This is a genomic window from Runella sp. R5_40 (assembly GCF_057652295.1).
Map to the genome: position 1 here is coordinate 408047 of NZ_JBYFCH010000003.1, position 113317 is coordinate 521363.

At 44.6% G+C, this 113317-nt stretch carries 85 protein-coding genes, 1 other RNA gene and 3 pseudogenes (1 of these 89 only partly in view); 35 read left to right on the forward strand and 54 right to left on the reverse strand.

The annotated features are described in order from the left end of the window. Together AC23N5_RS08965 and AC23N5_RS08970 are read left to right on the forward strand one after the other, a co-directional pair. On the forward strand, window positions 1-330 hold the 3' portion of the coding sequence (locus AC23N5_RS08965; RefSeq protein WP_487755292.1) for an MFS transporter. It extends 852 nt beyond the left edge of the window; only the last 330 of its 1182 coding nucleotides appear in the window; its start codon lies off the left edge, out of view; the stop codon is at window positions 328-330. Between the two features lie 219 nt (window positions 331-549). Continuing rightward, window positions 550-1299: a DeoR/GlpR family DNA-binding transcription regulator gene (locus tag AC23N5_RS08970; RefSeq protein WP_487755293.1), complete on the forward strand. Its 750-nt coding sequence runs from the start codon at window positions 550-552 to the stop codon at window positions 1297-1299. A gap of 12 nt (window positions 1300-1311) precedes the next feature. Here AC23N5_RS08970 and AC23N5_RS08975 read toward each other — a convergent pair whose 3' ends face one another. The 20 genes and pseudogenes from AC23N5_RS08975 to AC23N5_RS09070 form a co-directional block, all read right to left on the reverse strand. After that, complete coding sequence (locus tag AC23N5_RS08975) at window positions 1312-1632, reverse strand: ArsR/SmtB family transcription factor (protein ID WP_487755294.1); 321 nt, start codon at window positions 1630-1632, stop codon at window positions 1312-1314. A 182-nt stretch (window positions 1633-1814) separates the two neighbouring features. Then, window positions 1815-3380 carry a hypothetical protein gene (locus AC23N5_RS08980; RefSeq protein ID WP_487755295.1) on the reverse strand — a complete coding sequence of 522 codons (1566 nt, stop codon included), beginning with the start codon at window positions 3378-3380 and terminating at the stop codon, window positions 1815-1817. After that, entirely contained in the window at window positions 3364-3804 is a 441-nt protein-coding gene (arr, locus tag AC23N5_RS08985; RefSeq protein ID WP_374757997.1) for an NAD(+)--rifampin ADP-ribosyltransferase, read from the reverse strand. Before arr ends, AC23N5_RS08980 begins: the two co-directional genes overlap by 17 nt. Before the next feature lie 306 nt (window positions 3805-4110). Beyond that, window positions 4111-4461 (reverse strand): cupin domain-containing protein, encoded by a 351-nt coding sequence (locus AC23N5_RS08990; protein WP_183973554.1) that lies wholly within the window; start codon window positions 4459-4461, stop codon window positions 4111-4113. A 47-nt stretch (window positions 4462-4508) separates the two neighbouring features. Beyond that, a pseudogene (locus AC23N5_RS08995) lies at window positions 4509-4667 on the reverse strand (subclass B1 metallo-beta-lactamase); the annotation flags it as partial. A 129-nt stretch (window positions 4668-4796) separates the two neighbouring features. After that, window positions 4797-5534 (reverse strand): SDR family oxidoreductase, encoded by a 738-nt coding sequence (locus AC23N5_RS09000; protein ID WP_487755296.1) that lies wholly within the window; start codon window positions 5532-5534, stop codon window positions 4797-4799. 88 nt (window positions 5535-5622) lie between these two features. After that, window positions 5623-6198: a Crp/Fnr family transcriptional regulator gene (locus tag AC23N5_RS09005; RefSeq protein ID WP_487755297.1), complete on the reverse strand. Its 576-nt coding sequence runs from the start codon at window positions 6196-6198 to the stop codon at window positions 5623-5625. Window positions 6199-6454: 256 nt separating this feature from the next. After that, window positions 6455-7057, reverse strand: coding sequence for a hypothetical protein (locus AC23N5_RS09010; protein WP_487755298.1), 603 nt, complete (start codon window positions 7055-7057; stop codon window positions 6455-6457). Continuing rightward, window positions 7054-7518: a DUF1003 domain-containing protein gene (locus tag AC23N5_RS09015; RefSeq protein ID WP_487755299.1), complete on the reverse strand. Its 465-nt coding sequence runs from the start codon at window positions 7516-7518 to the stop codon at window positions 7054-7056. The genes AC23N5_RS09010 and AC23N5_RS09015 overlap by 4 nt, the downstream gene beginning before the upstream one ends. A 24-nt stretch (window positions 7519-7542) precedes the next feature. After that, window positions 7543-7902: an iron chaperone gene (locus tag AC23N5_RS09020; protein WP_487755300.1), complete on the reverse strand. Its 360-nt coding sequence runs from the start codon at window positions 7900-7902 to the stop codon at window positions 7543-7545. 97 nt (window positions 7903-7999) lie between these two features. Continuing rightward, entirely contained in the window at window positions 8000-9079 is a 1080-nt protein-coding gene (locus AC23N5_RS09025; protein WP_487755301.1) for a serine hydrolase domain-containing protein, read from the reverse strand. 333 nt (window positions 9080-9412) lie between these two features. Further along, window positions 9413-10327 (reverse strand): NAD(P)-dependent alcohol dehydrogenase, encoded by a 915-nt coding sequence (locus tag AC23N5_RS09030; RefSeq protein WP_487755302.1) that lies wholly within the window; start codon window positions 10325-10327, stop codon window positions 9413-9415. 14 nt (window positions 10328-10341) lie between these two features. Then, window positions 10342-10962 carry a hypothetical protein gene (locus tag AC23N5_RS09035; RefSeq protein ID WP_183974125.1) on the reverse strand — a complete coding sequence of 207 codons (621 nt, stop codon included), beginning with the start codon at window positions 10960-10962 and terminating at the stop codon, window positions 10342-10344. 155 nt (window positions 10963-11117) lie between these two features. Then, window positions 11118-11525 (reverse strand): cupin domain-containing protein, encoded by a 408-nt coding sequence (locus tag AC23N5_RS09040; protein WP_487755303.1) that lies wholly within the window; start codon window positions 11523-11525, stop codon window positions 11118-11120. A gap of 249 nt (window positions 11526-11774) precedes the next feature. Beyond that, complete coding sequence (locus AC23N5_RS09045; protein WP_487755304.1) at window positions 11775-12497, reverse strand: hypothetical protein; 723 nt, start codon at window positions 12495-12497, stop codon at window positions 11775-11777. A 222-nt stretch (window positions 12498-12719) separates the two neighbouring features. Next, a complete protein-coding gene (locus AC23N5_RS09050; protein WP_183973578.1) occupies window positions 12720-13628 on the reverse strand; it encodes a helix-turn-helix domain-containing protein in 909 nt (302 codons plus the stop codon). Beyond that, entirely contained in the window at window positions 13625-14020 is a 396-nt protein-coding gene (locus AC23N5_RS09055) for a luciferase domain-containing protein (protein ID WP_183973580.1), read from the reverse strand. The genes AC23N5_RS09050 and AC23N5_RS09055 overlap by 4 nt, the downstream gene beginning before the upstream one ends. A gap of 16 nt (window positions 14021-14036) precedes the next feature. Continuing rightward, window positions 14037-14681 (reverse strand): SDR family NAD(P)-dependent oxidoreductase, encoded by a 645-nt coding sequence (locus tag AC23N5_RS09060; protein ID WP_487755305.1) that lies wholly within the window; start codon window positions 14679-14681, stop codon window positions 14037-14039. A gap of 222 nt (window positions 14682-14903) precedes the next feature. Further along, the gene (locus tag AC23N5_RS09065) at window positions 14904-15473 is read right to left on the reverse strand and encodes a Crp/Fnr family transcriptional regulator (RefSeq protein ID WP_487755306.1); all 570 of its coding nucleotides are present in this window, start codon (window positions 15471-15473) and stop codon (window positions 14904-14906) included. Window positions 15474-15477: 4 nt separating this feature from the next. Beyond that, entirely contained in the window at window positions 15478-16290 is an 813-nt protein-coding gene (locus tag AC23N5_RS09070) for an oxidoreductase (RefSeq protein ID WP_487755307.1), read from the reverse strand. Between the two features lie 48 nt (window positions 16291-16338). Between AC23N5_RS09070 and AC23N5_RS09075 the strand changes: the two genes are divergently transcribed. After that, a complete protein-coding gene (locus AC23N5_RS09075; RefSeq protein ID WP_487755308.1) occupies window positions 16339-16491 on the forward strand; it encodes a hypothetical protein in 153 nt (50 codons plus the stop codon). Window positions 16492-16657: 166 nt separating this feature from the next. Here the strand turns inward: AC23N5_RS09075 and AC23N5_RS09080 are convergent, their stop codons facing one another. The 4 genes from AC23N5_RS09080 to AC23N5_RS09095 all read right to left on the reverse strand — a co-directional run bounded on the left by AC23N5_RS09080 (window position 16658) and on the right by AC23N5_RS09095 (window position 20663). Next, entirely contained in the window at window positions 16658-17599 is a 942-nt protein-coding gene (locus AC23N5_RS09080) for an alpha/beta hydrolase (RefSeq protein ID WP_487755309.1), read from the reverse strand. A gap of 686 nt (window positions 17600-18285) precedes the next feature. Further along, a complete protein-coding gene (locus AC23N5_RS09085) occupies window positions 18286-19356 on the reverse strand; it encodes a bile acid:sodium symporter family protein (RefSeq protein WP_183973590.1) in 1071 nt (356 codons plus the stop codon). A gap of 75 nt (window positions 19357-19431) precedes the next feature. Then, on the reverse strand, window positions 19432-20226 hold the full coding sequence (locus AC23N5_RS09090) for a class II aldolase/adducin family protein (RefSeq protein WP_487755310.1): 795 nt from the start codon (window positions 20224-20226) through the stop codon (window positions 19432-19434). Between the two features lie 5 nt (window positions 20227-20231). Continuing rightward, the gene (locus AC23N5_RS09095) at window positions 20232-20663 is read right to left on the reverse strand and encodes a MarR family winged helix-turn-helix transcriptional regulator (protein ID WP_183973592.1); all 432 of its coding nucleotides are present in this window, start codon (window positions 20661-20663) and stop codon (window positions 20232-20234) included. A gap of 225 nt (window positions 20664-20888) precedes the next feature. Between AC23N5_RS09095 and AC23N5_RS09100 the strand changes: the two are divergent. Continuing rightward, a pseudogene (locus AC23N5_RS09100) lies at window positions 20889-21375 on the forward strand (IS91 family transposase); the annotation flags it as partial. Window positions 21376-21687: 312 nt separating this feature from the next. On the opposite strand, the gene AC23N5_RS09105 reads toward AC23N5_RS09100, so the two are convergent. The 4 genes from AC23N5_RS09105 to AC23N5_RS09120 form a co-directional block, all read right to left on the reverse strand. After that, the gene (locus tag AC23N5_RS09105) at window positions 21688-22848 is read right to left on the reverse strand and encodes a DGQHR domain-containing protein (protein WP_487755311.1); all 1161 of its coding nucleotides are present in this window, start codon (window positions 22846-22848) and stop codon (window positions 21688-21690) included. After that, a complete protein-coding gene (locus AC23N5_RS09110; RefSeq protein WP_487755312.1) occupies window positions 22838-24439 on the reverse strand; it encodes a hypothetical protein in 1602 nt (533 codons plus the stop codon). Before AC23N5_RS09110 ends, AC23N5_RS09105 begins: the two co-directional genes overlap by 11 nt. Window positions 24440-24602: 163 nt before the next feature. Then, window positions 24603-24758, reverse strand: a complete 156-nt coding sequence (locus tag AC23N5_RS09115) for a single-stranded DNA-binding protein (protein ID WP_487755313.1) — start codon at window positions 24756-24758, stop codon at window positions 24603-24605. 125 nt (window positions 24759-24883) lie between these two features. Beyond that, the gene (locus tag AC23N5_RS09120) at window positions 24884-25207 is read right to left on the reverse strand and encodes a tyrosine-type recombinase/integrase (protein WP_487755314.1); all 324 of its coding nucleotides are present in this window, start codon (window positions 25205-25207) and stop codon (window positions 24884-24886) included. 603 nt (window positions 25208-25810) lie between these two features. Here AC23N5_RS09120 and AC23N5_RS09125 point away from each other — a divergent pair. Beyond that, entirely contained in the window at window positions 25811-29293 is a 3483-nt protein-coding gene (locus tag AC23N5_RS09125) for a methylmalonyl-CoA mutase family protein (RefSeq protein ID WP_487755315.1), read from the forward strand. Between the two features lie 12 nt (window positions 29294-29305). Here AC23N5_RS09125 and AC23N5_RS09130 read toward each other — a convergent pair whose 3' ends face one another. Next, the gene (locus AC23N5_RS09130; protein ID WP_487755316.1) at window positions 29306-32833 is read right to left on the reverse strand and encodes a CotH kinase family protein; all 3528 of its coding nucleotides are present in this window, start codon (window positions 32831-32833) and stop codon (window positions 29306-29308) included. A 120-nt stretch (window positions 32834-32953) separates the two neighbouring features. Between AC23N5_RS09130 and rbfA the strand changes: the two genes are divergently transcribed. From rbfA to AC23N5_RS09190, 12 genes are all read left to right on the forward strand, one after another. Then, the gene (gene rbfA / locus AC23N5_RS09135) at window positions 32954-33337 is read left to right on the forward strand and encodes a 30S ribosome-binding factor RbfA (protein WP_183973609.1); all 384 of its coding nucleotides are present in this window, start codon (window positions 32954-32956) and stop codon (window positions 33335-33337) included. Between the two features lie 69 nt (window positions 33338-33406). Continuing rightward, the gene (pheA, locus tag AC23N5_RS09140; protein ID WP_487755317.1) at window positions 33407-34480 is read left to right on the forward strand and encodes a prephenate dehydratase; all 1074 of its coding nucleotides are present in this window, start codon (window positions 33407-33409) and stop codon (window positions 34478-34480) included. 12 nt (window positions 34481-34492) lie between these two features. Then, window positions 34493-34828, forward strand: a complete 336-nt coding sequence (locus AC23N5_RS09145; protein ID WP_487755318.1) for a tRNA-binding protein — start codon at window positions 34493-34495, stop codon at window positions 34826-34828. A 16-nt stretch (window positions 34829-34844) separates the two neighbouring features. Then, window positions 34845-35327, forward strand: a complete 483-nt coding sequence (locus AC23N5_RS09150; protein WP_487755319.1) for a glycoside hydrolase family 20 zincin-like fold domain-containing protein — start codon at window positions 34845-34847, stop codon at window positions 35325-35327. A 188-nt stretch (window positions 35328-35515) separates the two neighbouring features. Then, on the forward strand, window positions 35516-36799 hold the full coding sequence (locus AC23N5_RS09155) for a DUF4403 family protein (protein WP_229601319.1): 1284 nt from the start codon (window positions 35516-35518) through the stop codon (window positions 36797-36799). Window positions 36800-36894: 95 nt separating this feature from the next. Continuing rightward, window positions 36895-37301, forward strand: an RNA gene (rnpB, locus tag AC23N5_RS09160) — RNase P RNA component class A. Window positions 37302-37353: 52 nt separating this feature from the next. Continuing rightward, window positions 37354-38922, forward strand: coding sequence for an OmpA family protein (locus AC23N5_RS09165; RefSeq protein WP_487755320.1), 1569 nt, complete (start codon window positions 37354-37356; stop codon window positions 38920-38922). Window positions 38923-39066: 144 nt separating this feature from the next. Continuing rightward, on the forward strand, window positions 39067-39585 hold the full coding sequence (locus AC23N5_RS09170; RefSeq protein ID WP_183973619.1) for a 30S ribosomal protein S16: 519 nt from the start codon (window positions 39067-39069) through the stop codon (window positions 39583-39585). 69 nt (window positions 39586-39654) lie between these two features. Beyond that, window positions 39655-40227, forward strand: a complete 573-nt coding sequence (gene rimM / locus AC23N5_RS09175) for a ribosome maturation factor RimM (protein ID WP_183973621.1) — start codon at window positions 39655-39657, stop codon at window positions 40225-40227. A 31-nt stretch (window positions 40228-40258) separates the two neighbouring features. Further along, the gene (gene trmD / locus AC23N5_RS09180; RefSeq protein ID WP_122931745.1) at window positions 40259-40933 is read left to right on the forward strand and encodes a tRNA (guanosine(37)-N1)-methyltransferase TrmD; all 675 of its coding nucleotides are present in this window, start codon (window positions 40259-40261) and stop codon (window positions 40931-40933) included. Between the two features lie 274 nt (window positions 40934-41207). Next, window positions 41208-45845, forward strand: coding sequence for a collagen-binding domain-containing protein (locus tag AC23N5_RS09185; RefSeq protein WP_487755321.1), 4638 nt, complete (start codon window positions 41208-41210; stop codon window positions 45843-45845). 112 nt (window positions 45846-45957) lie between these two features. Then, window positions 45958-51993, forward strand: coding sequence for a beta strand repeat-containing protein (locus AC23N5_RS09190; protein WP_487755322.1), 6036 nt, complete (start codon window positions 45958-45960; stop codon window positions 51991-51993). 40 nt (window positions 51994-52033) lie between these two features. Here AC23N5_RS09190 and AC23N5_RS09195 read toward each other — a convergent pair whose 3' ends face one another. From AC23N5_RS09195 to AC23N5_RS09205, 3 genes are all read right to left on the reverse strand, one after another. Beyond that, window positions 52034-53524, reverse strand: coding sequence for an NAD(P)H-hydrate dehydratase (locus AC23N5_RS09195; protein WP_487755323.1), 1491 nt, complete (start codon window positions 53522-53524; stop codon window positions 52034-52036). An 8-nt stretch (window positions 53525-53532) separates the two neighbouring features. Beyond that, a complete protein-coding gene (locus AC23N5_RS09200) occupies window positions 53533-55470 on the reverse strand; it encodes a nucleoside-diphosphate sugar epimerase/dehydratase (RefSeq protein ID WP_183973628.1) in 1938 nt (645 codons plus the stop codon). 69 nt (window positions 55471-55539) lie between these two features. Beyond that, complete coding sequence (locus AC23N5_RS09205; protein ID WP_487755324.1) at window positions 55540-56454, reverse strand: TIGR01777 family oxidoreductase; 915 nt, start codon at window positions 56452-56454, stop codon at window positions 55540-55542. 269 nt (window positions 56455-56723) lie between these two features. Here AC23N5_RS09205 and uvrB point away from each other — a divergent pair, with 269 nt between their 5' ends. After that, complete coding sequence (uvrB, locus tag AC23N5_RS09210; protein ID WP_487755325.1) at window positions 56724-58745, forward strand: excinuclease ABC subunit UvrB; 2022 nt, start codon at window positions 56724-56726, stop codon at window positions 58743-58745. A gap of 283 nt (window positions 58746-59028) precedes the next feature. Here uvrB and AC23N5_RS09215 read toward each other — a convergent pair whose 3' ends face one another. After that, window positions 59029-59499, reverse strand: coding sequence for a Uma2 family endonuclease (locus tag AC23N5_RS09215; RefSeq protein ID WP_487755326.1), 471 nt, complete (start codon window positions 59497-59499; stop codon window positions 59029-59031). A gap of 59 nt (window positions 59500-59558) precedes the next feature. After that, window positions 59559-60152: an HD domain-containing protein gene (locus AC23N5_RS09220; RefSeq protein ID WP_487755327.1), complete on the reverse strand. Its 594-nt coding sequence runs from the start codon at window positions 60150-60152 to the stop codon at window positions 59559-59561. Between the two features lie 122 nt (window positions 60153-60274). On the opposite strand from AC23N5_RS09220, the gene arfB reads away from it, so the two are divergent. Genes arfB through nadC form a run of 3 tightly spaced genes read left to right on the forward strand, consistent with a single transcriptional unit; the run spans window position 60275 to window position 62110 of the window. Continuing rightward, window positions 60275-60679 carry an alternative ribosome rescue aminoacyl-tRNA hydrolase ArfB gene (arfB, locus tag AC23N5_RS09225; protein WP_122931736.1) on the forward strand — a complete coding sequence of 135 codons (405 nt, stop codon included), beginning with the start codon at window positions 60275-60277 and terminating at the stop codon, window positions 60677-60679. Next, window positions 60680-61225, forward strand: coding sequence for a GNAT family N-acetyltransferase (locus AC23N5_RS09230; RefSeq protein ID WP_487755328.1), 546 nt, complete (start codon window positions 60680-60682; stop codon window positions 61223-61225). It begins immediately after the preceding gene. A gap of 51 nt (window positions 61226-61276) precedes the next feature. After that, a complete protein-coding gene (gene nadC / locus AC23N5_RS09235) occupies window positions 61277-62110 on the forward strand; it encodes a carboxylating nicotinate-nucleotide diphosphorylase (protein ID WP_487755329.1) in 834 nt (277 codons plus the stop codon). A 107-nt stretch (window positions 62111-62217) separates the two neighbouring features. Here nadC and AC23N5_RS09240 read toward each other — a convergent pair whose 3' ends face one another. Further along, the gene (locus AC23N5_RS09240) at window positions 62218-62973 is read right to left on the reverse strand and encodes a hypothetical protein (protein WP_487755330.1); all 756 of its coding nucleotides are present in this window, start codon (window positions 62971-62973) and stop codon (window positions 62218-62220) included. Between the two features lie 360 nt (window positions 62974-63333). On the opposite strand from AC23N5_RS09240, the gene AC23N5_RS09245 reads away from it, so the two are divergent. From AC23N5_RS09245 to AC23N5_RS09255, 3 genes are all read left to right on the forward strand, one after another. After that, the gene (locus AC23N5_RS09245; protein ID WP_487755331.1) at window positions 63334-63717 is read left to right on the forward strand and encodes a hypothetical protein; all 384 of its coding nucleotides are present in this window, start codon (window positions 63334-63336) and stop codon (window positions 63715-63717) included. 782 nt (window positions 63718-64499) lie between these two features. Next, window positions 64500-65330, forward strand: coding sequence for a sensor histidine kinase (locus tag AC23N5_RS09250; RefSeq protein WP_183973645.1), 831 nt, complete (start codon window positions 64500-64502; stop codon window positions 65328-65330). 22 nt (window positions 65331-65352) lie between these two features. After that, entirely contained in the window at window positions 65353-66003 is a 651-nt protein-coding gene (locus AC23N5_RS09255; protein ID WP_122931729.1) for a response regulator transcription factor, read from the forward strand. Window positions 66004-66052: 49 nt separating this feature from the next. Here AC23N5_RS09255 and AC23N5_RS09260 read toward each other — a convergent pair whose 3' ends face one another. Beyond that, the gene (locus AC23N5_RS09260; protein WP_487755332.1) at window positions 66053-67168 is read right to left on the reverse strand and encodes a fatty acid desaturase family protein; all 1116 of its coding nucleotides are present in this window, start codon (window positions 67166-67168) and stop codon (window positions 66053-66055) included. 175 nt (window positions 67169-67343) lie between these two features. Here AC23N5_RS09260 and AC23N5_RS09265 point away from each other — a divergent pair, with 175 nt between their 5' ends. Continuing rightward, entirely contained in the window at window positions 67344-67988 is a 645-nt protein-coding gene (locus AC23N5_RS09265) for a hypothetical protein (RefSeq protein WP_183973649.1), read from the forward strand. A gap of 166 nt (window positions 67989-68154) precedes the next feature. On the opposite strand, the gene AC23N5_RS09270 is transcribed toward AC23N5_RS09265, so the two are convergent. Further along, window positions 68155-69003 (reverse strand): AraC family transcriptional regulator, encoded by an 849-nt coding sequence (locus AC23N5_RS09270; protein ID WP_487755333.1) that lies wholly within the window; start codon window positions 69001-69003, stop codon window positions 68155-68157. A 308-nt stretch (window positions 69004-69311) separates the two neighbouring features. Between AC23N5_RS09270 and AC23N5_RS09275 the strand changes: the two genes are divergently transcribed. Continuing rightward, a complete protein-coding gene (locus AC23N5_RS09275) occupies window positions 69312-72281 on the forward strand; it encodes a DEAD/DEAH box helicase (protein ID WP_487755334.1) in 2970 nt (989 codons plus the stop codon). Here the strand turns inward: AC23N5_RS09275 and AC23N5_RS09280 are convergent. Next, entirely contained in the window at window positions 72278-74446 is a 2169-nt protein-coding gene (locus tag AC23N5_RS09280) for a T9SS type B sorting domain-containing protein (protein ID WP_487755335.1), read from the reverse strand. The genes AC23N5_RS09275 and AC23N5_RS09280 overlap by 4 nt on opposite strands. Before the next feature lie 82 nt (window positions 74447-74528). On the opposite strand from AC23N5_RS09280, the gene AC23N5_RS09285 reads away from it, so the two are divergent. Then, window positions 74529-75164 (forward strand): DNA-3-methyladenine glycosylase, encoded by a 636-nt coding sequence (locus AC23N5_RS09285; protein WP_487755336.1) that lies wholly within the window; start codon window positions 74529-74531, stop codon window positions 75162-75164. A 10-nt stretch (window positions 75165-75174) separates the two neighbouring features. Here the strand turns inward: AC23N5_RS09285 and AC23N5_RS09290 are convergent, their stop codons facing one another. The 6 genes from AC23N5_RS09290 to AC23N5_RS09315 all read right to left on the reverse strand — a co-directional run bounded on the left by AC23N5_RS09290 (window position 75175) and on the right by AC23N5_RS09315 (window position 79881). Continuing rightward, entirely contained in the window at window positions 75175-76203 is a 1029-nt protein-coding gene (locus tag AC23N5_RS09290) for a cobalamin-independent methionine synthase II family protein (RefSeq protein ID WP_122931720.1), read from the reverse strand. Between the two features lie 46 nt (window positions 76204-76249). Then, complete coding sequence (locus tag AC23N5_RS09295; protein ID WP_487755337.1) at window positions 76250-76738, reverse strand: N-acetyltransferase family protein; 489 nt, start codon at window positions 76736-76738, stop codon at window positions 76250-76252. Window positions 76739-76742: 4 nt separating this feature from the next. Beyond that, entirely contained in the window at window positions 76743-77546 is an 804-nt protein-coding gene (locus tag AC23N5_RS09300; protein ID WP_487755338.1) for a sugar isomerase domain-containing protein, read from the reverse strand. A gap of 53 nt (window positions 77547-77599) precedes the next feature. After that, window positions 77600-77986 (reverse strand): GxxExxY protein, encoded by a 387-nt coding sequence (locus AC23N5_RS09305; RefSeq protein ID WP_487755339.1) that lies wholly within the window; start codon window positions 77984-77986, stop codon window positions 77600-77602. 50 nt (window positions 77987-78036) lie between these two features. Continuing rightward, complete coding sequence (locus AC23N5_RS09310; RefSeq protein WP_487755340.1) at window positions 78037-78921, reverse strand: ROK family protein; 885 nt, start codon at window positions 78919-78921, stop codon at window positions 78037-78039. A 165-nt stretch (window positions 78922-79086) separates the two neighbouring features. Next, window positions 79087-79881, reverse strand: a complete 795-nt coding sequence (locus tag AC23N5_RS09315; protein WP_487755341.1) for an SDR family NAD(P)-dependent oxidoreductase — start codon at window positions 79879-79881, stop codon at window positions 79087-79089. A 91-nt stretch (window positions 79882-79972) separates the two neighbouring features. Here AC23N5_RS09315 and AC23N5_RS09320 point away from each other — a divergent pair, with 91 nt between their 5' ends. Together AC23N5_RS09320 and AC23N5_RS09325 are read left to right on the forward strand one after the other, a co-directional pair. Beyond that, entirely contained in the window at window positions 79973-80860 is an 888-nt protein-coding gene (locus AC23N5_RS09320) for a hypothetical protein (RefSeq protein ID WP_487755342.1), read from the forward strand. Window positions 80861-80991: 131 nt separating this feature from the next. Continuing rightward, on the forward strand, window positions 80992-82944 hold the full coding sequence (locus AC23N5_RS09325) for a sialate O-acetylesterase (protein WP_487755343.1): 1953 nt from the start codon (window positions 80992-80994) through the stop codon (window positions 82942-82944). A gap of 43 nt (window positions 82945-82987) precedes the next feature. Here the strand turns inward: AC23N5_RS09325 and AC23N5_RS09330 are convergent, their stop codons facing one another. From AC23N5_RS09330 to AC23N5_RS09340, 3 genes are all read right to left on the reverse strand, one after another. After that, the gene (locus tag AC23N5_RS09330) at window positions 82988-83431 is read right to left on the reverse strand and encodes a DUF1572 family protein (protein WP_487755344.1); all 444 of its coding nucleotides are present in this window, start codon (window positions 83429-83431) and stop codon (window positions 82988-82990) included. A 51-nt stretch (window positions 83432-83482) separates the two neighbouring features. Continuing rightward, window positions 83483-83680 (reverse strand): hypothetical protein, encoded by a 198-nt coding sequence (locus AC23N5_RS09335; RefSeq protein WP_487755345.1) that lies wholly within the window; start codon window positions 83678-83680, stop codon window positions 83483-83485. Between the two features lie 185 nt (window positions 83681-83865). Then, window positions 83866-85176: an APC family permease gene (locus AC23N5_RS09340; protein WP_487755346.1), complete on the reverse strand. Its 1311-nt coding sequence runs from the start codon at window positions 85174-85176 to the stop codon at window positions 83866-83868. Window positions 85177-85334: 158 nt separating this feature from the next. Here AC23N5_RS09340 and AC23N5_RS09345 point away from each other — a divergent pair, with 158 nt between their 5' ends. The 4 genes from AC23N5_RS09345 to AC23N5_RS09360 are packed head-to-tail and all read left to right on the forward strand — an operon-like array spanning window position 85335 to window position 91551. Continuing rightward, window positions 85335-86585 (forward strand): TolC family protein, encoded by a 1251-nt coding sequence (locus tag AC23N5_RS09345; RefSeq protein ID WP_487755347.1) that lies wholly within the window; start codon window positions 85335-85337, stop codon window positions 86583-86585. A gap of 5 nt (window positions 86586-86590) precedes the next feature. Then, window positions 86591-87679 carry an efflux RND transporter periplasmic adaptor subunit gene (locus AC23N5_RS09350; protein ID WP_487755348.1) on the forward strand — a complete coding sequence of 363 codons (1089 nt, stop codon included), beginning with the start codon at window positions 86591-86593 and terminating at the stop codon, window positions 87677-87679. A gap of 3 nt (window positions 87680-87682) precedes the next feature. Then, window positions 87683-90793, forward strand: a complete 3111-nt coding sequence (locus AC23N5_RS09355; protein ID WP_487755349.1) for an efflux RND transporter permease subunit — start codon at window positions 87683-87685, stop codon at window positions 90791-90793. Beyond that, a complete protein-coding gene (locus AC23N5_RS09360; RefSeq protein ID WP_183973690.1) occupies window positions 90793-91551 on the forward strand; it encodes a DUF2490 domain-containing protein in 759 nt (252 codons plus the stop codon). The genes AC23N5_RS09355 and AC23N5_RS09360 overlap by 1 nt, the downstream gene beginning before the upstream one ends. Window positions 91552-91562: 11 nt before the next feature. Here the strand turns inward: AC23N5_RS09360 and AC23N5_RS09365 are convergent, their stop codons facing one another. The 7 genes from AC23N5_RS09365 to AC23N5_RS09395 form a co-directional block, all read right to left on the reverse strand. Then, on the reverse strand, window positions 91563-95651 hold the full coding sequence (locus AC23N5_RS09365) for a hybrid sensor histidine kinase/response regulator transcription factor (RefSeq protein WP_487755350.1): 4089 nt from the start codon (window positions 95649-95651) through the stop codon (window positions 91563-91565). A 75-nt stretch (window positions 95652-95726) separates the two neighbouring features. Beyond that, window positions 95727-97409 carry an endo-1,4-beta-xylanase gene (locus tag AC23N5_RS09370; protein WP_487755351.1) on the reverse strand — a complete coding sequence of 561 codons (1683 nt, stop codon included), beginning with the start codon at window positions 97407-97409 and terminating at the stop codon, window positions 95727-95729. Between the two features lie 28 nt (window positions 97410-97437). Beyond that, a complete protein-coding gene (locus tag AC23N5_RS09375; protein WP_487755352.1) occupies window positions 97438-98394 on the reverse strand; it encodes a DUF5627 domain-containing protein in 957 nt (318 codons plus the stop codon). 41 nt (window positions 98395-98435) lie between these two features. Next, a complete protein-coding gene (locus tag AC23N5_RS09380; protein ID WP_487755353.1) occupies window positions 98436-100235 on the reverse strand; it encodes a RagB/SusD family nutrient uptake outer membrane protein in 1800 nt (599 codons plus the stop codon). A 32-nt stretch (window positions 100236-100267) separates the two neighbouring features. Beyond that, the gene (locus AC23N5_RS09385) at window positions 100268-103294 is read right to left on the reverse strand and encodes a SusC/RagA family TonB-linked outer membrane protein (protein WP_487755354.1); all 3027 of its coding nucleotides are present in this window, start codon (window positions 103292-103294) and stop codon (window positions 100268-100270) included. A gap of 51 nt (window positions 103295-103345) precedes the next feature. After that, complete coding sequence (locus AC23N5_RS09390) at window positions 103346-105235, reverse strand: RagB/SusD family nutrient uptake outer membrane protein (RefSeq protein ID WP_487755355.1); 1890 nt, start codon at window positions 105233-105235, stop codon at window positions 103346-103348. Between the two features lie 10 nt (window positions 105236-105245). Further along, complete coding sequence (locus tag AC23N5_RS09395) at window positions 105246-108389, reverse strand: SusC/RagA family TonB-linked outer membrane protein (protein ID WP_183973711.1); 3144 nt, start codon at window positions 108387-108389, stop codon at window positions 105246-105248. Between the two features lie 321 nt (window positions 108390-108710). On the opposite strand from AC23N5_RS09395, the gene AC23N5_RS09400 reads away from it, so the two are divergent. After that, window positions 108711-110627, forward strand: coding sequence for a helix-turn-helix domain-containing protein (locus tag AC23N5_RS09400; protein WP_487755356.1), 1917 nt, complete (start codon window positions 108711-108713; stop codon window positions 110625-110627). Window positions 110628-110989: 362 nt separating this feature from the next. Continuing rightward, window positions 110990-113317: pseudogene (locus tag AC23N5_RS09405) on the forward strand (hypothetical protein); the annotation flags it as partial.

Below are 113317 nucleotides of genomic sequence, written 5' to 3' on the forward strand. Positions count from 1 at the left end.
AAAACGGTAGTGTCGGGAGGCGCGTTTGTGGGGGTCGCAGGTTTTGCCCTCATTGTCGGAACTCCTTGGCTTATTGGCGCTTTTGTAGGGTTTGTTTTGGTAGGAATCGGTGCGGCCAATATTGTTCCTGTGTTTTTCAGCGAAGGCGGACGACTCAAAAACGTACCAAGTTCGGTCGCTCTTGCGGCCATTACGAGCATGGGCTACGCTGGTCAATTGGCAGGCCCAGCGATTCTAGGGTTTATTGCCCAACAAACGTCCTTGTCGATAGCCTTTGGCTTTACAGGCTTTTTGCTGCTGTTAGTAGCCGTAGCGTATGGCAGGAAGTAGCCGTGAAGCGGGTTGCTCACAACCCGATTTTGCCCGTGTTGAGGGTTGCTCACAACCCGATTTTTGCCTGTGCTGAGGGTTGCTCACAACCCGATTTTGCCCGTGTTGAGGGTTGCTCACAACCTGATTTAACGCACGCCAATATTGGAAAAGGGGCGGGTTGTGAGCAACCCGCTTCACGTTTGGCTTCACGTTTGAAAATATATAAAACCTCAAAAAATGTTAAAAGAGGAGCGTTTTGACCATATTTTGAAAGTCATAAAAGCGACCAATAAAGCTTCGTTTGAAGAGTTGGCGTTGAGTTTGAACGTCTCAGAAGATACTGTCCGTCGAGACATTGAAGTACTTGCAAAGAGTGGATTGCTAGTGAAAGTAAGAGGTGGAGCCATTAGCCCTTCGGCGAGCCCGCTTTCGTTTCAAGACCGCGCGGATATGTTCCCTGACGCTAAAAAAGTAATTGCGCTCAAAGCCCAACAACAGCTCTTGGGAGCTAAAACCGTGTTTATAGACGGAGGTACGACCATGCTGGCGTTTGTTTCAAGTATTCCGATTGATGCCAGTTTTCGACTGATAACCAATAACATAGCCTTACTTTCGCTGTTGTCGGCGCACCACGGAATCGAAGTGATTGTATTGGGGGGAAATTATAACCGAAGTACGCAAACCAACGTAGGAGTTCAAACGTGCCTCGAAGCCCAAAAGTACCAAGCCGATGTGTATTTTATGGGAGCATGTTCGATAGACAGTCGAATCGGAATCACCGCCTCTATCCAAGACGAGGGGGAAGTGAAGAAAATCCTGATGGCATCGGCCCGAAAAACAATCGTATTGAGCAACAAAGAAAAGCTCGAAACCGTCGATTTTTTTAAGGTATGCGAACTTTCGGCTATCGACGCTCTCATCACCGACTTGCCGAGCAACGACCCCGCGCTCGACAATTACCGAAAGTTTGATATTGAGATTTTATAAGCAGAAGGCTGCTTACGTTTGTTGGTTTTGTATGGTTTGTAATAACGTATCAAGCTGGCTGAAACGCGTTTCCCAAATCTTCCTAAACTGCTCAAGCCATTTGTCGATTTCTTTCATTCGTTCTAGCTCAAGCGTATAGTAAATTTCGCGGCCTTTGTGCTCCTGTTTTACCAATTCACACTCGGTCAGGATGCGTAAGTGCTTCGAAACGGCCTGACGGGTGGTGTCAAAATGCTCTGCAATCGAATTGGGTGTCATCGACTGCAACGCAATCAACGCAATAATCGCCCGTCTGGTAGGGTCCGCAATGGCCTGAAACACGTCTCTTCTCATTGTTGTTTTTTATTTATGAAGCCAATTGGTTGCAAATGTAGGCGCAGCTTTTTGGTTTCGCAAGTTCTTTTTGTAAATTTTTTGGTTTTGGGGTTATTGTCCGAAGGTTTAATCCGTGTGAATCCGTTAAATCAGTGTCATCAGTGTGCTAAAATCGTCGATAATAGCATACTGATGACACCTTATTCATCCTCGTAGCCATGATACAAATACAACGCTCCGTACGTCCAGTTGGGGCCTTCGAGTCCAGGAAAATTGAAGCGATCCATCATCAGCGCCACATACCGAAAAGGGTATCCTTCGGGCAGTTCAACGACGTTGGGCCATACCCTAGTACCCGAAGTAGCGTCCCACGGAGGTAAATCCATTTTGAGGGTACCAATTTCTTGAAGCGTAGGGTAGGAGTAAATAAATAGTTGCCGTTCCTGACTTCCCGAAAAGCAATACCGTTCGTTCCCAATTTTCTGAATAGACGTTCCCGTAGAATTGTGCTGAACGGGGCCTGCAATGCGCCGATACCCTTTGTTCCACTCCTCCGATTCGAGCATGATGGCCTTGTAACCGTTTTGGTTTTCGCAGGTAAGCATCCGCCACTTACGGGCTGTGGAATCAAAAACAACGTGCGGGTCTTCGATGTCGCCCACGAGGCCAAACGGCGTGGCTTTCATCACCGAAAACCCAAACCGAGGGTCGCGCTGGCTTTCGATGGCCAAGAGTTGTTTTTTCTCTTCGGGCTTTGCATACGCACTAAATCCCGTCGTAAGCCCCCGCCAAGTTTTTACTTTTCGGTCGTAAAACAGGTGAGAAGCCACCTCATTGCGGAGCAAACCGTCGTTTCGGTCAAATACAATCACGCCTTCCAATCGGAGGTCGAAGGTAGTTGGGTCGAGGCTAAATACGCCCTGAACGTGGTGGGGCAAGGCTCGGCCTCGTATCGTCATGGTGTACCAAAGCCGCCCCTTGTCCAAGAGCGGACTGCCATCTTCGTAGGTAATGGCGCGGATGTCGGCCAGACCCATGCCGCTACTAAGTACCGATTCTACTTTCTTAATAAGCACTTCTCCTCTCTGAAGCCCCACGTACAAGCGAGCTTGGAACGAATGAAGGTATTTTTTGTGGCGTAAATCTAGGATTTGACCAAAATCAAACTGCCCGATTGGGCGTGGTAAATCACCGTTTTCCAGGAAAAGCGTTAGGCCACTTCCTAGCATTTGGAGGATGATTTTACCTTTGATTTGGGCGTTTTTGCTGTTTTTTGTGGCAATGGAAGACTCCGTAACTACCTGTGCGTTTTTTACTATTTTTTGGCGTACGTCTAGCAATTGTTCGTCCTTAAAAACCAATTTAACCACAAACTGCTCGCTTTGGGACGCATCCGTAAACTCAAAACCCATCTCACCTTGGCCTTGGCAGCGGGCGAGGTCAAGGATATAGGTAGCAAACGGATTGAAGCCGCCAAACCAAATAGAGGTTTGAGTTTCGGACGTTGATTGAATGGATAATTGTTGGGAAAGCACGTTCACTTCCGCAGGCGTTGGTGAAGCATGGCGGACGGGATACATGGCCGATAAGCCGATGATTTCGCGGGGGTGCAGGGCGGCCAACGGTAGTTGCTGCGTTTCATCAAAAATAAACCGACGAACACCTTGCCGAACAAAGTTGATTTTTTCGGGAGATTGGGCGGTTGCTTTTACGAACGAAACAAGCACCAGTACAAAAAAGAAAGGCCGATTAATTAATGATTTCACCTTTGTTGTTGTCCAATTTATCACGAAATGTTTGAATCGCCTGTGGCGTTTGTTTGCCCCATTCGGTTACTTCTCCCACAATTTTTAAAGGTGCTTGTGAGCGATAAGAACGAGTTAGATTGCCTGGGAATTTTTTATCAGTGAGGTTCGGGTCATGCTCAAAACTACCCGTAGGCTCAATGATATACACGCGTTCGGGGCCATCGCCTTTGGCCAATGCTGCCGCAAGTCCTGCACCGCTGACCAGCGCCGTGAAATAAATATGATTCATTACCAGTTCAGATTGGTAGTTGGAAAGACCACCTGCTATCAACAAATCACCCAGTTGTAAATCAGCTTTTGTACCATGGTAAAAAGGGCCTTTGTCGGAAGGAGCTGCTCCATATAAAGTGCTTAGTTCGTGATTCTTTTTGGCGTTTTCCACATCATCCAAGTCGTCATAGCACGCCGAAATTTGAGAGTATAAAGTGGGGAGTGCGCTTTTAGTAGCTTCATTGTCGGCCTTTAAAGCATATTCTAACGCAATGGTTAGCCAGTGTAAGCGGTCAGCGACGGTAGGTTGATGTCGAGCTACGTAATAGGCAGCAAGAAACTTTTCAAACTCATTGGTAGCTTCCTCCCAGCCTTGTCGAAATAGGTGATTGGCTTCTTCGGGATTGCCCTTGGCCTCCATTTCCATTCCTTGAAGGCAGCGTTTCACAATAGTGTTGAAAGGTGAAAATTCCATTTGCTAGTTTTGGGGGTTTAAATCAATTCTATCGCCGTGGGCTTTGGGTTCGGAGATGACTAAGAAGTGAAGGTCAGTAGCGCCTTCGTTTTTGATTTTGTGCTTTTTGTTGGCTTCTACATGACAACCTTCGTTGGTGTTTACTACAAAAACTTCGTTTTCGATTTCAAATGTGGCTTGTCCTTCCAAAATAAAGAAAAATTGCTGCGCTTTTTGATGGTAATGCAAGGCTTCGGACGTATGGGGTGGCATTCGTTCTTGAATGATACTCAGTGAGTTGGTTTTTAACAAATGCCAACCGTCGCAGTTTTGTCCCCAAGTATAATGTTCGGAGGAGTCTTTACTTCTTTTCATGGATGACTGAAAAATAAACTTTAGAGAATGATCTGTGTATGTTAGTTTTTCTTAAAAAGTTGCTCGCCAAACATCTCGGTTTTGAAGAGGCCAATGGTGTCTCTGGTATGGCCTTCTCCGAACGATTGGGCGACAATGGTTTCGTTGCCCACTTTTAAAACTAGCGAATCGCGGAAGCTATTTTGGGGAACAACATACTTGTTTTCTTGGGTAAAAGATTTATAAACTACTTTGGCTTTGAAGCGAGGTTTTTTTTGGGCGCTGGCGTAGAAAAATGAGCAGGCAAAGAGTAAGGATAACAATGGCTTTAATAGGCTTTTCATTGGTGCTGTGGTTTATAGTCCGTTTTTCATGATGTTATCGGCAAGCTTTGGCAAAAATCGGTGGATGCGCCGTAGCCATTTGGTCTTGCCGATGTAACTCTCGAATTTATCGGCCTTGAAATTACGCAAAAATTCATCGGTTAATTCCTCGGCCGTGATTTTTGATTTTCCGCGCCCTGCGGTCATGGGCGTGTCTATCAAAGCAGGAATGATTTCGAAAACCTTGATGCTCGTTTCTTCCAACTGATACCGTAGAGTTTTGCTAAAACTGTGAAGGGCGGCTTTCGTAGCACAATATACCGAGGCCGATTTTTTGGGAGAAATGAATAATCCACTACTTACATTGATAACGGCGCTGTTTGGGTTTTTGAGTAGCAATGGAAGCAATAAACCAGTCAATTGGAGGGGGGCAGTGAGGTTGGCCGATACTTCGTAGTCGATTTTGTACGTAAGATTAGGTTCATCTATAAAATGGTAATTGTACTGAACGGCGGCATTGTTGACCAAAACGTTCAGGTCGGGGTGCTGCTGCTCGATAAACAATACCAAATCGTCCAAGGAACGCTTGTCGGTGAGGTCGCCCACAAAAATGTCGATGTCGGGGTACGTGGCTTGTATTTCTTCCAATTTTTCTTGGTTGCGGCCAGTGATAATGACTTTGTTGTTGAGGGTCAGAAAACGGGTGGCTAAAGCAAGCCCAATTCCCGAAGAACCGCCCGTGATTAAGATGGTGTTTCCAGAGGTATTCATTGTGTATTTTATGTAAAGTGATTAGTAAGATGACACCACAAAACTGCGGAATACCTCATCCTTTTTCATTTACATAGGTTGATAAATGCTACTTGCCCGCCATTTTTCGCCGTATTCGACTGAGCTGCGTGGGGGTAATTCCCAAGTAAGAAGCGATGTGGTATTGGGTAATTTGCTGCTCCAACTGCGGAAACTCCTTCTTGAATAGTTGGTAACGCTTGTCGGCGTCCAGCAGTACGATTTCGATTTCCCGTTGTTCTTTTTGCACAAAAAATTGCTCGGCCAATACCCTTGCTCCGCGTTCGATGTCGGGGCACGTAGGGTAGAGGTGCTGAATGTCTCTAAACGACGCCACCTGAAGGGTACAGTCGGTAAGGGCTTGTTGGATAATTTGGTTGGGGCGGCCCGTGATGAGCGATGCGTAGCCACCCACGAAGCAAGGATTTACAAAAAAGTGTTTGTTATACTCGACAGCTTCGGCATTTCGGTAAAACGCCCGAAGGATACCTTTTTCCAAAAAACCGATTTCTTTGGCCACCTGCCCATCATCAATGAAATACGCTCCTTTTTGCAATGTTTTGGGGGTAAACAACGCCGCAAATCGCTCCCAACTCTCAGGCGATACAGGAGTGAGTCGCTGGAAGAATGTTTTTAACTCGGTCATGGAAGTGGATTTCCAAAATGCTTTTTGTGTAAACAATTATCAATAGATTTCACGGCTAAATACCTTGTTTGAAAAGTAATATGATATTTTTTATCCCGCAGATAAACGCAGATTAAAATTCAACGCGGATTGGCGCAGATAAGCTCATTAGCCGAATTAATCACCCAAAATCTGCGGTTATCTGCGGTTTTAGAATCAGCGTAAATCTGCGGGTAAATTATAAAGAAACTTAATAAACAACGTACTAAATAATCGCCTAATTTGTTCTAAAGTCCTCTTTATTAGTAAAATACTCAAATCCGAGCACGAGTAGCATGGAGTAGATTAAGGTTACTTTCTGCATAATCGCCAATAAACCCCAATCGCCAAAGCCGTATAGAAACAAGGAGTAATAAAAGATGCCCATACAAAGAATGCAGCCAAATTTAAAGAAATGTAGCTTCGTTTTTAGGGTAAAAACTGTTATGTAAAACAGCCCAAGCAAAGAAGATGTGCTGGAGAGGGTTACCATAACGTCGTGCAACGGAGTCGCAATGAGGAAGTTGAAGAGAATATCGCTGAAGCCAACAATCGTTAAGACTAATGAGGCGTGTTTGTTAGACATCTTTTTGGCCATATTGATAAAAAATAGACCAAAGCCCAAGGAATTAAAAGCCATGCCAATGGTCGCCCAGACTCTCGACGGGTTTTCGGTGCCATTGAGGGCGTTGGGTTGAAATAAATTGCTAATGAAATTTTGAGTCCAGTCGAATCCCACGGAGTTTTTGTCGTGTAGGGATCCGCCAGGATAAAGATGGGCACCCGTACAAATGAAGCCTACCGAAAGAAGAAGGCACATTAAAACCAAGTGTTTCTTCATTTTTTTGTTTCAAAAGCCTCCAGCCTGTTTAATATCTGAAGAATAAGGTCATTCTGATTTTCCAAATGTTTCAGAATCGCCTCAATTTCACTTTCTGCTTTCTTATTGATGGAAAAATCTTGCTCAGCCCTAAGTTCAGAATGCTTCGACTGCAAGTTTTGCCCAACCATAATAAGGGGCATAAGAAAAATCTGAACCATGTTGGAGATAAACAACCACAAAACAAAAGCTGGGTACGGGTCAAACCGTAAGGTGGTGGGAGCGAGGGTGTTCCAGCCAAGCCACAGGGCTGTCCAGCAGAAGATTATGAGAAAAAATCCCATACTCCCGACATGGTCAGTAATCCACAAAGCAGCCTTGTCGAGGGTAGAAAGCTTTTCTTTATGCTTCTGATTGACGTTATAAATAGGGTGGTAGTTGTTCTTGATTTCCTTAACGGATTGAATATCTTGATGTTTCATGGGCAAATCATGGTAAGTGTCGGACTACATTTTTGAAGTGCTTCGGGCGTTGTTTTCGCTTACTCTGAATTTTACAATCCTTTCCATGAGTTGGTAGGGCATAGGTTGGTCAAGCGGAAATTGCACCGAACCTTTTCCTTGCTTATACGTTGAAAGCTCGGCTTGAAATTCGTCATGTCCCGATGGCGTTGCATAAAATCCGATGTGGTTTTTAAATGCTGCAAAATAAACCAATGGTTTTTTGTGTGTCTTGTAAGCAGGCATTCCGTACGCAAACGATTCCTCTGCTTCGGGGGCATTGTCCTTTATCAACGTTCTAATGTTTCTCAAGATTTCCTGCACATTGTCGGGAAACTGCTGCATGTATATTTCGATTTCGTTCATTTTATTTATGATTGTTTGCTGGATTTTAGTTGGTTATTTTCTGATAGCGCGAGCGAGATATTTTTGTTATCGAAGAGCTGTTATTGGCTGGTTTTTCTTATTTTTCCTTCAACGCTTGAAATATTTTACCAAGAATAAAATATGCCCTTGTATGAGGATACCAGTTTCCGTATGCACCAGAGGTCAGAGCAATCACCATATTTTCTTCGGGAACAACCACCAAATGATTACCACCGTTTCCTGATGCCCATAGATAGCTTATTTCTCTGTTGCCAAACTTCCTTTTAGTTTTGTACCAAAGCATACCATACCCGTCAGCCAATGGATTGTAGTTGCCTATTGCAGGGGAGTTTTCGTTCAATAACCTATTCATATAATTATAATCGGCTAACTGTTTATTCCCCCATTTCCCTTTATTCGCAACCAATAAACCCAATTTTGCAAAGTCCAGCGTGGATATATAGAGGTTTCCAGCAGCCCCCGTTTGATTCGCCGCATTGGTGTACCAGTAAAACTCTTTAATTTCCAAAGGGTCAAAAACTTTTTGCTTCGCATAGTCTTTTAAGCTCATGCCCGACTTTTCTTCTATGATAGCTCCAATCAAAACGGCGTTGATGTCTGCATAGACCCATTTTCTTCCAGGCTCGCCCGATAGTGGAACGCTTAACAAGTAGCTTAACCATTCGTCCTTTGCTATCCATTTCCCTTCGCTCCCCATTGTTTTAGAATTGTCAGAATCGGCATCTAAACCAGAAGCCATATTCAGGAGATGAATGAGTTTAACCTTTTTATAATCTTCGTGAATAGAGGGGTGCTTTTCCTTAGAAAAAAAAGAATAAACGTCTTGTTCTAAATTTTTTACCAATCCGTCTTTGATAGCTACTCCTAAAAGTAATGCGGTAATGCTCTTCCCAGCAGACCGAATATCATGTATATGGTTACGCCAAAATGTATTGTAGTAGTTTTCCAAGACAATTTTATTGTCTTTAATCACAACCAGACCTCGAAAATCTCGTTGCTTAAATTTAGAAATTGTATCGGTAAGAGCATTGATGGAATCTTTATTAAAGCCCGCATCCGCTGGACTGACTGCGGGAATATTGGGGATAGGTTTCATTTGTGCATAGGTGGAGTAGGTTAGACACAAAAGAAAGCCTATTAAGAGTTTATGATTCATACTTCGAAATGAGTTTAATATCATCATTTTTAAATTTTAGACTTTCCAAGTTTACAATGCCAATGATTATTAAGTGTTTATGCCTAAAACTTGGAAAGTCTATTTTGCATAATTACTTAAAAATGAAAAGCTTCGTCAAGAGGTACCACAAGCCCTAATAAACCAAAAATACTAATTCCGCTTGCTATTCCAAGGCTTTAAGCCTAGTTTGGTAAAAAAGGCTAGAATAATGGTTGCAATTTGGATGTTCGCCCCATCGAAGTGAGAAAGCTATATCAAAACAACTACAAAAGCAAAAAAGCAGGTCAAAACCTGCTTTTAGAGTAGCGCTATTCAGTCACTTATTTTGAGTACGACATTCCCCTTTTTTCGTCCTTCGTCAACATACCTATGTGCTTCTATTATTTCAGCCATTTGAAAAGTCTTGTCAATTGTCGCCTTAAAAGCTCCTTTTTCAAATAGCTCTTTTAACAGCTCTAATTGTTGTATTGTGTCGGAAGCATATTCATTTACACTCTTATAAATTCCGTTTTCGTTTAAGAGTGCCGCACATTTTTTTCGATTGAATACCCCAACGGCATCAAAAATTACATCAAACTTTTCGTCTCGATTGGTAAAATCTTCTTTGTCGTATAAAATGATGTTTGTAACGCCTAGTTCGCCAACAAGTTTTTGCCCTCTGGAACTGCAAACAGCAGTTATATCAGCCTGATAATGTTTGGCTATCTGGATGGCTGCCGTTCCTACTGAACCTGTTGCGCCGATAATCAGGATTTTTTTGGTTGGCTTTTCGGTAATTTTTGCTTTTTCTAGAAAATAAATGGCTGTATGTCCACCAAAAACGATGGCTGCGGCTTCTTCGTAGGTAGCATTTTTAGGCATTTTAAGCACATGGCTGTGCTGGTCAACGGCTATATATTCGGCATGAGTTCCCAATTTAAACCCCCTCATCCCGAATACGTTATCACCAACTTTAAATTTGGAAACCTTGTCTCCAACCGCTTCAACAATACCCGAAAAAGTAGTACCTAAAATCGGTTGTCTAGGTTTTGAAATACCTAAAACCAGCCGCATGATGACCTTCATAAATCCCTTTACACGAAGGCTTCTTACCCTAGCATCGCCAGAGTTGACGGTAGTAGCAACTATTTTGACAAGAATTTGGCTGCCTTTAGGTATTGGTTTGGCAACCTCCTGAAGTTGTAAAACCTCAGGAGGGCCATATTGGGGGCAGATTACAGCTTTCATTTGTTCTTTTAACATTAAAAATTGAAACCAAAATCAAACCCAGGTTGAATAAAGTAGTTATTCCATTTTTGTTCTACTGCCTTAAAAGATGCAGGAACATTGGTTCTTATAGGCCAATAGCTAATTCCGATAGCTGGTTCAAAAAAGAAACGGTTTTTAAAAAACTTAAACTGGTACCCCAAATAAGAATCCACATACAACGTGTAGCCATTTCCAATTTTTTTCCCATTCTTATCCATGTATTTTTCAAAAGCATTCAATGCTTGAACAGACACATAAGCTCCCTTCCACCAAAACCGCTGATAGCCTATGGTAGGTGCCAATATGCGAGCATGGCCAGGGTAGTTTTCTCCTGGAGCATCAAATGACGATGAACTAAAAGGGATACCTATTGGCCAGGAATAAATGGAGCGTTTGAATCGAAAGGAAATAATATCTTTGGGGGTTATTCGATAGCCAACATTCAATTGGAAATACTCAGGGTTATTTGTTTTATCAAAATTACCCAATAACCACAAAGTGCTGCCAACCCACCATTTTTTATACGTGCTGTCTTTTTTTGCATCTTGTGCACTCATCGGCAAACTGCTTGCCAACATTAAGGTAAGTCCAATCCATAAAATCTTCTTTTGCATCTCTGTTTTCATTCATGTTAAACGATGCTGCAAAGGTAGATTGGGGAAATGTCTGACCTCGTTCACTTAAGTTAAGAAATGCACCAGTAATGAATCGCTATCGAAAGCACTTACCACCAGGATAACCGCCTGAGTTTCGTGCCATTCCAAACGCCTTATTTATTGTCTTCAAACCATTTTACAATAGATGGCATATTTCTTTCAAAACCACCAGGAATAAAAAAGTTAAGAAGCCCGCATTTCTCATTCGTTTTGTTAGCAAAGTCGTGAACAGTTTTGGCGGGTATTCTTAAAAAAGTTCCTTTCTCTACGTCAATCCACTTGTCGCCTACGAGTATTGATGCAACACCTTCAATACCATAAAATACTTCATCATTGGCCTCGTGTTGGTGCGCACCAGGTCCGTCCGAGTTTGGTTCAAGCCACCACTCTGAAATGCTGTATTTGTTTGCGGTTTCGTTTTCGTCTGCTTTGAAAACTGCTGTCATCGTCCCGCAGTTGTAAATTCTTCCTTCTCCTGTTTTAAGGAAGAGACTGTCCGTTTCTTTATGTTTATGCTCCATGATTCAATATTACTACTTTCGTTTTTGTTCAGTGTTGAACAATACCTTCGGTAGCTATGTTTGGACAAAAGGGTTAAATTTAAGTCCAATTTAAACTTAAATTTATTGTGGCAAAAACACCTCGTCATAAAACCTGAGGTTCGTTCAATTCCGAAGGCTTTCGGGAGTTTGGATATGTAGCTAATAGTAGCACTAATATACTTTTATTATTTCATTTGGCCCCTTGTCAGTTCATTGTTGTGTTTTTATTTAAATCTTAAAAAACCATAGACTGAATTCCTGCCAAAAAGAAAATTTATAAAAGTTCATGACCGAATAATGATAACCAAGATGAATCAACAATGCCAGGGGAAAAACACCAAACCGTTTGTGAGAATACCAATCCCATACAGATAGGGCTAAAAGCAAAACATCTCCCAACAGCAATCCAAATGGTTGCACTACTGTTTCGTTACCAATTGTTGGAAACAAATGCAGTCCGCTCTCGAAATAATTATAGATAATCCTGTCGAAAACCGCAGTAAATAGAGGGAATATCGTACAGAGTATAAAGCGAGCATGTACCGCCGCATTTTTTCTGAAATAAATAGCCAATCCATAAAAAAGTAAAAATACTGCAAGAGCAATGAGTACCGAGGCCGTAAAAAAAACATCTATCTCGCTTAATGTTGACAGTTGGTTTATCCTGTATTTAAAAAGGTCAATAGTGGAGAATGCAATCAACGGAACAAGGAAATAAGATAATTTCCCCAGCAGTTGATGAGTCTTCTTTTTTTTAGTTTTAATAAGATAAGGCTGTATTATCAATAAACCGCACCAGAGAATCATCAAACCGCCATGAATATGCATACGAAAGTTCTCCTGCTTAAGCAGAGCACTAAAATAACTTAGCCAAAAAGCGAGTACTACCAGTGCACAGAATACCAAAAACAAAAGATGGCTTTTTCTGAATAAAAACTGGTTTAATTTCATTGCAGTTGTATGACTCGTTTATTTATGTTTTGTAACGTTAGCGTCTAAAATGACGCACAACGTTTCGCAACTTTGTGAAGGTGGGATTTTTAGCATAAACTTTCTTGATAATCCCATACTTCAAATATAGTACAAATCTTTCTAAAAAGCACGTTAACCCGCCTGATGCAAAACCCGTGCTAGCCGTAGTGCATTGCCCGTCAAGTTTGTTTTTATATACTATCAATTAAATGATTTTCTAAACTCCAAAGGCGAAAGGTTTGTCTTTGTCTTAAATAGTTTATTGAACGATTGCGAGTGCTCAAAGCCTAATTCATACGCAATTTCGCTGATGGAAAGGTCGGTTGTCGATAATTTCTCTTTCGCCTTTTCAATCAACTTTTCGTGAATGTGTTGCTGCGTGCTTTGTCCAGTGAGCGTTCTTAATAAACTTCCTAAATAACTTGACGAGACATTTAATTGCTCCGCAACGTAGCGTACTGTCGGCAGACCCTTCGAAATCAAATCTTCGCTGTGAAAATAATCCGAAAGCAATTTCTCCAAACGCTCTAAAACCTGATGGTTGGATTTCTCTCGTGTAATAAACTGGCGATTGTAGAATCGTTCGCTGTATCTCAACAAATTTTCAATGTGCGTAATGATGATTTGTTTGCTAAACTTGTCGATGTTGCTTTGGTATTCCTGCTGGATATTTTCAATAATTCCGTTGATTGTTTTTTCTTCTTTTTCAGATAACCACAATGCTTCGTTTGCCGAGTAATCAAAAAAGTCGTATTGCTTGATTGACTTGGCAAGCTGGGTGTTCCAAAAAAAATCGGGATGAATGAGCAACAACCAGCCCGATTGAGTAGGTGCTTCTTTGTCACTTGTTGATAGACTAAAAACCTGACCAGGCGACATAAAAAACATAACACCTCTGTCAAAATCATACTCCTGTTGTCCGTATTTGAGGCTGATATTGGTGCTACGTTTAATGCAAATTGAATAAAAGTCAATGACTACACTCGTTACGTTATTTTCGGCTGGTACGCTTGCCAAATCCACCACACTTATCAATGGGTGTAAGGGCTCTCCAAAAACCCGAAGGCGGTGATATTCGCTTATTGATTTTACTTTTTTGCTTTCTTTCATCCCTGTTTCAACGTAATTGATGATAAACTTTTGGGAAGTTTAGCCCATTCAGTTTCAAATAAGCTATGAGGAATTGCACCATTTTTACTTGCTTTGAGTAGATATGAAAAACGCAACAGAGATAAGGCAAATGGAATTTTGTCTTCGCTCGATACAATGTATGTAACTGCAACTTTATGTATATACAAGTGTTTTTGCACGATGTTCCTTTGCAGCAATTGAGAAGTTATAGTTTCCCCAAAGACAATATCCAAAGTTCCGTCATCATGTATATGCCCAAACTCTTTATTTTGAACAAAAAACGCTCTCGATACAAAATCGCCGTTTTCTGCACTTGTTTTATTCCATTGCAAAATTACGTTTTCTATTTCGGTTGGTATTTTAGATTTCATTTTTAAAATATTTCTATCAATACTGAATTTCAACATCGGTTCGGTTTACATACATTTCCCAAAATTTAGCTGCCAATATTTTTGGTGAATGTGTTGGACTGTCGGGCCGAATGGAATTATTTACTGTCAATGTACCCACATAAATATTGTCTTTTTTGAGCACTTCGTTCAATTGAAAAGCAAGATTTCGCAACGCGGCTTTTGTTATAGATAATGAACCTACCTGAACGTTGGGATGAAGAGAAAGTCCGCCACCAGTAAACAAAATGGCGCCATTGGCTGCTTTTAATTGTGGATGTAAGGTTTTCACACAATGAAAAGCATTCGCAACCGACATGTTAAAATCATCGGTTAGGTCGGTGGCATTTTCGTCAATGATGTTTTTGAATTTCATTGCAGCTACATTGTACAACAGTACCTCTACACCTCCGATTTTTGCGGTCAATTGAATAAGCGCATTTTCTAGCTGCAATGTGTCATAAGCATCTGCAACGGCATATTCGGCAATGACGCCTTTTGCTTTAAAATCTTCAACTTGAGCTTTTAGTTTTTCTTCGTTTCTGCTTATCAATCCGATAGAGAAATTATTTTCTGCAAATTTTTCAGCAATAGCCAAACTTAAATTAGGCCCTGCGCCTACGATGATGATGTTCTTGTTCATTGTTTTTCTGTTTTTTTGTTGATGCAAAATTGCAACGACTTCAAAAAACAGATGTAGTCAAAACGACTGATGTTGTAGCCTAAATGAAATAATGGATGGGTTTGGGTCTTTCAGTTCGGGTATTACCGAAGGCGGCGATTTTTTGCACCACACGTAAACAGTAATCCCAATGCTCAAACCTACCCGCTGTCTGCTGAAAAATAAAAAGAGGTGAAGGAAAAATTAACGGATATTTTTCCTAATTCTGCTCAACGAAGATTGGGTAACCCCCAAGTAGGATGCTAAGTAGGAAAGCGGAATACGATTTACAAGTTGTGGGTATTTCTCCATAAACTCCAAGTAGCGAGTAGAGGCATCCTCCGAAACCAAGGGACTTCTTCTCTCTATCTTTTGTATTAATGATTTTTTGACGATTTTGTTTACAATACTTTCCCAACCAACAATGGTATTAGCGATTTCTTCCCAATTTTGTTTGGTAAACACAATTAGTTTGCAGTCCGTAACCGCTTGCACATATCCTGAAGAGGGAATTTTGTTGTCAAAACTGTCTAAGTCCACAACAAAATTGTTTTCGTCTATAAAATACTTGGTAATTTCTTCGCCTTTGTTGTTATAATAGCAAACCCGAAGAATGCCGTCTAAAACGAACCCAACTTGTTTTGCAATTTTGCCTGCTTCTGAAAAATAATCTTCTTTGCGAAGTACTAACTCCGTTGACTTACTTGAGATGAAGTCAATTTGCTGTTTGTTTAAATTTCCGAATTGCAATAAATAATTGATCAATGCTTCCATCGTTTTATTTCATTTGGCTCATTATCAGTTTGTCAAATAGTTTATCGGAGAGAATTTTTCTGAAAAATAACATCATTTTTGCTCCCGAAGCACCAACATACCTTGTTTTCGGTTGATTTGATTCAATGCCTTGTTTGATCAATTTAGCAATGACAATTGGGTCGGCAGCATCTTTTTCTACTGCTGCATACATATTGATCACGCCTTTTGCCAAAGAACTGTAGGCCGTATTGCCCGAAACTCTTGACATGTATTCAGTTCCAAGCCCTGTCATTTCTGATTTTGTGCCGCCCGGTTCAATGACTATTACGTCAATTCCGAACGACTTTACTTCTTTGCGAAGTGCATCACTCAATCCTTCAATAGCAAATTTGCTTGCGTGATACCATACGCCCATTGGCAAGGTTACTTTACCGCCAACCGACGAAATGTTTACGATTTTTCCGTAATTGTTTTTTCGCATAGTGGGCAATACCAATTGGATTAAACGTGCGACACCAAAAACGTTTACTTCCAACTGATATTTTGCGTCGGACATTGGCATATCTTCCAACGCACCGTAATATCCCGAACCTGCATTGTTGATTAAAACGTCAATACTTCCTGCTTCTTTCAAAATTTGTTCAACACAAGCAACAAGGCTTTCTTCTTTAGTAACGTCCAAAGAAATTGGTTTTATGCCGTGTGTTTTTAAGTCTTGCATTTTCTCTGTTCTGCGTGCTGCACCGTAAACGTTGTAACCGTTTTGTGCCAAATAAATTGCTGTTGCTTTTCCAATTCCTGCCGAAGCACCTGTTATTAAAACCGTCTTTGCCATTATTTTATTTTTTACATTATTGATGGTGCAAAATTGGCTCAATAGAAAATGGAATTATTTGTCATTTGGCAAAAAGTGAGTTTTGTGGGGGTGTCTTGTCTTACCGCCAACGTTCGAGGCATGTCACAGGGCTGGATTGTTGCTGTGTCCGCCCAGCAACTGAAGCCGATTAGAATTACTGAAGTTGAAGCTAACAACTAAATGCCAAATAGAATTCGGTCAAGCCCGATAGTAGCCGAAAGTAGTAAAGCTGCCGATTGTTATTCCGTCTGCCCGCCATAGCGACAAACCCCTGTTGAACAAAACCTTCGGTAGCTGCATTTGGACAAAAGGGTTAATTTTAAGAGCAATGTAAGCTTAAACTATATCATGGCAAAAACGCTTGTATGTCTTGCGTCCATTCGCTTTTATATTTTGTCAAGTAGTTTTCGTGTCCTGCTTCTTGATAAATTTTTAATGTTTTATGTCCGCCTAAATTATTGAATAGTTGGTCAATTTCTTCTCTGCTTACTTTTTCGTCTTTTGCTCCATAAAGTAAAAGAGTGGGGCAATTTATTTTCTTGGCGTATTCTGTCGGGTTGTGTCCAAATGCCCAAAAACCGTTTTGTAGTCCACCCCAAAAAACCAAAAGGCCTGCCATTGGAAATGTCGGCGCATTCATCGTTTCAAACCTTGCACAAACTGTCTTATACATAGAACCGAATGGACATTCAATGATGATTCCTTTTGGTTTAATGCCAAAGCTGCTAACAGCTTTCATTGTCGCAACAGAACCCATTGAGGTTCCAAATAAGTAAATGTTTTGTTCTCCTTTTTCGGTCAAGTAGTCAAAACACGTTTTAACTTGTTCTGCTTCCAAAAATCCGATGGTCGTTTGGTTGCCTTCTGAACCACCTGAACCCATAAAGTCAACAATAAAAGTGTTAAAACCAAGCCCAAGGAAAATGTCTGACTTGTCAATCATTGAAGATTTATTTTCACCAAAACCGTGAAAAAGTATCACTGTCCCCTTCGCATTTTTTGCCTTGATACTCCAACATTCGATTTCTCTGTTGCTTTTGAGCCTGATTGTTTCAAAGTCGCCAGTTGGAGTGATTAAGTTTTCGGGTCTTGGATTACTAACACCCAAAATTAAAGTGTTAATTTTCTGTCCTGTTGATAGCTTTTTCGGGTCTTTGGTTTTTTCAATTTTACTGTCAGCAAAGTGAGTGAACTTGTATGAATGAAAAATCGCAACAATGTTCATCAAAACAAAAATTGCTGTCAAAGCCCAAAGGCTACGTGTTACCCATTTTCTATTTTTTGTCAAGTCGTAATTTGTTTTAGTGTCTGTCTTTTAGGGTTGCCGTTAATGGTTACAGCTTGCAACAGTGGTGGAAGTTAGCACTAAACTTCTACAGAAGCAATTCCATTTAAATAAAAACCAAATTGCCCAAAATGCACAACACCCGCCTGTGCTGCAAACCGTTTTTATTGCCATTGGTCTTACGGTTAGTTTTTAAATTTCCACTCCCATACTTCTCCGTCTTCTGGGTCAATAACAACACCAACAAATTCATAATTATTTTTCTTCAAAACTTTTGTCGATGCATTTTCTTCCATAAGAGTTCTCGCCGTTACCCGTCCACGGTAAATTGTCTTTACTTGATGTTTGAAGTTTTATCATTTTCAAGCTTGCCGTTTTAACTATGGCCTTGTCTTTGAAAATCGCAGGCTCTTTTTGTGTGTCTTTATGCAATGACTGCTAACGGACGAGTATTGAAGAAGTGGGGGAACTTGAAAAACGTTTGCTCGAATTAAGCACAGCAGTAAAATAGAACGGCGTTGTTGCATGAATTGAGTAATATATTGAATATCAATTAGTTGTAAAATGATAAAATTTTTATAAATACCTGATATTCAATTGTTTAAAAATATTCACGCAACAAAGCCGTTGGAAAATAAAAAAGCAAAATAGGACTCTCTCATTTTACAAAGAGAAAGTCCCTGATTAGGCTATTCTTTATTTCGCCACCAATTTGCTAAGGATGTTCCTTCAATTGTAATCCAAGGAATCGAAATTACCGCCGCTAAGCCAACAGTAGCAACTTTACCCATTTGCAAAGCAAGAACTGAGGCAAGTGTCGAGTTTTGAGTACCTACTTCCAATGAAATTGTTCGACATGTGGCCTCATCAAGACCTGTCAATCGTCCGCTCCAATAACCAAATAAGTAGCCGGTAGTATGGTGAATCATACAAGCCAAAAAGAGTAAAGGGCCTGTATTAAGTAAATTATCTCGACCAGATGATACAATTAAGAGAACTATCAACAGCATACCTAACATTGATAAAGTTGGCATGATTGATTGCAACCAAGAAACCCCGTTCCGAATTAATTTATTGACAACCAGCCCTAATATCACAGGAACTATAATAATTTCGAGAACGTGAAGCACCATTTTCATTAAATCAATTTCTATTAGTTGCCCAGCCAATATTTTCATTAAAAGAGGAGTCATCAGGGGAGCAATCAAAGTAGAAACTGTGGCAATTGTAATTGATAATGGTAAGTTTGCCTTAGCTATAAAAGCCATTACATTGGACGTAACCCCCGAAGGTACACAGCCAACTAGGATAAAACCTGCTGCTATTTCGGGTGGAAAACCAAAACTTTTTGCAATAATTACACCTACCATTGGCATAATTGTAAAATGACTTACCAAACCAATTATTACTGCTTTTGGTGTTTTTACTACCCCTTCAAAATCCTTCAAACTCATTTCAGTTCCCATGGAAAACATTATAATTTGAAGTAAAGGCACTACCAAAGTGTTCAGTTTAAAATCTCCAACTTTTTGAAAATATTGTGGATAAAACATACCTAAAGCTACCACTGCAAATGTCCACGAAATAAACGTGGTTTGTTTAAGCTTAGAGTTATTCATTCCTCCAATGGCAAAACAAACCAAAGAGGCAATGATATAAGGACCAATATCTCCTCTATTATTACCCAAAATCAATATACTTAGGGCAATAAGTCCCAAAATGAAGGAGCAAACGAGCAATAGCCTGAATAAATTTTTCATTTGAAAACAATGATATACTTTCAAGGTAATTGTGTTACCCCTAGCATTTTGAGTCAATAAGGATTAAATGAATAATTATTCGTACAGATTTGGAATAAGTCGTTCGATTTTTTGCAGAAGTGTATGAAAACTGAACATTCCAGCAAGCGGATAACCAGTATCTCGACGCACTTGAAGAGCTGTTTCGCTATCAATTTTTATGGTTGGTGTATTCGTTGATTCAGCTAATATTTGAGCTTGACAACTGCGTTCCATTGTTACAAACCACCAGACAGCTTCTTCTACGCTTTGCCCAACTGTAATAAGTCCATGGTTTTGGAGAATGGCTGCTTTATTTTTACCTAATGCCTTTGCAATCCTTGCACCTTCATCTAATTCACCTGCAACACCTCCAAACTCAGTATAAATGGCATGGTCTTCAAAAAATGCACAGGCGTCTTGAGTAATGGGATCTAAGGTCTTACCCAAACAAGAAAAAGCTTTACCATAAACAGAGTGGGCATGTGCGGCCGCAATAACATCTGGACGAGCTTTATGTACATTAGAGTGTATGGCAAATGCTGCTTTATTAACCGAATATTTACCTTCTATTACTTGCCCCGAATGATTAACCAATATTAAATCCGACAATTTAACACTCCCGAACTCTATACCAAAAGGATTTACCCAAAAATGGTCGGTATGCTCGGGATCACGAGCCGTTATGTGTCCTGCAACTCCTTCATTAAAGCCAAATTTGTCAAAAATCCGGAACGATGCTATAAGCATTTTCTTGCGGTGTTCACGTGCATCTTCCATAGAATCAAATTCCAAACGAAGTGGAATGCCTTGGGGCATAGGTATTTGAGGAGGTAGGCTTGACTTTTCCATCATTTTTAGTTTTTACAGTTGTTAATTATTTTATCAAGTTGAGTCTTTAAATTATTTATTTCTTCTAAATTAAAATCTGTTAATGCCTTTGCTCTATTTTCAATCACAATCGGGTAAATTTTTTCAATAATTTTATTTCCCTCTTCCGTAATATCCAAGACAAACTTTCTTCTGTCGTTGTTGTTAATTGTGCGTTGTATATACTTTTTTTGGGATAATAATTCAATTATTCTGGTAATAGATGCAAAGTCCTTGAATACCAGCTCTGCAATCTGATTTTGTGAAAGATTTTTATTCTCCTGCAAGGTTTTTAACACTAACCATTGATCAATCGTAATATCATAGCCATTTTTTAAGATTTGGTTTTGAGCATATTTTCGATAGACCTTAATTGACTTTTCTAAGGTGTAAAAAATTATTTCGTCTATTTTTTCCATGTCGAATTATTTATTTGATGCAAATATAATTGATATATCAATTAAAATACAAAAAAACATTAAAATATAATTTCGGGTAAAAATGGGATTAGATAGCATTAACAATAACTCAGCTTTTGAAAATTTCAAACGCATAGTCCACAGCGACATTTTCAATGCGTGGTGAACGTCACACGGTATTTGCTCAAATTTCACTCTGTAAAATACTTCCGTTTGTTTTTTAACGGGGTCACCTTATCACTGCATCCACATTTACACTGTATCGTTCCAGGCGGTGGCGTATGTGTGAAGGGCAATTGGCACAACTTGCGGGCAGATGGTAAGTTTTTGTTTGCAGTAAAAGCCATGAGCAAGGTGTTTAGAGCCAAGTATGTAGCTGAGCTGCGCAAAAAACTGGAGATAGACAAAGCCCTTAGAGAGGAGCTGTTTGCCAGAAATTGGATTGTGTATGCCAAGCGACCATTTGGTTCTGCGAAGTCAGTGGTGGAATATTTGGTCGGACCGCCGATGCGGCAGATACACACATAAAGTAGCCATTAGCAACCATCGCATCCAGCAGGTGGATGAGGAATGTGTTACTTTTTCCTGCAAAGATTACCGCCAAAATGGTCTTAAAAAGTCCATGTGTTTGAGCCATGCGGAGTTTATCAGGCGTTTTGCTCAGCATATATTGCCCAAACGCTTCGTTAGAATACGACACGCCTCATACATGGGCGTTGGCCAACCCCAAAGCATCCGTCCTGTTAGTTAACGGGATGGGTAGGGGGATTTATGCTCTAACACTAACAAAAACCCATAAAAATGGTGCCGAAACAGCCGTAAAAGCAAAAAGCAGGTCAAAAACCTGCTTTGAAAGTAGTGGCACCTTCGATGATAACTCCATAATAAAAGGAAAAGGGTTTGGTGAGCTCTCACCGCCAGGCTGGCCGCCCGCCCGAGTTTCGTTCAAGACTGGGCGTCCCCCATCGACTTCATGGCTTGGCCTTCGGCCACCACGAAAGCTTAGTTATTGGCCGCTGCCTTGTCAATAATTTGGTTTCTCAATTTCGTTTTTAATCATTTTTCTTATTCTGGAAAAACCAGATTCAGAACTGAGCCCAGAAAATGGTCCACCTTTTCTCCAGTCTCGTGACATTACCTTACTGTTTTGAATTAAGTCTTTAAAAGTTCTTTTTGATTGTTCGGTTATTCCCGACTGTCTTAAAATTTCACTATAAAGTACATTAATCACTTTAACTCCGAGTGTTTTTTGAATGTAGTACTCATTAGAATAAAATATTGTCTTGAGTTCACCGACTTCATTTTTCGCTATAGATTCTGAAAAGCATTCACTCCATTTTTTTCTGACAGTATTGTTCCATATGTCATCAATATCGGCTGCAATTTGTTGAGCCACTTCATCATAATAATTAATCAACTCAGCCTCATTCTTATTTCTTCTATCAGTAAATTTTGTTTCTAGGTAAACATTAACAATAGGCTCAATTGACTCTCTAAAAAGTGTAACACCAACAATTCCTAAAGAAATTTCTGAATGAATGTCGAACTTTATTGCGAAGCTCCACACCGACAAAGGAAAATTCTCTTTCAAATAGAATGCTGTCTTTGTAGCAATATGTTTAATAGGATTCGGTTCACTAATTCGATTTTCCTTAATTTCATAATCAAACCTTGCTAGTGTAGCCAAATCAGTACTAATTCTTTTGGCTGTAGAATTAATGTCAATAAATGCCTCTAATTCGACTGACTTATGGCCAGAAGGACTTAATAATATAACTGCATTAAGTAACAAATCATTTAGTGAAGGTTTTTCTTTTGCAGCCTCTCTAATTCCTTCGATACGATGTTGTCCATCAACAATGCGAAAGATCTTTTCATTAAAATTCAAATCAATTTCGATGTAGTCTCCACATGTATCGCTTTTAATCAGCTTTTCGATTTTTTCCTTATCAGTACCTAATATTATTGATGTTGGGAATTTGAAAGTTTCCAGATTTTTTAGAATGTAATTTTTTATTTTCAAATAATGTGTTCTATTGGGTTGCCTTTGATAACCATCTTCGTTTTGTTTATAAACAAGTACTTCACTCAAAGCCGAAACTGTCTTAAAAAGAAATACTCCAGAAATATATTCCTGGCCATTTTGCTTGTATCGTTGTATACGTATTGTAATATTATTGGACATTAAGTTTGGATTTTAAATTGTTAACTACACTTTCAGAAATCCCAATTGTAGGAATAGACTCTTTTACCGTTTCACCTTTTTTTTGATCTGCTCTTGTATTTCTCTCATTCTTTCGTTGATATTCTTTAAAATCGTACGCAATTGTATCCAAAGTGGAATTGATATTTCCTTCCAGTTGATTATATTTCTCTAATAAATCGTCTACTGCTTGTCCATCTTTATAACCTAGAGACTTAACGGCGTATACAACCTTAAAAGCTAATTTGAATCCTGAATAATCAACCCCATCATTAAAGTAAAAATCTTGTTTTTCTTGGAAAAACTCTTCAATCGTTCCTTCAGTCCTTGAGATATGAATCAATGTTTTTTCAGAAAGGAATAAATCATGAATTTCTAAATATTTACTGTATTCCGTTATCTTTTGAGAAAGATTTGTTGCATCACCTAATTCAGCTGCCTGTGCCGAGTTCTCTTTTTCAATTACATTGAAAATGTGAGCAGCTAATATATCTAGATATGTGTTCAGGTTTTCATCATAATTGGCCTGTGTTAATTCAAACTTTCCATTTTGGATAGACCAATTAAAATAGGCAGCTTCAATAATCATCAATTCAAATGATTTTCCACGAATTTTTACATATTGCTGAAGTCTCTCACTAGTGACTTGAAATTCTAGAAATGTACAATCAAGGTTTGTAATAGTTTTTGGATTATTAATCCCGTCCAAAGCCTTTTCTTTCACACTGTATAAAAAACTTGCAACTTTTCCAATCTCAAAGCTTATTCCGAGCTTCTGTTCTAAAACTGGATATAACTCATCATTTAATAGTTTTAAATTATTTAATTGCTCTAAATTCTCTTGGTACTGACTAGCTGAATTTCTTAACCCAAGTAATAGATCATCTATATCTTCAAGAAGTTTTCCAACATTGTTCATTGTTACTTGGGTAACATTTTTTATTGGAGTAACAGAATAGTCTTTATAAAAGATTGCATGATCCATATCTCCCCATGCTTCTTCGATTTTGCTTTTAATTTGTAACTCAAAACCGAAGTCACTTCGAAAGATTCCCTTTATTTTGAAAATAAAAAGCCCATTTTTCATTTTTTGGGGTTGAGCTTCTAAATCAATCTTATCAAGCACGACTTCGATTGCAGCTAGATCATCTACAAACGCTCTTAATAAAGCTAGGACTTTATTACAATCATTTCGCAACTCAGTCACAACCCTCACTCCAATAATGTCTGGCATTCTCTTGAGTTGTGAAAGAATAATTGGTTTTTTAGCTTGAACTTCTTTTGGGTCAATGATTTCTCCAATTTCTGTGATCCTAAATCCTTCATTCTTTCTAACTAGTTTCTCTTTAAGACTTAAAGATCCTTTAACCCTATATTTTAAGGAGTAATATTTAATTGGGTTGACATCGTTCTGAGTTTCTAAGTTGTAGTTAGAAGAATGTTGGTCTATTACCCTTTTAAGCCGTTTGACTAATTCTTTGGCTTCGTGGTCAAGAATGTCTATAACCTCATCTTCATATATTTTTACTACCCTTTCAAAAACATCAATATTTTTTTCAATAAAGTCAGGCACTTTGATAGTTTTAATTAGTGTGATTTATAATTGAAGTGTTTGCACTTGTTGTGGTCTTCTAAGGTTGCGGCCAACGATTGTATTTACGCCACTCCACCGTTTTCAAACGATTATAATCGTTTGTTGTCGGCTGTTATGGCGCCTATTTCCGATTTGTGCGTGGTCATTGTGGTTTGTCTAACATGATGATACTGTCGGCAATAATCTCAGTTACGTATCGCTTTTCGCCTGTTTTGTCCTCGTAAGACCGTGTTTTGAGCTTTCCTTCTACGTATATCAAACTTCCTTTCTGCAAATAAGTAGCTGCTAACTCGGTCAAACTTTGCCACCATTGTACCGCCTTCTAAAGCCTGTATCTCAGGGGTTTTAGTGTTACTTTTCGGGCCGCCGACGCGGTTAAGTCCACGCATATCACAATTGTTTCTCAAATAAAAAAACTTTTAATTAAATATCCAATTTATCCAAGTAAATTTTTATTTGGTCAAAACCTTTGGTTGTTATATGGGTGTAAATTTCGGTCGTTTTAGAGCTTTCGTGGCCCAGAAGACTCTGTATGTATCGCAAATCGGTGCCATTTTCGAGTAGGTGGTTCGCAAAGCTATGCCGTAAGGTGTGTACGCTTACGTCTTTTTTTATACCAGCTTTTTCTACTGCCGCCCTAAAGATATTTTGGATGCTACGCACAGAATATTTCTCGCCCGCAATTTGCCCTTCAAAGAGCCACTCTTGAGGGCGGTACTCCTTAAAATAACGTCGTAGTATATCCAAGGTTTTGGGCGAAAGTAAGGTGTATCGGTCAATAAAATACAACTTACGTTGGCCGCCCAATACCCGTTCGTAGTAAAATTTGATCGCATTGATGGCTAAAGAGTTTCATTTTGTACTCTTCGGGGTAGGTACGGTAGTTGGGGATGTCATAAGGGGGGACTTTTTTAGGCGTTTGGTATTGGTTTTTAGAACCAACACCTCGTTTTTGTCGAGTTTTGGGCTTAACGTAGTTAGGTTGGGGTTTATGTCGAGTTGTTCGTGGATGATTATTTCGGCAATTCGATTTCCAAAATAGCTTTGAATCATTTCTAAATTACCAGGATAATGTGGGACGTTCCAAAAGTAGCCTTCTTAGTATCTGCCTCATTTGTAGGCATTTTGATTAAAATCTTACGACCTACCACTTCCACATAAATTTTGGTTTTATCATACCATTTTTATGCGATTTTGGTTGCGGTTAATGATTTTTGATGGACGAATTTTCATACTTTGTAGCGTTTATATGTCATATTTGTTGGATAGGCGCCATAAGAGTAGATAGAAAATTATTTTTTTTCCAATTTCCGCTACCTTCGCTTTGTTATTATCGGTAAACGTCAGAACATGGAAAAAGTCACTCAATCCCCAATCTCACTCACGTATCCCATCAGAATCGTCACGGCGGCGAGCCTCTTTGATGGCCACGATGCCGCCATCAACATCATGCGCCGCCTCATGCAAGCCTCTGGGGCAGAAGTGATTCACTTGGGACATAATCGTTCGGTACAGGAGATTGTGGAGTGTGCCATCCAAGAAGACGCGCACGGCATCGCCATCACCAGCTACCAAGGGGGGCACGTGGAGTTTTTTAAGTACATGTACGACCTCCTGCAAGAACGAGGGGCAGGACATATCAAGATTTTTGGAGGTGGAGGGGGCACTATTTTGCCTTCCGAAATCGCCGAACTGCACGCCTACGGCATCACCCGCCTCTATTCGCCCGACGATGGCCGTGCTATGGGGTTACAGGGAATGATTGATGATTTGTTAAAGAACTGCGATTTTCCCTTGGTTGATAGTCCACAGTCCATAGCCCATGGAATAAAAATAACTGAAAACCAACAGATTGCCAGAGCTATTACTGAAGCCGAATATTCCCTCAATTCTTCCTTTTTTCTCACTCCAGACTCCTCGCTTCTGACTCCTGTTTTGGGTATCACTGGTACGGGAGGGGCAGGAAAATCGTCGTTGGTGGACGAACTCATCCGACGATTTTTGCTCGATTTTGAAGATAAAACCTTGGCCGTTATCTCCGTGGATCCCTCCAAACGCAAAACGGGCGGGGCTTTGCTCGGCGACCGCATTCGGATGAACTCCCTGCACCCCGACATCGCCAAAGGACGGGTCTATATGCGTTCGCTGGCTACGCGGCAGTCCAATTTGTCGCTGAGTCGGCACGTACAAGATGCCATTGATATTTGCAAAGCGGCTCATTTTGACCTAATTATCGTTGAAACGTCGGGCATTGGCCAATCCGATACCGAAATTACCGAACATTCCGACGTCTCGCTGTACGTGATGACGGCGGAGTACGGCGCGGCTACGCAGTTGGAAAAAATCGACATGCTCGATTTCGCCGACCTCATTGCCATCAATAAATTCGACAAACGTGGCTCGCTCGACGCCCTGCGCGACGTGCGCAAACAATACCGCCGCAATCATAACCTCTGGGATGTCCCCGACGACCAACTTCCCATCTTTGGTACCATGGCCAGTCAGTTCAACGACGAAGGCATGAACACGCTCTACGCCAAGGTGTTGGAGTTGCTGGAGAGCAAGGGGCAAGGAGCAAGGGGCGAAGGGCAAGGGGCAGAGGGTAGAGTGGAAAGTGCAAATGGGCAAGAGGCGAGTGGTAAAGGGCAATGGGTAAAGGGGGATAGAAAAAGCAAAAATTCGTCATTCGTCCCTCGTCCCTCGTCATTCGGCATCATTCCCTCTGACCGCGTGCGGTATTTGGCCGAAATTGTGGAAAATGCCCGCGCGTATGAGCAGTTTGTCAACGACCAATGCGCCATTGCGCGGCAGTTGTACCAGTTGGACGGTACGCTCAAAACGTTGTCAGCCTTGCCGAATTTTGGCAAAGTGGACGACCTCAAGGTCATCTATGGCGATTTGGAAGCTCGTTTGCATTATGACTGCAAACGCTTACTCGAACAGTGGCCCGAGACGGTGAAACAATACCGCGCTGAAAAGTACCAGTTCAAAGTCCGTGACCGTATCATCGAACAAGACCTTTGGTACGAAACCCTGTCGCACATCAAAATCCCCAAAATAGCGTTACCCAAGTACCACGATTGGGGCGATATTTTACGATGGTTGCTCACCGAAAACGTTCCTGGCGCTTACCCATATACGTCTGGTGTATTTCCGCTCAAACGCGAGGGCGAAGACCCAACGCGGATGTTTGCGGGGGAAGGTGGCCCCGAACGCACCAACCGCCGTTTTCACTACGTCTCCAAAGGAATGCCCGCCAAACGCCTTTCCACGGCTTTTGATTCGGTGACGCTCTACGGCGAAGACCCCGACTTACGCCCTGACATATACGGGAAGGTCGGAAACTCGGGCGTGAGTGTCTGTACCCTCGACGATGCCAAAAAACTATATAGCGGCTTTGACCTGTGTGACCCCAACACCTCGGTGTCCATGACCATCAACGGCCCCGCGCCCATTGTACTGGCGTTTTTCCTAAATGCGGCCATTGATCAGCAGTGTGAGAAGTACCTGCAAAACCCCACCCTCGGTCCCTCCCCTGTAGGGACCGAGGTAATAGGGGAACAAAAATCCCCCTCGCCTGAAAGGAGAGGGGCTAGGGGTGAGGTTGCCTACCAAGGTGAGGTTCCCGAAGGCAACAACGGCCTCGGGTTGGCGCTCCTCGGCACGACGGGCGACCAAGTGCTACCTGCCGATGTCTATCAAAGAATTAAAGCCGATACCCTGCGTCAAGTACGCGGAACGGTACAAGCTGACATTTTGAAAGAAGACCAAGCGCAGAACACTTGCATCTTTAGCACCGAGTTTGCGCTCAAACTGATGGGCGACATTCAGCAGTATTTTATTGAAAATCAAGTTCGAAATTTTTATTCGGTTTCGATTTCGGGTTACCACATTGCGGAGGCGGGCGCCAACCCTATTTCGCAGCTGGCGTTTACACTGTCCAACGGTTTTACCTTTGTGGAATACTACCTCAGTCGTGGTATGCACATCGACGATTTTGCGCCTAACTTGTCGTTTTTCTTCTCCAACGGAATGGACCCTGAATACACCGTTTTGGGGCGCGTAGCGCGGCGGATTTGGGCCAAAGCCATGAAAAACAAGTACAAAGGCAACGACCGTAGTCAAAAACTCAAGTACCACATTCAGACGTCGGGGCGGAGTTTGCACGCGCAAGAAATAGCTTTCAACGACATTCGAACGACCTTGCAGGCGTTGTTGGCGATTTATGACAACTGCAACTCGTTGCACACCAACGCCTACGACGAGGCCATCACGACCCCTACGGAAGAAAGCGTGCGTCGGGCGATGGCGATACAGTTGATTATCAACCGCGAGTTTGGGTTGACCAAAAACGAAAATCCATTGCAAGGAGCGTTTATTGTAGAAGAATTGACTGATTTGGTCGAGGAAGCCGTTTACCAAGAGTTTTTGAGCATCAACGAACGTGGGGGAGTGTTGGGGGCGATGGAACGCATGTACCAACGCAGCAAAATACAAGAGGAGTCGATGTACTACGAAATGCAGAAGCATACGGGGGCGTTGCCGATTATCGGGGTTAATACATTTTTGGACGAAAAAGGCTCTCCCACGACGCTCCCCGCTGAAGTCATCCGCTCGACCGACGACGAAAAACAATACGCCGTTGCGTCGAGAAAAGCGTTTCAGCAGCGCAACGAAGCCCAAGCCAAGGCCGCATTGGCGACGCTACAACAAGTGGCGCTGCAAGGCGGTAATTTGTTTGAATGCTTAATGGAGACGGTGAAAGTATGCACACTCGGCCAAATTTCGGCGGCCTTGTACCAAGTAGGAGGCCAGTACCGCCGAAATATGTGATGTTGGAACATATTAAAACTTCACCCCCGAAAACTTGCCGTTGTTTCGTCGCCAAATGGAGTTGTCGTTGGCGTTGATTTCACCGTCTAAGTTGAAGTCGCTGAGTTTGTAGAGCCCAAATTTGCCGTTTTCGTTCAGCCAAATTGAAGCATCGTTGGCATTCACTTCGGCAAAAGACGTTTTATAGGAATCGGCAGCAAAAAGACAGAAAACACTGCCAACTTGCAACTGCCCCGACGCGGGAAGCCCCGCAGGCACGTACGATTGGCGTTTGGTGAAGTCATAGCTAATTGTATTGTTTACGACGGCTACAGCATCGTGCGATACCGCTCCGATGTGGTTGCGGTGTTCGATGGCCACAAACAATGTTTGGGTAGGATTAACGACGGGGCAAGCCCCCGTGGTTTGTACAGTACCGTCTTTAAAAAGCAGCCCCGAGGTTTTAAAGATAGTCGAATTTGCTTCTTCGGGCGACGTCCGTAGCGAAACCAATACCCAGTCAACGACATCAGGAGAATAAATTTCAGAGCCTTCGCTGCCAGGATAATTCCAAGGCGCATTTTTGTAGGGCTGACCCGCAGCGGTTTTGGTTGCTAACGCATCCTTAGGCGTTTGCCCTGGCAATAATCCAAGTTGGTTGAGCTTGGTGTGCATGGTGGTTCCATTCATAGCACCTTCCAACAATACTTTGGTTTCGATACAAGCCGTCACTTGAGACGGTGGGCTTACCAGTACCGTAATCAACGAGCGGTCGCTTTCGCAGCCGTTTACGGTTTGGGATACATAATAAGATGTACTTCCTATGGAAGTCGTAGAAGGGGTGGGAGCCGTCAAATTGCCCGTTCCACCAGTGGATGAACTGTACCATTTTAAGGAGCTACCAGTGGCACTCAGGGCAGCGGGTGCTTGTCCTTGGGTATAACTGACTGAACCAGAAACCGTAGGCGGAACAGGTTTGGCTTTGATGGTGACGGGTATCATGGCACGGCTACTTTCGCACGAATTAACGGTCTGACTGACGTAATACGCAACCGTGCGCGCGGTGGCCGACGAAGGGCTAGGGGCAGTACTACTGGCCGTTCCGCCTACTGCAATGTCGTACCATTTTAGGTTTGAGCCAGTGGCGCTAAGTGGGTTGGTTGCATCTCCCTGACAATAGCTTGGTGGATTAACCACCTCTGGAAGGCTAGGTTTGCTGCGAATGGTCACCATCACTTGCGTACGGTTGCTTTCGCATCCGCTGATGGTTTGTGAAACAAAATAGCTCAAAATGTTGGGACTAGCAGTGGAGGGTGTGGGGGCCGTGGTGCTGCTTTCACCTCCCGTTGAAGAAGTGTACCACAACAAATCATTTCCAACCGCCGTGAGAGGCGATGCCGTTTGGCCTTGACAATACTCAACGTTAGACGCGCTAGGAGCAGTGGTTTTGGTGCCTACATTGACCTTGATTTCGGCGCGATTGCTCTCGCAACCATTGAGGGTTTGGCTGACAAAATAGGAGGTAGTGCCAACGGTACTTGTCGATGGAATCGGAGCCCCTGAGGAGCCAGTACCTCCAATAAGATTGTTGTACCACAACAATGCCGTTCCGCTCGCCGAAAGTTGCAGTGCCGTCTGGCCTTGGCAGTAATTGAGACTGGCTACCGTGTGCGGAATATCTGGTCGGTTTTTGACATTTACGTTGATTTGAGTACGACTGCTTTCGCAGCCATTCACGGTTTGTGAAACAAAATAGCTGGTCAACGTAGCGGCGGAAGTTGAAGGGGTAGGGGCATTGGTTACGCCTGTTCCTCCAAAAGGTGCCGTGTACCATTTTAGGTTTGAGCCATTAGCCGTAAGGGCTGATGCCGTTTGGCCTTGGCAGTATTCGATGGACGTGGTAGCCGTAGGTGCTGTGGCTTGGCTCGCCACTATTACGTCGATTTGCGCCCGTGTACTTTCACAATTATTGATGGTTTGGGTAACGTAGTACGACGTTGTGCCCGCGCTGCTCGTCGCTGGGGTAGGAGCGGAGGTGTTGCCAGTGCCGCCCGTTGCTTGGGTGTACCATTTTAGGCTTACGCCACCTGCGGAAAGGGCAGAAGCGGTTTGCCCAATACAATAATTGACAGGTGAAGTCACGGTTGGTTTTGTCACCGAGGCACAATCGGCGGGTTCGTTGGCCAAGGCACCCACGCGTGGGATGTTGGCATCGAGCCAGCTGAGGCGTTGTTCTGTCCAGTTTTTAAACCAATCAATTTCTTCTTGGTAGGTATTTCCCCAGTAGTAATTGGGCCAAATCCATTCGCCCAACAGTGGCCAACGCTGAAAATTACGCACTTGAGACTCGCCAAGGAGCGCCACGTTTTGGTTCACAAAGCTGCTAATGTTGCTGTTGGTCCATTGATTTTGTCGAAGTTGCTGCCAGCGTTCACGGACTTTGAGGCAAAACTCACGGTCTTGAAGCAAACGTGCCCACCAAGTAGGAGTTTGCTTGTCGTCTTGGGGACAAAACTCTCGCACAAAATCATACGCCCAGTGATTGGTTTCCCAGCCTTTGCAATAATTAGCGTTGCCGTATGAGTGGTCATAATCCCAAGCTGGCCCCATCTTAATTTTAGAATCGCGGCTATCGCGGTCTTTGTAGAAAAAAACACTTAGGCGGTAAGCATCAATGTTGTAGGTGAGTTCGGTAAGCAAAAAATAATCTACAAAGGTGTTGACGTCAATGTACTTGGCATATCCATTGGTCGGGTCTTTAAAATTGGGGCCGTTGAGGGTATGCTCAAAATTGGTAAAGTGGTTTTTGATGTATTCAAATTGCGCGGTGGTAATATCATCTTTCTTGGGGTATTCAAGCATGATGTTGATTTCCATCAGGTTGTTGGCAGGATAAGGCGATTTCCAGTAAGCGTCGGCACTGCCCGTATTTTTATCTACTTTCAGGATGTAGCCTCCCGTAAGGGCATCGCCCGAATTATCAGCGGGTTTGAGTGAGGCAATGTTGACCCGATTCGCATCCCTTTTTATTTTTTCCATCAATATATAAACGCCTTTATAATCGCCATCAACCACCAACTCAACAAACTTGGTACGCGTAGCATACATCCCCATTTGGTTCGACAAGTGGTACGTCAGTACGTCGCGCATGAGGGTTTTGTCGGTGTAGCTGGCATTCAGAATCCAGTCGCTTTCTTTGGGCATTCCCAACAAAGAAACCTTGAGGTCGTCGCCTGTTTCGGTACGGGTTTCAAAACCGTAGGGTTTTTTGGGAAAAAATTGGGAAGATGAGCCACGGTGCTCAATCCCTACCGTTCCGTTGAAATTATTGAAAGGGTCGGGTTGGTTATTATTGGCAGGGTTTCGGTAATAATTTCGATTCCCTGGCCCATTGTCAATAATGCCCATTTTGACGTTTACCTTGGGGTTATCGGCAATCGTTTGCCCTTCGGTCGAAACAACAATAATGGGGAGATTGGAAGATGTAAATGTTTGACCAAAGATATTGGAAAATGAGCCAATTATCAGAAAAAGTATTCCAAATGTGTAGAATTTAGGCATGGTCGCTGAGTGATCTGATTTGCTATTTTAGCTCTTGAACAAAAACCGTACCACTTTCGCGTTTTAGAATTTTGTACCTTTGCAAAAAAGATGGAAAGTACGTTCCATCGACCTATATGTATGGAATCGAAAAGACAACAAAAAGTGGCGCGTCAAATCCAAAAAGATTTGAGCGATATATTTCAAAAAGAAGGCCGTTCGTGGTTTGACAATGCCTTTATTACAGTGACCGTCGTGCGTATGTCGCCTGATTTGAGCGTTGCAAGGGTGTATTTGAGTTTTTTGGCTGCCAAAAACAAAGGATTATTGCTCGAACAAATCCAAGAACGCCACAAATCCATTCGTCAGTTGTTAGGAACGAAAATTCGTCACCAACTCCGCATTGTACCTGAGTTACACTATTACCTGGATGACACTGCCGAGTATGCCGCCAAGATGGACTCACTCTTTGCGGGACTGACCATTCCACCGCCTGTTGATGGCGAAACTCCCGACAACGAATAATATACTATTTGTGTTGGCCGCTCTTCACTGACCACTAACCGCTGTTTTGTTTTTTAACCCAACCAAAAAATGACTTTAGAAGACATCCGTCGAGAAATTGATGCCATTGATGATCAATTACTTATTCTCCTCAATCAACGAATGCAGTGGGTGCATAAGGTAGGAGAATTAAAACGAGCTACTAAGACGGTGATTTATCGCCCCGAACGCGAAAAATCAATTTTGGATAGGCTTAACAAACAAAACAAAGGGATGCTGACGCCCGAGGCAATCGAGGCGATTTATCTGGAGATTTTTGCTACGGCTAGAAATATTGAATTGCCCGAACGTATTGCTTATTTGGGACCCGAAGGAAGCTTTACCCACCAAGCGGCCGAAAGTCGTTTTGGCGGAATGAGTGAGTACATGACCCTTCCAACGATTAAATCGGTGTTTGAGGCTGTGGATACAGGGCGGGCAAAGTTTGGGGTAATTCCCATCGAAAATAACCAAGAAGGGATTGTTTATGAGACGGTTGACTTATTAAACGAAACCAATATTAGTATTGCTGCCGAGCTCAAAATTCCTGTGCATTTTGCCCTTGCCACAGAATGTGAAAACCCTTCTAAAATCAAGCGTATTTACTCAAAAGACATTGCTTTTCGTCAGTGTCGTGGGTTTTTAAACAAGTATTTTGAACAAACCCAGCCCGAAGAAATTCAGGTAGAATCGACATCGAAAGCGGCTAAATTGGCTTCCGAAGACCCCGAAAGCGCGGCCATTTGCTCCGTGATTGCGGCACGTTTGTTTAGCTTACCTGTGCTTTTTGATAACATCGAAGATAACAGCAACAACCGCACTCGCTTTTTTATTTTGGCCAAAGATTTTATCAATCAGCCGAGCGAAAATGATAAAACGACGCTGATTGCGCGTTTGCCTGACACCGAGAAGCCAGGGATTTTAGCAGGCTTTCTTCAAGATTTTAAACGAGCTAATATCAACTTGACCAAAATTGAAAGTCGCCCTTATAAAGGAAGCGAGGATTTTAATTTTTGGTTTTTTATTGAATTAGAGGGGTACTTCAAGGACGAGAATGTGCAGAAAGTGTTTAAAAAACACCGCAGCTATATCAAATTGCTTGGTAGCTACGTTAAGAACACGTAAAAAACAGCGACAATGGATATTTCGTGGCAAGACTTTGAAAAAGTAGAACTTCGCGCAGGAACAATTGTGCAGGTGGAAGACTTTCAAAAAGCGCGGAAACCAGCCTATAAAATTTGGGTTGATTTAGGAGCCGAAATTGGGATAAAACGCAGTTCGGCGCAGGTAACGAAGCTTTATACAAAAGAAGAACTGCTAGGTCGCCAAGTGATTTGTGTGACCAACTTTCCCCCAAAACAAGTGGCCGATTTTATGTCGGAAGTACTCGTGACGGGATTTGTGCTGCCCGATGGCGAAGTGGTGCTGTCTCAGCCCGAGCGCCCCGTCCCCAATGGAGCCCGTTTGGCCTAATTCAAGAACGAAAAAGGTGAAAAAAGTTTGCTTGTATCTGTGGTTAAGCGTAGCAAGTTGGGGGGCAGCCTTGGCGCAGTCAACCTACCCGATTGTTCCCAAACCAGCGCATTTAGTGCCTAAAAATGGCCATTTTATTTTCCCCAAAACTTTGCTGATTGCCGTCACTAGCACCGACCCGTACTTGCGCCACTTCGCAGAAGAGTTTGCGCAAACCATTGGGCTGGTGTCGGGGCATGATACGCGCGTATTTGCGGGCAATTTTCGCGTCAAAGAAGGCATCAATCTTGTGCCAGGCAAAGACCTGAAATTAGGTCATAAAGGCTACTTTTTGGATATTTCACCCCAGCGTATCGTCATCACAGCCGAGCAGCCGCAAGGATTTGCTGCGGGTATCCACGCCCTGAAACAACTGATGCCACAGGCCATTATGGGAGTTCAGCGCGTACAAGGAGTTGACTGGAAAATACCCTGTTGTTACATCGAAGACCAACCTTAATTTAACCCAAATAACGCGTGCTTTTGCACCTAACTGCCATGCTACAAAAACAGCCATTTGTTATTTGTTTTCACTTTTCAAAGTCGTTGCTTCTTTTACCTTTAGTTTGTTTTTTAGTACTGACGGGTTGCCAGCCATCCACCACCACGCAGCCCAAAGCACCTACTGAATCGTATAAACACACGAACATGGATATTCAGAGTGAAAAACATAGATCGACGGTTCACGTTCCCATCGAATTGTCGATTGCCGAACTGACGCGCCACCTCAATACACAAGTGCAAGGTTTGATTTATGAAGATAACGACCGCCAAGAAGGGTTTAAAATAAAAGTGTGGAAACGGGCGCTCATCGTAGCGGAAGCCCGCGATTCGCTATTGTACTATACTGTTCCGCTGAAAATTTGGGGAGAAAAATCGTACCAAGTTTTAGGAATTACGGGTGCACAAGCGACCGAATTTCAAATCAATCTCAAATTTATGACGCGTTTTGGCGTTGACCCCGACTGGAAAGTACGTTCTCAGACGGTATCTGCGGGGTTTGATTGGGTGACCAAGCCAAGCATCAAAGTAGCCAACATCGAAATCCCAATTACGGGCATCATCAGCCGTAAAATTTCCGAAAACCTTGAGACATTTTCCAAGGCCATTGATAAAAACATCCAAGAGAGCATCGAAGTAAAACCATACGTAGTGCAGGCATGGAACCTCATCAGAGAGCCGCGCCAATTGTCGGAAGAATACCGTACTTGGCTGGTTGTTACTCCGACGGACATTTTAATGACACCGTTTCAAGTTGATAAAGGAAAAATTAGCACAAGTATCGGCATCAGAGGCTTTACCCAAACCCTCACGGGAGAAAAGCCAACCATCAAACCTGCAACCGAAATTCCTAATTTGATGATTGTGAAAGATATTCCCAAAGGCTTTCAGATTGGCTTAATTGGGGTGGTACCTTACGAAGAAGCGTCGAAGCTGGCAGCCACGCAATTTGTAGGAAAACGGTTTGATTTTAAAGAAGGAAAATACAAAATTGAGGTGACGAGTGTTGACATTTATGGTCAGAACGATAAGCTGATTATCAAATCGGGGGTGAAAGGAAGTATCAATGGCGTCATTTATTTAAAAGGGATTCCGCATTATGATGCAGCGTCACGAACGTTATCGTTAAAAAATGTTGATTATGATTTAGACACCAAGAATGTGTTATTGAAAACGGCCAACTGGCTCTTACAAGGAAAATTTGCCAAACAGATAGAACAGCAGTTTGTGTTTTCGGTAGGTGATCAGGTGGATGAAGCGCAAAAAGCTATTCGCCAACAGCTTACCAATCGGAAAGTGGCCAAAGGAGTTGCATTTGGAGGGCGATTAGACCGTCTCGACCCTGATCAAGTCTATCTAACACCGACCTCTTTGGTAGCATTAATTGTGGCAAAAGGACAGATTGACGTCAAAATAGACGGCTTATTGTAGGGTAAAAAGCGCCCCTATTCATGGTATTTACGATTTTTTTCTTTTTATTTGATTTTTAAAGAGGCGAACTCTTTATAGCTTTGTACCCGATAGCGTTATCGAGGCCGTCTTATCGTTCTGCTCTCGCTTAGGTTGAAAGCAGGAAGGAAAGTCCGGACAGCGCAGAGTACCGTACTTCCTAACGGGAAGGCAAATAGTTGGCGACGGCTATTTGACAGCAAGTGCAACAGAAAATAAACTACCGTTTCTGAATAAGAAATGGAAAAGGTGAAAAGGTGGAGTAAAAGCCCACCGCTCGGCTGGCGACAGACGGGGCACGGTAAACCTTACGGGCTGAAAGACCAAATAAGTGTCGATTTTAGAGCTACTCGTTCTAATTCTCTTCGGAGGTGTCGGCATGGGTAGGTTGATAGATTTCAACGGCAACGTTGAAGCCAGATAAATGATAAGATTGTCAAGTTAAATTGATAAACAGAATCCGGCTTATAGGCCCGATTACGCTATTAAAAAAAAGTTTTGTAATACTATTTTGCAGTAAACAACACTCATTGCCCATGAAAAAAATTAATTTACTGTCCACTCTATTTTTGTTATCGTTGGCTGTAGCAAAGACCAATGCGCAGTCGCCTAGCCCTAAAAGCGCGGGCTACGAAGGTCCAAACAAGTTAAATACATGGGCACTTACAATTACCCCGGCTCTTACCCAATTTTATGGGGATCTTCGTCAGTATGATTTTAAACTCGGCCCCGAAGAACATTTGACGGGTGGCCTTGGGCTTGCACTCCACAAGCAAGTAACGCCTATTTTTGGCGCTAGTCTCAATTTTTGGACTGGCAACCTGAATGGTTCAAAAGAGCGTATTTACAATGCCCATTTTGAAAGCAAAGGGTTTTTACAAACCACAATCAACGCCCACGCAAACCTCAAGCCGATTTTGTTTGGATACAATAAGCTGAAACGCTGGAAGTGGGATGTGTATGCTGGGTATGGCTACATGTGGTTCAACTCGCGGGTGTATCGCTTAGGTACTGGCAAATCCGTTGAATTGATTCGTACCAATACCAACCGAAGCTCTAAAACAGCAGGTGAGTGGGAACGCGACGGTTCGACTTATACCCGTGAAATTGTTTTCCCAATCGGTTCGGCCATTCATTTTGAAGCATCTCCTCGAATCGACATTGGGTTGGACTTTACCCTCAATCACGTAAATACGGAGAAATTAGACGTAACTTACGGTGGCGGTGGTTCAGAGCAATATCCTCGTCAAGATATTTGGTTGTTTAGAAAAGGCGACTCAAAATTAGACAAGTGGGGAAGCGTTGGCCTCTCTCTAACGTATAAAATAGGCAAGAATGCTGTGATGGCGAAAAAAGATGCCAAAGGAAACTGGGTGCATGACCCTGCCAAAGGCCGCTACCACTTGCGTTATACGAATCCAATGGATTTGATTGCGCCGCCGTATAATCCTACCATGAACGATGCGGACTCGATTGCTAAAGCGAATATGCCTAAGCCAGTTGATCCACGCTTGTTTACCGATACAGATGGTGATGGTGTCGCTGACTTGTTTGATAAAGAACCGAATACGCCAGCCAACAGCATCGTGTCTGGAGGTGGGGTTGCGATGGATTTGGAAAAATACGTGAAAGACATCATTGCGAAAAATTTGCCTAAAGAAGAGTGCGAGGCGATGTTTGGTAATATTGAGTTTGATACTGATAAAGCCATCATCAAAGACCCTTCTCAGCAAATCTTGAAGCAAGTGATTGACCTCTTGAACGTGCGTCCAAACTGCCGCGCGGTGATTGTAGGCCATACCGATGCCCGTGCGTCTGATAATTATAACATTCAGTTGTCGAAGCGCCGGGTGGAAGCTGCTAAACGTTATTTGATTCGTAACGGTATGCAAGACCCAAGCCGCGTATTGGTAGAATACTACGGAGAGTTACGCCCAGTGTCAGATAATAAGTCAGTGGAAGGAATGAGCCGTAACCGTCGGGTAGAGATTCGTATTTTGCCAATGAACTCCATTCGTTCTTCTTATCCTGCAGGTTTCCGTACGGGTAAAAAGAAAGATCAAGAGCCTGGTAAAGTAGCCAAAGAGCCTAGAAAGAAGAAATAATCGGTAACGATTCTTATAAAAATAACGGATGGGCATTGTTTCAAAAGCAATGCCCATTTTGTTTTTTAAGGAAAATCGCATACTTTTGCGCCCACGTTACACACGAAGGACGTGTTCCTTCATATAGTAAACTGAACAAAAACAATGGTAAGAATTCGTTTAGCGCGTCGCGGACGCAAAAAAGGAGCAATGTACGACATCGTCGTAGCAGATGCTAAAGCACCACGTGATGGTCGTTTCATTGAAAAATTGGGTACGTACAACCCAATTGCTAACCCTGCAAAAGTTGTTTTGAACGTTGATAAGGCGGTAAAATGGCTTTTAAACGGTGCACAACCTACAGATACAACTCGCGCGCTTTTGAGCCACGAAGGTGTAATGTTGCGTAAGCACTTGCAAGTAGGGGTAAGAAAAGGGGCAATCACTCAAGAAGTTGCTGATGCTCGTTTTGAAGCTTGGAAACAAGAAAAAGCTTCACGTAATGATGCCAAATCTGACGGCTTGACTCAAAAACAAGCAGACGAGAAATTGGCAAAACTAGATGCAGAACGCAAAGTGAATGAAGCACGTGCGGCCGCTATTGCAAAGAAAAATGCAGTGGCAGTAGCAGAAGTTGAGGCAGCAGCCGAAGAGGCAGCCCCAGCCGAAGGAGCAGCTGAATAATTTTCTCTTTTTACAAATGGTATGGGTCTATTCGTTTAGCCCCATACCATTTTTTGTTTTTTAGACATCATGCAGCACAACGATTGTTTTCAACTAGGGCACGTCACTCGTACCCATGGGACGAAGGGAGAGGTGGTTATCTTCTTAGACGTTGACTTTCCTGACGACTACGAGCAGATGGAGTCTGTCTTTGTCGAAATAAAAGGACAGTTAATTCCTTACTTTATCCAACAAATCAACATTCAACGGGGAAATAAAGCCATCGTGAAGTTTGAAGATATTCATTCCATCGAACAGGCTACTCCGCTGATTAATTGCCCACTATTCTTGCCAGAAGATACCCTCGATGAGCTGGATGGGTCGAAGTTTTACTACCACGAAATTGTTGGTTTTAGAATTATAGACGCTACTTTGGGCGCCTTAGGCTTGGTGACAACTGTCTATACCATGGCTACCCAAGACCTGATTGCGATGGAGTATCAGGGACAAGAAGTGCTCATCCCCGTCAATGATGACATTATCAAAGGCGTAAATCGCCAAGAAAAAGTGATGAATGTGAGCCTTCCCGAGGGGTTGGTGGATGTTTATACCGAAGGAACGAACGCCGTCGCTGATGACGATGATAGTGAAATAGAAGATTAGTCGCCTACTAAAAGTTGTAAGAAATATACCTATGCGCATTGACATCATCACTTGTTTGCCTCGTTTGTTAGACAGTTTTTTTGAACACTCTATTTTGAAACGTGCCCAAGAGGGTGGGCATGTAGAGGTGGTTGTGCATGACCTGCGCGACTATAGTCTTAACAAACAACGCCAAGTGGATGATTATGCGTTTGGAGGTGGTGCTGGAATGGTGCTCACCATCGAGCCCATTGCGCGCTGTATTCGAAAACTTCAGAGCGAACGCACCTATGATGAGGTGATTTACGTAACGCCCGATGGCGAGCGCCTCAACCAAAAAACATCCAACCGCCTGTCGCTCACCGAAAATCTAATCATTCTTTGTGGGCACTACAAAGGGGTAGATGAGCGGGTGAGAACGCATTTTATTACCAAAGAAATTAGCATTGGAGATTATGTACTGTCGGGTGGCGAGTTGGCTGCCTGTGTCATTGCTGATTCAATTATTCGCCTTATTCCAGGGGTTTTAAACGACGAAACCTCCGCCCTTACCGATTCTTTTCAAGATAATTTATTGGCGCCCCCTGTTTATACGCGCCCTGCCGATTTTGAAGGCTGGAAAGTTCCCGATATTCTACTTTCGGGCCACGAAGCCAAAATCTCTGATTGGCGCTTTCAGCAATCGTTGGAACGTACTCAAGCGCGGCGCCCCGACCTTCTGCCTTAAATAAATGGCACAAAATTTGTGGACTGTACCTGTACATTCTATTTTGATACTTATACTTTTGGTGAAAATAAAGTATAATATATAACTTCTTGTATTTGAGGGTGTTGTCGCTGTCTTTCTCTTTTTGGTATAGTTTTTGTCCTAAAAATAGGGACGTTAAAGTGGTATAATGCCACCTGAAAGAAAACCATTTTTTTAGAAAAATTTTCTTTTGGTTGCTGTTGTATAGCTTCATCGTGAGTGCTTTGTTTAACAGTACTTACTCTACTCTATTATGTTGTTTCTTTACAAGCCCTATTTAAGGCTTCGCATTCATGCGTGCCTTGTTGCTCGTCGCTCTTCAAGAAATTTGAGTATTGGATGGATGTTGTCCGTACTTATAAGCTCACTCCCTTTTTTCGCGATTGCGCAAAATCCACTTTCCAGTGTGGGGAAGTTTAATATTTTTACCCAAGGGAATGCTACATTGACCAATAACGAGAGTGAAGGCCCCGTTGCTATCGGAGGCAACTTGACCGTGGGAGGTAATTACCAAATAACGACGGTCAATGTGGGTGACTTGAAGGTAGGGAATATACCAATTGGGCTCGTAGTAGGTGGCGGAGTGACGCTGACTGCTGGGCAGTTGCAAATGAATACCCAAGGGTACGTTAAAATAGGGAATTGCACTGGTTTAACGGTTTGGTATAAAGATAATAACGACGCTTTTTCGCCAATACGTATCACCAAAAATACGGAAGGGTATGCTTCGCCAAGTAGCTGGATTCAAATTAATACGCAAGCGGACGGCTGGGCTGGATATGCCCAACCTAACCAAGTAAGCAGTACCAACAACCCCGTTTGTGAAACTACTTCTATCAATTTTGCATCTGCGTTTACTACGCTAAAGGCCAATTCCTCGTCGCTTGCGCAATGCCAAGGGACGAATGTCGTAACAGAGAATGCTAATGGGGATGTTTTGACGAGTATTTCGGGACAAAACCTATACTTAGATTTGCCTGCAAGTCCGATTGCGGGCAAGCCCCGTATTTGGAATGTATCGGGAGCTGATTTGAACGCCATCAATGAACTGAATTTACGCTTTACGCCTACGGCAAGTGAGCCCCTCGTTATTAATGTATCGACGGGTACTTCCTTTACTTGGAATGTGAAAAACCAGAATGTGGGCGGGGCGATGAAGTATATTATCTGGAATTTCCCTAGTGCAACAACGCTCAATATCGAAGGAAACGCAACCATTGAAGGGAGTATCCTAGCGCCTAATGCCGCTGTGGTGAAAACGGCCAACCAATCAAATATTCAGGGACAATTGGTGGGGCAGTCTTTTGTGCATTCGGGAGGCGAAATGCACCATTACCCCTTTGAGGGAAATGTTGACTGCGGAGTTGTAACTTGTGTAAAGCCCAACGCAGGAAAAGATACAACAATTTGTGTGACGTCAATTCAGTTGAAAACACCAGCTTCGGACGAAGTTTGGGCGTTTCTTTCTTCAAATAATAACACTGCCGCCACCATTTTTACCACGGGCTTGGCTACTGGTTTGACGGTTTCGGGGCAATATAGATTTGTCCTTAGAAGACAATCTGACGCCAACTGTAGCGATACCATCGTTGTGACCAAATCGAGCTTTTTGTTGCCAACCATTACCGATAAGTCGATTTGCCCAGGAGAAAACCTGACTTTTGGCTACCAAGGGCTGTCGAATGTCAGTTACTTATGGAGCACGGGCGCAACCTCAGCCACGATTACCGTAAGCCCTACCCAAACCACCGATTACCGTGTGGCAGTTACATCTTCATCAACGGGCTGTGTATTTAGAGATACGATTCAAGTGGCGGTTTCGCCCAAACCAAATGCGGGACAAGACATCACTGTTTGTGAAACTACGGCCAAGGTAGTGGCGGCAGGTACGGGTGAAACATGGTCGTTTTTGTCTTTCAACGACCCTAATAATAGTTCAAACACCGACGTCGCGACCATTGACGCACAGGGTAATATCGCAAGTTTGGATAAAAGAGGTTTCTATCGGTTTGTATTGACCAACAGCAGTGGTTGTACGGATACCATACGAGTTCAAAAAACGACGGTCGTTGTGCCCGAAATCCAGCTGAATCCAATTTGTCCAGGCACTCAATTGACTTTTGGATATACCGATAGTACAAATTTCTCTTACGCTTGGAATACGGGGGTAACCACTGCGCGCATTACGGTACAGCCTTTGGTGACAACCGATTATTACGTCACTGTCACGTCGTTGCAGACCCAATGTACAGGCAAAGATACAATTACCGTCACGGTGCTTCCTGCGCCAAAACTTACTTTGGTGTCGTCGGTTTGTTCGTCCGATACGTCAAAATATACGACCACTGTTACCGTTGACAATGGGGCAGTCGTTACGTCAAACGCAGGTTTTGTCAGCGGAAGTGGCACGACCTTCACTGTCACAGTTGGAAGCGATACAACACAATATACCATCACGGCAACCCTAAACGGATGTCGGACTCGTCTCACGGTAAATAAACCCATTTGTAGTGCTAACTGCCCACCGATAGCAGCCCCTGTCGCATCCAGCGTAGCAATTTGTGTAGGCACAACAGCTACTTTAACAGCGTCCAATTGTGCGACGGGTACCGTGCCAAAATGGTACGATTCAGCAGCACTAACGACGGAGGTTGGCAGTGGGGTTAGCTTCACAACGCCTGTTTTGACACAGGCCCGCAATTATTACGTTGCTTGTGTTAGTTCAACAGCGTCCACTTGTAAAAGCACAGGAGTACAGGTTGGGGTAACAATGAAACCTTACCCTACTTTCAGTGGCGTTATTGCCAATTGTGCCGCGGGTAATTCAATATACTCAATTACCATTACTTCTACGGGTACTGTGACGGTAAGCTCACCGTCAGGAACTACCATCACGGGAACAGGAACTTATACCATTTCAAACGTAACCGCAGGGCAGAATCTAGTCTTGACTTCTACGTTGAATGGCTGTTCAAAAGATACGACCATCATTGCTCCTAACTGTGCTTGTATTCCAACGACTCCGACGGCATTGGCGGCAAACGTGGGAATTTGTGAAGGAGTGGCTATTCCTACCCCGACTTTTACCGCATTGGTAGGTGCAAACACCACAGTAGATTGGTACAGTGCAGCCACTGGAGGAACGCTTTTAGCTTCTAATACGCTCACATTCAGTGTTACAGCGGTAGGTACTTATTATATGCAGGCCAAAAGCACAGCCTCAGGTTGTAACAATGAAGTAAACGGAGTACGCATTCCAGTGACGTTGGCCATTAGTCCTAAACCGACGTTTACGGTGCAAGCGAAAAACCCTATTTGCCAAGGTGGGACTGCCTTGAATAATGGAAGTGTGGCACTTACGTCGGCTACAGTGGGTCAGTTCTTTGCTTTTAATACCACAGGAGCAGGAACGCTACCAACGGCAGCGTCGGAAGGTACTGAAATCAGCAGCTTGCCCACGACTATTGCCCAAAATATTGCCAATACAACTGCCTCAACTACCTATTATGTGCGGGTATTTAGCAACGAAGGTTGTTACAAAGACACCTCGGTGGTGGTAAATCCTACCCCATGCGTGGGCAACTGCCCAACCATTACGGCGGTTGATGCTACCGATACACTTTGCTCGGGCTATTATGGTGAGGGTATAACAGTTCAGGTTTCAGATACCTCTAAAGTAGTGCGTTTTGTTTACTTTGCTTCTCAACAAACGGGTACAAGCATGTATTCGGGCGGAACACTTATTCAAGAAGTAAAACCACAAGGTTCGTTGGTAAGTGCGCCAAATGGCCTTCCTGGCCTACAATTGCCCGCCAATAACGGTACAGCTCCAATCAAATACTATGTCTATGCCATTTTGAGTACACCGCCAACGAATGTGCCAAATTGCCTGCCGTTTGCCGAAAAAGTATATACAATCCTGCCGTTGCCCAAGTTTGAGCTGGATTCGATTCCTGCTTGTACGGGAGATACGACTTACACGGTTACGCTCAAGATTCCGAGCCAAGGTACCTACACTGTCACAGTGGCTACTGGTGTAGCAAGCATCGGAAATGGCCCAATTCCAGTAGGAATTACCCAGACGCTTACAGGCGTTGCGGGTGGAGGTCAAATGACCAGTTTGCAATTAAAAACAACGGGTGGAAACATCATTTTTGTACAAGATGCCAATGGATGTACAGCGGCGGCGGTAGCGCCTTCGCCATCATTTAAGCCATGCGAAGGGGCATACGACCTTGCGCTTAGTAAATCTATTGATAAAAAAGTGGCACGAATAGGTGATAATCTTACTTACACCATAAAGGTATGGAACGAGGGGCAGTCAACGGCTACCAATGTTTCGGTCAAAGATAGCCTAAACGCAGGTGTTGAGTACGTCACTTATGCCTCTGCTACTGGAAATTATGACTTTAACAGCAAAACATGGACAATTGGCTCAATCGCGCCAGGAGATACGGCGGTGCTTTTATTGGTTGTCAAAGTAGTGGCACAAGGCGTGTGGTTTAATACCGCTGAGATATGTACCATGACTGAAAAAGACCAAGATTCAACACCCTGCAATGGCAATACAGAAGAAGATGATATTGACAGTGAGTGTTTTACGGTGCCATTGGAGGTTTGTCTAGGTGATGCGATTCAAGCATCTATTCCTGAAAAATACAAAAATGTACAATGGTTTAAAGATGGTGGACAAACGCCCGTGGCTACTGGAAATGCTATTCTTATCACAGAACCAGGTACTTATACCTTTACGGCCTCGTCAAATGCCTGCCCTGCCGATGGGTGTTGTCCCATCATTGTTGAAGCCAGCAACAACTGCTGTCCTGCTGATTTGTGCGTGCCATTCACGATTAAACAAACCAAAAAAGGCGGTGTGCCCATCAAAAAGTAATAAATCTACTGCTCTATAATACATCTAAATTTTACGCCCCATGACTTCGTTTACAAGCAAATTTCGAGTCAAACCTAGGCAGATTTTCTCCACCCTGTTAAGCTCTAAGACCGTGTCTTGGTGGGTAGGAGTGTTGATGCTAGTTGTTGCTCATGCAGCCCTAGCCACCGATGTCGGTGGTCGTATTTACTGCGATAAAAGCGGTAATAATGCCTATAATGATGGTGAGGGATTGACAAGTATCCCCGTACGGGTTGTCAATAGCTCTACTGGTGCCTTACTTGGTACAGCAACTACCAATTCATTGGGAAGTTATAATGTGGCTTCTATAGCCAATGGTACCCCTGTCCGTATCGAATTTACGTATGCAGGTGTAAATTACACCAGAACAGGAACTTCGCCAACTTCCAGTCTTAACGCACAATTAACATGTACGGTAAACTGTAACTGCCCCAATAACGTACTTTCAAATCCGAGTTTTGAAGGAGGCGTATCGGGTTGGAGTTCCAGTGGTGGAAATTTCTACAGTGGTACGGGCTACCAAGTGTGTGGCAACAATAACGCATTTTTGGAAGCAACGTCTTCTAGCGCTCGATTCTACCAAAATGTTAACATTACGCCAGGAAGCACGGTATCATTGTCAATTTGGGCAGGTACGCACCGCCCAGACTTAGATCACCGCATTAAACTCAAATTTTACAATTCTGCAAATACGCTTTTAAGTAGTACGGAAGTACAGGTTGATAAAGATGTGGACTTTGGGCCAACTCCTTTGACACAGCAGTACTTCTTGAGCGGCACTGCGCCAGCCAATACCTCGTATGTACAAGTAGAGGGTACGGCCAGCGGAGACTATATTAAGGTCGATCTTGCTTGTTTGCAAGTAACGTGCCCAACCGTTACTAACCCGAACCCATCGGCTGCAAGAACAATTTGCCCAGGTACGAGTGTGGCATTTTCTGCCAGTACAACGGCGCGTAGTCCTGTGACTATTGAATGGGTTCGTTTTGATTCAGAAGTAACAAATCCATACACGGCTACAGGAAATGGTAAAACGATTTTAGGCAGTGGTGCTATCAATTCAGGTTCGGCGTCGTTGTCTTCTTCTAATTTCCCTGCTGTAAATGGACAAGTAAAAACATACTATGTGTATGCTTGTTTGAAAGGAGCAACAGCTGCCTGTCAACCTTGGGTAAAATACCAAGTAGATGTGTTGAGACCGACCGTTTCGGCCACTGGTGGCTTGTTGAAGTGTGTGCCATCTACCGTGCAAATTACGGCAGTAGGTAGCCCAACAAGCGGTGTAACCTCTGCCTACGCTTGGACGGGTCCTAACTCTTTTACAAGTGCTTCGGCCAACCCGTCGGTTTCGGCGGCAGGTACTTACACGGTGACGTATTCGGCAACGAAGTCGGGCGTAACTTGTACGGCTACTGATACCGCTATTGTTACAAGTATCGTTTCTACGCCTACCGTAAGTCTTAATACTTTAGAGTTGACTTGTACAAAAACAAGTGGTACACTGACGGCCACTGCGGGGAACTTAGGCGGTGGAACAGCCTCTTACGCTTGGACAGTACCGTCGGGAGTGACTAACCCAGGCAACGTGGCTAGTTTTAACGTAACCACTGCTGGCAACTACTCCGTAACTGTTACTAACTCAAGAAATGGATGTACTGCTTCTACCTCTAAGACTGTAACAGAAGATAAAGCCCAGCCAACAGTTTCACTGAACACCGTTACTTTAACTTGTGTAACGACTAGCCAAACCTTGACCGCAACGGTGGGTGGCCTTAACGGCGGAACGGCCTCTTATGCTTGGACAGTACCATCGGGAGTAACTAACCCAGGCAATGTGGCTAGTTTTAACGTGACAGTAGCAGGTACGTATTCAGTGACGGTCACAAATTCTAAAAACGGTTGTACAAGAGCGGCAACTACGACAGTCACTGAGGATAAAACGCCCCCAACGGTAAGTTTGAATACAGTTGTGCTTACTTGTGCGTCTGCTAGTCAAACCTTGACAGCAACGGTAGGTGCTTTAAATGGCGGAACGGCATCGTATGTTTGGACAGTTCCTGCGGGAGTGACCAACCCTGGCAACGTAGCTAGTTTTGCTGTGACAGTAGCAGGTACGTATTCTGTCGTAGTAACAAATTCTAAAAATGGTTGTACAAGAACAGCTTCAACGACAGTGACTGAGGACAAAGCACTGCCAACTGTTTCTTTGAATACCCTTAAACTCACTTGCGCATCGCCAAGTCAAACATTGACCGCTACTGTGGGCAATTTGGGTGGCGGAACAGCCTCGTACGCTTGGACAGTACCTGCAGGTGTGACCAATCCTGGCAACGTAGCAAGTTTTGCGGTGACAGTAATTGGTACGTATTCGGTGGTTGTAACAAACTCAAAAAATGGTTGTACGAGATCAGCCTCAACCACAGTAACCCAAGATAAAACTCAACCTACTGTTAGTTTGAACACCATCAAATTGACGTGCGTAGCACCAAGCCAGACCTTGACTGCCACCGTGAGTGGCCTGAACGGCGGAACTGCTTCGTATGTTTGGACTGTTCCAGCGGGTGTGACTAACCCTGGCAACGTAGCAAGTTTTGCAGTGACCGTGGCAGGTACTTATTCGGTGGTAGTTACAAACTCAGCCAACGGATGTACTAGAAACGTATCAACCACAGTAACCCAAGATAAAACGGTTCCAACCGTACAGGTGAATGGAGGCGAATTGACGTGTTCGACCTTAAACCTAACACTCTCTGCAAATGCTTCATCAAATGTAACCTATGCTTGGACAGGTTTAGGCGTAAATGGCCAAACTACGAAAGATGTGACGGTTTCTGCCTCAGGTGTTTATCAGGTAACTGTTACGCACATCGGAAGTGGATGTACAGCAAGTGACACCGCTATTGTGTCGCAAGACGTTAATCGCCCGATTGTGGTGGCAAATGGTGGAGAAATCAACTGCGTTAAATCGTCAGTGACAATCTTAGCCGAAGCAGCGCCTCCAGGGGTAACTTACTCATGGACGGGGCCTAACAGCTTTACCTCGACGAATGCTTCTATTACCGTTCAACAAGTAGGTGTTTATACCGTAACGGTCTTAAATCCTGACAACGGCTGTACGGCATCAGATACGGCAGTAGTGAGTGAAAACAAGACCCTTCCCAACGTGGACGCTGGTCAAAACAAAACCTTGACCTGCGAAGTCACTTCGGTAAAATTGGACGGCAGCAGCACAACGCCAGGCGTTACTTATAGCTGGACAGGGCCTGTGGGTGCTACATTTGCGCCAAATGCTTCAATTCCAACACCAACCGTTACATTGCCAGGTACTTATACCTTGACTGTAACAGGGCCTAATGGATGTGTGGCCACGGATGCGGTAGTGATAGATGAAAACAAAACCAACCCAACGGTTTCGGTGGCAGGTGGGGTGCTCACTTGTATCAAAACAGAACTGACCCTGACGGCGGTGGCGTCTAGCGGGGTAACATACGTATGGAGTGGACATCCATCGGTGAATGGACTAACCACCTCAAGCGTTGTGGTGGATACCATTGGTTCTTATATCGTAACGGTAAGAAATACCATCAACGGTTGTACGGCTTCGGATACCGCGATTGTAACGGAAGATATTACCAAACCAACGGTGGATTTGAACACGATTAAATTGACTTGTGCATCACCAAGCCAAACCTTGACAGCCACTACGACCAATGCAGGCGCAAATCCAACTTATACGTGGACAGTGCCAAGTGGCGTAGCAAGTCCAGGTAATGTAGCGAGCTTTGCCGTAACGAAAGCAGGGTCATATTCAGTTTTGGTTACAAATCCTGTCAATGGCTGTTCGGTTAATGGAAGTACACTCGTGACGCAAGATACGTTAAAACCAACCGTCGCTTTGAACCCACTTACCTTGACGTGCGCAGCGCCTAGTCAGACCTTGACAGCAACTGTGACCAATGCAGGAGCAAATCCAACTTACGCATGGACAGTGCCAAATGGCGTAACCAACCCAGGTAATGTAGCAAGCTTTGCCATAACAAGTGCAGGAACATACGCTGTTGAAGTAACAAGTGCCGCCAACGGCTGTAAAGCATCGGCTACAACAACCGTAGCTGCTGATACGGCCTCGGTAAGAGTTTCACTTAATTCAGTGACACTAACTTGTGCATCACCAAGCAAAACCTTAACTGCCACAGCTACCAACGCAGGTGCAAATCCTACGTATGTTTGGACAGTACCAAGTGGAGCTACAAATCCAGGAAATGTGGCAAGTTTTAGTGTTGTCAATGCTGGAACGTATTCGGTTGAAGTAACAAATAACACAAACGGTTGTAAATCAACGGCATCAACTTCTGTGCTTGCTGATACCGCCAAAGTGATTGTATCACTCAATACAATTAAGTTGACGTGTACCAATCTAAGCCAAACCTTGACCGCCACTGCTACTAATGCAGGCGCTAATCCTACGTATTCATGGACAGTGCCAAGCGGTGTAACAAACCCTGGCAACGTCAACAACTTTGTCGTTTCTAAAACAGGATTCTATTCGGTTGAAGTTACCAATGCCATCAATGGATGTAAAGGTACGGCCATTACAGGGGTAACAGCAGATACTACCAAAGTAACGGTAGCGCTAAATGACGTAACGCTAACGTGTGCAAGCCCAAGCAAAACGTTGAAAGTAACTGCTGATAACGAAGGAACCAACCCAACCTACGTATGGAGTGTGCCAAGTGGTGTAACCAATCCTGGCAATGTGGATAGCTTAGTGGTAACTCAAGGAGGCGTTTATTCGGTGATTGTGACCAATAGTGCCAACGGATGTAACGCTTCGGCGAGCACAACGGTGGTACTTGATACAACAAAAGTATCGGTAACGTTGAACCCAATTACATTGACGTGTAGTGCACCTTCTCAGACGCTAACGGCTACGGTCGTAAATGCAGGTACATCGCCAACGTACATTTGGGGCGTGCCAGCGGGGGCTACCAACCCTGGTAACAACCCAACGACAGTTGCTTCAGTAGCGGGTCTTTACACAGTAGAAGTAATCAATACCCTCAATGGATGCCGTGGCAATGCAAGTGAAACAGTGTTGAACGATACCAACCGTGTGACTGTAGCGCTTAACCCGTTGAACTTAACTTGTGCTACTCCTACAGGAACGCTGACCGCAACCGTGAACAACGGCGGAACTACGCCTACCTACACTTGGCAAGTGCCACAAGGGGTGGCTAATCCAGGTAATGTAGCCAGCTTTGTCGTAAGTGTAGCAGGTACTTACTCTGTTGAAGTAACCAACAGAACAAACGGCTGTAAAGGAACAGGAATTACGACCGTAAGTGCTGATACAACCAAGCCACTCCTCGAAGTGTCAGAACGTAGTTGCGCATTGAACCTCGGAACGTACTCAGTGAAGGTAATTTCTAACGGAATTATCACTACAACTCCTCCTTACGCGGTGGTAGATAACGGCGGTGGTTTGTTCACCATTTCGGGTATTCCAGCAGGGCAGAGTGTGTTAGTAACCGCAACAGCTACCAACAGCAATTGTAAAACAACCCTCGAAATTGCTGCCCCTGATTGTAACTGTCCTACCGTGAATCCTCCAATTGGCTCTAGCCAGTCGTTCTGCGAAGGGGATAGCGCTACAAAATTGACGGTTGTGGTAGGAGCTGGTGAAACTGCTGACTGGTATAGCAGTGAAACAGGTGGTACCAAATTGGCCGATGGTACGTTGGAGTTCAAACCTACTGCCGCTGGTACGTATTGGGTAGAAGCTCGTAAAAATGACGGTTCAAACTGTATTAGCTTGCGTATTCCACTTACATTGACTTACTATCCTAACCCGACGGTAGTTGTAAGTGAGCAGCCTAAGTGTAGTGCAGATCGCCAGACTTATAGCTTTACGGTGACATCGAACGGAACGGTTACGGTGGATGCAGGACAGGTAACTAACAATCAAAATGGCACATTCACAGTGTCAGGAGTACCTATCAACAAAGACGCAGTGGTAACGGCCACATCAAGCGATAGTTGTAAGGCACAGTTGACGGTGAAAGCCCCAGATTGTAGTTGTCCTCCACCAAAATGTATTCCTTACACGGTGACAATTAAGAGAAAGTAAAAGGGTAGAAAAATAGAGCGTAGCGAATGGGCTGGTGTAATTACCAGCCCATTTCGTTTATAATATCGGAAGCAATAAGGCCAGGTTGGGTGCATTTTTGGGCGGCTCGGTCGCCTGCTGCTCCGTGCTGATAGACCCCAAAAATAGCTGCTTGATGGGGAGGAATGCCTTGTGCCAATAACCCCGTGATGATACCTGTAAGCACGTCGCCGCTACCTCCCGTTGCCATACCAGGGTTGCCCGTTGAATTAAAATAGAGGGTGCCGTTGGGCAATGCCACCGCGGTATGAGCCCCTTTGAGGCAGACAATCACTTGGTGTTGTTGGGCAAATGTTTGTAACAAAGAAAGTTTGTCAAAATCATCTTGCCAAGGATGTCCCAAGAGGCGTTGAAATTCCTTTGGATGTGGTGTTAAAATGGAATTAGGAGGGAGTAATGTGAGTAGCTCTCGGTGTTCACTGAGTAAATTGAGCGCATCGGCGTCAAAAACAGTAGGTTGTGTGAGCTTCGGCAAAAGTTCGCGGAGGAGCTGAAGGGTGAGTGGGTCTTTGCCTAGCCCAGGCCCGATTCCTACGGCGCTATAACCGTCTATGTTGGGTACAGTGGTATTGACCATCCAATGCCAGTCGGGCAAGGCCATTGCTTCGGGCAAACTCGTTTGTAAAATGTCGTAACCACAACGCGGAGTTTGAACCGTCAATAAACCTACTCCTGAGCGTAAGCAGGCTTTGGAAGACAGCACAATGGCGCCTATCTTTCCGTAACTGCCTCCAATGAGCAGTGCGTGCCCAAAAGAGCCTTTGTGGGCGTATTTCTTTCGTCGGTTTGAGATTTTAAAATCGTAAATGAAGGAGGCCGTGCTGAAAAAATAAGGAGTAGCCGTAGCTTCGGCATACGCAGCACTCAGCCCAATGTCCACCACCTGCCATTCTCCTACGTACTCGGCCGACTGCGGCTGCACAAAAGCTAGTTTGGGGCACTGAAACGAAACTGTATAGTCGGGTTTGATAATGATGTCCGATAGCGCGTTGGGGGTATCTGCCAAAAGCCCACTGGCAATGTCCACTGCGATGATGGTGGCCGAGGAATCATTGATTTTTTGAATAACTTCGGCCAAAAATCCTTGTGTAGGACGCGACAACCCTGAGCCTAAAAGGGCATCAATCACCAACGACTGTTGGGCGAAATGGGGAATGTCCGTGCTTTCTGTGATCCAATGAACGGTTGTCATTGGGTGAAGCCGTGCTAGATTCGCTTCAAAATCAGCTGACCCTCCAGCACTGTGCTTAACCACAAAGATGTGGACATTGTAGCATTTTTGGAGTAATAACCGTCCGATGACGAGGCCGTCGCCGCCATTGTTGCCCATTCCACATACGACGTTGATGGTGCAACGGTCGTCAAACCGTTCGCAAAACCACTTGACAAAAGCAGTAGAGGCGCGCTCCATCAGCTGGAGCGACGAAATAGGCTCGTGAGCAATGGTGTAAGCATCCCATGCCCGAATTTGGGGAACAGTAAATAGTTTCATTGATTGACTTAGCTCAATTCCAGACCATCAAGCTCTTCGTATTCTGAATTGTTACTGATAAACTCAGGAACAACCGTTTTAAGGTACGTCACCATTAGGGCTTTATCGCCCTCCCGAAGTGCTTTTTTGAGGTCTTGTAGCGCCGCCGAAATTTCCCCAAATGGTTGCTCATCGACTTGGGCAATCTGAATTTTGGGGTGGTAGGTTGGCAGGGTATGTTCTTTGTCGCTGAGGAGTTCTTCGTAGAGTTTTTCGCCTGGACGCAGTCCTGAGTACGTAATCTGAATGTCCTTATCGACTCGTAATCCTGACAATTTTATCATCTTTTGGGCCAAGTCTGCAATGCGAACAGGCTCGCCCATGTCAAATACAAAAATCTCTCCACCGTTGCCCATGCTGCCTGCTTCCAACACCAATTGACAGGCTTCGGGGATGGTCATAAAATACCGAATGACGTCGGGGTGAGTCACCGTAATAGGCCCGCCTGCTCGTATTTGTTTTTGAAAAAGGGGCACAACGGAGCCGTTGGAACCAAGTACGTTGCCAAAACGGGTGGTGATAAAGCGGGTACCTTTGAGAAAACGATGATTGAGACTTTGGACATACATTTCCGCCAGCCGCTTGGTCGCGCCCATCACGTTGGTAGGATTGACGGCCTTGTCGGTTGAAATCATTACAAATTTTCTGACGTTGGTTTCAACGGATAAATCAGCGATGATTTTTGTGCCAAAAACGTTGACCTTTACGGCTTCGTAAGGATGCTCTTCCATCAATGGAACGTGTTTGTACGCGGCGGCATGAAACACAAACTGGGGCGTATATTGACGAAAAATATGCCGCATTCGCACTTCATCAGTGACGTCGGCTACTTGCACAATCACCCGCGTGGCATCGTCGAGGAAGCGGCGGAAATGCTGTTTCAGTTCGTTTTCAAGGTCATATAGCCCTGATTCGGACTGATCGATAAGAATCAAGGTTTCTGGTTTGAACCGAATAAGTTGCCTAACTATCTCACTACCAATTGACCCCGCCGCGCCAGTTACAAGGGCAGTTTGTCCTGAAAGTTGGCGGATAATGTTTTGATTGTCAAGTAGAATAGGGTCACGTTCGAGCAAGTCTTCAATCCGAATGTTACGAATGTCGTCCGAACGAAGCTGGTCGCCATTGAGTCGTTCGTACATGGATGGAACGACTTTGACGATGATGTCTTTTTTCAAAAACCGTTCGATGATTTGGTTTTTGCGGTGAGGTTTTATTTGATGAATGGCCAAAACGACTTCTAGGTCGCTGGTGATTTCGTCTTCCACAAAGCGTTTTATGGCTTCGCTTTCGGGATAAACGGGTACCCCTTCAACGGTTTTGAAACTAAGAGAAGGGTTATCATCAATGAATCCGACAATTGTATATTTTTTGTGCCGATTGCGGAGGAGGGTATTTTTGGTCAAAATTCCAAGCGTACCCGCTCCATAAATCAGAACATTGACCTTCTCGCCAGGAGCATTGGCAATCAGGGTTTTGTAGATATTTTTAACCAAAAAACGGCTCGAAATCATCACCGACAATGAAATGAAATACTCGATAATGAGTATTGAAATCGGGATATAAAAAACCGCATTGTCGGTGCTATGGCTTAAAAAAGTAGAACCAATGATGGTCAAGATACTACTTGCAGTCGTGGCTTTAAAAATGAGCGAAGCATCCTCAACGCTACTGTGCCGAACGATGCCCGTATATGACCGAAAATAAAGAAAACAAAGCAAGCGATTGACCAATAACGCCACCAAATAGTACTTGTACAATTTCCAATTAATGTTGGAAACATTGAGGTTGAATCGTAAAATACAGGCAATGACAAAGGATCCAATAACCACGCCGCCGTCAATCGCTAAAATGAGATGACGGGATACAAAGTGGTTTGAATACTTAGTCAGAATACGTTCAATCATATTGGGTAAAGCGTACTTTTTCAAAAGTAAAAAATCATTTTCAATAAGCCTCACTTACTGACCCAGAATTTACTTTTCGTACAGGTGGCTGAGGGCTTTTTTTAGGTCTTCAAATTGGTAAGCGAAGTTGGTTTCGGCCTTGATTCGGTGATTAAGCACGTAATTTCCTCCAATGACTAAGTTGGCCATTTCTCCAAATACGGCTTTGAGCACAAAACTTGGAATGTTGGGCAACCAAAGCGGGCGGTCTAACACTTCGGCTATTTGACGGGTGAGGACGGCGTTCGTCACAGGCGTGGGCGCTACGGCGTTATAGGCTCCCCGCCAAGCAGGGTTTTCGAGGGCTTCGATGTACATTCGGCACAAATCGTCTATGTGTATCCACGACGTCCACTGCTTGCCAGAAGCAAGTGGCGCACCTACGCCCCACTGAACGGGCAGCGCAATTTTGGGCAGCGCTCCTCCTTGCGTACTCAGAACGATGCCCGTACGGAGTTTTGTCGTGCGAATCCCAATATTGTCAATTAGCTCGACGGCGTTTTCCCAATGCCGCGTCACGTGGGCCACAAAATCAGTTCCAGAAGGGGTTTGTTCAGACACGCGCACATCACCCGTATCAGCCCCATAAAATCCAATCCCCGAAGCCGACACGCAAGCTTTGACGTGGTAGGGGCGCTCTTGAAGTTTGCGCGCAATCAGTTCAATGCTTTTGGTACGGCTTTGAATAATCTCTTGCTTACGACTGGCAGTCCACCGTTGGTCGGCGATTCCAGCCCCAGCGAGATGGATGATGTAGTCGGCTTTACGAAGGGCTTCCTCTTCGATGAAATTTTTTTCAATATCCCAACGGTAAATTTTGACGTTTGGGTTGTTTTGTTGTTTTCGGCTTAAATAGGCCACTTGATAGCCTTTTTCAAGGAGTAGGGTGGTAAGACGACGGCCAATCATGCCCGTTCCGCCAGTAATTAAAACAGTTTCCGCCATAGTGATAAAAAGAGAGTATATGGAACATAACTAACGGCGGTGGGGAATCGTTGCGGTAGCGGAATAAAAAATTGTCCAGTTTTTGGGATAACTTTGGCACGATGCTTGTGTAAACAATAATTAATATAATAGAGTAGGGTAATTTGGCATTAGCCCCGTTTCATTGGAACGGGGCCATGTTTTTTTTAAGGGGGTGTAAGTTGTCTTTGAAAAACAGAACTTTTGTGGCTATTTTGGGTGTTATCTAGGCTTATACCTCTTCTATTAATATGCCATTTAAAATCATTTCCACCTATCAACCTACTGGAGACCAGCCCCAAGCCATTGCACAGCTTGTGGAAGGTGTTCAAAACGGCGAACCTTCTCAAACACTTCTTGGGGTAACGGGTTCGGGAAAAACATTTACCGTTGCCAATGTGGTAGCGCAGATCGACCGCCCTACGCTGGTGTTGAGCCATAACAAAACCCTCGCCGCGCAGTTGTACGGAGAATTTAAACAGTTTTTTCCCAACAACGCGGTCGAGTACTTCATTAGCTACTACGATTATTACCAACCCGAGGCTTACATTGCAACGACCAATACCTACATCGAGAAAGATTTAGCCATTAACCAAGAGATTGATAAACTTCGGCTTTCGACGGTGTCATCGTTGATGTCGGGGCGGAGAGATGTATTGGTGGTGGCGTCGGTGTCGTGTATCTATGGAGCAGGAAACCCTGAAGAATATCGAAAAAGTATCGTGCGGGTAGGCGTTGGAGAACAAATCACCCGCAATCAGTTCCTGTTTCGTTTGGTTGAAATTCTTTACAGTCGGACGGAAGCCGAATTTGCACGGGGAAACTTTCGGGTAAAAGGCGATACGGTCGATATTTATCCAGGCTATGCTGATTTTGCTTATCGTATCATTTTTTTTGGTGATGAAATCGAGGAAATTCAGCGTATTAATCCCACCAATGGCAAAAAAATATCGTCCGAAAAGATGGTGGCCATTTTTCCTGCCAACTTATTCGTGACAGGAAGGGACGTTTTACTAAATGCCATTCGCCATATTCAGGACGATTTAGTGGCGCAAATTACTTACTTTGAAAAAGAAGGGCGGTTGCTGGAAGCCCAGCGCATTCGTGAACGAACGGAGTTTGACCTAGAAATGATGCGCGAATTGGGCTACTGTTCGGGTATCGAAAACTATTCACGGTATTTCGACAATCGGAAACCAGGCGAACGGCCGTTTTGTCTGCTCGATTATTTCCCCGAAGATTTTTTGCTAGTAGTGGATGAAAGCCACGTGACGATGCCCCAAATTCGTGCAATGTGGGGCGGCGACCGCTCCCGTAAAGAGTCATTGGTCGATTTTGGGTTTCGTTTACCAAGTGCGATGGACAACCGACCGCTGACCTTTCAAGAGTTTGAAAACTTGGCAGGACAAACGATTTTTGTGAGTGCAACTCCTGCCGATTACGAACTTCGACGGACGGATGGCGTGGTAGTAGAGCAAATTATTCGTCCAACGGGCTTGCTTGATCCCGAAATTCAAGTGCGTCCGAGCCTCAATCAGATTGATGATTTGTTGGAAGAAATCGACAAACGTGTCAAGCGAAATGAACGCGTTTTGGTTACTACTTTGACCAAACGAATGGCAGAAGAGCTGAGCAAGTATTTGGAGCGGGTAGGCATCAAAGGACGATATATTCACTCGGAAGTAAAAACCCTTGATCGGGTCGAAATCTTGCGTGATTTGCGCTTGGGGGCATTTGATGTGCTAGTAGGAGTAAACCTTTTGCGGGAAGGGTTGGACTTGCCCGAAGTGTCGTTGGTGGCAATTATGGATGCCGACAAAGAAGGCTTTTTGCGGGATATTCGTTCGCTCATTCAAACCATTGGGCGGGCCGCTCGAAACGAAAACGGAAAAGTGCTCATGTATGCCGACCGAATGACGGGCTCGATGCAAAAGGCGATTGAAGAAACCAATCGCCGTCGAGAGATTCAGATGGCGTACAATACGGAGCACGGAATTACGCCCAAGACGGTCTTCAAGAGCCGTGAGGCCATCATGGAACAAACGTCGGTGGCCGATTCAAAACCATCGGCAAAACGTTATTACGTAGAACCAGAGGAGGTTCGGGTAGCTGCCGACCCAGTGGTGCAGTACATGGCAAAACCCGAATTGGAAAAGCTAATTGCGGAAACACAACGCAAAATGGAAGCCGCCGCCAAAGAACTCAATTTCTTGGAAGCTGCCCGTTATCGCGACGAATTGTTGCAATTGCGAGAAAAACTGAAGAAAGAATAAACGCTCTCTAACATAACAATGCTTGCGCTTTATCCAGGTTAAACGCATTAAAAAAACGGCCTCGGAGAGGCGTAACATTTGTAGATTTAATCAAAAATTTTGAGTCATTCAAAACGGCCTCGGAGAGGCGCAACATTTGTAGATTTAATCAAAAATTTTAAGTCATTCAAAACGGCCTCGGAGAGGCGTAACATTTGTAGATTTAATCAAAAATTTTGAGTCATTCAAAACAGCCTCGGAGAGGCGCAACATTTGTAGCAAAGTTTCGTACACCCAACGGTTTTTAATTCCGAAAAATAGAAGCTAAAGGTAATGTAAAATTGACCGCAGGGTCGTGGAGTACATCGTCGGTGTAAGTCTTTCTTTGACCATCAGGGGTAAGAACGATAATCATGCGCACGGAAGGCAAAACAAGCCAGACACTTTTGACTCCCGCAGGAAAATATAGCTCAAAAGCTTTTTGGGTTAAGTCGGTTAATGCTTGCTTTGGCGAAAGAATTTCAATGGCTAGAATGGGAGGGTGATTGTAAAAAATAATGTCGTTGAGCCAATCAACGGGTAGGTTATTGAAAACCGAAATGTCAGGTTTACACTTGCCAGTAGAGAGTTCTAATTCCAGTTCAGGAAAAATATCATACTCTGCGTCGTATTTGTCAAGAGCAACCCCAATTCGGTGAATAAGGCGTGAGTGATTGACAGACATAATATCTTCGGATTGAAATTCTTCAATGAGGTCAAAAGTTGTTGAAGCCATAACGAAAATAGTTTTTCCAAATTTAATGAATTCTCCTCTAACATAACAATGCTTGCGCTTTACCCCAGAAGCCGTTCTTTGATTTCTTTAATCCGTTGTTCCTTCTTGGGTTGTCGGTATTTTTTGGCAAAGGGAGTATGGTACGTGTGCGATTCCAAAAATTTGATCTGAATTTCGTCCCATTTTTTGCGGTCATGGAGCATGTCCATGTTTTGAAGTTCTTGAAATAAACTTTCGCTAATGGGGTTAAAATCGCTACGTCCTAGATAGTCCAAGTCGGCGTCGCACAAGATTTGTTCGATTAAATTTAGCGGTTGTTGAGGGACTTTGGTAGAGATAATAAGCCCATTAATAAACACAATTTCAATACTGGTAAAGCCAAAATTGGGAAGCAGTCGCTTGGCAATTTCAATGCCTTTCTCTTCATGCCCCTGATAGGTTTCGGTAAAGCCTATATCGTGAATAAGGGCGCCAGTGAGTAATAGTTCGGCCTCGGGCTCTCTGAGCGAAAGCCGTTTAATATACTGACGACAAACCGATAGCACATCACGGACGTGGTGAATCCCGTGGTAGGTAAGTTTGGGTGAGAGCTGCTGCGAAAGCTCGGCTAACACAAACCGTCGAAGTTTTAAAAATCGCTCAAAAGGTGCCATCGGTTCAAATAAAATAACGCTGGGAAGAGTGTTGGTTGCGACAAATTACTGAAAAGTCGTATTCTATCAAATCTTTGCGCCGCAAACTGCTATTTTTGTGCAAAATTTCAACGAAATTAACCATGTTTGACCCAATAAAACTCCATTCCGAACTTGTCTTTCAAACTGCTCGCAGTGGAGGCAAGGGAGGGCAAAATGTCAATAAAGTCGAGACCAAAGTTGAGCTGCGTTTTGACGTTTCGCAATCGCTGCTACTGACCGAAACCGAACGCGCGCTTTTGCTACAAAAACTAGCCAATCGCCTGACAACCGAAGGCGTGCTGGTGTTGACGCACCAAACCGAACGTTCTCAGTTGGCCAATCGGGATAAAGTAGTCAAAAAGTTTAACGAACTTATCAAAAAGTGCTTTGAAGTGGCCAAGCCCCGCAAAGCCACCAAACCCTCTGCCGCAGTGATTGAAAAACGTCTGAAAGAAAAACAACGGCAGTCAGACACCAAAGCCATGCGCCGAAAAATTACGGAATAAATGATAGAAAACAGCTTTGATATTCAGCAACTTAATGATTTTGAGACCATCCAAGATTTAGGTTCTCGAACTTATTTTCCTCATTATACCCATTTGTGGTATGATACCCAAGGGATTGAATGGTACATGGAACGCTGCTTCGGAGACAATGCGCTCAAGGCGGATTTTGAAAACCCAGATTTATTGTATTTTGCAGTGCGGCTCAACGGCGAAAACGTGGGTTTTCTTAAACTTGTAAAACACAAAACACCCTTTGAAAATCAGCCGAAAGAGTCGTTTTTGTACCTCGAAAAAATCTATTTTCTCAAAGAAGCAACGGGACTTGGGTTGGGGCAAAAAGCGATGGCTTGGGTAGATGAACAAGCGCGTCAATGGGGTATTAACAAGGTTTGGTTAATGGCGATGGATTCGTCCCTAAAAACGATTCAGAGTTATGAAAAAGCAGGTTTTGTGAAAATAGCGACAACACGCCTTGACGATGAAGTGTTTTGTCGGCTACGTGCAGAGCTTCGAGGCATGGTGGTGCTGCAAAAAGTGCTGTTCTGAAAAACCACCCCTTTGCTTTTTTATTCTCCCGAAAACCCGCACATTTGCGGTATGGATATACGTGATTACATTCGTTTGGCCCTTGCTGAAGACGTAGGCGATGGTGACCATACTTCGCTCTCGACCATCCCCCGTGATGCGGAGCGACGGGCGCGCTTGCTCGTAAAAGAAGACGGTATTGTGGCAGGTGTTGAGGTTGCCAAAATCATTTTTGAAGAAGTTGACCCGCTGTTGGAAGTAGAAGTGTTTATCAATGACGGGCAAGCCATCAAAAAAGGTGACATCGTGCTTCATGTCAGTGGAGATGCTCAGTCAATTCTGAAAGCAGAACGGCTGGTACTCAATACGATGCAACGAATGAGCGGTATTGCTACTTACACCCATTCGCTGGTACGTCTTTTGGACGGCTTGCCAACCAAACTACTTGATACGCGCAAAACGACGCCTAATTTTCGCCTATTTGAAAAAATGGCGGTTAAAATTGGGGGAGCTGTGAATCACCGATACGCGTTGTACGACATGATTCTTATCAAAGACAACCACGTCGATTATGCAGGAGGAATAGAGGCCGCTATTAACCAAGCTAATGCGTATTTGCAACGCACGGGGCGACAGCTACAGATTGAAATTGAAGTGCGTAATCTTGCGGAGTTAGAACAAGTGTTGCAGATTGGACAGGTTCAACGTATCATGCTCGACAACTTTAGCCTTGATGACCTTCGCACGGCGGTTCAACGAGTGGCTGGAAAATACCCTACCGAAGCTTCGGGGGGAATTAGAGAAGAAACCCTGCGTGCCGTAGCCGAGACGGGCGTTGATTATATTTCGTGCGGCGCTTTGACCCACCAAATCAAGAGCTTGGATTTGAGTCTAAAAGCTTATTAGCACACCTTCCCGAAAGTTAAAAACTTTCGGGAAGGTTATTCTCTTTCGGAAGGTTGTTAGGGAATTAGCTCAACTTCCCGAAAGCTCTAAGCTTTCGGGAAGTTAGATTACCGAAGTACTTTAAACGTAACTCCTACCAAAAACATATCTGAACGATACCGAAAACGGCGAACATCGGCCACAAGCTGTTTGTTGGACGTGCGGTACTCGTTGGTATTAAAGACATAGCCAGCTTTTAACCCCAGCCGTTCGGTGATGTGTAAACGGGCATAAATTTCGGTCGTAAGATTGCCAACGGCATTGTCGCCAAGGAGTTGTACATTGGGCGAAGTCGGCTTTGCTTGCTGATAAGTCTGGTGCAAATTGAGCGAATCTACTTTGTTATACCCCGTTGTTGAAGAATAAAAGCCTGATTTTTTGCCTCCGAAGGCCAGTCCAAGAATGTCGGCATTTACGCCAATATCTACCTTATCAAAAACAGAAAGCTGTATTCCTAAGTTAAAATTGAAGGAAGTGATACCCGCCGATACTTGCAATGTATCAATGTTTCGTAGCAGCAAGGGGGCACTCAAGGCGCTGAAGCCCGTTTTTCCACGAGATTGAGACGCGGGGGCAGTAATAAAAGGGAGGTTATTGCCGCGAAAATGAGTACCCCGTATGCCCCAACCGACTTGAAATAAGCCCTTTCGGTCAATTTTTAAGTATTGATGATATTGAGCATTGGCAGACCAGGTAGCGGTGTTCCACGCACCTGCTACATCTACGTAAGAGACGAGGCGGGCGGTGGTTTGGGCAAATGTGGTGGATGAAAAAGCAAAAAGCAATGCGCTTAATGACGAATAGAGTAGAATTTTTTTGTTCATGAATCGAGGAAAAAGACGTGACGGCGTGATAGAACCGTAAGTTGCACAAAAAAACATCTTTCTCCGCCAAAGGCCAATAATAGCGACTGTTTTTTTCGCTTTAGACCTAAAAAAGCCGAAAACAAGTGTTTTCGGCTTTTTCCTTCTAACCTAACCTATGAGAAAAAGTTGGCACTATTGAGTGCTAATTCAACCAAACCCGTTACAAAGGTCGCGGCTAGAGCTGATAAATTTTAGCGTAGAAATACGCGTTTTTTTGTTGCGTAACTCTACCTGTCAAAATTTATTTAACGGTTTGGACTTCCTTGGTCAACAGTATATCTTGCAACCTTGTTCCACAACTAATACCCTACAAACTTCATGAAAAAAGCTGGTAAAATATTCTCTGTCAAAGAGATTGCACAGGGCCGTAAAAACTTTGAGGCAAAACACCAAGGCCAAAAAGACCTACGTAAAGCCGAATACTTTAGCCGTGAGATACTTGAGACACTGCTCAAAGTAGATGGCTGCGACGGGATTCGGATTTATTATGGACACGCACCCGAAAATAAAGAGGGTGATATCGACTTTTCGGTCGTAGGGAATGAACAGCCGCGCTTGTTTTTGGTGCCCGTACAGATTGGCGTTGATGGCCTTGGTCGCGACATGAAATTTAAAATTGACACCACTGGCGAAAAAGATGGAGAAGGTGAGCCAGGCGGTGCTGGCGGGGGAGTTCCTTGTCCCAATTTCTGTAATCCATAAAAAGGATGATTCAACGATTTATTTCTTATCTAGCAGACTTTAGTGTACTAATTCCAGTAGTTTTTGCTTTGTTGTTATTGAAGACAACAAAAGTCTCACATTTGGATAAGACCAATAAGATTATTCTGGGGTTTGTACTGCTAACGTTATTGAGAAATGGTTTAACGTCTATTTTAGCACAAATAGGCGTTTTTAACATTTATATCTATAACTGGTACAATTTAATTAGTTTCGTTTTAGTAGCGGTTTTGTATTATTTAACCTTTCAAAACCGCTACTTTAAAGGGCTTGCTCTGTTGCTGTTGTTCGTTTCAATATTGATAGCTTGTTTGGATTTGCCGTCATTGTTGGACGTTAAGACTGTAAGTTTTAATAATTTTTCGTATCATGCTTCGGGCGGTTTTACCATATTATTAATTCTTATTTACTATTTTGAGCTGTTAAAATATTTAACAGTGCCCAAACTGGGTTCTTCCCCCTTGTTTTGGTTTAGTTCGGGCGCGTTGTTTTATTATTCTGGAACAATATTTTCATACATTTTTATTAATTACACTTTTAATAATTTGGCATCCAGAGACCAATATTGGGTCGTAGATGCCTTGTTATCAGTTGTGTTAAATATCTTCTTGACGTTTTCAGTTTGGTATATGAAACCTCGGCCTAGTTAGAGCTTTTGGCTATAGGAAAGAGAAATATATGCCGTTTACTAAAAAAATATAGCTTCCCTCGTTTTTCTCCGTATTTTTGACTGTATATAACGCCAGTCGTTTTGCCCCTTCACTATGGAGCCGTCTTATGCCATTGTTATTGGGACAAGTATCATGCTTATCATGGCAATGTTCATTGTCGTGTTTGTGATGTATTACCAACGCAAACAGATTGAGCAGCGAATACGCGTCAAAGATATGGAGGCGGAGTTTCAACGGAAACTCTTAGAGGTCTCTATGGCCTCTACGGAAGCCGAACGGAGGCGCATTGCCCAAGATTTACACGATGATATTGGGGCACTTTTGTCAGTTACAAAGCTAACATTCAATGCGTTGTATAGCCAGTTGGGCTCAAAAGAACAAGCCGAACGCCTCGCCCAACAAGTACGCGAAGCCCTCGACGAAACCATTAGCCATGTTCGTCGTATTAGCCGCGAGTTAGTTCCTACTACTTTAGAGCGATTTGGGTTAGCAGCTGCCATTCAGGAGTTTGCGGCCAGAAGCAACTCCCATCATGCCTTGAAAGTGACGTTTGATTGCCTGGGCGATGAAGAATTTCGGTTGGCACCTCGTACTGAGTTGATGCTTTATAGGGTAGTACAAGAACTGATTAACAACGCCCTCAAGCATTCGAATGGTCGAAATGTGCATATACAGATTGAGCTCCCTCCGCGGCAATTTTGCATTGTTGTGGAGGACGATGGACTGGGGTTTGATCTCAATGATGTGCGTTTGCGGCCATCACCTGGGTTAGGACTTGATAGCATTGAGGGGCGATTGCGCGTAATCAACGGAAAAGTTGATTACGAAACAGGTCTGAATAAAGGATGCCGAGTGGTGGTGAGGTTACCTAAGTTTACGCCCTTGAACTCGCCGCTTTCTCCCGAAAAAATAACAGCAAAGTAATATACATTTACAGCACGGACAGATGAATAAGATAAAACTCGTGATTGCCGATGATCACAACCTTTTTCGTAAAGGGATGACTGCAATGTTGAATCAAATTCCTGATTTTGAGTTGATTGGTGAGGCGGCAAACGGAAAAGAATTGTTGGAACTCTTAGAAAAAGTAACCCCTGACATTGCGTTGTTGGATTTACAAATGCCCATCATGGATGGGGTAGAGGCGACGGAGCAAATCCAACAACATTTTCCCAATCTACGGGTAATCATTGTGTCGATGCACGAGGAAGATCGATTTATTATTCATTTGTTGGAAAAAGGTGTCAATGGGTATTTGTTGAAGGACTCGGAGCCAGGGGAAGTAGAAAATGCCATACGGCGCGTCATGGCGGATGGTTTTTATTACAGTGATTTTGTGTCGAAAGCGCTGCACCGTAAAGTAATTACCCGTGCCAATCCGCCAGCCCCATTGTTTAACAGCAAAATTCAAATTTCGCCCCGTGAAATGGAAGTGTTGCAGCTACTCTGTGAAGGGCTTTCTACGCTCGAAATTAGCGAAAAATTATTTGTAAGTCCTCGTACAGTGGAGGGACACCGCTTACGGCTTCTCGAAAAAACGGGGACTAAAAACACGGCGGGCTTGGTAGCTTATGCCTTCAAAAACGACTTGTTGTAGTGAATGCCACGTCAAACCTGCATTAGAGGGTTGACGTGGCAAAACGTGGTTATCCAAATGCTTCGTTGAGGTCAGGTAAGTGACCAAGCTGATGCAAGGTTGTGATATGAGAGCGTAATGCTACGGCAAACGTAGGATTTTCAAGGTATGGTATCCCAAACTCTTCGGCGGTTTCTTTGACAATGTGCGAGATAGCAGGGTAGTGTACGTGCGAAATCTTTGGGAAAAGATGGTGCTCTACCTGAAAATTAAGCCCACCTACGTACCACGAGAGCAACTTATTATCGCGTGAAAAATTGACCGTTGTGTTCATCTGGTGAATTGCCCAATCATTTTCAATTTCCCCTTTCGAGTTGGGTTGTGGGTGTGTAGTTCCTTCTACAGAATGGGCTAGTTGGAAAATCGTCGTCAAAATAATCCCGCCAATAAAGTGCATGAGTAGAAAACCCGCGATTAAAGTTTGGGTTGGTACTTCAAATACGAACAAAGGAATCCCAAGAAAAACGGCGAAATAGCCGATTTTCGCCAAGATAATTTTACTCAAAATGATGATGTTTTGAGTACGGGTATTGGTATTGACCCCGTTGGCAGTATAAGTAAAAAAGTTAACAAAGTCCTTCGCAGTTACCCAGTAGAGGGTCAAGATTCCGTAAAAAAGAAAAGCGTATAGCCACTGAAACTTATGGAAAGACTTGACGGGTGTGTGTGGCGAAAACTTGAGGACGAGTTTGTCTTTGATGTCTTCATCAAAATGAATAACATTGGTATACATGTGGTGCAACACGTTGTGCTGCAACTTCCAATTGAAAGGCGAGCCACCTAGCATGGTCAGATAAATAGAACCCATCCACTCATTTACTACTTCATTTTTGGAGTAAGCACCGTGGCAGGCATCGTGCATGATGCTCATGCCAATTCCAGCAAGCCCAATTCCCATCAATGCCCACAACATCATACTTACCGCAAACGGAGGCTGGAAGAGTAAAAACAAACAAAATGGAACGACATAAATCGCCGTAAGTACTACTGTTTTGACAATCAGCGTCGTGTTGGAATACTTGGAAAGATTTTGATCTTTGAAATACGCATCAACTCTTTTTTTGAGGGTAGAGAAAAATTGGTTTTTGTCTTTGTTAACGAAACGAATTTTTTTAGCAGGATTCACAATGATTAATGGAGGTTTAGAGAATTTAATTTTGAAGTAAAGGTAAATACTTACAGCCGTAACTTCTAGCGTTCGATAAAAATAGCTCGATACTCAGAACAGAAAATGACTTTAATCGTATGAAATCGTGACAAAAAGCCTGTACTTTGCGTCACAACAGAAACATAAGAAAACAATGAAAAAAGTACTAATAGTAGCTATTTTAGGCTGGTTGGCTGGTTACTCAACACAGGCACAGACGGTATTGCCTGGTAAACAAGATATTGACAAGTCCACTTTTGAGGGACTTTACGTCACAACCAAGATTGAGGAAAAATACTTGGGCCAATACTGGGAGTCGTATTTGAAACAATACGGCAAAGTCAGTAGCTCTCGCGGAGGAGTGTATCGGGCACCGTCGGCCAATATCAGCAGTGTTTCGTCGTCGCCCATCAATTTATCGAGCCAAGTTTCGTCCAAAAAAGGGCTTTCACAAGTGTTCATTTACTTGGATTTGGGAAATGGCTCGTACGTGACACAAGGCACCAAAGGCTACGCAGAAGCGGAGTCATTTTTGAAGAAATTTGCCGAAGATGCCATTTTGTATGATGATGCGCGCGTGGCTGAAGAAGCCATGAAAGAGTCGGAGAAGTCGTTTTCTAAACTAACTCGCAAAGGCGAATCACTCAAAAAGGACATTGAAAAAACCGAAAAAGAACTCGCTAACCTCAAGAAAGATTTAGAAATAAATCAGAAAGATGTAGCAACGTCGCAGACAGACCTAGAAACGAAGAAAAAGGTGTTTGAGGACGCAAAAGCCAAAATCCCCGCAAAACAATAACTGTGAAGAGGGTTGCTAAACGGTGGAGAGGGTTGCTCACAACCCGACGAAAACTGTGAAAAGGGTTGCTCACAACCCAACGAAAACTGTGAAGAGGGTTGCTCACAACCCGACGAAAACCGTGAAAAGGGTTGCTTACAACCCGATCAAAATGAAAGCCAACGATTTAGAGCAAATCGTTGGCTTTCTTGTATTCACGGGGTGTTTTGCCCGTCACAGCCTTGAAGGTTTTGGTAAAATGCGAAAGATTGTTGAAACCGCTGCTGTAACACACATCTGTTACAGACTGGTTTTGAACGAGCAGTTTACTTGCTTGTTTGATGCGGTATTCGTTGACAAAATCGGTAAAGGTCATTTGGGTGATTTTTTTGAAATACCTGCAAAACGACGGCACCGTTAGGTTGGCCAAATCAGCCACTGTTTGAACATCTATTTCGCGTTGATAATGCTGCTCAACGTACCCATAAATCTGCCGAATACGTGCTTCTTCGCGGTGGCTATGTTCGTAGCTAATGCCGTTGATTTTTAGTAGATTATACTCTTTGGAGGTGGCAAGTTTTTGCAAAATAATCAACAGTTGAATCAGGCGTTCAAAGTGACTGAGATGAGGAAGGGTAAGCATAAGATTAGCGACTTCCTGTCGGGTTTCACCAAAAAAGTTAAGCCCCTTTTTAGATAACTCAAAGAGGCGGTTGATGTCCTGTAATTCAGGACTTTGAAGAAAAGATTCGCCAAGAAAGGTATCGCGTAGCTGCACCACAATCTCTTCATGTTCGTAGTCGGCACCGTATCCAAAGTTAAGGTGAGGAACGTTGGGGCCAATAAACATCAATTCTCCCTCTTCAAAATGCGAAAGGTGCTGCCCAATGTGCCGTTTTCCAGAGCCTTTATGGATATACACAATCTCGTATTCGGGGTGTTGGTGCCAAAAAAAACGGTCTTCGTGCGAGCGCCAATGCAGTACTTTGAACGAACTGCCTCGGTCGGGAGTGATATTTTCGTACTCGGTTTTCATGCTTGATTGTCGCGGGTTATCGCTCACTTTGTATCAAAATGATAATTAAGCACAAATTAAGGCAAAAAACGAATAATAATTTCGTTTAGGATTTACAGATATTTGCACTCAGATTATAGACGTTGACTTTTCTCACTAAAAACCTACGATGATATAGAGAGCGGCTTAGGCCGCTTTTTTTATGGCCTTTATCTTCAATTTGCTATGTTGGTTTTGACTTGTATCTTTGTAAGTGTTCAAAAAGTGCCCTTACCATTTTGGGGATGATGAACGCTTGGTTAAGGTGTTTGTACTGCATTTAGGAGTGTATGAAAGTCTCTACAAGTCAGCCATTTGCGATTGTTTACTCGCTGTTTCAGCATCAGTATCTTGGGTATTTGTTTGGTTCGTATATGGTCCAAATCAATTCTAAAAATGAACTGACGCTGCTGAATCAGATTGTCTCTACCAAAAATGTCAATGAATTCGCGGCTGGTTTGGATACTGTTGATTTTGAGTTGGTTAAGTTGATTGAAGATACCCAGCAAGATCACATTCTCAAGAAATTCAATCCCAAAAAACTGTCGGCGTTCGACTTCTTCCAAAAGGTATATGACCCCCAAAAAGGGGATAAATTGCTGCAAGAGACCATTAGTGATTACATTGAGCGGCGAAAAGTTGAGATTCTTGACAAGTTGGCGGGGAAACGGGTATATGTGATGGGGAGCGATAATAACCCTGCATGGATGCCCATTGAACGAATGCCTGACAAAGCCAAGGTGTTTTTTCATTTTGTACGAAACGAAGAAAATACGCATTATTTCCCTATTCTAAAATACGACACAGAGCGGCTCCAAATTAGGCATCGCAACGCCATGTTGATTTGTGATGAACCAGCTTGGTTATTGATTGACAACAAGTTGTATCATTTTGATAAAAGCGTGGACGGAAAAAAAATCCGTCCGTTTCTCTCAAAGAATCATATCATTATTCCACGAAATGTGGAAGAGCAATATTATCGAAAATTTGTTGCTCCCCTGATTGCTAGTTATGAGGTTTACGCCCAAGGGCAAGGCTTCGAAATCAGGTACGAAAAGGAGTCGGTGGTGCCTGTGTTGACGATTACTGAACAAACGACGTCGGTTAAATCTGGGTCGTTGACGATGTTCAATGCGCAGGACAACTCAGAGTCTGCCTTAGTAACCGAAGATTATGACCAGAGCCAAGTGGTTTTTGAGTTGTCGTTTCAGTACGGTCAGTTCAATTTTAAGTTTGACAGTTTCGCCAATCATGCCAACGTGAGCCTTGAAAAACAAGGTGATGATTACATTTTTCATAAAGTAAGACGCAACGTTGGGTTTGAGAAAAATATCCTTCATCGCCTCAAAGAATGGGGATTGGTGATGGGACAAGGTCGTAGTGTTGTGTCTAAAAATCAGGCATTTGAGTGGATACAGGCGAATAATGTGACGTTGAAAGATGCAGGAGTTCTTTTGCAGCAAACAGCAACGGGCTCAAGTGCCAAACGCTATTTTCTGGGTTATTCGTCGATTGATATTACGTTTGAAGAATCGCGGGATTGGTTTGATGTGTATGCCAAAGTGCGTTTTGGGGAATTTGAAATTCCGTTTGTGAAGCTCAAAAACCTGATTTTAGCCCGAAAACGGGAGTTTACTTTACCCAACGGGGAAGTGGCGGTCATTCCAGAAACATGGTTGACGAAGTATTCTGAACTGTTTGCTTTTACCGAATACGATGCCGAAAGCCATCAGCTTACGCTCCGAAAATACCACCTAGCGCTGGTGCAAGAGTATGCCGAAGATAGCCTTGCCAAGGTGGTGATGAATCGTAAATTAGAAAAATTGCGGGATTTTGATGAGATAGATGAGCAGCCACTTCCTGAGGCGTTTGTAGGAACGCTGCGGCCATACCAAAAGGCAGGTTACGATTGGATTATTTTTTTGAGTCAGTACCGTTTTGGGGGCTGTTTGGCCGACGACATGGGGCTTGGAAAAACCGTGACTACCCTAGCCATGTTGCAGCGACAAAAAGAAATGGGCGCCGACCGACCGTCGTTGCTGGTGATGCCAACGTCGTTGTTGTACAATTGGGAATTGGAGGCGCGAAAGTTTACGCCGCAGCTGCGGGTGTTGGTATATAAAGGTACTTACCGCGAAAAAGATACGACTCGTTTTGATGATTACGACCTCATTCTGACTTCTTACGGCATCGTTCGCATTGATATTGAGCTTCTTAAATATTACCGTTTCAATTACATCATACTTGATGAATCGCAGGCGATTAAAAACCCTTCGTCGCACGTGACAAAGGCCGTGATGCAGTTGGAATCGAATTTTCGACTGATTTTGACGGGAACACCGTTGGAAAACACAACGATGGATTTGTGGACTCAGATGACCTTTGCCAACCCTGGGCTTTTGGGTAGCCAGTCGTATTTTCGTTCTCATTTTCAGGTACCGATAGAAAAACAAAACGATGGGCAACGTACCCAAAAGCTATATGCCCTGATTAAACCGTTTTTGCTTCGTCGGCACAAATCGCAGGTAGCGCTCGACTTGCCACCAAAAGTGGAAAGTGTTCATTATTGTGAAATGTCGGAAGAACAAGAAAAACGTTACGAAGAAACTAAGTCGTACTACCGAAATTTTATCTTGGAACACATCGAAGAGGAAGGAATGGCCAAGTCGCAAATGGTTGTTTTACAGGGATTAACCAAGCTCCGACAACTGGCCAATCACCCCCGCATGGTGGACGAAACGTACGACGGAGCATCGGGTAAACTAGAAGAGATTGAAGCGAAACTGGAAGAATTGGTCAGCGGGGAGCATAAGGTGTTGATTTTTAGTCAATTTGTGCGTCATTTGGCTATTTTGGAAAAAACCTTGCATCATCAAAAAATTAAGTACGCTTACCTCGACGGCAGTACTGTCAATCGACAAGCGCAAGTGGAGTTGTTCCAGCAAGACGAATCGGTGAAGGTGTTTTTGATTTCGTTAAAAGCGGGTGGGGTAGGGCTCAACCTAACGGCCGCCGATTACGTCTTTATTTTAGATCCTTGGTGGAATCCTGCGATTGAAGCCCAGGCCGTTGATCGTGCTCACCGAATTGGCCAGCAGCGCACAGTTTTTACGTATAAATTTATTACCAAAAACTCGGTAGAAGAGAAAATATTGGACTTACAACGAAGCAAGCAAAAGCTGTTCAATGAGTTGATTACCAACGAAGAAGGGTTCGTGAAGTCATTGAGTAAAGAAGATATTTTGGAGTTGTTGGCCTAGCGAATCAGCACCAGTTTTCCTCGTATAGCGTGGCCTTGTGGGGCTGTTTGGATGATAAAAGCATAGTTTCCAACGGGCAAAGGTGCTTCGTTATAAAAGCCGTCAAACACGGTTTTTTTTGCTGAATCAGAATAAAAAATAGCTTCTCCCCAGCGATTATAAACCGTGACTGTCGCTTCGGGAAATTCTTCCAAACCACGTATGAGCCAAGTGTCATTGACGCCATCGCCGTTGGGGCTAAAGGCGTCAGGGATATGCACGCCTTTCATGATGCCAATGGTAATTTTGTCGATAGCAAAACACCCATTAGCATCGGTTACTTTGAGGGTATAGGTGGTGGTTTTGTCGGGAGAAGCCGTCGGAGAGGCCGTTTGCGTGTTGTCTAGGTCAGTGGGGGGGCTCCATTGGTAGGTGTAGCCCGAAACGCCGCCATTTTTGTTTAATTGAATGCTGCCATTCTCGGCTAAATCTTGGTCGGTGCCAAGTTCTAAAGTAGGCCCTGCTAAGACTTCGACTGTGTGTGTGGCCGAACCATCTACGCACGTACCAGCCTGTTTGAGCGAATACGTGATTTCGTGTTTTCCTGCCCCTGCTTGTTGTGGAACAAATTTATTGGGGGCAACAACCCCTTTTCCGCTGAAAATACCACCTGCGGGCGTGGCAATCAACATGAGGGCAGTAGTATCGCTACCACACCGTACAGGAATGGGCTGTATCCCAATCGAAGCCGCAGCAAATGCCTTAATTTCAACGGGTTTAGATTGGCCTGTGCAATTGTTAGCGTCGGTAATTTTGACTGAATAGTTTCCTATTTGGTTGATAACCAAAGAACTGTTGGTGGCATTGGGGATGGGTAAACTATCGAGCAACCATTGATACGTTGCGTTTTTTTCGGAGGAGGTTGCTGTCAACGTGAGTGGCGTGCCTGGACAAAATAGCCCAGATGGATTGGAAGAGGTAGCAACGACGCTTGGATTGGGTACAACCTTAATGGCTGTAACCGACGATTCTCCTGCGCTACATGCACTTTTTCGGGTGACTTTTACTTTGTAATTGCCTTGGTTTTTGACAATCAATACCGAGTCTTTGTTACCCGCCAGCAGTTGATCATCTTTGTACCACTCAAATGACGTGTTTGGAAGATTGGCGCCTGCGTTGAGTTGTACCGATTTCCCTTCGCAGAGGGTGGTAGGCGCTGCTATGTTTGGCCGCCCAACTTCGGAGACGCGAATGACTGCGGGGGGGATAGGCACACATTCTTCGACCTCAATTTGGTACTCGCGGTAGGTTTCGCTGAGTTTTACTCCCGAGCGACTGTGTTGGAGCAAAAAACCAATCGAATAGACACCAGCTTTGGTAGGTTTGGCCGAAACAAGAATGTTGGTAAGACCCTGACTCGTAAAAATATTAGGGGCAAGCGGAGGGAGAACGAAGTTGCCTCCTGGGAGCATCTGATTTTCTGAAAAGCCAGCTTTCCATTCCACTTTTTGGTAAGGTATTGGGCCGTTGGCTCCCGTAAATGGGGCGATATTTGAGACAACTAAATTAAAGCTTGACCGAGTGAGCCCAGATTTTAGTGGTTCTGAAACCACCTGAAGGCTAAAGTTGGTCTCTTGGTTGGCACAAAAAAAGTTGTACGATTGGGGCACCCACTGCGGGGTGGTTTTTCCTGCTTCGGCAGGCTCAAAATATTCCCATAAATAAGCGGGTGAAAACCAATGGTACAGAACAATCTGCGATGAAACAATGTTGTCAGTGGGATTGCGCGGGCCAACGGGGCTGTTTACAATGTAGTAGCCTTCTGGGTCGTTAAAATCTTGGGGTTTTAAGACCAAATTGTAATTGTAGCGGACAAATAAATACTCGACTTTTTTACTTTTATCACAAGATACCGAGAAACTTGAAGCACTGACATCGTTACTTTTGTCGGCCGTATATTCTTGCATGAGTTGATTGTCTTTTTTACGATACACCCCAAACCGAAGCTGGGCGGGAAGAGCGTCGTAGCCTGCTTTGTCCGTAAAAAAAGTGCAACCTACCCCGTAAGCATAAGGAATATTGTTATTGATGGTACGACGGTCTATTTGTCCACCGTAAATACGTTGGGCGTATGCGGAACCAAAACTGGCCAATAAAACGAGAAGAAACCCAACGAAATTGCGCATTACTTTGGTTAAGGACTAGTATTAAAATCAAATGTATCTAAAAATCTACTAACAGGTAGTAGCCAACCAGTTATTAAGTTTTATGCAGCCACTTACGCTCGACTTCTATCAAAAATACGATACGTTAACCCTCGCCCAAAGGTTGCTTGGTTGTACGTTGGTTCATCAAAGCCCACACGGGACTACGGCTGGCATCATCGTTGAAACGGAAGCCTACCTAACTGACGACCCCGCGTGTCATGCGTACCGAAGGAAAACAAAAAGAAATGCCGCAATGTTTGGCCCTGCGGGAACAGTTTATGTGTATCAAATCTACGGAATGCACTATTGTGTCAACATCGTAAGTGGTGACGAAGGCGTGGGGGAGGCGGTGTTGATTCGGGCCTTGGAACCAACCGAAGGTATTGAACTTATGGAAGAAAGAAGAGGGTATGGAATGTCGAGTGCAGAGGGTAGAATGTCGAAAGAGAAACCTATTCGACACTCTGCACTCTCCCTTCGACACGTATGCAACGGCCCTGCTAAATTGGTGAAAGCCATGGGGATTAGTATCGAAGAACATAACGGTACTTCGCTTTTAGCGGGTAATTTAAAGATTTATCCTTCTGTACTAGAGGAGTTTGAGATGATGACTACCACCCGAATCGGCATTACGCAAGGCGCCGATTTACCGTACCGTTTTTATGTGACAGGAAATCGCTTTGTAAGTCGTAAATGAGGCATAGCCTCTACAAACTGGCTCTGACGAGTTTGGCGCCGTCGCACATGGCTTTTAATTTTTGTTTAGTCGCCCAGCGCGCCGTCTGACTCATTCCACAGTCGGGGGCAACGGCTAGTTTTTCGGCAGGAACGTACGGCAATACCTTCCGAATGCGCTCGGCGACGTCTTCGGGCGTTTCGATGTAATAACTTTTAACGTCAATGACGCCCACTGCTACGTCCAGTTTTTCGGCAAATCGTTCCAAAAGATGCACATCGGCAAAGTTGAGGACGGTCATTTCGGAATGAAGTTCATCGACAGTCATGTCCAAAAAATCGGGTAGCATGGGAGCTAATGTTTTTTTACCCACCGAACGGCCTTTGTAATTTCCAAAACAGAGGTGCATCGAAAGGCGCGTTTTCCCGACAGCAGGCGCAACGGTTCGGTTAAAAATATCGACAAATCGTTGGGTATCTTCGCGGTAAGCGTAACAACTCATGGACGGCTCATCCACGCAAATTTCGGGAACGCCCAATGCCACCAATTCTTCAATTTCTTTCCGCACAAGGGGCAAAATAGCTTCGGTCACTTCCCAGCGGTCTTTGTACAAATGCCCTGGATTCAACCGCCCCGACAACGTATAAGGCCCAGGAATCGACATTTTAACGCGTTGGCCTTCGGGGGCAAGGCGTTTGAGCCGTTTGTATTCTTCCACCACTCCAAGCCCTTTGGGCGCTGTTAGGGGCTCAACAATGCTGTTTTTGCCGCGTTGATCGTGGGCAGGTGGGCCGTATTTTCGGGTTTCTGAGCTATCGTTCTGGATTCCGTTGATGAAACCATAAAACGACAGGTTAAAGTCGAGACGGGTTTGTTCGCCGTCGGTGATGACGTCGAGTCCTGCGCTTACTTGGTCGTGGATGGCCGTAATCACGGCATCGTCAATCATTTCGGCGATGTCGGCGGGGCCAAACTTGTCGAGGTTCATGCTCGCAAATTCGAGCCAGCCAGGAAAAGGCATCGAGCCAACGACAGTGGTTTTTATCGGATGAGGTTGCATGTTTCTAGGTTTGAGGGTTTACTGTTTAGGGTTTCGTGTTGTTTCTTCATAGCCATTGGTACATGACATGGGCATCGACGAGCCCAAGTTGGGCGTGCTGGTAAGCGTTGGGAACAGTGCCAATGATTGCAAATCCGCATTTTTGCCACAACCGAATGGCAGTGGTATTGGTCGAAATCACGCAGTTGAATTGCATGGCAAGGAAACCCAATCGCTTGGCTTCAACGAGTGAGAAGCGGCACATTTGCTCAGCAATGCCTCGCCCACGGGCATCGGGATGAACCATGTACCCCGCGTTGACCACATGACTACCCAAATCGGGCTGATTGGCTTTTAGAAAAAACGTGCCGACGATTTTGTTGTTTTCTTCGGCGGCGTACGCATATTTTTCGGGGTCAAACCAAATTCCTAGCATTTTTTCGCGCGACGATTCGGGCGCGTACATGTACGTATCTCCCGCCCGAATCACGGGCTCAATAATGGCCCAAAGGGCTTCTTTGTCGGTTGGGAGTACGGGACGAATTTTTAGGGTCATGGCGTTAGAGTAAATCACTTACATAGCTAGGGACGCCTACGTGTTGGTACATTTTTGCAAGGCGGTGGGCGTGCTCATCGTAGGCTGCTTCAAACAGTTCGACGGCGCGTTCGCTACCGACAACTGCCGCTGCACTTAGCACCTTAGGTGGACGTCCTGCCTGGGTAAGAAGTTGGGCAGTTTCGGCTTTAAGGCAATTGACAATCGCCGCCCCGCCTACCGTCGAACCAGGAGAAACGGGTGTGTCAAGGCCATCAACCGTAACCATAGCATCGCCTACGGGTGCGCCTGTATCGAGTACCAAATCGGCAAAATCGGTTAATTTTTTTCCATCCATACGCTTTGATGAACTGGCTTCGGAGTGTTCTTTAGTTACTAAAGCAACGACCTTAATGCCATTTTTTTGGAAAATTTCGGCCATTTCAACGGGAACAATGTTGGTGCCCGAAGACGAGATTACCAAGGCAGTATCTTGAGAAGACAAGTCAAAATTCCGCAAAATACGGTCGGCTAACCCCGAAACATTTTCCAAAAACATGGCTTGACGTTGCCCGTTGGCACCCACCACCAAATTGTGAAAAGTAAGAGACAACTCCACGATGGGGTTAAACCCCGCAAAAGAGCCGTAGCGAGGCCACATTTCTTCGACCATGATTCGGCTGTGGCCACTACCGAAAACGTGTACCATCCGTCCTGCAAGGATGCTTTCGGAAAACCATTGAGCGGCTTGTTGGATTTGGGGTTGTTGTTGTTGAATAGTTTGTAAAATGTGCTGACATTTACTTAGATAAACTTCGGTAACAGTCATGTGACAATAAGGTTTAGAACGCGGATTGAACGGGTTAAATAGATTTGAACGGATTATTTTAAATTGACTTTAAAACGATTTTCAAAAATTTTACGCTTGAATTCTGGTTTTCGCCCAAAATTTAAAAGCAAACCAACTTCTTTATCGGTAGCTCTCAGGTAGTTTGTCAGCTGAGCTTCATGTTCTACAGCTAAGTTTTCAGCAGCTTTTAGCTCGACTATGACTAGATTTTCTACTACTAAGTCTGCATAGTAATCTCCAACTTCATACGAATCGTAATAAACTTTTATAGGTTGTTGATTTTCGCAAATCAATCCTTTCTTTTTTATTTCAATTAACAAAGCTCTTTCGTACACCTTTTCAAGAAAACCGAATCCCAACTCGTTATAAACGGTATAGTAAGCTTTGATGATTGAGTCTGTAATAGAAGCATGTATCATAAAAAATCAGTTAGAATCTGTTCAATCAGTTAAATCTGTGTTCTATTTTTTTAGTGTGATAATGCAAAGCCTGCGGCGCCAATGGCTCCAGCCATGTCACCAAATTGGGCTTGAACAATGGGGGTTTGTTTGCCCCCAGGCCGCCACTCATACAGGCTCATAAATTGGTGTAAAGGCTCAAACAAGGCATCGTCAGATAAGGTGATTCCTCCTGCAAGGACGATGAGTTCGGGGGATAACGCATTGACAAGCGACGACAACGCCACGGCTAATTTTTGGACGGAAGTGAGCCAAACCAAACTGGCCCAAGGGTCGCCTTGGCGGTAGGCTTCGACCAGCGCCCACGTGGAGTCAAACTTTCCTTTGCTTCTTTTTTGAACGGAATAATTGCCAATGGCATACTCCAAACTCCCTGGAGCACCGACGATGCTTACTTCGTCGTCGGTGGCATGAAGGGAGAGGTGGCCAAGGTGTCCCGCCATTTGGTTAAGTCCTTGGTATAGTTTTCCTTGGATAAGAATCCCGCCTCCAACGCCTGTGCCGAGGGTGAGTAAAATCACATTTTGGCAACCCTTAGCCGCCCCAAACCGCGCTTCGGCCATGAGTGCTGCGTGGGCATCGTTGAGGACGTAGGTGCGTTGCCCAAAATAAGCACTCCAATCAAAATGCGCTAGTCCTAACAAGCGATTGGGAAGAAATGAAATACAAGAATTATGGGCATCGGGTAAGCCTGGAGCCGACAGTCCAATGGCATCAACGGGAGCCTGCCAATAATTTCGCAAGTAGGTAACCATTTCAAGTACATTTTCACGCCAATGCCCTTCCGTGTCATCTTGCGTCGCCACGTAATGTTGCTTCAAGATTTCTCCCGCTTCATTGACCAAAATGCCCTTGACATTGGTCCCTCCCAAATCAATACCGATGGCTGTTTTCATTTTTTTAGTTTTGGGTTTCCTGTTTTAAGTTACCAATGACTCAAGGTAAACACATAGGCCACATAGAATTTTCACATAGCACACAAATCTAAATGTCTATGTTTACTATGTGTTTATTCTACTGTATTCTATGTGTTAAAAAGAATGCTACCAAATCAATAGACGCTACCACTTTCCCTCCGTCACTGACCAGCCTCCGTCAACGGCGAGGACTTGGCCTGTTGTAAAAAGAGCATAATCAGATAAAAAATAGAGAGCAGCGCCATCTAAATCAGCGGGTTGCCCGTTTCGACCGCCGTCGAGGGGTTGTTTGGTTTTAATAAAATCCATGATGAGCGTGTTTTGAGAAGCACGTTGGCTCATGGGGGTTTCCACCAATGCGGGGGCAAGCACGTTGACGCGTATGTTGTCTTTGGCGTAATAGGCCGCAATGGACGTACTAAAGCCGATAATGGCTGATTTGGTCGCCGCATAAGCGTGGGTGGTAAAGTAGGTAGGCGAAGGTGAAAAACCGAGCACCGAACCCACATTCAGGATAGAACCACCCGTTTTTTGGGCTAAAAACTGACGTATCGCTGCTTGGTTGGAAAGCATGAGCGAGGTAAGGTTCAACTCAAACGTTTTGTTCCAACCCTCCAACGTAAGCTCGTGCAGGGGGCCATCGCCAAATTTCCGTCCGCTTCCTCCAGCCACATGGTACAGCCCATCAAAGCGCCCGAAGGTATGAACTGCTTTGGCAATGGCTTGAGAGGCCGTGCTTTCGTGCGTGGCATCAGCCGAAATGACCACCGCCGAAGGCCCCAATTGCCGTTGGGCTTCTGCGCAGCTTTCGGGGTTACGACCAACGACGACCACTTGGGCGCCGTGCCGAACAAACGCACTCGCGGCCGAAAGCCCAATGCCCGTGGTACCGCCAATGACGACAATTGTTTTCTGGTCGAGCCATTTTTCCGTAACCATGCCTAATTTTGCGTTATTGTACTATTAACTTATTATAAAGAGTTGAATGGTTAGTTTTCTAATCAAACATTCGTCGAAAACTTAAAAGAACTTGATAACACAAACACGATTTGAGGAGGAAGTGAGGGCTTTTTTGTCTTTTCAACAAGACCAAGAGCTACCCATCTTTGGGCAAAGGTTTTCCTGTCCAGTGCTTTATTATCCTGAACGTTTGCTGGCGATTCACCTCATTTCGTTGGAAAAAACAAACCTACTTTTACCCGATACTTTTGTACAATTGAGCGATGCTTTGGCAGCGGAAGGCATCAAAGTAATTCATTTGTGGGAAGATGTGTGGTATTCCAAAAAAGCTGTGGTTCAGTCGAGGCTGCGGGCGGCGTTTGGTATTTCTCAACGCATTCCTGCCCGACTTACAAAGGTTCGCCGAATTGATAAACCTACCTTAGAGCGGTTTATGGACGTTCATCACTTGCAAGTTTCTACCAATGCGAAGTTTAAATACGGTCTTTTTTTGCCTAAAAATTACCAGCGCATTTTAAAAGATGACAGTCCTGCGACTCCGTTTTTGACCCAACAAATGACGATGCAAGGAGAAGCTTTGGTGGCTGTGGCTTCGTTTAGCGGGGGAAAAAATATCCTAAGAGAAGGGGAGACATTCCGCTCGTTTGAGTTGATTCGTTTTGCCAATCATCTTGACTGTACGGTGGTAGGCGGATTGGATAAATTGCTGAAAGCTTTTATGGCCGAACTACAGCCCGACGATATTATGACTTACGCCGACCGCGATTGGTCCGACGGTAGAAGTTACGAACGATTAGGTTTTGAACGAATGGGAGCGACACCTTCGCATACTTTTTGGGTCAATCCTGACACCTGGGAACGACACTATGCCGAGCGACTTTTGCCCGACGACATCGGGATTCATTGGGTAAAAGTATATAACTCAGGGAATTGGAAGTTTTTGAAAAAAATGATTTGATATTTTTCTCGCAGATGTACTGTGGGTAAAAAACTGTGCTAAATTTTTTATGCCAACGCATGGCCTTTGAGTGGGTTATTTAACGTATTTTTAGGTGTTTATCTAAACCCCTAGAATTCTCCTTTTTTGTTATGAAACGACTGCTACTCTTTTGCCTTGTACTGCTTCAATTTCAGGCCATTGCCCAGCTAAAGTTTGCCCGCTTATTTTCAAATCACGTGGTGCTTCAACGCCAAAAACCAATTCCTGTTTGGGGGTGGGCCAAGCCTAAGGAAAAAGTCACGGTGACGTTGGCCAACCAAAAACTTTTGGCTACAGCCGATGAAGCAGGAAAATGGAGCGTCAAATTCAAACCCATGGAAGCGGGCGGCCCTCATCGGTTGGTGGCTACTACGCTGACGGGCAAAGCCGAAGTAGAGGATGTGTTGATGGGGGAGGTATGGTTGTGCTCGGGGCAGTCAAACATGGAATGGCCCGTCAAACAAGCCGATAATTTTCGCCAAGAGAAGAAAAATGCCAATTTTCCCCAAATACGCCATTTTTACGTAGAACATAACGTAACGATGGACATTCAAACTGACCTTGCCTCAGGCGAGTGGAAGGTGAGTGACGAAGAAAACGTGGGCAATTTTACGGCTGTCGGGTTCTTTTTTGCCAGAGAATTAGCCCAAAAATTGAACGTACCCATCGGCTTGCTTCATTCGTCGTGGGGAGGTTCGCAAATCGAAGGGTGGATTAGCAAAGAAGCCATGCAAACCAACGATGAACTGAAACCCTACGCCAATGCCCTCCCCAAAACGTGGGAAGAAGCCGATGCACAACTCGACCGCCAAACGCGCAAACAGTTGCTAGGCAGTGAGGCGGAGGTTACGATGGCGGATGAAAAAAAATATACCGAAGCGGGATACGATTTCTCGAAATGGCGCTCGGCGGGGAGTCCTTTGGGGTCGTGGGATTGGAAAGGAATTTGGATGTTTAGGGGCAAAGGGTTTATGGCCAAAACCATCGACATCCCTGAAGACATGGTAGGACAAACCACGACGTTGGGGTTGGGCATTCAAGATAGTTTCAACGAAATGTACATCAATGGCAAGCTGGTCTATGCGGGTATGATGCAAGGAGTCCGCAAAATAGCCCTTCCTGCCGATGCGTGGAAAGCTGGCGCCAATCGGCTTGTCATAAAATTTGGGAATATGATCGAGCATCCGTGGTATGGTTTGGGGGTAAATGGTACGCCTGACGATTTGTTTGTTAGCTCCAAAACCGCCAAAGTAAGCATTGCTTCCGATTGGTATCTTTTGCCTTCTTTTGCCGAACCTCATACGTATAACCACAGTTGCAACAACGTCGGGACGACGATTTATAACGCCATGATTGCACCGCTCATTCCGTTTGGCATACGGGGGGCACTTTGGTACCAAGGCGAGTCGAATGCGGGGCGGGCGTACCAATACCGACAGTCGTTTCCGTTGATGATTGATGATTGGCGGCAGCAGTGGGACGACGATTTCTCGTTTTATTTTGTACAATTATCAAGCTACGGCGGCTACCAAAACAGTAACAACGGAAGCAATTGGGCCGAGCTTCGTGAAGCACAGACCCTGGCACTTTCCCTTCCCAAAACGGGTATGGCCGTAACGATTGACGTTGGCAACCCGAAAGATATTCACCCGACCAACAAACAAGACGTTGGCCATCGTCTGGCGCTTAATGCCTTAAAAATGGATTTTGGGCAAGATGTTTTGCATACTGGGCCTGTGTACGATTCGGTAAAGTTTGACGAAGACAAGGCCGTTGTTTCTTTCAAAAACGTGGGGGAAGGTCTGATGGTAAAAGATAAGTTTGGGTACGTCAAAGGCTTTGAGATTGCGGGCGACGACAAAGTGTTTCATTATGCCAAAGCCGAAATCATCGGCGATAAAGTAGAGGTGTATCATCCCAAAGGCGTGAAACCTATTGCGGTGCGTTACGCTTGGGCTGACGCTCCCGAAGACGCCAATTTGTTCAACCTAGAAGGGCTCCCCGCAGGGCCTTTCCGCACCGACGATTGGAAAAGCAAAACCGAAGGGCAGAAGTTTCAATGATAAACGCGGGGCGAACATACCGAAATTCGTTATTCGCCCCGCGTTATTCCAACAACCTCCGATGGTAATTGACCTGCCCCAAATGATAACCAAGATGGGCGACAAGGTGGATGAAAAAGTACTCAGTGGTGGTTTTGGTTTCCAACACAAGTTGCGGGTATTCGGCTTGGTAGTCTTCGTCGGTGAGGGTAGCCAACGACGTTCTGATGACGTCAATGGTGGCGTCGATGTCGTTGATAATTGTTTCTCTGGCTACGTTTTTGGCGCTAAATTCCAACGGGCGGTTGCGAACGTAGCCCGTTTTTCCAATTTCAGCCCCAATGTACGTATTGAGATTGCCGATGAGGTGCAGCGCCAAGTTTCCCGCCGAATTTGAAATCTGCTCGGCGACTTTCCAGATGTTTTCTTCGTTTTTGTAGGCCAAAAGCTCCGCCTTCAGTCGGCGTAAATCCCGCTCAAAAAGCGCTGTTAATGTTGTTGAAAGCATATCGGTATATGGTTTTGTGGTTTGGTGGTTTGGTCGGGTTTTGAGAAACCCTTAGTACGTTTTATAAGTCTTCACGGGGTTATAAGTAACCCCTGTTTCGGTTGTGAGCAACCGAAAACACATTTGGGCGTTTGCCCTTTGCCCCTTTGCCCCTTTGTCTCTTCCTACTTTCCACTTCACGGGGTTATAAGTAACCCCTGTTTCGGTTGTGAGCAACCGAAAACACACTTCGAGAGCAACCGAAAGCACATTTGGGCGTTTGCCCTTTGCCCCTTCCTACTTTCCACTTCACGGGGTTATAAGTAACCCCTGTTTCGGTTGTGAGCAACCGAAAACACACTTCGAGAGCAACCGAAAGCACATTTGGGCGTTTGCCCTTTGCCCCTTTGCCCCTTTGCCCCTTTGCCTCTTGCTCCCTTGCCCTTTGCCTTTCGCTACTTCCCGCTTCGTTTAAAATACACATAAGCACCGCCGCCTAAGGCCAAAAATACCAAACCTGCGATGGCTTGTTCGGGCTTTTCGATCAATGTATTGACTACCACAAACGCCGACATGGCCATAAAAATCAATGGCGTGACGGGGTAGGCCAACGTACTGTAATTGCGGGAAAGTTTACGCTTACGAAAAGTAAAAATAGTAGCCGCCGTCAAGAAGAAAAAGGCCGTATCAACAAACACAACGTAAGTGATGAGGTTAGAGAACGTTTTCCAAAAGATAAGCAGCAAAATCGTCCAAAACGACTGAAAAATAATGGCCCAGAAAGGTGTTTGGAAACGGGGGTGAATTTGGGCAAATTGCTTAAAAAACAGCCCATCTTCGGCCATCGCAAAGTAAATACGAGGAGCAGTAAGAATATAAATGCCAATCGTGCCGAGTACCGAAAGTACAATGAGAAAAGAAATAAACTTCGCGCCCAAGCCCCACACGGTCGAAATAGCTTCCGAGGCGACGCCCGTTGACGCTGCTATTTTTTCGATGGGGAGGAGTTTAAGGTAGGCTACGTTGATGGTGACGTAGGCCAAACACACAATGCCGATGCCTAGCAACATCGCCCTGGGTACCACGCAGTCGGCGTCTTTTACTTCGGCCGCAATGAAGGTTGCGTGCTGATAGCCGCCGTACGAAAAAGAAACCCCAATGAGGGCCAGTCCAAACGACGAGACAAGGGGTAATTGGTAGGAATTGGTGGTCCAAGTAAAATCAAAAAGACTGAAGTCTTGAGTGGCCATCAAAAAACCAATCAAGACCACGATGGCAATACCGATAAGTTTGGCAGAGGTAAAAACCGACGCAAAAAAACTTCCCCATTTGACCCCCAGCACATTCATAATGGTCAGCAGCGTGATGGTCAGAACGGCCACAATGAGCTGCGAACTTTCTGAAATCGGAATGAGCTCATTAAGGTAAGAAGTAAACACCAACGAAAGGGCCGCCAACGACCCCGTATTGATGACCAGTAGCATCGACCAGCCGTATAAAAATGCAGGGAGGTCGCCAAATGCTTCCTTGAGAAAAACGTAAAACCCGCCTGCTTTTTGGAAGGAAGAAGAAATTTCGGCGAAGGTAAGCGCCCCACAAAGTGCTACGAAGCCTCCCACTACCCAAACGCCCAACATCCAGCCTGTGGTGGGTAAATAACCCGCAATTTCGGAGGGTGTACGAAAAACGCCCGAGCCTATACTCGACCCGACGGCAATCATGGTAAGACTAAAAAGTGTGATTTGTTTTTGTAGTTGTTGAGACATGGGTCTAAAGGTTTGTTTCGCTGCTTTTGACGCAGTCACTCATCTAAGGAATCATCGCTGAAAAACTACTATTAAACCCATTAAGGGGTTTTTAATTCAGAATTAATGACATATTAATCTTTCAGCCGCAGTTTTGCCTCGAATCTTTTTAGACCAAAATGAGGCGTACACTGTTCATCGCAGCTTTTTTGCTGCCTTTTTATTGTTTTGCCCAAGACGCTCTTCGGCTTTCGCTCAAGCAAGTCGATAGTCTTTTTTTACAAAATAATCTCATTCTTCTTTCGGAGCGATTTAGGATAGAAGCCAGCAAAGCGGCTGTCATTCAAGCCCGTTTGTGGGATAACCCGACCCTTTCTACCGAATGGAATGCCTATAATCCTGATAAAAAACGGGTGTTGGACGTGGCCAAAGGCGGACAAAAAATCGTGTCGATTGAGCAAGTTTTGCTAACGGCGGGTAAGCGTAGCAAACAGGTGGCCTTGGCCATCGAAAATGCCCAAATGACCGAATACGAATTTTTGGACTTGCTTCGTACGCTCAAATTTGAGTTGAGGAGCAATTTTTTTGAAGTGTTTTTTCTTCAAAATACCCTCAATCGTTACCAGCTTCAAATCAATACGTTACAGACAACGGTCACTGCTTTTGAAGAACAGTACGAAAAAAACAACGTCTCCTTGCGGGAATTACTTCGTCTCAAAGCCCTTCTATTTCAGCTTAATAACGACAAAACTGAACTTCTTTTTCAAATTGCGGAGAAGCAAAAAGGGTTGAAAACACTGCTCAATACCAACCTTCAGGTTGTGCCATTGGTGAACGAAGTGGAGCTGAATCGCTATTTTCTTAATAGCTATACGGTGACCGCGCTAAGTGAGTTGGCACTTCAGAACCGAGGCGATGTCAAAGTCGTGGAATCGCTCAAGCGGCAGGCTGAGTTAAACTATACGCTCCAGAAATCATTGGCGGTGCCAAACCTCCGTTTGGGGGCGGTGTATGACCAATCGGGCAGTTATGTGAATCATTATACGGGCATCACCCTTGGGGCTGATTTGCCTTTTTTCAATAAAAACCAAGGGAATATCAAAACGGCAAAAAGCCTGATTGAGTACCAAAAAGGAGTGCAAAGCCAGAAAACCAACGCAGTTTCTAACGAAGTAGCGGAGGCATTTCAGAAGGTGCGCTACGTCGAAAACATGGTGCAAAGTGTGGATAGTAAATTCACGGACCAATTTGAACAACTCAACAAAGGTGTCGTCGAAAACTTCCAAAAACGCAACCTTACGCTGCTCGAATTTATCGACCTCATCGAAACGTATAGTGAGAGCGTTAAGGAATTGAACCGCCTTAAAGCCGACCGAATAGGGGCATACGAAGAACTTAATTTTACTGTAGGACAAGAACTTTTCAACTAAGAAAAATGAATAAAGCTATCATAGGAGTACTGGTGCTGGTGGGTGCTGTTGTGCTCGCTTCGTGCGGAGAGCAAAAAGAAGCTACGGAAGAAAAAAAGGCGTTTTCGTTGTCGGATACGATGATGAAACGCATTGAGTTGGCCGATGCGGGCATGGCGCCTGTTCGTAGCGAACTGACACTGGTAGGAAAAATCAGTGCCGACGAAAACCGCGTCATTAAGGTCTATCCGTTGGTGGGTGGAAATGTGGAGTCGGCTACTGTCGAACTCGGCGATTATGTCCGTAAAGGCCAAGTGTTAGCCACAATTCGGTCGGGGGAAGTGGCTGATTTTGAGCGACAAATGATTCAGGCGCAGTCAGAAGTGTTGGTGGCTGAAAAAAACTTAAAAGCTGCCGAAGAATTGTTTGAAAGTAAACTCAACTCGCAACGGGAGGTCAATGTTGCCAAAAAAGAAGTTGAAAATGCCCAAGCCGAATTGAACCGCATCAAGGAAGTTTTTCGCATTTATGGCCTTGGAAAAAGTACGCATTACATCGTAAAAGCACCGATTGACGGTTTCGTGATTAGCAAAAATATCAACCCAGGAATGCAGCTTCGTTCCGATAATGCTGAGCAGATTTTTACCGTGGGTCAAATCAGCGAAGTGTGGGTAATGGCCAACGTAAACGAAAGCGATATTCCCAAAGTGAAATTAGGGATGATGGCTGACATTCAGACGATTAGTTATAAAGATGAACTCTTTCATGGTAAAGTAGATAAAATCTACAATGTGCTTGATCCCGATACTAAAAGTATGAAAGTGCGTATCCGACTCGACAACAAAGGGTACAAACTCAAGCCCGAAATGCACGCCACGGTGTCGCTCAAGTTTGACGAAGGAGGGAGTATGATGGCCATTCCAGCCAGTGCAGTCATTTTTGACCGTAGTAAAAATTGGGTGATGGTGTTTAAGAGTCGCACCCAAATCGAAACCCGTGAAGTGACTGTTTACAAAATGCTAAACAACGTGGCTTATGTACAGGCAGGGCTGAAAGAAGGGGAGAAGGTTATTTCAAAAAATCAATTATTAGTGTACGACGCACTGAACGACTAAATTATGAATAAATTCATTCGAGGAATTGTAGGTTTTTCACTCAAAAACCGCTTTTTCGTCTTTTTTATGACGGGTATTTTGGTCATTTCAGGTGTGGTAAGTTATCTCAATACACCGCTTGAAGCATTTCCCGACGTAACCAATACGCAAATCATTGTAGTAACAGAATGGAACGGACGAAGCGCCGAAGAAATCGAGCGTTTTGTGACGGTACCAATCGAAGTTGCTATGAACTCCGTGCAGCGAAAAACCAACGTACGCAGTGTGACAATGTTTGGGCTCAGTATCATCAAAATCATTTTTGAAGACGACGTAGAAGACTTTTTTGCCCGACAACAGGTGAATAACCAGCTTCGTACAGTATCGCTGCCCGACGGCGTTGACCCCGAAGTGCAGCCGCCTTACGGGCCTACGGGGGAAATTTTTCGCTATACGTTAGAAAGCAAAGACCGTGATAGCCGCGAGTTGTTGACCCTCCAAAATTGGGTGGTAGATCGTCAGCTCCGAAGTGTGCCAGGCGTAGCCGACGTGGTGGCGTTTGGGGGGCGCGAAAAAATGTACGAAATCCAAGTAAATCCTACGCAACTCGCCAAATACGACATTACGCCGCTCGAAGTCTATGAAGCCGTGACCAAAAGCAACGTCAACGTGGGGGGCGATGTGATTGAGAAAAACGGTCAGGCGTACGTGGTGCGCGGGATTGGGTTGCTCAATTCGATTCCCGACATTGAAAATATCATTGTCGAATACGTGGATGATAACCCTGTTTTGGTCAAAAACGTGGCCGACGTCAGAGAGTCGAACCTCCCTCGCGTGGGGCAAGTAGGCTTAAACGACAACGACGACGTGGTGGAGGGGATTGTGGTGCAGCGCAAAGGCGAAAACCCCAGCGAAGTGCTAACGCGGGTGAAGGAAAAAATTGAGGAATTGAATACCAAAATTCTGCCTCCTGACGTCAAAATGGTCACTTTTTACGACCGCGACAACCTCATTACGTACTGTACCAACACCGTACTGCATAACTTATTTGAGGGAATTATATTCGTTACGGTCATCGTGTTTTTGTTTATGGCCGACTGGCGTACCACCGTCATTGTGTCCATTATCATCCCGTTGGCGCTGCTGTTTGCCTTTATGTGTTTGCGGCTCAAGGGAATGTCGGCCAACTTACTCTCGATGGGGGCGGTTGACTTTGGTATTATCATCGACGGTGCGGTGGTGATGGTGGAGGGGATGTTTGTGTCGCTCGACCACCTTGCCCACAAAAAAGGCATGGAACGGTTTAATAAACTGGCCAAATTAGGGTTGATTAAGAAAACGGGCGGAGAGCTTGGGAAGGCTGTGTTTTTCTCCAAACTGATCATTATCACGGCCTTGATTCCCATTTTTAGCTTCCAAAAAGTAGAAGGAAAAATGTTTAGCCCGTTGGCCTACACCCTTGGCTTTGCGTTGTTGGGGGCGTTGCTTTACACCCTTACGCTGGTACCTGTGTTGTGTTCGTTTTTATTACGGAAAAACGTTCGGGAGAAGAACAACCCAATTGTCAACTTCTTCGACCGTGTAGTTTCTAAAGGATTCGAGTGGTGTTACCGAAGCAAAAAAATGAGCGTTTTGGCAGCTATGATTTTCTTGGGAACGACCTTGTTTTCAGCAAAATGGCTCGGTACCGAGTTTTTACCCCAACTTAATGAAGGTGCACTGTGGGTAACGGCCGAATTGCCCATGAGTTATTCGCAGAACGAAAGTGTGAAAATAGCGAAAGTCTTGCGCGAAAAAGTGGCCAAACACAAAGAAGTTCGGCAGGTGCTTTCGCAAGAAGGGCGCTCCAACGACGGTACCGACCCCAACGGTTTTAACTTTCTCCAGTTTCAAGTCGATTTGAAGCCAAAAGAAGAATTAGGAGGTAAAACAATTGACCAAATTATCGAAGAATTGAACGATGATTTGTCTGAAATACAAGGGATTACTTTTAATTATTCGCAGCCAATCATCGACAACGTCGCCGAAGCTGCTGCGGGGATAAAAGCCTCGAACGCCATCAAAATTTATGGCGATGATTTGGATAAATTGGACGAGTTGGCCGATGAGGTTTTAGGAAAGATAAAGGACGTTCCTGGCGTAAAAGACGCGGGTATCTTGCGCAATACGGGTCAGCCCGAAATGAGCGTGATTTTGCACGACCACAAAATGGCCATGTACGGCGTCAGCACTGCCGATGCCCAAGCGGTGATAGAAATGGCGATTGGGGGAAAAACGGGTTCTATTTTGTACGAAGGTGAACGTAAGTTTGACATTCGTTTGCGTTACCAAGAGCCGTATCGCCGCACCGAAGACGACATTCTTCGCTTGATGGTGCCAACCTTGAAAGGCAATAAAATTCCGTTGAAAGAAATCGCCTCACTGCGCAAAGTCACAGGGCCTGCGTTTGTCTATCGAGAAAACAATAAACGGTTTATCGGCGTAAAATTCTCAGTACGTGAGCGCGATTTGGGAAGCACCATTGCCGAAGCCCAAAGCAAAGTTGCTCCCATCTTGAAAGCATTGCCCAAAGGGTATTCGATTGACTGGACGGGAGAATTTGAAAACCAAGTGCGTGCTACTCAACGTCTCGGACAAGTAGTGCCGATTAGCATTGTGGCCATTTTTGTCCTTTTATTTATCACTTTTGGCAACGCCAAAGACGCAGGACTCGTATTGGTCAACGTACCGTTTGCGTTGATTGGGGGAATTTTGGCCTTGCACGTTACGCACATGAACTTCGGTATTTCGGCGGGGGTTGGGTTCATTGCCTTGTTTGGGATTTGTGTCCAAAATGGGGTGATTCTGATTTCAGTATTTAGCAAAAATACCTCCGAACGAATGCCGCTCGACAAAGCGATTCGAGAAGGTGTAAAATCGAGGATTAGGCCCGTTGTGATGACGGCGATGATGGCGGCCATTGGCTTGCTACCAGCGGCGGTATCGACGGGGATTGGCTCCGAAACCCAGAAACCACTGGCCATTGTGGTCATTGGCGGGCTCATCACCGCTACTGTTCTGACTTTGCTGATATTCCCGATTATTTATCGGTTTTTCTATCGACATCACGTACATACCATCAAAGATTTAGAATAATGAAACTCAAGACACGTTCAGGCTATATGCTCATTGGTTTGCTGTTAAGTAGCCTAGTTGCTTTTGCCCAAAACAGAACCGATTTTCAGGTATGGCCTGGCGTGTCTTTAGAATTGGATTTGCCCAAAAAGTGGCTAGTAACGGTGCAATACCGAAGCCGATTTATTGATAACGCAACTTATTACAAAGGCTCGTATCTGTTTGGGGCTGTGGAGTATGAGTTTAATAAACACTTGAAGGCCATCACCAACTACCGCTTGGCGCTGGTCGATGAAGGTGTGTATCATCGGTACTTTCTAGGAGTGTCGGCCAAGGCAAAAGTAGGTGACTTTACGTTGATGGTACGCCCCGCTATTCAGTACCAAAGCCAGCGTTTTACTGGCGATGATGAAATTCGGACGGATACCGATACCTACTTTCGTCCGCGTTTTACGGTTAAGTACAAACTGAATAAAAAATGGGATGTTTATACGTACTCAGAGCCGTTTTTTGCCATTACCAACAAGGGTACTAAAATTGATAACATCCAAAGTTCCATTGGCCTCAAGTACGAATACCTCAAAAACCAACGCCTGAATCCCTATTTCATTTGGCAACCCGATTATTCGCACAAAAAATACCAGCTGACCAACTACATTGCGGGCTTGGACATGGAGTTTTCGCTCAAGCCGTTTAAATACTTCAAGAAAAAGAAAAAAGCAGCGGACAAAAAATCACCGTCGAAATCGCATCCTCAAGGCCAATGGCCACCCAATTAGGCAAAGTATCGCTACGCAACGGCGTTTTTATTGAGCGTGAGGTATTCAGACGGCGACACGTTGTACTTGGCTTTGAACGCCCTGGCAAAATAATTGGGGTTAGAAAACCCGACCGAATACGCGATTTGGGCTATTTTCATGTCGTTTTTTTGTAAAAGCGACAGCGCCTTTTTAAGCTTCAAAGACCTGACGTACTCGACGGGGCTTTCGCCCGTGATGTTCAACACCTTGGCGTATAGTGTACTTCGACTGACAAACATGGCTTTGCTCAATTCCTCAATCGAAAGGTTGGGGTTCTCGATGTTCTCTTCGACGTAGCGCGTAAATTTCAACAAAAACTTTTCGTCTTCCGATTCTACCTCTATTTCGGGCGTTTCTAGCTGAATGTGTTTGCTGTAGGTGTTTTTTAGCAAGCTGTTCAAACTGAGCAAGTTCTCGATTTTGATGCTCAACAAATGGAAGCTAAAGGGCTTGGTCAAATAGTCACTTGCTCCCGCTTCGAGCCCTTTTAGCTGCTCGTTTTCTTCCGACAAAACCGTCAGCATAATCACAGGAATGTGTTTGGTTCGGGTGTCATTTTTGATTTTTCGAACCATTTCCACCCCATCAACCCCTGGCATATTGACATCGCTAATGATGACCTGAGGGTGGTTGGCCAGCGCTTTTTGCCAACCCTGCCGTCCGTCAGATGCTTCGATAATTTTATATTTGGTTTTCAAACTTTGCACCAAATAGGCCCTCAAGTCGTCGTCGTCATCAACGATTAAAACAACGGGTTTCTCCAATTTTGGGGGCTCTTTTTTGGCAAAACTTTCTACCGAGTCTAGCTCTTCTTTGGGTAGGTGCAACGGGGTCGATTGCTCAAAAGTAATGGGAGTCAGCGGAAGGGTAATGATAAACGCACTACCAACGCCCTCTTCGCTTTCCACTTTGATGGCGCCACCGTGAAGTTTAACAAATTCTTGGGCGATAGACAGCCCAATGCCACTGCCCTGATTGAGAATATCGGCGTGGTTGTTGGCCTGAAAAAAGCGCTCAAAAATCTTGTCACGGATGTCGGCGGGTAGTCCAATGCCCGTATCGCGTAAAATCATTTTTATGCCCCCCTCGCCGTCGCCAGTGATTTGAAGACTTACATTACCGCCATCGTTCGTAAATTTGATGGCGTTGGAGAGTAGGTTAATCAGGATGCGTTCGAGTTTGTCTTTGTCGAACGACGTATTGTAATTGTTGAAGGCACTTACAAAATGTAAGGCAATGTTTTTTCTTACAGCGATGTACTTAAAAGCATCTACAATTTCCTGAATAAACGTCACCAAATCGCCTTCGGTTTTGTGAAGGGTGAGTTCGTTGGCTTCTATTCTTCTGAAATCCAACAACTGATTGACCAAATTCAGTAATCTTTTGGCGTTTCGGCTGATTAAATTCAACATTTCGAGCTTTTCAGTACTGTTTTCCTGAAACATCAAATTTTCGATGGGGTTTAAAACGAGCGTAAGCGGCGTTTTTAACTCGTGGCTTAGGTTGGTTAAGAACTTGATTTTGATTTTCTCAAGCTCCATTTTTTGTTCGGCGTCGTGGCGTTCTTTTTCAATCAAATGCTTCATTTCTAGGCGTTCTTGCTTTCGCATGAAGTCATTTTTTAGCTTTTGAATGGAGCTTCTTCTAATGGCCCAAATCGCAAGGAGTGTCAGCAGAAAATAGCAAAAATAGGCGTAGTAAGTACTCCAAAAAGGCGGCTTTACGGTGATATTGATGATTTTTTCGGGCGTTTCCCACGAGCCATCTTCGCTGTGGGCTTTGAGCCTAAAGACGTATTCTCCTGGATCTAAATTGGTATAAACAGCGGTGTTTTTGGTACCAACTTCGTTCCATTCTTTGTCAAATCCATCAAGTTTGTACGAATACCTGTTTTCGTGCGGGACGGTATAATTTAAGGCAATAAAATCGAGGGAAAAGTTTTGTTTATAGCTCAAAACCATCTCTTTGGCCGTTAGAATAGGCTCCGTTATTTCAGCGTTTTCAGTCGCATTTACGTGCTTATTATTGATTTTTAAGACCGTTGTGACCAAAGGAGGAGTGTTTTTTCTCTGAAAAATATCGGCAGATTTGAAGTAATTGAAGCCGTTGAGTCCTCCAAAAAACAACGTTTTATCGGTCGTGATAAAACCAGACCCAATATTGAAAGTGCTTTGTTGAATGCCGTTGTAAGGCGTGAAATTTTTAAATATTTTTTTTGCGATATCAAAAGAGCTGATTCCCTTGTTGGTACTGACCCAGAGTTTCCCTTTTTCGTCTTCTACAATTTTATAAATAACATCATTTGACAACGAAAAACTTTCGTCGAATCGCTCAAACGATTTAGTATCAGGTTTGTATAAACACAATCCGCCGCCCAAACAGCCCACCCATACCCTGCCCATTTTGTCGCAGTGAATGGTCTGAACGCGGTCGATTGGAAGGCCGCTGTTGCCATAATTTAGCACTTGAAAACGATTTTCAAGGGGAAAGAAAACGGCAATCCCCGTTCCGTTTGACCCAAACCAAACGTTGCCCGATTTGTCTTGTTCGATGGCAGTGACGAAGTTATTGAGGGGGAATTTGGTACCCGAATGTCCGAAAATCTTTTCATGGCCTTCTATTTGACGCGTAGCAGGGTCGTAGCGAACCACCCCAATCCCGTTGGTACCCATCCAAACTTTGCCGTCGTTAGCGGTTTTAAAACAATTGACTGGTACATCTTTGGTATCGCTATTACTTCTTGAAACATGAAAGTACGTAGAAGCGCCCGTGGCGAGATTCACATTGTACAAACCACCTTGGTACGTGCCTACCCAGAGGGTGTTTCCATTTGTTTCGAGGGCAATCACAGACGATACATTGGCCTGTTGCTGGGCTAATCTAAAGGGTTTAATTTGCCCCGTTTTTCGGTTGAAAATATTGATTCCTGTTCCTTCCGTTCCGATAAAAATATCGCCTGAAGGGCTTTCTGCAAAGCACATGACCGAGCTGCCTGTCAGTCCGTTGGGGTCAAATTGTTTAAAAGGTTTATGATTAAAAAAGGCGAGATTGGTGTCGTATTTATTGATTCCGCCTTGGTAAATGGACACCCAATAGATGCCAGTATCGTCAATATAAACATCCCGCACCGACCGCCCCACGATACTTGGCGTAAAACTTGATTGTTCGATAAAGGTACTTTTTACGCGGGTTACGTTGCCCGTTTTGGGGTTTAGAATGTCGAGGTTACTTTCGGTGCCTATCCATAGTTGTCCTTCTTTGTCGAACGCCACTTTATGGATGTGGTTATTGGAAAGGGTATTAGCATCGTTGGCATCTGATTTGTAAGTGGTAAAACTATTTTTTGCTCCCTTCATCACATTCAGCCCATCTTTGGTGGTACCTACCCATAGCTGCCCATTTTTGTCTTCCGTAATGCACGTAATGTGGCTGCCCGAAATGGCATCGGGGCGGTTTGGGTCGCTGAGAAATCGGGTGAATTGGTCGTTTTTGTGGGTATAAAGGTGCAGCCCATTGTCGGTGCCCACCCACATGGCGTGGCGGCTGTCCTCAAAAATACACCTGATAATGTTTGAATTGAGCTTGGTGCGCTTGGTAGGGTCGGCTTTTAAAGCCTTGATGGTTTTGGTATCGGGGTCAAAAATAAAAAGTCCAGCGTAGGTGCCTACCCATATTTTGCCAGTGTGGTCGGCACATAAGCTGATAATCCAGCCTAATTTTGAAAAATCATAATTGATGAAAGAATCGAGATTAAGGTTATAAACCGACAGGGTGATGTTGGTAGCCAACCAGATTTTACCCGCTTTGTCTTGGGTCATTGCCACAACAGGCCCGCGGCCAATGCTCGTACTGTCGCGGTCGTTGTGGTGATAGGCAACGAAGTTTTGGCCATCAAACCGATTGAGCCCATCCTCCGTTCCGAACCACATAAAGCCGTGTTTGTCTTTGAGAATGGCATTGACGGAATTGGACGTTAGGCCATTTTTACTACTAAAATTAATGAATTTATACTCCTTCTGTTGCCCACGTAGCAAGTGGACAAGGCCCAAAAAGACGAATAAAAGGAAAAGCTTCTTCATGTTCATACCTAATGAAAGCAATCCCCCATCATTTTTTACATGTGGGGGATTGAAAAAGACGTCGTACTTTGACGATTACTTCATATTGGCCTTAACCGATTCCGCCACTTGCGAATAGGCTAATTTTCTCACGTATTGTTGGGTCCAAAGCCCTACGGGATCGTCGGCTCTCCAGCTTGAACTGGCGGGACTATCCAACGGACTCCAGATGGTGATGCCGTAGCGTTGGGCGGCTGGGATAATCTCAAAGTACTTATCAATCACGTACTTGTACATTTCGGCTTGTGCCTTGTAATGTTCTTGAGTGGCTGCCGCCGTTTTTACGCCCGCCATACCAATATCTAACTCCGAAATTTTAATCAATTTGCCCGTACCAGCCAATAGCTTAAACATCTCCGTAATCTTGGTTTTGTCCGAGTTGATGTCGATGTGCATTTGGGTTCCGATACCGTCCACTTTTGCCCCTTTACTTTCGATGTACTTCACATACTCGATGATTCCTTTGCACTTATCCAAATTGTACTCTAGGTTGTAATCGTTAATGAAAAGAATATCGGTAGGATTGCCGTATTTTCTTGCCAATTGAAAGGCCGTTACGGCATAATCTTTACCCATGTAATCTTGCCAATAAAATTCGTCACCTTTGAGGGTTTTACCTACGCCCGTTTTTAATTCAAATGGTTTGCCGTCGTCCATTGGTTCATTTACCACATCCCACGCTTTTACGTAAGGTTTGGCTACAGTCATCATGCCCGACATCCATTTATCCAAAGCGCTGGTAATGAGTGTTTTCTTTAGTTCAGGTGTTTTTTCCTTTGTCTGAACACTTCCAGTTGCATTGTACTTTGTCAAAGAGAGGTTATCGAAATAATAATTCGTGGCCGTTTTACCAAGATTAAAAGCAATGGCGCCACAGGTAGCCATGTCAGCGGTAACGGTAATCTCTTTGGTATAAGTCGTCCAAGTAGGCGTAGCGGCAATCGTTCCAAAAAAGTCCCAGTGTTTGTAAGCACCGGGCGTTACATGGGCCTGCGTTGGGTAAGAGGCGGCCACATCGGCCTTCACGTCCATTTTAAGGATGTATTTTTCTCCCAACACGGCCGCAGGAGCAAATCGTACGAAAAATTGCGCTTCCCAGTCGTTGGCGCGCACGCTGGCATTGGTGATTTTCAAAGCCCTACCCACTCCGTTGGCACCTTGGCCAGCGGCAGTATAGGATATTACGGCATTGGCGTTACTCTGGAAATTAGTGGCGGCATCGGTTTCAAAATCAGTGCCAGTGATTAAATCCCAACCTGGTCCTGTTGATGACAGAATATCAGGGGCAATGACACTTTTCAAATAAGTCGCATTTTGGTTGGCGTGCCAGCAGAGCGTATGTCCATAGACCGATGTTCCTGCGGCTTTGGCGGTTTCCAACAGTTTGCCCACGTTGTCGAGGGCTAAATTACCGTTTGACTGCACTACAGCCCCGTGTTTCATTTCGTAGCCAAGGACAATTTCATCGAAATTTTTATTGGCCAACCGATACATGACGTTTTTGTTGTTGTAATCGGCCAAAGAAAGGGCAACTCCCAACTTAAAATTTGGATGGACACTGCGGTTGATGTAGGATTTTAATGCGGGATAAGCATCAATATTCTCCTGAATTGCGACACTTTCGGGCTTATCGACGTTGAAGTCAACGGGCTCAAAAGTGGTACATGAGGCTGCCACACAGGTGGTAACTCCCAGTACGAGTTTATGTATTTTTTTCATAAGATTACTGTTCTAATGGGCCCAAAGGTTATTTTGCCACGGGTGTAAAAGTTTCCAATGCCACCGTGCGGTCACGCATCACGAGGGTGTCGGTGGTGGCTACTTTCATACCTGCCATGGTAATTTCATATTTGAGGTACAACGCATCGCGGTCTTTGCTACCCCAGCTGTTTTTTTCGCCTTTTTTGACAAACGTGCCGCTTCCACTTGCGGTATAGCTGGTCGAGGCCGACGTAATGGTGCATTTGTTTTCTCCCTCAAATCGCATCAAAAGCGTAACATTGACGTTTTTGCCGTCTTTGTCTTTGATGACCACAGGAAATTCAAGCTCACTCATCGACTTGGTTGAGAGCTTATTTACTTCGTCTTTTTCAACAAACTGCGCGTGGCGAACGATGGTCTGGTTTACGCTTCCCGTCACAACGTCCGTGCCGCGTCGGAGGTAGTTGCCATGCCAAGGGTTGACGTATTTGATGGCATACAAAACAAAATTCTTGGTGCGAAGAATAGAGTCCGCATCGGTTTGGGTGATTCTCAACGGAATAACGTAGGTGTTTTTGATGGATTTTGGGTCAGCAAAAAACGCATCGGTTAGCTGCACGTCCACCCCGCCTGACAATGCTCCTTTTGGAATAATAATTTGATCGGAAGCCAACGTGAAATAGTTGGCTGGCATGGCAAGAATTTCGTCTTTGCCCGCCCCAAACAATAGCCCATTTTTTAGCAAGGAGTTGTCAACCGCTATTTTGACCGATATGTTTTTGCGGCTTTCGTAAACACCACCAGTTGCCGCAAAAATTTGGCATTTACGCTGGTTGTCTAAGTCGGTATTGACGTAGGTGTCTTCACCAAAAGTGATGGTTCGTACGGGATATTGGTAGGCAAAATAGACGTTTTGGAATTTGTAATCAGGAAAAATCTTTTCCTGATTACAAGAGGCAAGCCCAGCGGTGAACAGTACCAGTATTAAAACAAATCTTTTCATAAATTTAAAAATTTTGTCAATGATAAAAGAATCGTTGATGATTAGTTCCAGCCTTCGTTTTGTTCAAGTGCGGAGTATTTCAAGATTTCTGAGTACGGAACGGGGCCGTATTTCATGTGGGTTTTAAACACTCGGTCTTGGACGGCGGGCAAGATGGTATAAACACCATTTTGAATGCTTACGCCCTTGGCGGGTTCGGTAAGCTGGAGGTTCCAACGGCGCAAATCCCAGAATCGAAACCCTTCAAAACAAAGCTCAAGGCGGCGTTCATCCCGAATCAGCTGACGCATGGTTTCTTTGCTGGCTTTGGCACTTTCCAAATAAGGGTCGTTGTTGGTAAGACCGATGCCCGCTCTTCTACGAATCGCTCTAATGACATCGTAGGCCGAGTAGGTGTTGGCACCTGTACCCGTAGGGCCAAAGGCTTCGTTGGCGGCTTCGGCGTAGGCCAAGGCGATTTCGGTGTAACGAATATGCGGCTTGTAGTGGCGTTGGTTGCTGGCAGAAGTAGGGTTTAGGTTGACATCCTGACGCAGCAGTTTTCGTAAATAATACCCCGTTCTGGTGGAGGTTTCTACCCGATTGAGGGCGTCGTTGGTGGTGCCGTTCGCTGTGGTGTTAATGGCCGTGTTGTTGACGCCCGCCGTTGCTCCATTGACCAAAATAAACATTCTCAAACGAGGGTCGCGGTTGGTGTAAGGGTCGGCAGGGTTATAGCCACTGAGGGGGTTGCTAATGGGGTAGCCGTTGAGCATCGGGAACGCATCTACCAAATTTTGGGTAGGGTTGATGCGCCCGTTGCCGAATAGAGTAGGAGGGAAATTGGCTTGTTCTAAGTCTCTGTTTTCACCCCAGTTGTTGCGCCAGATGATTTCTGGTGGATTTGCTCCGTCTTTTAGGTTGCCGATTTCGGTGGTATTCGAGTACCAAGTGAGACCGCTGGCGGCGGCGCTTGGAATGGCACTGAGGCCACCGCTCAGGTTTAATACTGCTGCTGCGGCATTGGCTGCGTCTGTCCATTTGGTGGCATTGCCATTGTTGAAAGCAGGGCTTGCGGCCAACAAAGCGGTTTGTGCTCTAACGGCTTTGGCGATGCGTCCCGTAAACAAACCACTGAAGGTAACGCCAAAGGCACGGTTGTACTGTTCGAGCGTTACTTTGCCGTATTTGGCGGGTATCTGCGCTTCTTGTCCCAACGTAATGTCGCGATAATCAAGTGGAAGCTTAATGTCAGCACTGTCCAAATCCTGATAAATTTGCTTGAGACAATCTTCAAAAGAAGCCCGTGGCAAGTTGTAATTATCGCTGGTGGTTTGCACTTTGGTCAAAATAGGAACACCAAGCATTTGCCCACCCACACCTTTGCCTGCGTGTGTTTGCAAGAGGTGGTACATCAGCAACGCACGAAGCCCATAGGCTTCTCCTTTGATTCGGGTCGAAAACAACTTATTTGCCACGGGGTCGGTTACCCATTGTACCTTATCGACTTCCCCGAGGGTGATGTTGAGGTATTGAATACCCGCAAAGCAGTTGGTCCATTGGTTGGCGGGGTTGTTGTTAGCCGTCCATTGTCCCGTTGCCATTTTCAGGTACGCATTGTTTTGATCATTACTAACGGCATCGTCGGTAGCAACGTCATTGAACGACCACGAGTTGGTAGGAATCCTGTTGTAGCCATTGAGCAAAATACCAAATGGAAATCTCGAATCACTTGGTAAGTACGCACTGGCGTCTAGTTGCCTATTATTCTCAATGGCAGGTTCTAGAAGGTCTTGGCATCCTGTCAATAAAACAGTTGCACAAACCAGTATCTTTCCTATTCCTTTATTGATACAGAACATAGTGTAACAGTCAAAAATGAAGTTTTAATAATTTAGAACTGGGCTTTTATCCCAAGGTTGAACAAGCGTGTTTGTGGGGCATTGCCTACGTTCATTTCCATGATTTTACGATTCTCAGAAACGGTCAGCAGGCTAAAGCCATTGGCATACACACCTAACTCACGCACAAACGAGTTCATTTTGAGCAGATCTGTCAAGTCGTAGGTGATTTGTACTTTTGTCAGGTCAAAACGGTTGGTTTTGTACATCCAGAAATCAGACGAGCGGAAGTTGTTATCGCTGTTTAAGGTGGTTAATCTTGGGTAAGTGGCCGTCGCTTTTGTCTCTTCGGTCCATCTTCCTCTGACCACGTCTGAGTACTTATCTTCCCCATCCACCCAGAAATAAGAGCTGTTACGCATGGCATTTCCGCCAAAACGGCCCGTACAAAGGGCAAAAAACGTTAGCTTTTTCCACTGCGCCGTCAGGTTTACCCCCAACGTAAGGGGAGAACCAAACCAGCCGCCTTTGCCAAGGTAAACCTCATCGCGGGTGTCGATGATGCCATCTCCATTTTGGTCTTTGTACTTAATGTCACCTGGTTTTACTTGGCCAAACGTTTGGGTAGGAGAGTTCACAATCTCATCTTGGTTTTGGAACATCCCTAAGCTTTGTAAGCCCCACATGGTATCAAGGGGTTTGCCTTGGCGATTTTGGTACGAGTTTTCGTACAATTCTGCTCTTTTGCTGGCGATAGCTTCATAATACGTCCCATTGACGCCCATTGTCCACTGCACTTCGCCGTATTTTTTGTTCACACTTGCGCCAAAATCAAAGCCAACCCGCTTGTCGTCGTTGTAGTTGACAAAAGGAATAAACGATGACACTGGCCAGCCTGTGGTAAAGTAGCTTGGGAACAAAACAGAGGCTTGAATAATATTTCCAGAGAGTTTGTTGATGAAGAACGAACCATTGAGTGTCAAGAGTTTTTTGAAAAATGTCCCCTCAAATCCAAGGGTGATTTCTTCTCTTTTGGGAAACTTCATGTTGGGGTTATCTCCTCTTCGCGACTCGGTCGCCTGAATACCCGTACCGTCTTTCCAGCCATACCACGAGCCTGCGCCTGTATAAACGCCTTGGTACAAAAAGTAGTTTTGGATGTCAAGGTCGGTGTGCAAAATGCTGGCCGAGGCCGTCAGTTTTAAGTCATCAATGACGCTGGAGTTGCGCAAGAAATCTTCTTGGCTTACTCGCCAGCCCAAAGCAACCGACGGCGAGAGTGCTTGGCGATTGTTTGGGGGGAGTTTGGCCGAATGGATGTAGGCCGCGCTCAGGTCTAAATAGTACTTGTGCTTAAAGTTATAGCTGGCCAAGAAACCCAAGTTGGCATTGCTTGTACGGTGATAAATGGCCGACTCCGACTGCTGGAACCCATTGGCCAACAAAATCGCCGACAAATGATGGTTGCCGTTGAAGGTACGGTCGTAATTGAACTGACCTGAGAGAGCAATCGTTTGGCGGTAGCGGTTGCCTGACACGTTTTGGGTACCAGAGCGTGCGTCTTGGTTATAAACAGTTAGGTTGCTAATGAGGTCAGTACCGCTGTATTTATTCCAAGTAGGGGCGTAGGTAGCATACGAATAGTTGTATGATAACGTATATTCTGTGGCATAATCAACGGCAAAAGCTGACTTGAAACTAAGCCCTTTCAATACGTTTCTGAGGTCGGCCTTGATTCCTGTGTTGAACTGGAATTGTCGGTTTGCGTATTGGTTATTTCCACCCGAATAAATCGTGGCGATGGGGTTGGTTTGGTCTAACTGTGTACCACCAAGTAAATATTTTCCATCAATAATGTTGTTGCTGTTTTGAACAAATACCTGAGAAGCAGCGTCTTCTTTTTCAATCAAATCAATGGGAATCAAGGGAGCGAAACGATTGGGACGAACCGTGGTGGCGCTGTTCCAAAAGTTAGCGTTTACGCCACGTCCCGTAAAGAAAATGGCCGTAGCATCGGCGTTTACGCTGATAAACTCGTTCAACTTGATGTCGATATTTCCACGGAAATTGAGGCGGTCAGAGTTGTTGTTGTTTTTCGCTTCGCCAAAGTTTAAGAGAGAACCTGAAGTGGCATATCCTAAGTTGGTATAATACTTCACGCGCTCGTTTCCACCCGAAATCTCCGCCGTTGCATCGTAGCTACCGTAGGCATTTTTGAGGTATTCGGGCGAGTAAAAATCAATGTTAGGATAACGGTACTTGCTTAGACCCGAAGCATGATTGTAGATGTCTAACTCAGAGTACAAGTTGGTGAGCCCATCGTTTCGGCGTGCTTCGTTGTAGAGGGTCATGTATTCGGCCGAGCCCAAATAGCGTGGAAAAGCTTTGGGTGTGTTGACGCCGCTGTTGACCCGCAAGTCAAATTTGTTTTGACCGATTCCCCCTCGTTTCGTAATGACATTAATCACGCCTTTGGCGGCGCGGCTACCGTACAAGGCAACTGCGTTGGCACCTTTCAAAAACACGATTTGGTCAATCTCGGTAGGGGCTACGTTGCCAGTTTCGCGAGGAACGCCATCAATCATAAACAAGTAACTGCCCATGCCCCAGTTACTATTGCCGTTGAAACCTGGAATCAGCGCTTCCATGTCGGCAAGGGTATAGGTAAAATAATTTTTAGCGAGCAGTTCTTGCACGTTGACCGAGGCTACGCCGCCGAGCAAGTCCTTTTTATCGACATCCCGAAAAGCAACGCGAACTTGTTCGTTGACTTCTTCGGGGGTCATCACGATTTCACCGATTGGCCCCGTTGAGGTAATGTATTTGGTTTTAAAACCTGGGGCAACGATGGAGAGCATTTCGTTTTTGGGTACTTCGAGGGTGAACGTACCCGAGGCGTCGGTCACAGTAGCTTTCCCGATTTCATCGGAGCTTTTTACCACAGCACCACTGATGGGCTGTTTGTTGGTGCCAACGATGGTGGCTTTGATTTTAATAGGCGCCGTGTTTTGTCCTATGACGTTGGCTTTGGGTAAAGCCAACAGGAGACACAAGCCCAAAAATATTTTTATAAACTTCATTGCTTATTCGTTTATCAATTGATTATCTCGTTTTGGGAAGTCGCAAACCTTTTACCAACCAGGGTTTTGAGGGAATTCCAAATACAAATTCACGTCGTTTACCTTGAGTGGCAACCAGTTGTGTTTTTCGGTGAACCTGCGTTCGAGGATAACACTTTCACGGATGTTCAAGACACGGTTATCTTTCGGGTCTTTGGTAGGGTCTAACACTGTTGCTCGGTCAAATTCAATTGATTTTTTGAGCGTATAAGGGCTTTTGGCAATTAAGAGCCAACGGCGGAGGTCATTGAAACGGTGACCTTCAAAGGCAAGCTCCACGGCGCGCTCGCGGCGAAGTTCTTCCATGTATTTGTCCAAAGAACCCAAGAATTGCGCATCTACACGACCTACTCCTGCGCGTTCTCTGATGACATTGACGGCATCGACGGAGGTTTTGCTGTAGTTTGTTGACTTACCCGCCGACGAGCCATAGCCCTGAGCCGCAGCTTCGGCATACATCAAATAAATATCGGCCAGACGCATGTACGGTAGGTGAACGTGCAAGCTTTTGTCATAGCCGTACCCTTGGTCGTATTTGTTGGCCGTACGTGGCACAAATTTGAACAACAAGTAGCCCGTGCGGCTTCCCGTGGCAATGTCGCGGTAGGAGCCACCCGTGTGTAAGTTGGCGTAGCGGTTGTTGGCTTCGCTGGCGTTAGGAATGCTCCCAGCGACCATTCGGACACCGTCAAAAACAATGTCATTGTAGAAACGTGGGTCGCGGCCTCTCCAAGGGTATTCGGGGTTATAACCCGACTCGGTATCGGCTTTTGTGATGTCCTTGATAGGCAAGCCATTGGCCATTCCGTAGTAGTTGACGTAATTGGACGTTGGCAAAAATTTTACATCACCTTCGCTGATAATCAGCGGGCTGTACTGCTTACTTGTTCCCCAGTTTGAGCTATTGGCACCATAGTAAGGGCCACGGAAGATGGCCTCCGTTGCACCTGGGATTTGCCAGTTTTGGCCTGTGGTGTAGAAGTTGGTATAGAATTGAGCAAAAGGCACTAATTTATGCGGTGCTTCGCCACTTTCGCACAACTTGAGTAATTCGCCAAATGCTTCGGCTGCTTTTTTGCAATAATCAGCATTGTACGAAGTACCGCCACCCGACACCGAATTCATCAATGGACTGCCCGCCCAGAGGTAATTTTTGCCCAAATAACCCAGCGCCATGATTTTATTGATGCGCAATTGGTTTTTGCCCAATGTTCTTTTTCCAGCGGTTGTATTGTCCCAGTCGGTAGGCAATAAGTTGGCTGCTTCTCTGAAATCAGCGGCGGCTTTGTCGGCACATTCACTGTATTTGAGGCGAGGGAGGGTCAGTTTTTCATCGCCAGGAAGCACTTTGTCGATGTAAGGAAGTCCGCCAAAGTACTGCATAAACATGAAGTGATACCAGCCACGGAAGAACAACAATTGCCCTTTGATGAGGTCTTTTTCTTCTTGGGTAGCATCGGTCAATTTATCCAAATTGGCAAGTCCTAAATTGGCTTTGCGGATGCCATACCAGCCCAACCCCCAAAGCGATTTTGTAAAGCGGTCGTCGTTGGTTGAGTTGTTGTTGCGGTCCATCCATCCCGCTTGCCAGCCGTCAAAATTGCGTTGCCAGCCCCAGAAGTCGCCGTTTTCGATTTTTACCCCAAAGTGAAAGTTTTGAGCCGTCGATTGGATTTCGTCCTCGCCCCAGTTCCACGAGTTGGTCCAGTAGCCATTAGAAAAATCGGGAATGGTATGATAAAGCTCTTCGGTAAAACCTTGGAAATTGATAAAGTTTTTAAACGCATCTTTTTCAGATACAAGCGATTGTGGGTCACGATCCAAAAAATGTGAGCATGAAGTAACCCCAAAAGTGAGGGAACAAACTGCCGCTACGCAGAAAAGTTTTATTCTCTTTTTCATGGTTGATTTATTAGAAAGTAATGTTTAAACCTAAATTAAATCTCTTCACTGTAGGATAAGCTCCTTGCGACGCCCAGCCTGTTCCAGCGAAATTGGACTCTCTATCATCAGGCATTTTGCTCCAAGCAATGAGGTTGTTTCCGTTGAGATAGATTCTGAGGCTGTTCAGTCCAAGCTTTCGACTACGTTCTGGCGTGAAGTTGTAGGCGATTTCCGCATTTTTTAAGCGCAAATACGAGCCATCAAACATATACTGGTTGCCTCGGTAGTCGCCAAAAGGTGTGGTAAGCCAGCGTGGGATGGGGGTTCCTGTTGGGTTTTGAGGTGACCAATATTCTCCTTCATGATAGACAGTCGTGCTTTGTGAGCCCAAACTTGTGAACACCACTTGGCGGGTTGTATTGTTGACCGCATAGAACTGAACAAACGCCGAGAACCCTTTCCAGTCCAAACCAAAAGTGGCATTGTAGGTGTTTTGTGGCCAGCCAGTATGTCCGTATGGAATTCGGTCTTGAGAATCAATCACCCCGTCGCCATTGTAATCGACTAAGTAGTAATTTCCCAACAATTTCTGATTGTCATTCACATTGTGCATGGTACTGCCATAAAGCTGGTCCCAAGTGTTGTACAAGCCCTTGCTCACGTAAGAATAAGCTTGGTCGATTTGCATTCCCTCTGGTTTTTGGTAGTCGGGTAGCAATTCTGGCGTAGCGCGTTCAAGGATTTTATTTTCAGTGTGAGTCATGTTGAGATCGGCCCACAAACGTGTTTTGCCAAGATTTTTATTAAAATGAAGCTCGATTTCGTAACCATTGGCTTTTACAGCACCTAAGTTGGCAACTGGAGGGGCGGCGCCAAAGTAACTTGGGACGTCGGACCGACCTGTCAAGAGGATTTTACTTCTGTTGTCTTGGAAATAATCAGCTTTCCCTTTGACAAAACCCTTGAAAAGCTCGAAATCTAAGCCAAGGTTGTATTTTTCGGATTCTTCCCATTGTACGGTAGGGTTCCCGACGGTGGACTGAGAATACCACGTATAAGGGCTTTGCTCAGCACCTTCCCCGTTTACCCCGAGTCTTGATTTTCCGCCATAAGCCCATTGTTCTAAGTAAGGCCAGCGAACGCCCAAGTTATCAAAACCTGTTTGGCCATACGACAACCGAAGTTTAAGCGAGTTGACAAAGCGAATTGGCTTCATAAATTGCTCGTTTGAGATAACCCAGTTGGCACCTCCAGAAGAGAAAAAGGCAAAACGATAGTCTTTCGCAAACTGCTCAGAGCCATTGTAGGCACCATTGTACTCGATGGTGTATCTATTGTGGAAGTTGTAGGTGGTTCTAAATACCCAGTCTTCGCGGTAAGATGGAATGGTGTTACCACTGGCAAAGACGTTTCTGTTGGTCAAAGCCATCAAGTTGATGTTGTGCTTGCCAGCAATGGTTTTGTTGTAATTCAGTTGGAGCTGATAGAACAAACGGCGTTGGCTGGCGCCAATACTTCCAGCGGCGGGCGACCATTTGATACCTTCCTGAAAATCAAAACCAGTGATGCCATCCACGGCTTGTTGGTACGTAGCTACGCCCGTTTCGGGGTTAATCCATTTGCGTTGGGTGTTGTTGTAAAGGTCATTTACCCCACGATTCGACTCAACAAAGGTGTTGTCCAATGATACTGTTCCTGCCGCCCTCAACCCTTTGACAAGCATGTCTAGGTCTTGTTCGAGGGTAAAGTCGGTTGTAATACGGGCGGTAGTTTGGTACTGAACACCGCCAATCGCAAGGCTCAAAGCGGAGTTTTCAGCCCTTGCTTGGTTGGGAGCATAAAAACCCCATGAGCCATCGGCATATTTGGGCAAAAACAAGTCAGGAGCAGCATTGTAGGCATCAATCCAAGGGCCATATTCGCTACCTGTGAACCCCCAAGGGCTTTTTCTGACGCCATACGAACCCGAGAGGTTGGTTTTTAATACCGTGCTTTTTGTCAACTGAAAATCTAAGTTGCTACGTACGTTGAGGCGGTTGAAGCCAAAACCCTGTTGGTAGCCACGGCGGTTGTCATACACTTTAAACAAATCAGCCTCTTGCAAGAAGTCGGCGCTGGTGAAGTACTTGACCAAATTGGTTCCCCCGCTGATGTTCAGGTTGGCATTGTTAGAAATCGCATGAGATTTAAACAACGCTTCTTCCCAATTGACGTTAGGGTAGCGTTCGGCTTCCTCTAGGTTGGCAGGATTGCGGTATTTGCCAAGGATGGCTTCTGGTAAGTAGTTTCTCCATCCCTCAGGACGCGTAGCGAGCTCGTATTCGATAGCCTCGTTTCGGATTCTTAACGCATCGTAGGCGTCGTACTTTTTGGGCAATTTGGACGCCGCTTTCACGATGGTGTTGACGGTAGCTCTGATGGAAGCCTTGCCCGTTTGCCCCCGCTTGGTCGTAATCAAAATAACCCCGTTGGCACCTCTCGAACCAAAAACGGCAGTAGCCGAGGCATCTTTCAAGACCGTGATGGTTTCAACCGAACTGATGTCCACGCTTGTCATAGGACGCTCCACGCCATCGACAAGAATGAGGGGCTCAGAGTTGTTCCAAGAGCTACGACCGCGAATCAAAATCTGAGGGTCTTCTGCGCCAGGAAGTCCTGTACTGGCATTGGTGATAAGTCCAGGGACGTTACCCGTCAATGCCGCACCAATACTTGATACCCCTCCCGCGCGTTCAAGCTCTTTGTTGGTGGTTTGGGTAACGGATGCTACAACGCCCTCTTTGCGCTGCCGTCCGTAACCAACCACAACGACTTCGTTTAGTTCTGACAGTGACTCTTCCAGTACGACGTTGATGGTTGTTTTAGCTCCAACCACGACCTCTTTGGTTTTGTAACCAACATAACTTACAACCAATGTTTGATTGGGCGGACAAGTGATGGAAAACTCGCCCGAAGCATCGGTGTTTACTCCTCGGGTGGTTCCCTTGAGGACAATCGTAGCGCCAGGGATGGTTTCTCCCGTGTTGGACTTCACCGTCCCTTTTACTGTTTGGGCTTTTGTCGTTTGTGCTCTCAACGACAAGCCCGAAAACCCAATCAAAAGCGATACACACCAGATGACCAGGCACAGCTTTTTCTGAGTGGTGGAAATGTAGAAGTTAATGTTTCTCATAAATCAATGAAAACATAATTTATTTAATAAATAATATGATATTACTGCTGCAAAGAAAGGGGGTGACTCAAAAATAGAGTAGCACAAATCACCAAATAAGCGCTACAAATGTTCAGTCATCTTAGAAAGTGTCAATTTTACACGATTATTATTCAAGAAGGCTTGCCCGAACCCGAAGAATGAAGAAGAATGGGGGAGACACGAGGTGAAAATCTGGGTTCTTTCAGAGGGAAAACACGGAATATACGTTTGACCTTTTAGGAATTTTCACCCCAAAAAGGATATATTTACTAGCGTTTATGCTTACTCTATTATTGATATATGTCTATTATGAACCGTTCGGATAGCGAGATTCTCGAAAAACTAACTCGGCTGATTGAAAATAATGTAAGCAATTCCGAACTTTCGTTAGAGGCGGTTTATAAAGAATTAGGAGTTAGTAAAACGCGCCTTCACCGCATTGTTAAAGAAAAAACCCAACTCTCTACGACGCTTTATATTAGGAGTATTCGTCTTGACAAAGCCAAGGCGCTGCTTGATTCTTCCAATTTGCGTATCACCGAAATCGCGGGTTTGGTAGGTATAGATAGCCCCCAAAATTTTAGCAAGTATTTTATTCAAGCCTATGGCATTAGCCCTACGGAATACCGAAAAAGTAAAAATGATTTACCGATTCCGCAGGAAGTAGAGGCGGTAGAAGAAGAGGTTTTGTTGCTTGAAGAAACGCTGACGCCGCCGAGTAGCCCCATGACGCGTCGGAATTGGGTCGTTGTTGGCCTAATAATAATGGTGCTCGTGGCGGGCGGGGTGTTTTGGGGAATGTTAAAATCTTCGACGGCCAACGCTTCCGACGATTACCTGCCGTATTTTGATAACTCCGTTGCCATTTTGCCTTTCAAAAGTCTTAACCAAGATCCCGCTTTGGCAGATGGTATCCTGAACGGCCTGCATTCATCGCTTTCGTTGATTGAAAACCTAAAAGTGATTGCCCAAGGTTCAACAAATCAGTACCGTGATACTAACAAACCCAATGGGCAGATTGGGAAAGAACTGGGGGTGGTGTATCTATTAAAAGGAACGGTTAAGGAGCAGGATAACGCCATCGAAATAGGACTGACGCTGATACGCGCGCAGGACGAACATCAAGTTTGGAGTCAACAATTCAAAGGGGATTTGTCCCAACTTTTCCGATTGAAGAATGAGATGATACAAGGCATTGTGGCGCAATTGAAACAAAAGATTTCGCCCGCGCTTTTGCAAGAATTGGAACGCGTACCTACGCAAAATCAGGAAGCTTATCAGGAGTTTTTGCTCGGACGTACCTTATGCCTGACCCGTACCAAAGAAAAATTGCTCGAAAGTATTCTTCGTTTTGACAAGGCGCTGGCCCTAGACTCCACCTTTGCCGAAGCTCAAGCTTACAAAGCGAGTGCGTGCTTGTTTTTAGGAAATATGGGGTATCGGGAGCTACAGCCGTCGATGGAGCTGGCCGAAGAGCAAGCACTCAAAGCCATTCAGTTGGATGAACATAACAGTACAGCCTATGCCACATTGGGTAACATTTACCGTGGGCGGTTTAGGTGGAAACAAGCCAAAACGGCCTACGAAATCTCTCTCAAATATCGCCCTAACGATGCCCAAACTATCTACTGGTACAGTCTGTTATTGCGCTCCATGGGCCAACTGAGCGAAGCCCTGCGGTATAGCACCAAGGCTGTTTCGTTAGATCCATTGTATCCCGTAATTCTCTCTGGTCATATCTGGAATTGTGCGTATGCCAATCGTGACGATTTAGCTCAAAAAGCCCTTGCCGACGGAAAATTGATTTTTGATGACTCCTTTGTGTATTACATGGCGAGAGGTGAGTATGAGCTGTACCACAACCGGTTCGACAAAGCCCTGAAGGAGTTTACGAAAATGGAACAACTCAATCCAAACATGAAGTACGGGAATGTGAGCAGTGCGTATTGCGCGGCTAGGTTGGGAAATCCAACCCCTACTCGTACGTTGCTGAATAAAATGGGTAACCAAGCGCAGGATTTTGTCAGTAAATCCATGCTTTATGCTGGCTTAGGTCAAAAAGACAGCAGTTTAATTTGTTTGGAAAAGGCAGCTTCGATGGGGCGTGTCTCTTCCGAGATTTTAGTGACTCCCATGTACAGAGCCATTCGCAAAGAGCCCCGCTTCCAGGCCGTTTTAAAAAAGTTTGGCTTGCCCATTACTTCATCAGTAGAGTAAGTAGCTCCTCATATTCTCCATTTTGACCCTTTTTTGAAGTGATACGGAACAATAGACTAAATTTTGGAACAATAGACTAAGTAATTGGACGAATAGACTAACATTGTTTTGTTTATTCTCTCTATTTTTACTCTGTCGGTCAGCACATTTTTTCTGCGTATTCCGTCCTCAAATCAACTAGGCTAACAATCCCCTCAACCATGACGTTAAGAAGGCTCTTCAGTGCGCTGTTGGCGGGATTGCTTTGCTTGAGTTGTACACATGACGAAAGCACTGCCCAAGCCAACAATGTACAGTTGGTCAAATGAAAACCAAAAAATCAGCCGTCTCTCTATTTACCACCCTGCACACCCATAAATCTCATGTCTCACATTTACCCAACCATGACTCATTTTTACGCATCTATTTTAGGATTGGCCCGTATGTCGGGCTTCCCATCGGTTTTTAGCAGTTACTTTCTGATGGTGCTGATAGGTAACAGCCTGATTAGCCAAACCGGCTACGGCCAATGCCCAACCTTTAGTATCTCGGCTACCACCGGTAGCCGCAACGGCACCACTGCTACCTGGACAGCTCCGGGTCCCTACCTCATCCGTATTACGGCCAAAGGCGCAAAAGGCGGGGATGGTTCTAATAGGGATAGCGGTGGTGCCGGTGCTACGATTACGGGGGAGTTTAGCGTGACGGCGGGGCAGGTGCTGGAGCTGATAGCCGGTGCGCCCGGTCGTAATGCTATTGGTCCTGTTGCTGGTGGTGGTGGTGGTGGTGGTGGTCTTTCTGGCGTTGGTGGCGGTGGTGCAAGTGGGCCTACTGGTACCTCTGCTATTGGTGGTGGTGGTATTAATTCGGGTGTTTCTGATTTTAATGGTAGTGGTGGTGCCGGTGATAGTGGTGGTGGTAATGGTGGTGGTGGTGCCGGTGATGGTGGTGGTCCTAGTAGTGGTGGTGGTGGTGGATATAGTGGAGGTAGTAATGGTAGTAATGGTATTAGTGGTGGTGCTGGTGGCGGCTCCTACAACGCGGGCATCAACCAAAGCAACGCCGCCGGGGCCAATGCTGCCGGTGGGGAAGTGGTGATTGAATGTTTGGGGCTGGCAACACCAACTCTTAGTATCGATGATGTCAGCCAATTGGAGGGCAACGCCGGAAATACTATTTATACTTTTACGGTTAGCCTTGATCAACCTGCACATGCAGGTGGTGTGACCTTTGATATTGCTACGGCTAATAATACAGCCACTACAGCTGATAATGATTATACGGCCAAATCATTGACAAGTCAGACGATTCCACAAGGTAGTTCGACATACACCTTTACAGTGTCTGTCAATGGTGATTTAAAATTTGAGTCAGACGAATCTTTTTTTGTCAATATTACCCATGTAACGGGGGCAAACGTTACGGATGCCCAAGGTGTTGGAACAATCAGGAATGATGATGCGGCTTGCTCAAGTAGTAGTACGGTCACCACCGGTACTACCTTTTGTAACGAAGGCGGCATTACAATCAATGATAATGGGGAGGCTACGCCTTATCCCTCCTGCATTTCTGTATCGGGCCTAACGGGTACGATTGATAAAGTAACGATTACGCTGAAAAACTTAACGCACACCGCGCCTAATGACATTGACTTACTGCTGTACTCTCCGACTGGTCAAAAATATGTTTTTATGTCTGATGTCGGCGGTACGAATGCCGTCACAAACCTTGATTTGATTTTCGACTCAAGTGCAGGAAGTGCATTGCCAGACAACACGAACACGACATTGGTCAGCGGAACTTTCAGACCGACCGATTTTGAGGTAGGTACCGATGTTTTTCCTGCCCCTGCTCCGGCGGGCCCTTATACCTCCGCGAGTACCACATGTTTGGGAATACTTTTTAATAATAGTAATCCAAATGGCACTTGGTATTTGTATGCAGTAGATGATGCCGCTACTAATACAGGAAGCATTGGAGGCTGGTGTTTGAACTTTACCATGAGTTGTATTCCCCCCAACATCACTGCTCCCACCGTCACCCAACCTACTTGCGCCGTGCCCACGGGGACTATTGTAGTGAACGCTACAGGAACGGGTACAATAGAATACAGTATAAACAATGGGGATACTTGGAGTACCAATGCCACTTTCAACAATTTAGCTGCGGGGAACTATAACATCAAAGCACGTATTCAAGGCAGCAACCCTACCTGTGCGACGACTTACGGAAGCAACCCCGTCGTACTTACTTCACCTCCCAATGTCACTGCTGGTACACTCTCGTCAAATGTAGAAAGCATCTGTCAGGGGGGAAGTGTGGACCTGACGCAGGTAGGACAAACAGGTACCAGTACTTTTGTTATTTTTCAAAATAATGCAGCAATCGGTTCTTATGCCTCCATAGAGCAAGCAGAAGCATTTTTTGCCACTGCTGCCCCCAATCAGTATTGTGTCTATACCATAGCATATTTAGGGTTAAATAATGGCTGTGGTAATTTGACTGGTTTCACGCTGGCACAAATCATTGATGCCTGTCTTGATGAGCAATGTTATGAAGTTGGAGTGCCAGTGTGTATAACGGTGAACCCTGTGGCAGCTATCCAAGCCCCCACCGTCACCCAACCTTCTTGCGCCAACCCCAAAGGCACGATTGTTGTCAACGCTACAGGAACGGGTACAATAGAATACAGTATCAACAATGGTGATACT

Bases quoted from the DNA above. Each gene is read 5' to 3' on its own strand.
- AC23N5_RS09385 (WP_487755354.1), bottom strand. From the start codon at position 103,294: ATGAAGTTTATAAAAATATTTTTGGGCTTGTGTCTCCTGTTGGCTTTA.
- AC23N5_RS09245 (WP_487755331.1), top strand. From the start codon at position 63,334: ATGAAAAAAGCTGGTAAAATATTCTCTGTCAAAGAGATTGCACAGGGC.
- AC23N5_RS09040 (WP_487755303.1), bottom strand. From the start codon at position 11,525: ATGGAGCATAAACATAAAGAAACGGACAGTCTCTTCCTTAAAACAGGA.
- AC23N5_RS09255 (WP_122931729.1), top strand. From the start codon at position 65,353: ATGAATAAGATAAAACTCGTGATTGCCGATGATCACAACCTTTTTCGT.
- AC23N5_RS09370 (WP_487755351.1), bottom strand. From the start codon at position 97,409: ATGAAAAAAATACATAAACTCGTACTGGGAGTTACCACCTGTGTGGCA.
- AC23N5_RS09325 (WP_487755343.1), top strand. From the start codon at position 80,992: ATGAAACGACTGCTACTCTTTTGCCTTGTACTGCTTCAATTTCAGGCC.
- AC23N5_RS09000 (WP_487755296.1), bottom strand. From the start codon at position 5,534: ATGAATACCTCTGGAAACACCATCTTAATCACGGGCGGTTCTTCGGGA.
- AC23N5_RS09065 (WP_487755306.1), bottom strand. From the start codon at position 15,473: ATGGAAGCATTGATCAATTATTTATTGCAATTCGGAAATTTAAACAAA.
- AC23N5_RS09215 (WP_487755326.1), bottom strand. From the start codon at position 59,499: ATGGCTTCAACAACTTTTGACCTCATTGAAGAATTTCAATCCGAAGAT.
- nadC (WP_487755329.1), top strand. From the start codon at position 61,277: ATGGATATACGTGATTACATTCGTTTGGCCCTTGCTGAAGACGTAGGC.
- AC23N5_RS09275 (WP_487755334.1), top strand. From the start codon at position 69,312: ATGAAAGTCTCTACAAGTCAGCCATTTGCGATTGTTTACTCGCTGTTT.
- AC23N5_RS09285 (WP_487755336.1), top strand. From the start codon at position 74,529: ATGCAGCCACTTACGCTCGACTTCTATCAAAAATACGATACGTTAACC.
- AC23N5_RS09070 (WP_487755307.1), bottom strand. From the start codon at position 16,290: ATGGCAAAGACGGTTTTAATAACAGGTGCTTCGGCAGGAATTGGAAAA.
- AC23N5_RS09050 (WP_183973578.1), bottom strand. From the start codon at position 13,628: ATGAAAGAAAGCAAAAAAGTAAAATCAATAAGCGAATATCACCGCCTT.
- AC23N5_RS09155 (WP_229601319.1), top strand. From the start codon at position 35,516: ATGGATATTCAGAGTGAAAAACATAGATCGACGGTTCACGTTCCCATC.
- AC23N5_RS09375 (WP_487755352.1), bottom strand. From the start codon at position 98,394: ATGAAAAGATTTGTTTTAATACTGGTACTGTTCACCGCTGGGCTTGCC.
- AC23N5_RS08970 (WP_487755293.1), top strand. From the start codon at position 550: ATGTTAAAAGAGGAGCGTTTTGACCATATTTTGAAAGTCATAAAAGCG.
- AC23N5_RS09055 (WP_183973580.1), bottom strand. From the start codon at position 14,020: ATGAAATCTAAAATACCAACCGAAATAGAAAACGTAATTTTGCAATGG.
- AC23N5_RS09185 (WP_487755321.1), top strand. From the start codon at position 41,208: ATGTTGTTTCTTTACAAGCCCTATTTAAGGCTTCGCATTCATGCGTGC.
- arfB (WP_122931736.1), top strand. From the start codon at position 60,275: ATGTTTGACCCAATAAAACTCCATTCCGAACTTGTCTTTCAAACTGCT.
- AC23N5_RS09355 (WP_487755349.1), top strand. From the start codon at position 87,683: ATGAATAAATTCATTCGAGGAATTGTAGGTTTTTCACTCAAAAACCGC.
- AC23N5_RS09290 (WP_122931720.1), bottom strand. From the start codon at position 76,203: ATGCAACCTCATCCGATAAAAACCACTGTCGTTGGCTCGATGCCTTTT.
- AC23N5_RS09270 (WP_487755333.1), bottom strand. From the start codon at position 69,003: ATGAAAACCGAGTACGAAAATATCACTCCCGACCGAGGCAGTTCGTTC.
- AC23N5_RS08975 (WP_487755294.1), bottom strand. From the start codon at position 1,632: ATGAGAAGAGACGTGTTTCAGGCCATTGCGGACCCTACCAGACGGGCG.
- AC23N5_RS09310 (WP_487755340.1), bottom strand. From the start codon at position 78,921: ATGAAAACAGCCATCGGTATTGATTTGGGAGGGACCAATGTCAAGGGC.
- AC23N5_RS09090 (WP_487755310.1), bottom strand. From the start codon at position 20,226: ATGGAAAAGTCAAGCCTACCTCCTCAAATACCTATGCCCCAAGGCATT.
- AC23N5_RS09125 (WP_487755315.1), top strand. From the start codon at position 25,811: ATGGAAAAAGTCACTCAATCCCCAATCTCACTCACGTATCCCATCAGA.
- AC23N5_RS09060 (WP_487755305.1), bottom strand. From the start codon at position 14,681: ATGAACAAGAACATCATCATCGTAGGCGCAGGGCCTAATTTAAGTTTG.
- AC23N5_RS09330 (WP_487755344.1), bottom strand. From the start codon at position 83,431: ATGCTTTCAACAACATTAACAGCGCTTTTTGAGCGGGATTTACGCCGA.
- AC23N5_RS09380 (WP_487755353.1), bottom strand. From the start codon at position 100,235: ATGTTCTGTATCAATAAAGGAATAGGAAAGATACTGGTTTGTGCAACT.
- AC23N5_RS09195 (WP_487755323.1), bottom strand. From the start codon at position 53,524: ATGAAACTATTTACTGTTCCCCAAATTCGGGCATGGGATGCTTACACC.
- AC23N5_RS09170 (WP_183973619.1), top strand. From the start codon at position 39,067: ATGGTAAGAATTCGTTTAGCGCGTCGCGGACGCAAAAAAGGAGCAATG.
- AC23N5_RS09390 (WP_487755355.1), bottom strand. From the start codon at position 105,235: ATGAAAAAGAGAATAAAACTTTTCTGCGTAGCGGCAGTTTGTTCCCTC.
- AC23N5_RS09340 (WP_487755346.1), bottom strand. From the start codon at position 85,176: ATGTCTCAACAACTACAAAAACAAATCACACTTTTTAGTCTTACCATG.
- AC23N5_RS09400 (WP_487755356.1), top strand. From the start codon at position 108,711: ATGTCTATTATGAACCGTTCGGATAGCGAGATTCTCGAAAAACTAACT.
- AC23N5_RS09020 (WP_487755300.1), bottom strand. From the start codon at position 7,902: ATGAACGAAATCGAAATATACATGCAGCAGTTTCCCGACAATGTGCAG.
- AC23N5_RS09045 (WP_487755304.1), bottom strand. From the start codon at position 12,497: ATGAAATTAAACCAGTTTTTATTCAGAAAAAGCCATCTTTTGTTTTTG.
- rimM (WP_183973621.1), top strand. From the start codon at position 39,655: ATGCAGCACAACGATTGTTTTCAACTAGGGCACGTCACTCGTACCCAT.
- trmD (WP_122931745.1), top strand. From the start codon at position 40,259: ATGCGCATTGACATCATCACTTGTTTGCCTCGTTTGTTAGACAGTTTT.
- AC23N5_RS09165 (WP_487755320.1), top strand. From the start codon at position 37,354: ATGAAAAAAATTAATTTACTGTCCACTCTATTTTTGTTATCGTTGGCT.
- AC23N5_RS09220 (WP_487755327.1), bottom strand. From the start codon at position 60,152: ATGGCACCTTTTGAGCGATTTTTAAAACTTCGACGGTTTGTGTTAGCC.
- AC23N5_RS09240 (WP_487755330.1), bottom strand. From the start codon at position 62,973: ATGAACAAAAAAATTCTACTCTATTCGTCATTAAGCGCATTGCTTTTT.
- AC23N5_RS09130 (WP_487755316.1), bottom strand. From the start codon at position 32,833: ATGCCTAAATTCTACACATTTGGAATACTTTTTCTGATAATTGGCTCA.
- AC23N5_RS09315 (WP_487755341.1), bottom strand. From the start codon at position 79,881: ATGGTTACGGAAAAATGGCTCGACCAGAAAACAATTGTCGTCATTGGC.
- AC23N5_RS09360 (WP_183973690.1), top strand. From the start codon at position 90,793: ATGAAACTCAAGACACGTTCAGGCTATATGCTCATTGGTTTGCTGTTA.
- AC23N5_RS09350 (WP_487755348.1), top strand. From the start codon at position 86,591: ATGAATAAAGCTATCATAGGAGTACTGGTGCTGGTGGGTGCTGTTGTG.
- AC23N5_RS09230 (WP_487755328.1), top strand. From the start codon at position 60,680: ATGATAGAAAACAGCTTTGATATTCAGCAACTTAATGATTTTGAGACC.
- AC23N5_RS09305 (WP_487755339.1), bottom strand. From the start codon at position 77,986: ATGATACATGCTTCTATTACAGACTCAATCATCAAAGCTTACTATACC.
- AC23N5_RS09105 (WP_487755311.1), bottom strand. From the start codon at position 22,848: ATGTCCAATAATATTACAATACGTATACAACGATACAAGCAAAATGGC.
- AC23N5_RS09345 (WP_487755347.1), top strand. From the start codon at position 85,335: ATGAGGCGTACACTGTTCATCGCAGCTTTTTTGCTGCCTTTTTATTGT.
- AC23N5_RS09145 (WP_487755318.1), top strand. From the start codon at position 34,493: ATGGATATTTCGTGGCAAGACTTTGAAAAAGTAGAACTTCGCGCAGGA.
- AC23N5_RS09265 (WP_183973649.1), top strand. From the start codon at position 67,344: ATGAAAAAAGTACTAATAGTAGCTATTTTAGGCTGGTTGGCTGGTTAC.
- AC23N5_RS09200 (WP_183973628.1), bottom strand. From the start codon at position 55,470: ATGATTGAACGTATTCTGACTAAGTATTCAAACCACTTTGTATCCCGT.
- AC23N5_RS09005 (WP_487755297.1), bottom strand. From the start codon at position 6,198: ATGACCGAGTTAAAAACATTCTTCCAGCGACTCACTCCTGTATCGCCT.
- AC23N5_RS09095 (WP_183973592.1), bottom strand. From the start codon at position 20,663: ATGGAAAAAATAGACGAAATAATTTTTTACACCTTAGAAAAGTCAATT.
- AC23N5_RS09085 (WP_183973590.1), bottom strand. From the start codon at position 19,356: ATGAAAAATTTATTCAGGCTATTGCTCGTTTGCTCCTTCATTTTGGGA.
- rbfA (WP_183973609.1), top strand. From the start codon at position 32,954: ATGGAATCGAAAAGACAACAAAAAGTGGCGCGTCAAATCCAAAAAGAT.
- AC23N5_RS09365 (WP_487755350.1), bottom strand. From the start codon at position 95,651: ATGAAGAAGCTTTTCCTTTTATTCGTCTTTTTGGGCCTTGTCCACTTG.
- uvrB (WP_487755325.1), top strand. From the start codon at position 56,724: ATGCCATTTAAAATCATTTCCACCTATCAACCTACTGGAGACCAGCCC.
- AC23N5_RS09295 (WP_487755337.1), bottom strand. From the start codon at position 76,738: ATGACCCTAAAAATTCGTCCCGTACTCCCAACCGACAAAGAAGCCCTT.
- AC23N5_RS09010 (WP_487755298.1), bottom strand. From the start codon at position 7,057: ATGAAGAAACACTTGGTTTTAATGTGCCTTCTTCTTTCGGTAGGCTTC.
- AC23N5_RS09395 (WP_183973711.1), bottom strand. From the start codon at position 108,389: ATGAGAAACATTAACTTCTACATTTCCACCACTCAGAAAAAGCTGTGC.
- AC23N5_RS09250 (WP_183973645.1), top strand. From the start codon at position 64,500: ATGGAGCCGTCTTATGCCATTGTTATTGGGACAAGTATCATGCTTATC.
- AC23N5_RS09280 (WP_487755335.1), bottom strand. From the start codon at position 74,446: ATGCGCAATTTCGTTGGGTTTCTTCTCGTTTTATTGGCCAGTTTTGGT.
- AC23N5_RS09035 (WP_183974125.1), bottom strand. From the start codon at position 10,962: ATGCAAAAGAAGATTTTATGGATTGGACTTACCTTAATGTTGGCAAGC.
- AC23N5_RS09015 (WP_487755299.1), bottom strand. From the start codon at position 7,518: ATGAAACATCAAGATATTCAATCCGTTAAGGAAATCAAGAACAACTAC.
- pheA (WP_487755317.1), top strand. From the start codon at position 33,407: ATGACTTTAGAAGACATCCGTCGAGAAATTGATGCCATTGATGATCAA.
- AC23N5_RS09205 (WP_487755324.1), bottom strand. From the start codon at position 56,454: ATGGCGGAAACTGTTTTAATTACTGGCGGAACGGGCATGATTGGCCGT.
- AC23N5_RS09030 (WP_487755302.1), bottom strand. From the start codon at position 10,327: ATGAAAGCTGTAATCTGCCCCCAATATGGCCCTCCTGAGGTTTTACAA.
- AC23N5_RS08990 (WP_183973554.1), bottom strand. From the start codon at position 4,461: ATGAAAAGAAGTAAAGACTCCTCCGAACATTATACTTGGGGACAAAAC.
- AC23N5_RS09025 (WP_487755301.1), bottom strand. From the start codon at position 9,079: ATGAATCATAAACTCTTAATAGGCTTTCTTTTGTGTCTAACCTACTCC.
- AC23N5_RS09300 (WP_487755338.1), bottom strand. From the start codon at position 77,546: ATGACTGTTACCGAAGTTTATCTAAGTAAATGTCAGCACATTTTACAA.
- AC23N5_RS09075 (WP_487755308.1), top strand. From the start codon at position 16,339: ATGGAATTATTTGTCATTTGGCAAAAAGTGAGTTTTGTGGGGGTGTCT.